At 60.8% G+C, this 96830-nt stretch carries 80 protein-coding genes, 5 pseudogenes and 2 riboswitches (1 of these 87 cut by a window edge); of the genes and pseudogenes, 31 read left to right on the forward strand and 54 right to left on the reverse strand.

Translation table 11 applies throughout. The annotated features are described in order from the left end of the window. On the reverse strand, positions 1-1183 hold the 5' portion of the coding sequence (locus tag AC0L4F_RS08940; protein ID WP_244687505.1) for an AMP-binding protein. Its footprint begins 341 nt before the window's first position; 1183 of the gene's 1524 nt are visible here — the first part of the coding sequence; its start codon is at positions 1181-1183; its stop codon lies beyond the left edge, outside the window. 29 nt (positions 1184-1212) lie between these two features. Next, positions 1213-2376, reverse strand: a complete 1164-nt coding sequence (locus AC0L4F_RS08945) for an isovaleryl-CoA dehydrogenase (protein ID WP_244687689.1) — start codon at positions 2374-2376, stop codon at positions 1213-1215. Positions 2377-2550: 174 nt separating this feature from the next. On the opposite strand from AC0L4F_RS08945, the gene AC0L4F_RS08950 reads away from it, so the two are divergent. After that, the gene (locus AC0L4F_RS08950; protein WP_244687507.1) at positions 2551-3870 is read left to right on the forward strand and encodes a peptidoglycan-binding protein; all 1320 of its coding nucleotides are present in this window, start codon (positions 2551-2553) and stop codon (positions 3868-3870) included. Positions 3871-3919: 49 nt separating this feature from the next. Here AC0L4F_RS08950 and AC0L4F_RS08955 read toward each other — a convergent pair whose 3' ends face one another. Together AC0L4F_RS08955 and AC0L4F_RS08960 are read right to left on the reverse strand one after the other, a co-directional pair. Then, on the reverse strand, positions 3920-5113 hold the full coding sequence (locus AC0L4F_RS08955; RefSeq protein ID WP_244687510.1) for a DegT/DnrJ/EryC1/StrS family aminotransferase: 1194 nt from the start codon (positions 5111-5113) through the stop codon (positions 3920-3922). Between the two features lie 56 nt (positions 5114-5169). Next, on the reverse strand, positions 5170-5844 hold the full coding sequence (locus tag AC0L4F_RS08960; protein ID WP_244687512.1) for an HAD-IA family hydrolase: 675 nt from the start codon (positions 5842-5844) through the stop codon (positions 5170-5172). A gap of 108 nt (positions 5845-5952) precedes the next feature. Between AC0L4F_RS08960 and glmU the strand changes: the two genes are divergently transcribed. From glmU to AC0L4F_RS08980, 4 genes are read left to right on the forward strand one after another with little or no spacing between them, the layout of a single operon-like run. Then, the gene (glmU, locus tag AC0L4F_RS08965; RefSeq protein WP_244687515.1) at positions 5953-7308 is read left to right on the forward strand and encodes a bifunctional UDP-N-acetylglucosamine diphosphorylase/glucosamine-1-phosphate N-acetyltransferase GlmU; all 1356 of its coding nucleotides are present in this window, start codon (positions 5953-5955) and stop codon (positions 7306-7308) included. Then, entirely contained in the window at positions 7308-9131 is a 1824-nt protein-coding gene (gene glmS / locus AC0L4F_RS08970) for a glutamine--fructose-6-phosphate transaminase (isomerizing) (protein ID WP_244687517.1), read from the forward strand. The genes glmU and glmS overlap by 1 nt, the downstream gene beginning before the upstream one ends. A 3-nt stretch (positions 9132-9134) precedes the next feature. After that, the gene (locus tag AC0L4F_RS08975; protein WP_244687519.1) at positions 9135-9686 is read left to right on the forward strand and encodes a pyridoxamine 5'-phosphate oxidase family protein; all 552 of its coding nucleotides are present in this window, start codon (positions 9135-9137) and stop codon (positions 9684-9686) included. After that, positions 9683-10363 carry a DNA alkylation repair protein gene (locus AC0L4F_RS08980; RefSeq protein WP_244687521.1) on the forward strand — a complete coding sequence of 227 codons (681 nt, stop codon included), beginning with the start codon at positions 9683-9685 and terminating at the stop codon, positions 10361-10363. The genes AC0L4F_RS08975 and AC0L4F_RS08980 overlap by 4 nt, the downstream gene beginning before the upstream one ends. On the opposite strand, the gene AC0L4F_RS08985 is transcribed toward AC0L4F_RS08980, so the two are convergent. Beyond that, on the reverse strand, positions 10353-10859 hold the full coding sequence (locus AC0L4F_RS08985) for a hypothetical protein (protein WP_244687523.1): 507 nt from the start codon (positions 10857-10859) through the stop codon (positions 10353-10355). The two genes, AC0L4F_RS08980 and AC0L4F_RS08985, sit on opposite strands and share 11 nt — an antisense overlap. A gap of 84 nt (positions 10860-10943) precedes the next feature. Between AC0L4F_RS08985 and moaA the strand changes: the two genes are divergently transcribed. Further along, on the forward strand, positions 10944-11951 hold the full coding sequence (moaA, locus tag AC0L4F_RS08990; RefSeq protein ID WP_244687525.1) for a GTP 3',8-cyclase MoaA: 1008 nt from the start codon (positions 10944-10946) through the stop codon (positions 11949-11951). A gap of 180 nt (positions 11952-12131) precedes the next feature. Here the strand turns inward: moaA and AC0L4F_RS08995 are convergent, their stop codons facing one another. Then, positions 12132-12977 carry a glycosyl transferase gene (locus tag AC0L4F_RS08995; protein ID WP_473446299.1) on the reverse strand — a complete coding sequence of 282 codons (846 nt, stop codon included), beginning with the start codon at positions 12975-12977 and terminating at the stop codon, positions 12132-12134. 107 nt (positions 12978-13084) lie between these two features. Here AC0L4F_RS08995 and AC0L4F_RS09000 point away from each other — a divergent pair, with 107 nt between their 5' ends. Then, positions 13085-13525, forward strand: a complete 441-nt coding sequence (locus tag AC0L4F_RS09000; RefSeq protein ID WP_244687527.1) for a DUF2934 domain-containing protein — start codon at positions 13085-13087, stop codon at positions 13523-13525. A 207-nt stretch (positions 13526-13732) separates the two neighbouring features. Next, positions 13733-14770: a ribosome small subunit-dependent GTPase A gene (rsgA, locus tag AC0L4F_RS09005; RefSeq protein WP_244687529.1), complete on the forward strand. Its 1038-nt coding sequence runs from the start codon at positions 13733-13735 to the stop codon at positions 14768-14770. A 128-nt stretch (positions 14771-14898) separates the two neighbouring features. Here the strand turns inward: rsgA and AC0L4F_RS09010 are convergent, their stop codons facing one another. Beyond that, positions 14899-16062 (reverse strand): M20 aminoacylase family protein, encoded by a 1164-nt coding sequence (locus AC0L4F_RS09010; RefSeq protein ID WP_244687531.1) that lies wholly within the window; start codon positions 16060-16062, stop codon positions 14899-14901. Between the two features lie 222 nt (positions 16063-16284). Between AC0L4F_RS09010 and AC0L4F_RS09015 the strand changes: the two genes are divergently transcribed. Continuing rightward, the gene (locus AC0L4F_RS09015; RefSeq protein ID WP_244687533.1) at positions 16285-17310 is read left to right on the forward strand and encodes a YeeE/YedE thiosulfate transporter family protein; all 1026 of its coding nucleotides are present in this window, start codon (positions 16285-16287) and stop codon (positions 17308-17310) included. On the opposite strand, the gene AC0L4F_RS09020 is transcribed toward AC0L4F_RS09015, so the two are convergent. The 7 genes from AC0L4F_RS09020 to AC0L4F_RS09050 form a co-directional block, all read right to left on the reverse strand. Beyond that, on the reverse strand, positions 17294-18583 hold the full coding sequence (locus tag AC0L4F_RS09020; RefSeq protein WP_244687536.1) for a DUF3422 family protein: 1290 nt from the start codon (positions 18581-18583) through the stop codon (positions 17294-17296). The two genes, AC0L4F_RS09015 and AC0L4F_RS09020, sit on opposite strands and share 17 nt — an antisense overlap. Positions 18584-18984: 401 nt before the next feature. Next, complete coding sequence (locus tag AC0L4F_RS09025; protein WP_244687538.1) at positions 18985-20418, reverse strand: NAD(P)(+) transhydrogenase (Re/Si-specific) subunit beta; 1434 nt, start codon at positions 20416-20418, stop codon at positions 18985-18987. 15 nt (positions 20419-20433) lie between these two features. Further along, a complete protein-coding gene (locus AC0L4F_RS09030; RefSeq protein ID WP_244687540.1) occupies positions 20434-22005 on the reverse strand; it encodes a Re/Si-specific NAD(P)(+) transhydrogenase subunit alpha in 1572 nt (523 codons plus the stop codon). Positions 22006-22263: 258 nt separating this feature from the next. Next, positions 22264-23121: a 1-acyl-sn-glycerol-3-phosphate acyltransferase gene (locus AC0L4F_RS09035; RefSeq protein ID WP_244687542.1), complete on the reverse strand. Its 858-nt coding sequence runs from the start codon at positions 23119-23121 to the stop codon at positions 22264-22266. 235 nt (positions 23122-23356) lie between these two features. After that, positions 23357-25981, reverse strand: a complete 2625-nt coding sequence (gene pepN, locus AC0L4F_RS09040) for an aminopeptidase N (RefSeq protein WP_244687544.1) — start codon at positions 25979-25981, stop codon at positions 23357-23359. A 176-nt stretch (positions 25982-26157) separates the two neighbouring features. After that, positions 26158-26625, reverse strand: coding sequence for an SRPBCC family protein (locus AC0L4F_RS09045; protein ID WP_244687547.1), 468 nt, complete (start codon positions 26623-26625; stop codon positions 26158-26160). Next, positions 26615-26962, reverse strand: coding sequence for an ArsR/SmtB family transcription factor (locus tag AC0L4F_RS09050; RefSeq protein WP_244687549.1), 348 nt, complete (start codon positions 26960-26962; stop codon positions 26615-26617). Before AC0L4F_RS09050 ends, AC0L4F_RS09045 begins: the two co-directional genes overlap by 11 nt. Positions 26963-27201: 239 nt before the next feature. Here AC0L4F_RS09050 and AC0L4F_RS09055 point away from each other — a divergent pair, with 239 nt between their 5' ends. Continuing rightward, a complete protein-coding gene (locus AC0L4F_RS09055) occupies positions 27202-29349 on the forward strand; it encodes a malate synthase G (RefSeq protein WP_244687551.1) in 2148 nt (715 codons plus the stop codon). A 189-nt stretch (positions 29350-29538) separates the two neighbouring features. Then, the gene (locus AC0L4F_RS09060) at positions 29539-30315 is read left to right on the forward strand and encodes a gamma-glutamyl-gamma-aminobutyrate hydrolase family protein (protein ID WP_244687553.1); all 777 of its coding nucleotides are present in this window, start codon (positions 29539-29541) and stop codon (positions 30313-30315) included. 50 nt (positions 30316-30365) lie between these two features. Here AC0L4F_RS09060 and AC0L4F_RS09065 read toward each other — a convergent pair whose 3' ends face one another. Next, on the reverse strand, positions 30366-30875 hold the full coding sequence (locus AC0L4F_RS09065) for a transglycosylase SLT domain-containing protein (protein ID WP_244687555.1): 510 nt from the start codon (positions 30873-30875) through the stop codon (positions 30366-30368). 600 nt (positions 30876-31475) lie between these two features. On the opposite strand from AC0L4F_RS09065, the gene AC0L4F_RS09070 reads away from it, so the two are divergent. From AC0L4F_RS09070 to AC0L4F_RS09080, 3 genes are all read left to right on the forward strand, one after another. After that, on the forward strand, positions 31476-32624 hold the full coding sequence (locus AC0L4F_RS09070) for a hypothetical protein (protein WP_244687558.1): 1149 nt from the start codon (positions 31476-31478) through the stop codon (positions 32622-32624). A 119-nt stretch (positions 32625-32743) separates the two neighbouring features. Continuing rightward, positions 32744-34255, forward strand: coding sequence for an Asp-tRNA(Asn)/Glu-tRNA(Gln) amidotransferase subunit GatB (gene gatB, locus AC0L4F_RS09075; protein ID WP_244687560.1), 1512 nt, complete (start codon positions 32744-32746; stop codon positions 34253-34255). A 159-nt stretch (positions 34256-34414) separates the two neighbouring features. Beyond that, complete coding sequence (locus AC0L4F_RS09080) at positions 34415-34876, forward strand: DUF4177 domain-containing protein (RefSeq protein WP_244687562.1); 462 nt, start codon at positions 34415-34417, stop codon at positions 34874-34876. A gap of 87 nt (positions 34877-34963) precedes the next feature. On the opposite strand, the gene AC0L4F_RS09085 is transcribed toward AC0L4F_RS09080, so the two are convergent. After that, positions 34964-35224 carry a BolA family protein gene (locus AC0L4F_RS09085; protein ID WP_244687565.1) on the reverse strand — a complete coding sequence of 87 codons (261 nt, stop codon included), beginning with the start codon at positions 35222-35224 and terminating at the stop codon, positions 34964-34966. Between the two features lie 75 nt (positions 35225-35299). Between AC0L4F_RS09085 and AC0L4F_RS09090 the strand changes: the two genes are divergently transcribed. After that, entirely contained in the window at positions 35300-35932 is a 633-nt protein-coding gene (locus AC0L4F_RS09090; protein WP_244687567.1) for a J domain-containing protein, read from the forward strand. A 103-nt stretch (positions 35933-36035) separates the two neighbouring features. On the opposite strand, the gene msrB is transcribed toward AC0L4F_RS09090, so the two are convergent. From msrB to AC0L4F_RS09110, 4 genes are all read right to left on the reverse strand, one after another. Beyond that, on the reverse strand, positions 36036-36521 hold the full coding sequence (gene msrB, locus AC0L4F_RS09095; RefSeq protein ID WP_244687569.1) for a peptide-methionine (R)-S-oxide reductase MsrB: 486 nt from the start codon (positions 36519-36521) through the stop codon (positions 36036-36038). Positions 36522-36674: 153 nt separating this feature from the next. Continuing rightward, entirely contained in the window at positions 36675-37244 is a 570-nt protein-coding gene (locus AC0L4F_RS09100) for a fasciclin domain-containing protein (RefSeq protein WP_244687571.1), read from the reverse strand. A 98-nt stretch (positions 37245-37342) separates the two neighbouring features. Further along, on the reverse strand, positions 37343-38035 hold the full coding sequence (locus tag AC0L4F_RS09105; protein ID WP_244687574.1) for an anti-sigma factor: 693 nt from the start codon (positions 38033-38035) through the stop codon (positions 37343-37345). Then, positions 38035-38583 (reverse strand): sigma-70 family RNA polymerase sigma factor, encoded by a 549-nt coding sequence (locus AC0L4F_RS09110; protein WP_336623649.1) that lies wholly within the window; start codon positions 38581-38583, stop codon positions 38035-38037. Before AC0L4F_RS09110 ends, AC0L4F_RS09105 begins: the two co-directional genes overlap by 1 nt. A 170-nt stretch (positions 38584-38753) precedes the next feature. Between AC0L4F_RS09110 and cobS the strand changes: the two genes are divergently transcribed. The 6 genes and pseudogenes from cobS to AC0L4F_RS09140 all read left to right on the forward strand — a co-directional run bounded on the left by cobS (position 38754) and on the right by AC0L4F_RS09140 (position 45065). After that, a complete protein-coding gene (gene cobS, locus AC0L4F_RS09115) occupies positions 38754-39740 on the forward strand; it encodes a cobaltochelatase subunit CobS (RefSeq protein ID WP_244687576.1) in 987 nt (328 codons plus the stop codon). 195 nt (positions 39741-39935) lie between these two features. Then, positions 39936-40304, forward strand: coding sequence for a hypothetical protein (locus tag AC0L4F_RS09120; RefSeq protein WP_244687579.1), 369 nt, complete (start codon positions 39936-39938; stop codon positions 40302-40304). Between the two features lie 102 nt (positions 40305-40406). After that, positions 40407-40808, forward strand: coding sequence for a hypothetical protein (locus AC0L4F_RS09125; RefSeq protein ID WP_244687581.1), 402 nt, complete (start codon positions 40407-40409; stop codon positions 40806-40808). A gap of 103 nt (positions 40809-40911) precedes the next feature. Further along, a pseudogene (gene cobT, locus AC0L4F_RS09130) lies at positions 40912-42786 on the forward strand (cobaltochelatase subunit CobT). 103 nt (positions 42787-42889) lie between these two features. Continuing rightward, complete coding sequence (locus tag AC0L4F_RS09135) at positions 42890-44668, forward strand: aminopeptidase P family protein (protein ID WP_244687583.1); 1779 nt, start codon at positions 42890-42892, stop codon at positions 44666-44668. Positions 44669-44726: 58 nt separating this feature from the next. Further along, positions 44727-45065, forward strand: a complete 339-nt coding sequence (locus AC0L4F_RS09140; protein WP_244687585.1) for a DUF427 domain-containing protein — start codon at positions 44727-44729, stop codon at positions 45063-45065. A gap of 32 nt (positions 45066-45097) precedes the next feature. Here AC0L4F_RS09140 and AC0L4F_RS09145 read toward each other — a convergent pair whose 3' ends face one another. Further along, a complete protein-coding gene (locus AC0L4F_RS09145; protein WP_244687587.1) occupies positions 45098-46435 on the reverse strand; it encodes an MBL fold metallo-hydrolase in 1338 nt (445 codons plus the stop codon). A 31-nt stretch (positions 46436-46466) separates the two neighbouring features. Continuing rightward, complete coding sequence (locus tag AC0L4F_RS09150) at positions 46467-48155, reverse strand: chloride channel protein (RefSeq protein ID WP_473446280.1); 1689 nt, start codon at positions 48153-48155, stop codon at positions 46467-46469. Between the two features lie 76 nt (positions 48156-48231). Here AC0L4F_RS09150 and AC0L4F_RS09155 point away from each other — a divergent pair, with 76 nt between their 5' ends. Beyond that, entirely contained in the window at positions 48232-49629 is a 1398-nt protein-coding gene (locus AC0L4F_RS09155; protein ID WP_244687590.1) for an FAD-binding oxidoreductase, read from the forward strand. Between the two features lie 87 nt (positions 49630-49716). Then, positions 49717-50220 (forward strand): anthrone oxygenase family protein, encoded by a 504-nt coding sequence (locus AC0L4F_RS09160; protein WP_244687592.1) that lies wholly within the window; start codon positions 49717-49719, stop codon positions 50218-50220. Positions 50221-50223: 3 nt separating this feature from the next. On the opposite strand, the pseudogene recN reads toward AC0L4F_RS09160, so the two are convergent. From recN to ftsW, 13 genes and pseudogenes are all read right to left on the reverse strand, one after another. After that, positions 50224-51872 (reverse strand): annotated as a pseudogene (gene recN, locus AC0L4F_RS09165) (DNA repair protein RecN). A gap of 38 nt (positions 51873-51910) precedes the next feature. Beyond that, on the reverse strand, positions 51911-52789 hold the full coding sequence (locus AC0L4F_RS09170) for an outer membrane protein assembly factor BamD (protein ID WP_244687594.1): 879 nt from the start codon (positions 52787-52789) through the stop codon (positions 51911-51913). A gap of 255 nt (positions 52790-53044) precedes the next feature. Continuing rightward, positions 53045-53968, reverse strand: coding sequence for a UDP-3-O-acyl-N-acetylglucosamine deacetylase (gene lpxC, locus AC0L4F_RS09175; RefSeq protein ID WP_244687597.1), 924 nt, complete (start codon positions 53966-53968; stop codon positions 53045-53047). A 492-nt stretch (positions 53969-54460) separates the two neighbouring features. Further along, on the reverse strand, positions 54461-56131 hold the full coding sequence (gene ftsZ / locus AC0L4F_RS09180; protein ID WP_244687599.1) for a cell division protein FtsZ: 1671 nt from the start codon (positions 56129-56131) through the stop codon (positions 54461-54463). 228 nt (positions 56132-56359) lie between these two features. Further along, complete coding sequence (gene ftsA, locus AC0L4F_RS09185) at positions 56360-57691, reverse strand: cell division protein FtsA (protein WP_244687602.1); 1332 nt, start codon at positions 57689-57691, stop codon at positions 56360-56362. Beyond that, positions 57688-58686, reverse strand: a complete 999-nt coding sequence (locus tag AC0L4F_RS09190) for a cell division protein FtsQ/DivIB (protein ID WP_244687605.1) — start codon at positions 58684-58686, stop codon at positions 57688-57690. The genes ftsA and AC0L4F_RS09190 overlap by 4 nt, the downstream gene beginning before the upstream one ends. Next, complete coding sequence (locus AC0L4F_RS09195; protein ID WP_280520523.1) at positions 58674-59603, reverse strand: D-alanine--D-alanine ligase; 930 nt, start codon at positions 59601-59603, stop codon at positions 58674-58676. Before AC0L4F_RS09195 ends, AC0L4F_RS09190 begins: the two co-directional genes overlap by 13 nt. A 119-nt stretch (positions 59604-59722) precedes the next feature. Further along, a complete protein-coding gene (gene murB, locus AC0L4F_RS09200; RefSeq protein ID WP_244687607.1) occupies positions 59723-60652 on the reverse strand; it encodes a UDP-N-acetylmuramate dehydrogenase in 930 nt (309 codons plus the stop codon). Positions 60653-60751: 99 nt separating this feature from the next. After that, complete coding sequence (locus AC0L4F_RS09205) at positions 60752-61093, reverse strand: hypothetical protein (protein WP_244687610.1); 342 nt, start codon at positions 61091-61093, stop codon at positions 60752-60754. A gap of 109 nt (positions 61094-61202) precedes the next feature. Continuing rightward, positions 61203-61460, reverse strand: a complete 258-nt coding sequence (locus tag AC0L4F_RS09210; RefSeq protein WP_244687612.1) for a DUF2484 family protein — start codon at positions 61458-61460, stop codon at positions 61203-61205. Further along, complete coding sequence (murC, locus tag AC0L4F_RS09215) at positions 61460-62866, reverse strand: UDP-N-acetylmuramate--L-alanine ligase (RefSeq protein ID WP_244687614.1); 1407 nt, start codon at positions 62864-62866, stop codon at positions 61460-61462. Before murC ends, AC0L4F_RS09210 begins: the two co-directional genes overlap by 1 nt. Next, positions 62863-63987: a UDP-N-acetylglucosamine--N-acetylmuramyl-(pentapeptide) pyrophosphoryl-undecaprenol N-acetylglucosamine transferase gene (locus tag AC0L4F_RS09220; protein WP_244687616.1), complete on the reverse strand. Its 1125-nt coding sequence runs from the start codon at positions 63985-63987 to the stop codon at positions 62863-62865. The genes murC and AC0L4F_RS09220 overlap by 4 nt, the downstream gene beginning before the upstream one ends. A gap of 52 nt (positions 63988-64039) precedes the next feature. After that, positions 64040-65206: a putative lipid II flippase FtsW gene (ftsW, locus tag AC0L4F_RS09225; RefSeq protein WP_244687618.1), complete on the reverse strand. Its 1167-nt coding sequence runs from the start codon at positions 65204-65206 to the stop codon at positions 64040-64042. 268 nt (positions 65207-65474) lie between these two features. Between ftsW and AC0L4F_RS09230 the strand changes: the two genes are divergently transcribed. Both AC0L4F_RS09230 and AC0L4F_RS09235 read left to right on the forward strand, forming a co-directional pair. Next, positions 65475-66653: a BaiN/RdsA family NAD(P)/FAD-dependent oxidoreductase gene (locus AC0L4F_RS09230; protein ID WP_244687620.1), complete on the forward strand. Its 1179-nt coding sequence runs from the start codon at positions 65475-65477 to the stop codon at positions 66651-66653. Positions 66654-66730: 77 nt separating this feature from the next. Beyond that, positions 66731-67450, forward strand: coding sequence for a hypothetical protein (locus tag AC0L4F_RS09235; RefSeq protein ID WP_244687622.1), 720 nt, complete (start codon positions 66731-66733; stop codon positions 67448-67450). 67 nt (positions 67451-67517) lie between these two features. Here AC0L4F_RS09235 and murD read toward each other — a convergent pair whose 3' ends face one another. The 9 genes from murD to mraZ form a co-directional block, all read right to left on the reverse strand. After that, the gene (murD, locus tag AC0L4F_RS09240; RefSeq protein ID WP_244687624.1) at positions 67518-68921 is read right to left on the reverse strand and encodes a UDP-N-acetylmuramoyl-L-alanine--D-glutamate ligase; all 1404 of its coding nucleotides are present in this window, start codon (positions 68919-68921) and stop codon (positions 67518-67520) included. A 70-nt stretch (positions 68922-68991) separates the two neighbouring features. Further along, positions 68992-69576 (reverse strand): hypothetical protein, encoded by a 585-nt coding sequence (locus tag AC0L4F_RS09245; protein ID WP_244687627.1) that lies wholly within the window; start codon positions 69574-69576, stop codon positions 68992-68994. A 22-nt stretch (positions 69577-69598) separates the two neighbouring features. Beyond that, positions 69599-70681, reverse strand: coding sequence for a phospho-N-acetylmuramoyl-pentapeptide-transferase (mraY, locus tag AC0L4F_RS09250; protein WP_244687629.1), 1083 nt, complete (start codon positions 70679-70681; stop codon positions 69599-69601). A 20-nt stretch (positions 70682-70701) separates the two neighbouring features. Beyond that, positions 70702-72096, reverse strand: coding sequence for a UDP-N-acetylmuramoyl-tripeptide--D-alanyl-D-alanine ligase (locus AC0L4F_RS09255; RefSeq protein ID WP_244687631.1), 1395 nt, complete (start codon positions 72094-72096; stop codon positions 70702-70704). Further along, on the reverse strand, positions 72093-73574 hold the full coding sequence (locus AC0L4F_RS09260; RefSeq protein WP_244687633.1) for a UDP-N-acetylmuramoyl-L-alanyl-D-glutamate--2,6-diaminopimelate ligase: 1482 nt from the start codon (positions 73572-73574) through the stop codon (positions 72093-72095). The genes AC0L4F_RS09255 and AC0L4F_RS09260 overlap by 4 nt, the downstream gene beginning before the upstream one ends. Before the next feature lie 44 nt (positions 73575-73618). Beyond that, entirely contained in the window at positions 73619-75406 is a 1788-nt protein-coding gene (locus AC0L4F_RS09265; protein ID WP_244687635.1) for a peptidoglycan D,D-transpeptidase FtsI family protein, read from the reverse strand. After that, complete coding sequence (ftsL, locus tag AC0L4F_RS09270; RefSeq protein ID WP_244687638.1) at positions 75403-75762, reverse strand: cell division protein FtsL; 360 nt, start codon at positions 75760-75762, stop codon at positions 75403-75405. The genes AC0L4F_RS09265 and ftsL overlap by 4 nt, the downstream gene beginning before the upstream one ends. Next, entirely contained in the window at positions 75762-76754 is a 993-nt protein-coding gene (gene rsmH, locus AC0L4F_RS09275) for a 16S rRNA (cytosine(1402)-N(4))-methyltransferase RsmH (protein ID WP_244687640.1), read from the reverse strand. Before rsmH ends, ftsL begins: the two co-directional genes overlap by 1 nt. Before the next feature lie 3 nt (positions 76755-76757). Next, positions 76758-77264, reverse strand: coding sequence for a division/cell wall cluster transcriptional repressor MraZ (gene mraZ, locus AC0L4F_RS09280; RefSeq protein ID WP_244687643.1), 507 nt, complete (start codon positions 77262-77264; stop codon positions 76758-76760). Between the two features lie 771 nt (positions 77265-78035). Beyond that, positions 78036-78236: riboswitch (cobalamin riboswitch) on the forward strand. 124 nt (positions 78237-78360) lie between these two features. Here mraZ and AC0L4F_RS09285 point away from each other — a divergent pair. The 4 genes from AC0L4F_RS09285 to AC0L4F_RS09300 are packed head-to-tail and all read left to right on the forward strand — an operon-like array spanning position 78361 to position 82829. Continuing rightward, positions 78361-80256, forward strand: a complete 1896-nt coding sequence (locus AC0L4F_RS09285) for a TonB-dependent receptor plug domain-containing protein (protein WP_244687645.1) — start codon at positions 78361-78363, stop codon at positions 80254-80256. Next, complete coding sequence (locus AC0L4F_RS09290; protein WP_244687647.1) at positions 80243-81091, forward strand: ABC transporter substrate-binding protein; 849 nt, start codon at positions 80243-80245, stop codon at positions 81089-81091. Before AC0L4F_RS09285 ends, AC0L4F_RS09290 begins: the two co-directional genes overlap by 14 nt. Continuing rightward, complete coding sequence (locus AC0L4F_RS09295; RefSeq protein ID WP_244687649.1) at positions 81088-82071, forward strand: FecCD family ABC transporter permease; 984 nt, start codon at positions 81088-81090, stop codon at positions 82069-82071. Before AC0L4F_RS09290 ends, AC0L4F_RS09295 begins: the two co-directional genes overlap by 4 nt. Continuing rightward, positions 82071-82829 (forward strand): ABC transporter ATP-binding protein, encoded by a 759-nt coding sequence (locus AC0L4F_RS09300; RefSeq protein WP_244687699.1) that lies wholly within the window; start codon positions 82071-82073, stop codon positions 82827-82829. Before AC0L4F_RS09295 ends, AC0L4F_RS09300 begins: the two co-directional genes overlap by 1 nt. A gap of 24 nt (positions 82830-82853) precedes the next feature. On the opposite strand, the gene AC0L4F_RS09305 is transcribed toward AC0L4F_RS09300, so the two are convergent. Beyond that, positions 82854-83924: an Mrp/NBP35 family ATP-binding protein gene (locus tag AC0L4F_RS09305; RefSeq protein WP_244687651.1), complete on the reverse strand. Its 1071-nt coding sequence runs from the start codon at positions 83922-83924 to the stop codon at positions 82854-82856. A gap of 226 nt (positions 83925-84150) precedes the next feature. On the opposite strand from AC0L4F_RS09305, the gene AC0L4F_RS09310 reads away from it, so the two are divergent. Next, positions 84151-84363, forward strand: coding sequence for a DUF1127 domain-containing protein (locus tag AC0L4F_RS09310; RefSeq protein WP_244687654.1), 213 nt, complete (start codon positions 84151-84153; stop codon positions 84361-84363). Positions 84364-84719: 356 nt separating this feature from the next. Here the strand turns inward: AC0L4F_RS09310 and AC0L4F_RS09315 are convergent, their stop codons facing one another. From AC0L4F_RS09315 to metZ, 6 genes and pseudogenes are all read right to left on the reverse strand, one after another. Beyond that, positions 84720-85292 carry a DUF1697 domain-containing protein gene (locus AC0L4F_RS09315; protein WP_348524078.1) on the reverse strand — a complete coding sequence of 191 codons (573 nt, stop codon included), beginning with the start codon at positions 85290-85292 and terminating at the stop codon, positions 84720-84722. Beyond that, positions 85279-87631 (reverse strand): annotated as a pseudogene (locus AC0L4F_RS09320) (ATP-dependent helicase). Before AC0L4F_RS09320 ends, AC0L4F_RS09315 begins: the two are co-directional and overlap by 14 nt. A 315-nt stretch (positions 87632-87946) precedes the next feature. After that, the gene (locus AC0L4F_RS09325) at positions 87947-89395 is read right to left on the reverse strand and encodes a TrkH family potassium uptake protein (RefSeq protein WP_244687656.1); all 1449 of its coding nucleotides are present in this window, start codon (positions 89393-89395) and stop codon (positions 87947-87949) included. A 221-nt stretch (positions 89396-89616) separates the two neighbouring features. Further along, positions 89617-90666 (reverse strand): GTP cyclohydrolase FolE2, encoded by a 1050-nt coding sequence (gene folE2 / locus AC0L4F_RS09330; protein ID WP_244687658.1) that lies wholly within the window; start codon positions 90664-90666, stop codon positions 89617-89619. 187 nt (positions 90667-90853) lie between these two features. Further along, positions 90854-91072, reverse strand: coding sequence for a hypothetical protein (locus AC0L4F_RS09335; protein WP_244687661.1), 219 nt, complete (start codon positions 91070-91072; stop codon positions 90854-90856). A gap of 108 nt (positions 91073-91180) precedes the next feature. After that, positions 91181-92395 carry an O-succinylhomoserine sulfhydrylase gene (metZ, locus tag AC0L4F_RS09340; RefSeq protein ID WP_244687663.1) on the reverse strand — a complete coding sequence of 405 codons (1215 nt, stop codon included), beginning with the start codon at positions 92393-92395 and terminating at the stop codon, positions 91181-91183. Positions 92396-92442: 47 nt separating this feature from the next. Continuing rightward, positions 92443-92520, reverse strand: a riboswitch (SAM riboswitch). Positions 92521-92633: 113 nt separating this feature from the next. Here metZ and AC0L4F_RS09345 point away from each other — a divergent pair. Next, positions 92634-93629, forward strand: coding sequence for an alpha/beta hydrolase (locus tag AC0L4F_RS09345; RefSeq protein WP_244687664.1), 996 nt, complete (start codon positions 92634-92636; stop codon positions 93627-93629). Positions 93630-93684: 55 nt separating this feature from the next. Here the strand turns inward: AC0L4F_RS09345 and AC0L4F_RS09350 are convergent, their stop codons facing one another. From AC0L4F_RS09350 to ftsY, 3 genes and pseudogenes are all read right to left on the reverse strand, one after another. Beyond that, positions 93685-94287: an inner membrane-spanning protein YciB gene (locus AC0L4F_RS09350; RefSeq protein ID WP_244687665.1), complete on the reverse strand. Its 603-nt coding sequence runs from the start codon at positions 94285-94287 to the stop codon at positions 93685-93687. A gap of 6 nt (positions 94288-94293) precedes the next feature. Further along, positions 94294-95197: pseudogene (locus tag AC0L4F_RS09355) on the reverse strand (DMT family transporter). A gap of 96 nt (positions 95198-95293) precedes the next feature. Further along, positions 95294-96599 (reverse strand): annotated as a pseudogene (gene ftsY, locus AC0L4F_RS09360) (signal recognition particle-docking protein FtsY). Between the last annotated feature and the right edge of the window lie 231 nt (positions 96600-96830).

A 96830-nucleotide genomic window follows, 5' to 3' on the forward strand; every position in this document is an offset into this window, starting at 1 on the left:
AGCGGATGTAGTCGCCTTCGATCTGCCCGCGGTCGCCGGTCAACATCCAGTCGCCGCGAAACTTTTCCGCCGTTGCTTGCGGGTTGTTCCAATAGCGCAGCATCATCGACGCCGCCCCCCGGCGCACGGCAATGTCACCTTCGCCTGCGGTTGGCGCGCCAGCCGCATCAACAACCGCAACCTCACAGCCCGGCACGGCCCTGCCGATGACACCCGGCACCGGGTGGAAAAGGCGCCCGCAAGAGGACACCACCATGTTGCATTCGGTCTGGCCGTAGAATTCGTTTATCGTCAGGCCAAAGGCCCCCTGCCCCCAGGCCAGCATCTCTGCGCCCAGCGGCTCGCCACCCGAAGCGACACTGCGCAATCCCGGGATCGCGACATCCGCCGCCTTCAACATGCGCAAGGCCGTTGGCGGAAAGAACACGTTGCGCACCCCGCCCTCCTGGCAAATGCGCAGCGCCTCTTCGGGGGTGAATTTGGCCATACGGCAGGCCACCACCGGCACGCCCAGCGCCAGCCCCGGCATCAGCACATCGAACAACCCGCCGATCCAGGCCCAATCCGCAGGCGTCCAAAGACAATCGCCCCGCCCATCATCCGGTTGACCCAGAAAATCATGGCTCATCTCTACACCGGGCAGATGTCCGCGCAGCACCCGATGTCCATGCAAAGCGCCCTTGGGCTTGCCCGTGGTGCCGGAGGTATAGATCAACACCGCAGGCGTCTCCGGTCCGGTCGCGGCAAACGCCACCGGCGCGGTCGCAGACGCGGGCAGCGCATCGACCAGAACCGGCACCGCCAAATCCCCAAGCAACGCCGCCCCCGGTGCATCCGTCACCACCAAGGACAGACCGGCATTGCCAATCCGGCTGGCCAATGCATCCTGTTTGAACAATTTGAACAGCGGCACCGAAATCGCGCCTATGGCCCAGATCGCCAGATGCGCCGCCGCGCACCAGGGATCCTGCCCCAGCAAGACGCCAACCCGGTCGCCCGGTGCCACGCGCCCCTCCAGATGGCCCGCCACCCGGGCCACTATATCGCGCAACGCGCCAAAAGTCACATCACGGCGCACACCATCCGACAGGTCGATAATGGCCAGGGTCTCATCCGACCGGGCCAGGATCTGCTCTGCCATGTTCAGCCGTTCCGGCAGATCCCAATGGAATCCGCCGTACATGACCTCATATGATTTCGCCGTGGGCAACATCAGCGCATCGCACCCATCATTTCGCGCCCGATCAGCATACGCCGAATTTCCGATGTGCCAGCCCCGATTTCCATCAATTTGGCATCGCGGAAGATGCGCGCCACCGGGGTTTCGTTCATGAAACCGGCGCCGCCCATGGCCTGCACCGCCTGATGCGCCACCACCATCGCCTCTTCGCTGGCATAAAGACAGCAAGCCGCCGCATCCTGACGGGTCACCTGACCGCGATCACAGGCCTTGGCGACCTCATAGACATAGGCGCGTGCCGAATTCATCTTGGTGTACATATCGGCGATCTTGCCCTGCATAAGCTGGAACGACCCGATCGGCTGGCCGAATTGCTTGCGCTCGGCCAGATAGGGCATGACCTCATCCAGACAGGAGGCCATGATGCCGGTGCCGATCCCGGCCAGCACCACGCGTTCGTAATCCAGACCGGACATAAGAACGCGCACGCCGCGCCCCTCCTCGCCCAGAACATTTTCGAACGGCACTTCGACATCTTCGAAGATCAGTTCAGCGGTGTTGGACCCGCGCATCCCCAGCTTGTCAAAATGGGCAGAGGTGCTGAACCCCTTCATCTCTTTTTCGACGATGAAGGCGGTGATCCCCTTTGATCCCGCATCCGGGTCGGTTTTGGCATAGACCACCAGCGTATCGGCGTCCGGGCCATTGGTGATCCAGAACTTGTTGCCATTCAACACATAGCGATCATTGCGCTTTTCGGCCCGCAGGCTCATCGAGACCACATCCGATCCGGCCCCGGCCTCGCTCATCGCGAGCGCACCGATATGTTCGCCCGACAGCAAACGCGGCAGGTATTTCGCCCGCTGCGCATCGCTGCCGTTCAGCTTGATCTGATTGACGCACAGGTTGGAATGCGCGCCATAAGACAGGGACACGCTGGCCGAGGCCCGTGCAATTTCCTCGACCGCGATCACATGCGCCAGATACGACATGCCCGCGCCGCCGAATTCCTCTGACACGGTTACGCCCAACAGGCCCAATTCGCCCATTTCGCGCCACAGCTCATTCGGGAATGCATTGTTGGCGTCAATTTCCGCCGCCATCGGGCGCACCCGATCCTGCGCCCATCGGTGCACCATATCACGCAACGCATTCACATCTTCGCCCAGGTCGAACGCCATCACCGCGTTGAACATCGTGCTTGCCTCCCAGTAAATGAACAACTGTTCAATAAATGCCACATCGGCTGCCCTGCGTCAATCCCCGTCGCCCGGCTGGACCACGCAGCCCCTGCAGCCGTCGCTGTTGACGGACCGTCGGGAGCACCCGACAATGAAAGGATTGCACGTAATCATTTAAGGACCAAAGACATGCGGGACTTTTTCTTTGCCGCCATCGCGAGCCTGTTGATGACCGGCGCGGCCTCTGCCGCCGAATGGCGGTTTCTGGGCCCGAACGGAGAGTCGTCTGATGGATATTCCCTAACTGAATCATCGGCCTGCACCCATCGGCTGAGCGGGCAAATCGAAAAGGGCGATAGCGCGCTGATTCAGGCCGACATTGAGCAGACGACCAAATTCTATGTGACGGGCGGGCTACAACTGGCACTTGTTCCGCGAATCCCACCGGATGCCGGCACACCAATGGCCCGGGATCTGAGCCGTGACGAAACCAAATTGCTGCAAAGCGCCCTGGCCCAGAACGGGTTTTATTCCGGGGCCATTGACGGCGTAGCAGGTTCGGGGACACAGGATGGGTTGCGGCGGTTCATCGGATACCGCGAACGCAATCTGGATCTCATGGCCCCGCTCGAGGCGCTGGTGATCGTGCTTGTCACATCGCGCCAGAAAGTGCCGGATTACATCCTGACGGAATTGGGCATTGATCGCAGCCTCTTTGAAACCTACGCGCAAGATCTGGATTTCTTTGTCTGTCTCGACAGCCCCGGCGGCGTCCTGACCGAAGGTGTGAACCTGGCCGCGCTGTTCAAGGATCAGCATATCCCAACCAAGATCGAAGCCGATGCCGTCTGTGAATCCGCCTGTGCGCTGGCCTTTATGGGTGGCACCCAAGGATATTCCGAAAGTGGCGTTGCCGTCATGCGGGTGTTGCATCCATTGGGGCGGCTTGGGTTCCACAGTCCCGCGCTCGACATTGCTGCCGGGCAATACAGCCAGGACAACGTGGAAAAAGCGTTTCAATTGGCGCTGGAGGCCATCGCCATGATAAACGAGCAACTTACCTCGCAAAGCGAAGGCACCGAACCTTATCTCAAACCTTCGCTCCTGTCGGCGCTCTTGCGCACCCCGGCCAGCACGATGTTGTATGTCGATACCGTGGACCGGGCCGGACAATGGAGCATTGATGTCGGGCCCATACGCGATCTTCCCGCCGTCAGCGACAAGACCCTGACCCGGTCCTGTATTCAATCCGTGCAATGGGCCCAGGACCGAAGCGCCTTTGACACGGTCTACAGCTATGACAACCCGCTATATATCAGCAAGAAGCCGGACGGGCGCACCGCCGTGCTTTATGGCGAGATGCAGGAATTGGAATGCCTCTACCGGATCACACCGCAAAACGGTCTGCCAAAATATGAGGCTGAGCTGCCACGGCATGTCACGGGGCGGTTTTCGGCCTTGTCCTATTTTTCGGCTGACACGCCCCTGCGGCATCTGGCCCGCCGGTGATCGCCCAAACCATTTGGCCGCAGGATCGTGCGGCCAAATGCGGATCGCGTCACCCGGCCTGAAAAACCGCCGCCACCTCTGCCCGGATGATCCGCGCAATCAGGGCACAATCCTCTGTCGAGAAGGTCAGCGGCAGGCGCATATCGACGATACCGCGCAAGACCCGGTCGCTGGTCGGCATCGGCTCTGACGCGGCATACCGCCAAGAGTCGTAGCGCGAGGTGAAGGCCACCGGCTCTGCCCCGCCAAACCATTTCAGCTCGACGCCACGCGCGCCACAGCGGCGCAGCACCTCGGCGATTGCGGCCTCGGACCAATCCAGCAGCAGGAACTGGATCGACGAGCCGACAAATCCCTCGCCCGCGCGCCGCGCCACCCGCGTCAACCCCGGCGTGTCGCGCAGACCGGCCTCGACCACGCGATAGCGTTCGTTCCAGCGATCAACCTGTTCCGGCAGCCGCGCCAATTGCGGGCGCAAAATAGCCGCGCGCAGATGATCCATCCGGCCCGACACATTTGGCGTGTCATATTTGATTTGTTCAAACACCTCTGGCGCGGGCGCGGCAAGGTGGCGGTCATACAGCATATATGACCCCGACAGCATCACCGCCCGGGCCATGACCATATCATCATCAGACACCAAAAACCCGCCTTCGCCGGCATTGATGTGTTTATAGGTTTGGCAGGAATAACAGCCCACAACGCCATGCCGCCCCGACGGCACGCCGCGCCAGGTCGCCCCCATGGTATGGGCGCAATCCTCGATCACGGTTACATCCGCCGCGTCGCATAGCGCCATCAGCCGATCCATGTCGCAGATATGGCCGCGCATATGGCTGAGCAGCAGCACCTTGGCCTGATCCAGCTTGGCAGCCAGATCATCAAGATCAATCACCAGCCCCTCGGTCACGCCGACAAAGACCGGCACCGCGCCGATGGACGCAATCGCCCCCGGCACCGGCGCCAGCGTAAAGGCATTGGTCAACACGCGATCACCCGGCATCACCCCCACCGCGCGCAGCGCACAGGCCAGCGCATATCCGCCGGACGCCACCGCAAGGCAGTATTTCGCACCGGTCAGATCCGCAAATTCCTGCTCCAGACGCGACACCGCGCCCGGTTCATCGCCGACAAGGTTATAGCGATGCAAACGCCCGCTGCGCAGAACCTCAATCGCCGCTTCGATCCCCTCTTCCGGGATCGGCTCTTGCTGGGTGAAATTGCCGGTAAATCGCTCACTCATGGTCTAGCTTCGCACTCCACCAAACGTCAGGCCAGCCATGCCGCCCGGCCGCTTCATTACATATCGTCTTTTATCAAGCCGCAGACAATTTGATGCAAATCATCATAGTCATGCAGTAATGCCTCGGGCTGCAAGGCAGCCATATCTTCGCCCGACGGACCGAAAGTGACCAGCACACAAGGCACGCCCGCCGCCCGCGCGGTTTCGCGGTCGGTGTCACTGTCGCCAATCAACACCGATTGCGCCACCTTGCCCCCGGCACGCTCTACCGCCGCGACATAAGGCGCAGCATCGGGTTTGCGCACCGGCAGGGTATCCGCCCCGACAAGCGACCCAAACAGATCCCGCACCCCAAGCGACACAAGCAATTTATCGGCCATCGCTTCGGGTTTGTTGGTACAGACCCCCACCCGGAATCCATCAGCCAACAGCGCCTTGATCGCGGCAATTGCGCCGGGATAAAGCACCGTCTGATGGTCCAGCGCGCGATCATATTCCGACAGAAGACGCGGATACCATTGCGCCACCGCCGCCGCGTCATCCCCCCGGCCCATCCGCGCCAGCCCCAGCGTCAGCATCGCCCGCCCGCCGCGCAGCGCCGTACCCGCATCGCGCACAGGGTCCAGCACGTCCCCCGCGCCCATGTCCCGAAAACAGGCATTCGCCGCCGCGATCAAATCACCACTGGTATCCGCCAAAGTTCCGTCAAGATCGAAAATCACTGTCCGCATAGGGCACCCTTCCTGACACAAACCGCAATCCAACGTGAGGATCGCCACCTTGCGAGTTTCAATTCAGCGGATAAAACGGGGGCGAGGCAATTACAAAGAGAAAGCGCAATGAGCATCGCACTTGTCATTCTGGCCGCCGGTAAAGGCACCCGGATGCGTTCCGACCTGCCAAAAGTTCTGCACAAGGTTGCCGGCGCGCCCCTTCTGGCCCACGCCATGCAGTCCGGTGCCGCGCTGGAACCCGACCGCACAGTGATCGTGACCGGTCACGGCGCGGATTTGGTGGAAACCGCCGCGCGGGACATCGACGAAACAGCAACCTGTGTCGTGCAATCGGAACAACTGGGCACCGGCCATGCCGTGCTTCAGGCGCGCGACGCGCTGGCCGGGTTTTCCGGCGATGTGATTGTGCTTTATGGCGACACGCCGTTCATTGGCCCCGAAACGCTTGCCGCCATGGCCGAGGCACGGAAAACCCATGACGTGGTTGTGCTGGGATTTCAGGCGGCTGATCCGGGCAAATATGGCCGGTTGGTCATGGATGGCGACGCGCTGCAACAGATCGTCGAATTCAAAGACGCGGGCATGCGCGAACGCGCGATTGATTTCTGCAATTCCGGGGTGATTTCCGCCGACGCCGAGACGATGTTCACCCTGCTTGATCAGGTTGGCAACGACAACGCCTCTGGCGAATATTATCTGACGGATATTGTCGCCCTCGCCCGTGCTGCCGGGCTGAGCGCCACTGCGGTCGCCTGTGACGAGAGCGAGACAATGGGCGTGAATTCCCGCGCCGATCTGGCCGTGGCCGAAGCCGCGTTTCAAACCCGCGCCCGCGCAGAGGCGCTGGAAAATGGCGTGTCCCTTGCGGCGCCTGCCACGGTCTATTTCGCCTTTGACACCTACATCGGCCCGGATACCGAAATCGAACCGAACGTGGTGTTTGGCCCCGGTGTGACGATTGAAAACGGCGCACAGATCCGCGCCTTTTCACATCTTGAGGGGTGCCATGTGTCGCGCGGCGCAATTGTTGGCCCTTACGCCCGCCTGCGCCCCGGTGCCGAACTGGCCGAAGATGTGCGGGTCGGCAACTTTGTCGAGATCAAGAATGCGACGCTGGACGCTGGGGCCAAGGTCAATCACCTGTCATATATCGGCGACGCACATGTCGGCGAAAAAACCAACATCGGCGCGGGCACGATCACCTGCAACTATGACGGGGTTTTCAAGCACCGAACAGAGATCGGTGCACGGGCCTTCATCGGGTCGAACACCATGCTGGTTGCCCCGGTCAAAATCGGCAACGAGGCGATGACCGCAAGCGGCACCGTGGTGACCAAGGACGTGCCCGATGCCGCCATGGCCATCGCCCGCCCGGAACAGGTCAACAAACCGGGCCTGGCACGTAAATTGTTCGAAATGTTAAAATCCAAAAAGGCCAAACAGGCCGGAGGCACCGAGTAATGTGTGGTATTGTCGGGTATCTTGGCGGGCATGAAGCCGCCCCAATCCTGGTTGATGCGCTAAAACGGCTGGAATATCGCGGCTATGACAGCGCCGGGATCGCAACGGTGCATCAGGGTCGGTTGGATCGGCGGCGCGCGGTGGGCAAGCTGGTCAACCTGTCGGATCGGCTGGTGCATGAACCTCTGGCGGGGCGCTCCGGGATCGGGCACACCCGCTGGGCCACCCATGGCGCCCCGACCGAGGCCAACGCACACCCCCATAATGCCGGCAAGGTTGCCGTTGTGCATAACGGCATCATCGAAAACTATCGCGCCCTGCGCGAGGAACTGGCCGCAGCCGGGCTTAGCTTTGCCACCGACACCGACACCGAAACCATCGCATTGCTGACGCGGTTTTACATGGATCAGGGCAAATCCCCGGTCGAGGCCGCCTTTGCCACGCTAGACCGGCTGGAAGGGGCCTTTGCGCTCGCGTTCCTGTTTGACGGCGAGGCCGATCTTCTGGTGGCGGCGCGCAAAGGATCGCCGCTGGCGATTGGCCATGGTGACGGCGAGATGTATGTCGGCTCTGACGCGATTGCGCTTGCGCCGCTGACCGACCGCATCACCTATCTCGACGAAGGTGACAGGGCGATTGTCACCCGCACCAGCCTGGAAATCCGCGACGCCGACGGGCAACTGGTCAACCGTCCGGTCAAGACGGTGAAACTGGATGCCGCCAAAGTCGACAAGGCGGGCTATAAACACTACATGGCCAAGGAAATCGCCGAACAGCCGGCAGTGATCCAAAATGCCCTGGCCGAATATCTGACCGCCGATGGAAGCGCGCTGGTCTGGCCGGACAACCTCCCCGACTTTTCCAAAATCGACCGCATCACCATGGTGGCCTGTGGCACGGCGTTTTACGCCTGTCTGACCGCGAAATACTGGTTCGAACAGATCGCGCGCCTGCCGGTCGAGGTCGATGTGGCCTCGGAATTCCGGTATCGCGAACCGCCGATCCCAAAAGGCACCGCCGCCCTGTTTGTCAGCCAATCGGGCGAAACCGCCGATACGCTTGCCGCGCTGCGATATGTACGTGGCAAAGCCGATCATGTGATGTCGGTGGTCAATGTTCCCGAAAGCTCGATCGCGCGGGAAAGCGATGTGGCCCTGCCCATCCACGCCGGTGTCGAAATCGGCGTCGCCTCGACCAAGGCCTTTACCTGTCAATTGACCGTGCTGCTTTTGATGGCACTCAAGGCCGCCCATGACCGCGGCACGATGGACACCCCGCAGCTTCAGGACCGGCTGTCGCAGCTGCGTGCGTTGCCCGGCCAGATCAATGACGCCCTGACCCAAAGCGACGCGTTGCGCGACATTGCCTATGATCTGTCCAAAGCCAAGGATATCCTGTTCCTTGGCCGGGGCCTTATGTATCCCATGGCGCTTGAAGGCGCGCTGAAGCTAAAGGAAATCAGCTATATACACGCCGAAGCTTATGCATCAGGCGAGCTGAAGCACGGCCCCATTGCCCTTGTTGATCCGATGGTGCCGGTGGTGGTGATGGCGCCCTGTGACGCGCTGTTCGACAAAACCGTGTCCAACATGCAAGAGGTCATCGCCCGTGGCGGCAAGGTGGTTCTGATCACCGATGCCCGGGGTGCGGCGCGCGGCAGCGGCGATGTCTGGCACAACCTGACCCTGCCAACCGTGCCGGATCTGTTGACCCCGATCCTCTATGCCATCCCGGCACAGCTGCTTGCCTATCACACCGCTATTGCCAAAGGCACGGATGTCGACCAGCCTCGTAACCTTGCAAAATCTGTCACGGTGGAATGATCCATGGCCAAACAATTTCCGGCGATTGAGGCGGCACATCAAACCATGATCGAGGCGCAGCATGTCTTTTTCTGCGCCACTGCGGCGACGACGGGCCGGGTCAACCTGTCCCCCAAGGGCATGGACAGCCTGCGGGTTCTGGGGCCGAACCGGATCATTTGGTTGAACCTGACCGGATCGGGCAATGAAACCGCCGGGCATCTGGCCGAAGTGCCGCGCATGACGCTGATGTGGTGTTCCTTTGACAAACGACCGCAGATCCTGCGCACCTATGGCACCGCGCGCAGCGTACATCGCAATGATGCCGATTGGCCGGAATTGATTGCCCATTTCGGCGACCGGATCGACGCCCGCCAGATCTTCGACCTGTCGGTCGAGATGATCCAGACCTCCTGTGGCTATGCGGTGCCCTTCATGGATTTTGCCGGCGAACGGGACACGCTGACGCGGTCCAACACATCCAAGGGCGCGGAGGGCATGCGCGATTACTGGGACACGTATAATCGCGAAACCATTGATGGCCTGCCCACCGGCATTGATGCGAATTTACAATGACGCCTGAGGCCGCGCTGGACGCGATGAAGGCCCATATCGAACCGGGCCGCGCCGAAGGGTCCGCCGCATATCACAAGGTGCCGCGAGCGTATCTGGGCGTGCCAAACCCGGCTTTGAACGAGTTGACCACCGCTTGGCGCAGGACGTTGACGCTGGCCGAACGTGTGGCGCTGGCGGATGCCTTGTGGAAAACCGACATTCACGAAGCCCGCATTGCGGCGGCAAAACTTCTGACCCAGGCGCGCATCCGCCCCGATGATGCGGTTTGGGATCTGATCCTGTCGTGGGTGGCGGATTTTGACGCCTGGGCCATTGCCGATCACGCCTGTATGGCGGCGCAAAGACGCCTGACCGCCGATCCATCCCGACTGGATCGGATCGAAACCTGGACAAGATCCGATCACATGTGGACCCGGCGCGCGGCGTTGGTGGCCACCCTGCCCTGGACAAAACTGCGCCACCCCAAACCGGATGACATTGCCCGACGCGACCGCATCCTTGGCTGGGCCGCGAGCTATGTGGAAGACAAGGATTGGTTCATTCAAAAGGCCGTGGCCTGGTGGCTGCGCGATCTGTCGAAACATGCGCCCGACGCCACAGAGGCCTTTCTTGCCCTGCATGGGGACCGGATGAAGCCATTCGCCCGCCGTGAAGCGGGCAAATACCTCAGTTCCTGAAGACCAAAATCTCTGGCAGCCCGGTCAGCGGCGCTTCGATCAACCGCATGGCCGCCAGCGAAATCCGGCTGCCAGCCATGGCCGGCCCGTCAATCGGTATCAGATCGACCTGCGCAGATTTGCCAGAGCCGGGAAATTCCACCCGGCCCTTGGTCGCGGCAGTCACCAAGGGCGTTTCCAGCCAGAACCCCGGCCGCGCCGGATCACCAAGTGACGCCACCGTGGACCCAAGCGCCGTCTCGCCACCGCTGGCAGGCACTTCCGCGGCCTTTTCACGGTCTTGCGCCGTGGTCGTGTCAAAATCTTCGGCAGAAACCGCATCTTCCGGCGGCCGTGTGGCGGGGGCAATACTGCGCGACGGATCCTGGGTGTCGGCCTCTTCCACAGCGGCCGTATCGCGATCGCGCGGCTGCAACATCCCACCAAACCCGCCTTTGTCACCGCAGGCAGACACCAATAAAAGCGCCACCGCGCCGAGGATCAAACGTTTTGTCATGGCCCCATCCATACGCCTTTGGTCGCCCCCGTCAACGCCACATTCCCCTTGTTCGGCGGGGTGCCGCACCCTACCTTACCGGTCATGACAGTCAAACTCATCGACCCGTTTCAACGCCCGATTTCCTATCTCAGGGTCTCGGTCACCGACCGCTGCGATTTCCGCTGTGTCTATTGCATGGCCGAGAACATGACATTCCTGCCGAAAAAGGAATTGTTGACGCTGGAGGAGCTGGACCGCATGTGCAGCACCTTCATCGGCCTCGGGGTCGAGAAACTGCGCATCACCGGCGGTGAACCGCTGGTGCGCCGCGACATCATGACGTTTTTCCGCGCCATGACCCGCCATCTCGACAGTGGCGCGTTGCAGGAACTGACCCTGACAACCAATGGCAGCCAGCTGGAACGATTTGCCGATCAGCTGTTTGACGCCGGTGTCCGCCGGGTGAACGTGTCGCTGGACACGCTGGACGAAGACAAATTTGCCCGCGTCACCCGCTGGGGCCGCCTGCCCCAGGTGTTGCGCGGCATTGATGCGGCCCAGGCTGCGGGGCTGCGGTTGAAAATCAACGCCGTGGCCCTAAAAGGGTTCAACGAGGATGAGCTGTTCACCCTGACGGAATGGTGTGCCAGCCGCGACATTGACCTGACGTTTATCGAGGTCATGCCAATGGGGGATCTCGGCAATGAAGACCGCATCGGCCAATATTGGTCGCTTGACGATCTGCGCGGCCAACTGGCCCAGAACTACACCCTGATCGACCTGCCCGAGCGCACCGGCGGCCCGGCACGTTACGTGCAGCTTCAGGAAAGCGGCCAGAAAATCGGCTTTATCACGCCCCTGACCCATAATTTCTGTGAAAGCTGCAATCGCGTGCGGCTGACCTGCACCGGGGAATTGTTCATGTGTCTTGGCCAGGAGGACAACGCCGATCTGCGCGCCGCCCTGCGCAACCATCCCGACAGCAATGTGCCGCTAGAGGCCGCGATCCGCGATGCAATCTCGCTCAAGCCCAAGGGCCATGATTTCGACTATTCCCGCCAACGCGCCGATGGTCAGGTCAGCCGCCACATGAGCCACACAGGCGGCTGATCCGTCGCGGCGCCGCTGACCGGAAACCCGGGGCCCCGCCCGGACCCTGCCCAGACCCCGGTCTTCTTCTCTTTTTAAAATACGCAAATCCGACCCCCGAACCAGGACCAGAGCCAGTGTTCTGCGTTTTCTTTGGGCTCCGGCGCGGGGGCATCTTTGGTCAGGCCCGGTTTTATTAGATCAGGCCCAGTCCGGCCCCAAATCCGCACGCGCGCGATCAATCCAATGGTCCCGCAACCAGCCACAGGGTTTGGAATAGCGAATGAACTGGCCGGTATAGCCATCCACCGCATCCGGCATCTTGGGGCGGCCATGAAAACACACCACCCGCGCCTTATCCGGCAGCCGCGGTGACATCAGGTAATTGCGCGGAAACGGGTTGCAATCATACTTATAGCTCACCACCCATTCGCCGGGGATATAGTCAAACACCCCGTTGTCCATCGCCTTGTGCGAGGTATAGCGCTGCTCTGACCCGCGGGCCTTTTCCACCTCGTCATATGGGTTGGCCGCCAGATCGCGGTACAGAAATCCATGCTCGCCCGGATCAAACCGAAACACCGATCCATGGCCGGTGGGGCGACCTTTGCGCTTTTCTGTCCAGTCATGGCGCATGGCAATCTTGCCCGGTGACATCTGCCAGATCGGCGTCAGATCGCCGGTGATCACCACGTCCAGATCAAACCCAAGCACCGGCCCTTCCAGATCAGGCACCAGATCGGGGCGAAACAGCGACACCTTGCGCATTGCACCCTGCCGGTTGGCCACCGCCAGCGCAGCATTCATCGGCTCCGAAAAGGGTTCAACCGGCAGGTCGAGCACTTCGATATCCGGGTGCAAGCCGTCGGTTTCCTCGGTCATGCAGAAAAACCGCACCGGGGCGTCGATATTGCGCCGCACCCCAGAGTACAGCCGATTGACATATTCCGGCCCGAACAAGGTGCCCCATTTGATGCACATGATATTGGCGACCACGGGCGACTCCTTTTTCTGTTGCCTGCGACTTAGCGCGTATTGCCGCTGCATACCAGTCGGGCGCGACATTTCTGCACAGCAGCATTTATTGTGCAGGTGCAGAAATCCTGCTACGTTCGTTAGCGCTAACTTATACTGTGACGAAGGGGGAAATCACCATGACCACAGCCCAGAATACAAACCAAACCGTCGACACCGCCGCCATTGCCGAAGCTGCGTTTTACATCTGGCTGAACGATGGCCAGCCGCATGGATGCGAACAGGATCATTGGCTTCGCGCAGAGGCCGCTTTGCGCGCGCCCAAAGCCGCGCCGAAAAAGCGCCGCGCACCGGCGAAATCTGCGGCTGCAAAAACCGCCCCCAAATCTGCTGCCCCTAAAGCTGCCGCCAAAACCGAAGCACCGGCCAAAGCCGCGACAAAGACCGCTGTGAAGACCCCGGCAAAAGCAGCGGCAAAAACCACAGCCAAAGCCCCAGCGAAAACTCCAGCCAAAACTTCGGCCAAGGCCACAACCAAAGCGCCCGCAAAAACACAGGCAAAAACACCGGCAAAAGCAGCCCCGAAAGCCGCCGCCAAGCCAACCGCCGCAAAAGGCTGACATCTTCCGGGTGAACGGCGCGATTTGCCGTTCACCACCCCCTTGATCCGGCGCGCGCGTCGGACTAATCTAGCACGAACCCAATTCAGCGCAGGAGGGCATCATGGAAATTGTGTGCACCCTGCGGGTGGCGGTCTGATCCGCTGTCCGGGCCGAAATCATGCTTGAACCCCAAGCATTCGATCTTCCTGATACGGGACAAAACCATTGACAGTTAAAACCTTGCCTGACCTCGGATGGTCAGATCATTTCGCGCGGCAAATTGAAGAGGCCGACGCACATCTCCCCCCTGCCCGCGTGGCGGAAATCCACCGTGACCGGCTTGTTGCCCTGACCCCCGACGGTATGTTCGATCTTCACCCGCGCGAGGCCAGCGGCGCCTATGCGGTGGGCGATTGGATCTTGTCCGACGGCGTTTCGGCCCTGCGCCGTCTGGACCCGGTCACCGACCTGACCCGGCGCGCCGCAGGTCCCGGCGTCGCAGCCCAACGCATTGCGGCGAATATCGACACCATTGCGATTGTCACCAGCTGCAATGACGATTTCAACGTCGCGCGACTGGAACGTTATTTGGCGCTGGTGTCTTCGGCCGGTTGTTTGCCATTGGTTGTGTTGACCAAATCCGACATGGCGGACACCCCCCATGACTATCTGCGTCAGGCCGAACGTTTGTCGCCGCTGGTCACCGCGCTGACGGTCAACGCCAAAGACCCGGAAGAGGCCAATCGCCTCGCGCCGTGGTGCTCGAAGAACCAAACGCTTGCGCTGATTGGATCTTCCGGTGTGGGCAAAACCACCCTGCGCAATGCTTTGACCGGGGAAAACGCCGAAACCCGTGATATTCGCGACGATGATGCGCGCGGCCGCCACACCACGACCTTTCGCGCCCTGCGGCCAACCCTTGCGGGGGGCTGGTTGATCGACACCCCCGGCATGCGGGAACTGCAATTGAAAGATGCGGCGGATGGCATCGGCGCGGTCTTTGATGACCTTGAGCAATTGGCAACCCAATGCCGGTTCAACAACTGCGGCCATGACAGCGAACCGGGCTGTGCCATCACGGCGGCAATCAAATCGGGTCAGGTCGACCGCGAGCGGATTGCCCGTTGGCAAAAACTGTTGCGCGAAGACCGGCACAATTCCGAAACGCTGGCGCAATCGCGCGCCCGGGGCAAGGCCTTTGCCAAGTCGATCAAGGGCGCACAGGCCAAAGGCCGGCACAAGCGCGACATCGAACGCGAGTAAGGGTTCGCTTGATGTGCCCGCCCCCGTCAACCGCGCCTGATCTTTGATCTGGGGTCGCGTTGCATGGGCCAAATGCTTCGATCAAAAACGGGGTGCGCGTGACCTGCGCACCCCAGCTCACGCGCCCGCTAGGCCGCAGGCATCCGGTTTTCGACAATCTCGGCCCACCAGGAACAGCCGGCGGGGATCGCCTCGTCGTTGAAATTGTATTTCGGGTGATGCAGATCGGCGCTGTCGCCATTGCCAACAAGGATATAGGCGCCGGGCCGTTCCTCTAGCATATAGGCAAAATCTTCGCCGCCCATGGTAATCTGGGCCAGATCACATGCGCCGGCGACCTTTGTGGCGACCTCCGCCGCAAAGGCGGTCTGTTCCTCTTGGTTGACCATGCACGGGTAGCCATGATGATAGGTCACATCCGCCGACCCGCCAAAACTGGCCGCGATCCCGTCACAGATTGCCTTTACCCGCGTTTCGGCCTGGGCACGCAATTCGGCGCTCATGGTGCGCACCGTGCCCTTCAGCTCGACTTTCGCCGGGATGACGTTGAACGCATTGGAAGAGGTCTCAAACGAGGTGACAGAAACCACGATCTGATCTGCCGGATTGGCGTTGCGGCTGGCAATCGTCTGTAGCGCCGTCACCGCATGAGCAGCCATCACCACGGTATCGACGCCCAAATGTGGCATGGCGGCATGGCCCCCCAAACCTTCAAAGGTGATCTCGAATTGATCGGTGGCGGCGAAAAACGCACCGGGGCGAATGGCAAAAGACCCCAATGGCAAACCGGGCCAATTGTGCATGCCATAGACCTCCTGGATGCCCCAACGATCCATCAGACCATCTTCGCACATCTCACGGCCACCGCCGCCGCCCTCTTCTGCCGGTTGAAAGATCACCACAACCGTGCCGTCGAAATTCCGGGTTTCACTCAGGTATTTTGCCGCCCCCAACAACATCGCCGTATGACCATCATGGCCGCAGGCGTGCATGGCGCCATCGGTTTTCGAGGCATATTCCACCCCGGTCTGTTCAAGGATCGGCAGCGCATCCATATCGGCGCGCAGGCCAATCACCTTGCCGCTGTCCGAAGATTTTCCCTTGATCACCCCGACAACGCCGGTGCGCCCCAGCCCGGTCACCACCTCGTCACAGCCAAAGTCCCGCAGCCGGTCCGCCACGATCCCCGCCGTGCGATGGGTATCAAACAGGATTTCGGGGTTCTCATGCAGATCCCGCCGCCAAGCGGTGATTTCCCCCTGCAATTCGGCAAATCGGTTCTTCACGGGCATGGCGAAACTCCTTGAACGTCTGATGATCTGTAGACTGGTCTGGCGCAGCGGACATATGTGCCCCTGACGCGACCGATCCCCGGCCTTTGCATCAACAGGTGGCCCCACAGCACCGCAACGTCAATACCCGCCGGGGCCGCCGGGCCGCAAATCCGCCACCTGCCCCTTGATCGCTCTGCAAATAGCCTGCATGTGAGTTCAAACAGAACCAACGAGGCGGCCATGTTCGAATATTTCAGCTTTGAAGACACCAGTGCAAAACAGGCCAGTGTCATAATGGCCCTGATCCTTGGCATGCTGTTCGGCGTGCTGGCCGAGCGGACAAAATTCTGTTTTCGGCGCGCGTTGGTCGGCGATGATCGCAAACAGGCGGCGGGCATTTGGGCCATGGCATTGGCCACAGCGGTGCTTGGCACCCAGGGCGCAGTGGCCGCAGGCTGGATCGACTTTGACGGCCACCGTTTCATGACGCCGGATCTGGCCTGGCTCGCAATTGGCCTGGGCGGGGCGCTGTTTGGCGCTGGCATGGTGCTGACACGTGGATGCGTGTCGCGGCTGGCGGTGCTGGGCGGTACGGGAAATCTGCGCGCCTTGACCGTCATTCTTGTGTTCTCGGTTGTCGCCCATGCCACGCTCAAGGGCGTCTTGGCCGCCCCCCGCACCGCGCTGGCCAGCGTGAGCATGCCATTGGGCGAGCATATCTCGCTGGCGGCCCTGCCCGGCGGCGCATTGCTGTGGACCGCGGTGATTGCCTTGCTGGCGCTGTTCCTGGCTGTGCGCTCTGGCAACACGATCCGGCATTTGGTCATGGCCGCCCTGCTGGGCCTGCTTGTGCCTGCGGCCTGGGTTGGAACCGGCTTTGTGTTGTTCGACGACTTCGACCCGATCACAATGGAAAGCCTGTCCTTCACCGCGCCGGCCACCGAAACCCTGTTCTGGGCCATCGCCAGCACCGCGATCACCCCGGGGTTTGGCGTTGGCCTGTTTGGCGGCGTCCTGGCCGGGGCGCTGCTGGCCTCGCTCATTTGCAAGACCTTCCGCTGGCAGAGCTTTACCAGCCCGCGCGAAACCGGGCGCTACATGTTCGGCGCGGCGCTGATGGGCGTTGGCGGCGTCCTGGCGGGCGGCTGCACCGTTGGCGCAGGGCTGGGCGGCATTCCCACCCTTTCGGTCGCGGCGTTGCTGGCGCTTTGCTTCATGGCGATCGGCGGGCTGACCACACATGCCCTGACTAAGGTTTCGCGCTAAGCCGCTTCTTCATTCGGTGCAGGAACCAGGCCACGACCCCGACAACCGGCAGCGTCAATCCCGCCAGCACCCATTCCTTGCTTATCCCCACGGCCTTGCCAAAGGGATAGGCGAGATACCCCGCCAGCGACACCGCGTAATAGCTGATCGCCACAACCGACAGCCCCTCAACCGTCTCTTGCAGACGCAGTTGCAATTCCGCCCGTCGGTTCATCGCCTCCAGCTGCGACTGGTTTTGGGCAGAGCGCTCGACCTCGATCCGGGTGCGCAAAAGCTCACTGGCCCGCATCGCCCGCTCCGCCATGGTGGCCAGTCGCCGCTCGGTTGATTTCACCGTGCGCATCGCCGGATCATACCGGCGGACCATGAATTCATGCCAGCTTTGCCGACCGTTGAAATGGCTTTCGCGCAGCATCTCGATCCGTTGCAGCACAATCGCCTCATAGGCACCGGTCGCACCGAACCGAAACGACGATTTGGCCGATTGCGCCTCAAGCTCCGCCGATATCGCCAACAGGGCCTGAAGCGTTTCCTCGGCCTGTTGTTTTTCATCCGTCATCCGGGTCATCAAATCGGTCAGCTGATCATCCAGCGCCCCCAGGACCGGCCCCAGCTCGCCGGACTTGGAAAACCCGAGCATCGAAAGCGATTTGTACAACTCGATTTCGCAGATCCGTTGCAGGATACGCCCCACCCGGCTTTCGCCGGTGCCATCGGCCGGAAACACCGCGAACCGCACATGTCCCGCCGGATCAATACGGAAATCACCGGCCACAATCGCCGCCTCTTCCAGAACATGGCTGACCGCCAGGCTTTCCGGCACAAACCAACTGACCAGATCCTCGGCCAGACGGGCCTGATCGGGCTGCGCGCCAATCCGGATCATCGCCGATGTCACCCGCTGCCCCGGCGCACGCGCCAGCCAATCTTGCGGAAACACGTCAAAATCCGCCGGGTCAAACGGTCGCTCGCCCGCGCCATCCATGAACACCGAATAGGTCACCACCTCGGTATGGCTTTCCCATTTCAGATTGTGCTTGCCGATCTGCGCCGAATAATGCGTCGCCCCCGGCTGGGGATGCGGCGCGCCATAGCGGTTCAACAAATCAATCAGATGGGCCAGATCTTCGGATTTATCCCGCGATGCCGCGTGATCTTCTTTGCGCACAACCAGATAAACCGCCCGCCCCGGGGTGCCCACCGTCGGAAAGGGCCGTGCATGCAGCTCGTTTGACAGCTGATAGCGCAAAGGATGGTCAGAGAACTGGGTCATGAATGCGGCCTTGTATTTTGCCGCAACTTATCCTGATCCAACACAGGATAAACCAAAAAATTCAATTTCTTTCAATACGTTACAGGAATACAATTGCATACCATTCACCGACATCGCGCGCCCCGTCCGCTAACCCCGCAAGAAGAAACAAAAACACCGGGTTTGCCGCCTCGGCGAATTTCGCGCGCCAGGTCGCTTTCGTGTCAGGAATGCAACAAAGCCAACCACCGCCTGCAACCGGGTGCCCTGCTTCTTCTGTTCAAAAATATCCCGGGGGAAATTGTGGCCTGCCACAATTGGGGGCAGCGCCCCCGTTTGACCTGCGCAAGAAGAAGCCTCCCCGAATTGCTCCGGGAAGGCCATTGTGACTGTCAACAGCGGCGTATGTGCCGCCGTCAATCTCACTCGATCATTGGCAGCAGTTTGTTGAGGCTGTCTTTGGCGTCGCCATAGAACATGCGGGTGTTCTCTTTGAAGAACAGCGGGTTCTCGATGCCGGAGTATCCTGTGCCCTGGCCGCGTTTCGACACAAAGACCTGTTTCGCCTTCCAGCATTCCAGAACCGGCATGCCGGCGATGGGGCTGTTGGGGTCGTCCTGGGCGGCGGGGTTCACGATGTCGTTCGACCCGATCACGATGGCGACGTCCGTTTCGGGGAAGTCCTCGTTGATCTCGTCCATCTCCATCACGATGTCATAGGGCACCTTGGCCTCGGCCAGCAGCACGTTCATGTGCCCCGGCAGACGCCCGGCGACCGGGTGAATGGCGAAACGCACGTTCTTGCCCTTGGCGCGCAGCTTGGTCACCAGCTCGCTGACCGCGTTCTGCGCCTGGGCCACCGCCATGCCGTAGCCTGGGATGATGATCACGCTGTCGGCCTCGTTCAGTGCGGTTGCCACGCCATCAGCGTCAATCGCAATCTGCTCGCCTTCCACGGCCATCTGCTCGCCCGCCGGGCCGCCAAAGCCACCCAGGATGACCGACACGAAGTGACGGTTCATCGCCTTGCACATGATGTAGGACAGGATCGCACCGGACGAACCGACCAGCGCACCAACCACGATCAGAAGATCGTTGCCGAGGCTGAAGCCGATCGCCGCCGCCGCCCAGCCGGAATAGCTGTTCAGCATCGACACAACCACCGGCATGTCGGCGCCGCCGATGCCCATGATCAGGTGATAGCCGATGAACAGCGCCGCCAGCGTCATCACGAACAGCGGCAGGAAGCCACCGGTGTTGAAGTACCAGATCAGACAGATCAGCGACAAACCCGCCGCCGCCGCGTTCAGGATATGACCGCCCGGCAGTTTGGTCGCCACCGAGCTGACCTTGCCCGCCAGCTTGCCATAGGCAATCACCGACCCGGTAAAGGTCACCGCACCGATGAACACCCCAAGGAACAATTCAACCCGCAGGATGTTGATTTCAACGGCAGATTTATGCGCCAGCAGCGCAGCAAACCCTTCAAGACCATGACGCGCCTCTTCGCCCATGCCCAGCACATTGGCCAGTTCGAAATGCGCGTTGAAGCCAACAAAAACCGCTGCCAGACCAACGAGGCTGTGCATCGCCGCGACCAGCTGGGGCATCTCGGTCATCTGTACGCGCTTGGCGACATAAAACCCGATGATCCCGCCCGCGGAAATCAGGATCAGCGACAACAGCCACAGACCCGAACCGGGGCCAATCAGCGTGGCGGCAACCGCCAGCCCCATGCCGACAATCCCGTACCAGACCGCGCGCTTGGCGCTTTCCTGATTGGACAGACCACCCAAAGACAGGATGAAGAGAACAGCCGCAACAACATAGGCGGCAGTGGTGAAACCGAATTCCATAGCTTCAACCCCTCCTTAAGATTTCTGGAACATGGCAAGCATGCGCCGTGTGACGAGGAAGCCGCCAAAGATGTTGATCCCGGCCATGAACACCGAAAGCGCCCCAAGCAGGATCACCAGGAAGGAGCTTGATCCGATCTGCATCAAGGCCCCCAGAATGATGATCGACGAGATCGCATTGGTCACGGCCATCAGCGGCGTGTGCAGCGAATGCGCCACGCCCCAGATCACCTGGAAGCCGACAAAGACCGACAAGACAAAAACGATGAAGTGCTGCATGAAGCTGGCCGGCGCCACAAGGCCAACCGCCAGAAGCAACACAGCGCCCACCGCCAACAATGTGACCTGTTGTTTGGTTTGCGCTTTGAATTCAGCCACTTCTGCGGCGCGTTTTTCTTCTGGGGTCAGTTCTTTGGGCTTTTCCTTGGTCTGTGCGGCAATCGCTTTGACCTTGGGCGGTGGCGGCGGGAACGTGATTTCGCCCGCGTGGGTCACGGTCGCGCCGCGGATCACATCGTCTTCCATGTTGTGGTTGACCTGACCGTCCTTTTCCGGCGTCAGATCGGTCATCATGTGACGGATGTTGGTGGCATAAAGCGTCGAGGCCTGCGCCGCCATGCGCGAGGGGAAATCGGTATAGCCGATGATGGTGACGCCGTTGTCGGTGACGATCTTTTCATCTGCCACGGTCAACTTGCAGTTGCCGCCTTTTTCCGCCGCGAGGTCGACGATCACGCTGCCCGGTTTCATGGCCTTGACCATGTCCTCGGTCCAAAGCTCGGGCGCTTCGCGGTTGGGGATCAGCGCCGTGGTGATCACGATGTCGATCTCGGGGGCCAATTCACGGAACTTGGCCAGCTGCGCTTCGCGGAATTCGGGGCTGGACACAGAGGCATAGCCGCCGGTGGCGGCGCCGTCCTGCTGCTCTTCCTCGAAATCGAGGTAGACAAACTCTGCCCCCATCGATTCGACCTGTTCGGCCACTTCGGGACGCACGTCAAAGGCATAGGTGATCGCACCAAGCGAGGTCGATGTGCCGATCGCGGCCAAACCGGCCACGCCCGCGCCCACCACCAGAACCTTGGCCGGGGGCACCTTGCCCGCCGCCGTGATCTGGCCGGTGAAGAAACGGCCAAAGTTGTTGCCCGCCTCGATCACCGCACGGTAGCCCGCGATATTGGCCATCGACGACAGCGCATCCATCTTCTGCGCACGCGAAATCCGGGGCACCATTTCCATGGCAATCACGCTGGCACCCTTGGCTTTCGCCTGGGCCATCCCCTCTTCGTTCCCCGCAGGGTTGAAGAAGGAAATCAAGGTCTTGTCCGCCGTCAGATAACCCAATTCCGTGGTATCCGGCTGGCGCACCTTGGCGATGATATCCGACTGTTCCCAAAGCGCAGCCGCGTCAGAAACAACCGACACCCCCGCAGCTTCATAGGTCGCATCCGAAAAACCGGCCTTCGCACCGGCCCCGGATTTAACCACACAGTCATACCCAAGCTTCTGCAATTGCTTCGCAGACTCCGGCGTCATGGCGACACGCGCCTCACCCTCAAATAATTCCCTCGGCGTCCCGATTTTCACGTTTGCGTTTCCTTCGTCGGTTACGTCATTGCAATGCGCACTAACGTTTGCGCAAGATTATTTCAACGCATCTCTACAGCTGCGTTCGAAAAATTGGCGGAGATTCCCCAGGTCACTTGGTAAATGCAGCGCTGCGGCATGTCCATTGCGGCACGGCAATAACATCACAGGGCGTTTTCGGACTAATTCTCGTCTCGGTTATTTCATGTTTCCCATGCGGGAAACAACAGCGGTTTGGCATATGCCGCGTCGGACCGTTCAAGGGAACGCCGGTTTGCGCACCAGAGGCAAGGCCCTTTCATAATCGCTTTGCCCCCCCGCCAGCGACAGACAGGCGTCGCGCAGCATCGCAATACCGTGCTCTGGTCGGGCGGGAATATCCGCCGCTGCAATCGGCGCGCCGACATGAATGCGGAACCGTTGATCGGCCTTGTTAAGTGTCTCATGAAACAGCGTAATATCGCGCAGTGTCGGATGAATGGCGTCAAACAGATAGAACAGCGCCGAATTGCGTGCCTCCATTCGGATCGGGATCACCGGCAAGTCGAACTTGCGCGCAATCGTCACCGAAGACGACATCCAGGGCCGTTCATACAGGCGAAAACTCCGCCGTTTGGCCAGGCGACCGGACGGAAAGATCACCCCAAGACGCCCGGCTTCGACCGCTTTGCGGGTATAGGCCATCGTCGCGCGGGTCTTTGCGTGACTGCGTTTTTCCAGCCGCCATTCGACCGGGGCAATCATATCCTCCATCTGGGGCAACACCCGCAAAATGTCCTGATTGGCAAAAAAGTAGGTATCCGAGCGCCGAGTTGCCAAAATCCTGTGCAACACGATTCCATCGGCAATTCCCGTCGGGTGATTTGCCACGATAAGCGCCGCGCCACTGGCGGGCAGATTGTCCAGCCCGGTGACCTCGACCTTTTTCGCCAAAAGCCGACCAACATGATCCATGATCTGCTCTGACGGCAGATCGGCCATTTTGGTGGCCAGGGCCACGGTCGCGTCATAGCTGAGCAGCCGGTCCAAAAGAGGACGGGCCAGTCGGGCCGCGATACGGTCCTCAAACAGCCAATTTGCGCGTTCTTGAATCAGCGGGTCAATGCGGTCTCTCATTCCCGCTAGTCGCCACATGATCAGCAACAGGATTATGACACTGGCACCAAAAACTTGGCGCCAGTGTGGGGGATGGACGGGGGATTGGCGGAAACCCGGCGCAACCTTGCCCGCAGTCCCCAAAAAGCGGCCAAGATCCGCCGACAGTTTGCCAGGGATGGGTACGCCGAAGTGGGCCGATCAAGGCCGCCCCGTTTGCGGCGGCCCTGTCGAAGTGATGCGCCCGAGCCGGGTGTTACGCCGGCGCAAGCATGCGGGTCACCATTTCGGTTGTATCGCGGCTCAACCCTTTGGTCGCGGCGATCCGTTCCAATGCCGCGCGCGCATGGGTCTGGTGCGCATCATCATACCGCCGCCATGTCTGGAACAGCGCACACATCCGCGCCGTGGTCTGCGGATTGCGGGCATCCAGTTCAATCAGCTTGTCCGCCATCAGCGCATACCCCCGGCCCGATCCATGGTGGAACCCGGCATGGTTCATGCCCAAGGCCCCCATCACCGCCCGGAAGCGGTTGGGATTGGTCAGGGTGAAATCGGCATGTTCGCTCAGCGCGCGGGCGACATCCGCAGCCTTGTCCGGGGCGGCATGGGCGACCTGAAGACCAAACCATTTGTCCATCACCAGGCGGTCATTGCGCCATTGATCGTAAAACGCCTGCAACTCTGCCTCGCCCTTGCCCGCAATCAACAGGCTGGACAGCGCCGAAAGCTGCAATGTCATATTGTCGGCGCGACCATATTGTTCGCCCGCCTGGGCCCCGCCATCAATCCGGCTGAGCAGTCCCAGAACGGCGCTCGCCAGATCACGTTTGCCGACCTGGGCAAAATCGGGACTATACGGCGCATCCACCTGATTTTCCGCATAGATCACGGGCAGCAGATCCTGCAAATGCTCGGCCAGCCGCAGTTTCAGCGCCTCATGCGCCTGGTAAATCGCCTCTGGGTCCGGCGTGATGCCCTGATCATGGACCGCCTGCGCAATCTCGGACTGGCCGGGCAAGGTCATGATCTGCGCACGCAACGACGGGTCAAGATCCCGGTCGCGCAGCACCGCCTTGATCCCGTCAAGGAAGTCGGAATCCGGCTGTTTGTCCCCCGTCACCATATCCAGAAGCGTCGCGCGGCTCAGATTTCGCCCCGCCTCCCATCGGTTGAACGGGTCGGTGTCATGCGCCAGAAGAAAGGCGTTTTCGGCGTTGGGCAGCACGCGATCAAGGATCACCGGCGCGGAAAAATCCCGCAGGATCGAGGGCACCGGTTTGGCCGCCAGACCGTCAAAAGAGAAGACCTGCTCCGCTTCGGTCATTTCCAGAACCTGCGTTTTGCGCACCTCGTCGCCGTTTGCTCCCAAAAGACCGACGGCAATCGGAATGACCTGCGGCAGCTTGGTCGCCTGCCCCGGTGTCGGGCGGGTGTCCTGGCGGAAGGTCAGCGTATAGGTGCCTGTGCCGCGCTGGTCCAGATCCGGGGCCAGATCCGGGCCCAGATCCGGGGTCTCACCGGGCGTTCCGGCTTCGGTCCAGGCTTCGGTCACGGTCAACCGCGGTGTGCCCGATTGCGAATACCATCGCTTGAACTGCGACAGATCCCGTCCGGTGGTGTCTTCAAAGACCTTCAACCAGTCCTCGATGGTACAGGCCTCGCCGTCATGCCGGTCGAAATAGAGGTCCACTGCCTTGTAATAGGCCGCATCCCCCACCAGACGCTTCAACATGCCGATCACCTCGGCCCCTTTTTCATAGACCGTGGCGGTATAGAAGTTGTTGATCTCCTGAAAGCTTTCCGGGCGCACCGGGTGCGACAGCGGACCGTTGTCCTCGGGGAACTGGCGGGCGCGCAGATCCTTTGCGTCGTCGATCCGCTTGACCGGCGCAGAGCGCATGTCAGACGTGAACTGTGCATCGCGGAACACCGTCAGCCCCTCTTTCAGGCAAAGCTGAAACCAATCGCGACAGGTGATGCGGTTGCCGGTCCAGTTGTGGAAATACTCATGCGCGATGATCGCTTCGATGCGCTCGAAGTTCATGTCGGTCGCGGTTTCCGGGCTGGCCAGAACGGCGGAGGAGTTGAAGACGTTCAGCCCCTTGTTCTCCATCGCGCCCATGTTGAAATCATCGACCGCCACAATGTTGAAAATGTCGAGATCATATTCGCGACCATAGACATCCTCGTCCCATTTCATCGACTTTTTCAGCGCCTCCATGCCGAAGGCGCATTTGTTGATGTCATCAGCGCGCACCCAGATGTTCAGCTCGACCTCGCGGCCATTCATGGTGGTGAAATGATCCGGGTGGTTGACCAAATCGCCCGCAACCAGCGCAAAAAGATAGGCCAGCTTGGGCCAGGGATCATGCCATTCGGCAAAACCCGCGCCGGACGCGCCCTTGTTGCCATTGGACAGCATCACCGGCACATCGCCTTCGACCCGGACGGTAAAGACCGACATCACGTCGGGCCGGTCGGGGTAGAAGGTGATCTTGCGAAAGCCCTCGGCCTCGCATTGGGTGCAATACATGCCGCCCGACATATACAAACCTTCAAGCGCAGTGTTGTTGCCGGGGTCAATCTCGACCTCGGCCTCCCAGGTGAACGGCCCATCCGGCACGGGACAGGTCAGCCCCTTGTCCGTCACTTCCGGCGAAACGGCCGTGCCATTGATCCCGGCGGAAATCAGCTTCAGCTCCTCGCCATGCAGGAAAAATGTCCGGTCTGTCGCATCCGGGTTGGGCACAAACCGGATCTTCGACAGCACGCGGGTGGCATGCGGCGCCAGACGAAACGTCAGATCGACGCTTTCGACCGTGAAACCGAAAGGGGTGTAATCTTTGAGGTAGATGGTTGTGGGGGATGCGTCGTTCATCGGATGCCTGTTGCCTGGGGGGGTTCCTCAGCAACCTAGGGCGTCGTCACGCCCGCCACAACCAGCGGCGCTCAATCGGTTTCGACAATTGCCGCCAATTTGCCAAGCGTTTGATCCCCCACGGCTTCGGGCGCGCGTTGGGCCCGCCCGCCCCCAATCAAGCGGCGCGGATCCCTCTATTTCAATCCCTGGGCATAGGTGACCAATTGATCCACCACCGTGCCCCAGCCGTCATAGAAGCCCATGCTTTCATGCACACGCGCCTTTTCCGGATTGCGGTGCCGGGCAGTGGCGGTATAGATCGTGCCGCCATCCGAGGACGCCTCAAGATCAAGGATCGCGGTCATGAACGGGTCCGGCGCAGGTTTCCAGCCTTCGGAATAGCCATCGGTAAACACCAATCGCCGTTCGGGGACAATTTCCAGAAACACGCCCGTGTTGGCCATTTCATTGCCCTCGACCTCAAATCTGGTGTTGAACCGCCCGCCAACCCGCAAATCAATCTCGCATCCCGTGACCTTGTGCGGACGTGGCACAAAGAAGTGTTTGATATGTTCGGGCGTGGTCCAACATTCCCAGATCAGCGCCACAGGCACCGGCAAGGTCCGGGTGAAGGTCAGGTCGGTATCGGGGTCAAGGATCATTCTCGCGTTCCTCCATAAGGGTCAAAACATAATCGTCAAAACGATCCAGCCGCCCGGCCCAGACCGCGCGCTGCGCCTCCAGCCAATGAAGCGCCGGGGTGATCGCCGCGCCCTGCATTTCGCAGATCCGGCTGCGGCCCTCCTTATGGGTCGCAATCAATCCGGCGCTTTCCAGCCGGGTGATATGCGCCATGAAGGACGGCAGCGCCATGTCGTGATGGCCATGCAATTCACCCACGCTGGCCGGCCCCCGTGCAAGCCGGGTCAGGATATCGCGCCGGGTCGGTTCGCCCAGCGCGGTGAAAAGCGCATCGAGGGATGGATCATGCTTAGCCATATCCCTAAGTATTAGCCTCCTTTCCGCGCACGTCAAGAAAACTTAGCGACTCCCCTAACCTTCTGGACCCTACTCATTCCCGGGTAACATCAGCCGAATACAACTGCATTCTTCGTAAAAACCGAAAGGTGCATCTCTCTGCCGCCAGTGCCACGCCGCTTGCCCGCCTGCCCGCAATTGGCTTAGGAAAGTGGTATACCATCGCGCACGGTCACGGCACCGTATCAAAGGGGACAACCATGACGACAAGAGTGGACCGGGCCGGATTGGCCGTGGACAAGATTCTGGCAGATTTCATCGAGGCACAGGCCCTGCCCGGCACCGGGATTGATGCGGACAGCTTCTGGACCGGCCTGTCGGAGCTGGCGCATGATCTGGGCCCGAAAAACCGTGCCCTGCTGGACAAACGCGCCGATCTTCAGGACCAGATCGACGCCTGGCACAAAGGCCGGGCCAACCAGCCGCATAATGCCAAAGCGTACAAGGCGTTTCTGGAACAGATCGGCTATCTCCTGCCCGAGGGCGAGGCATTTGAAATCGACACCACCAATGTCGATCCCGAGATCGCGCTGGTCCCCGGCCCGCAGCTGGTGGTGCCAATCACCAATGCCCGCTTTGCGCTGAATGCTGCAAATGCGCGCTGGGGCTCGCTTTATGATGCTTTTTACGGCACCGACGCCATGGGCACGCTGCCACCCAAAGGTGGCTACGACAAAGGTCACGGCGCACGGGTTGTCGCCCGCGCGCGGGTGTTTCTGGATCAGGCGTTCCCGATCACGGGCGCCAGCCATGCGGATGCGCGGCGTTATCATGTGCAGGATGGCGCGTTGTTGGTCGATGACCTGCCCCTGGCGGATCCGTCGAAATTCGCCGGCTATCGCGGCCACCCGCAAGCGCCGGATGCCGTTTTGCTGTGCAATCACGGTCTGCATGTCGAATTGGTATTTGACCGCACCCACGTGATCGGGGCCCGCGATCAGGCCGGTCTGGCCGATCTGGTGATCGAAAGCGCAATGTCGGCGATCATGGACTGCGAAGACAGCGTTGCCTGTGTGGATGGCGAAGACAAGGTCACGGCCTATGCCAATTGGCTGGGCCTGATGCGCGGCGATCTGGAGGCGCGGTTTCAGAAAGGCGGCAAGACACATACCCGCAAGCTGAACGAAGACCGGACCTATACCGCGCCGGACGGATCGGATCTGACGATCAAGGGCCGCGCCCTGCTTTGGGTGCGCAACGTCGGCCATCTGATGACCAACCCCGCCATTCTGACCCGCGACGGCAATGAGATCTATGAAGGTCTGATGGATGCCATGATCACCGTGCTGATTGCCAAACATGATCTGGCGCGCGACAGCGGCAATTCGGTGCATGGCTCGGTCTATATCGTAAAGCCCAAGATGCACGGCCCCGAAGAAGTGGCCTTTGCCAATGAAATCTTTGGCCGGGTCGAACAGGCGCTGGATCTGCCGACCAATACCGTCAAGATCGGCATCATGGACGAAGAACGTCGCACCACCGTCAACCTCAAGGAATGCATTCGCGCGGCGAAATCGCGGGTCGCCTTTATCAACACTGGCTTTCTGGATCGCACCGGCGATGAAATCCACACCTCGATGGAGGCCGGGCCGTTTTCGCGCAAGGATTTCATCAAGCGCAAGGGCTGGATCGGCGGGTACGAAAACCAGAACGTCGATGTCGGGTTGGAATGCGGGCTGCAAGGCAAGGCGCAGATCGGCAAAGGCATGTGGGCGATGCCCGATGCCATGGCGGCGATGCTGGAGGCCAAGATCGAACACCCGAAATCCGGGGCAAACTGCGCCTGGGTGCCCTCGCCCACGGCGGCAACATTGCATGCGCTGCATTACCATGCGGTCGATGTGATGGCGGTTCAGAACAAGCTGAAGGCAGGCGGCCGTCGCGGCTTTGTCGAAACCATTCTGGACATTCCTCTGGCCAGCTACCGAATGTGGGGCGAGGATCAGATCGCACGCGAAGTGGAAAACAACGCCCAAGGCATTCTGGGCTATGTGGTGCGCTGGATTGATCAGGGCGTCGGCTGTTCCAAGGTGCCGGACATCAATGATGTCGCATTGATGGAAGACCGCGCCACCTGTCGCATCTCTGCCCAGCATATCGCCAACTGGCTGCACCATGGCATCGTCAGCGAGGCCCAGGTGCGCGCCGCGATGGAGAAGATGGCCGCCGTGGTCGATGGCCAGAACGCAGGCGATCCGGCCTATACCGCGATGGCGCCGGGGTTCGACGGCATCGCCTATCGGGCGGCCTGTGATCTGGTGTTCCTGGGGCGCGAACAACCCTCGGGCTATACCGAACCGGTGCTGCACGCCCGCAGGCTTGAACTAAAGGCCGCGCAACAGGGATAAGTCCCGAACCTGTCGTCGTTTGACCGGAACGTCGTCGTTTGACCGGAATAGAGAGATGCGCATTTTTTGCGCATCTCTTTTTTGCTTTTGGCCAAAGCACAGAAATGCACAGCCGCTCTGCGATCGGGGCCGTTGTCAATGCCGCCAGACGCGCCTTATATTGACGTGACACCCGCAAAGAGGACGCAAATGGCCCGCCCCATCGTCGGCATTATCAGCAACCAGCACCTGATCAACGATCAATATCCCGCCCATGCCGGTGGGACGATGAATTCCGAGGCGATTGCGCGGGTGTCCGATTGCATCCCGCTGCTGATCCCCGCAGATCCAACGCTGGTTTCGGTAGCCGAATTGATGGAAACCTGTGACGGTTTTCTGCTGACCGGCGGGCGGCCCAATGTCCATCCGGCAGAATATGGCGAGGACGCGACCGAGGCGCATGGCGCTTTTGACCGGGCGCGCGATGCAATCACCCTGCCCCTGGTACGGGCCTGCGTCGAGCGTGGGCAGCCCTTCCTTGGGATTTGTCGTGGCTATCAGGAAGTGGCGGTTGCCATGGGCAGCACTCTGCACCCTGAAATTCGCGATATTCCGGGCCGGATGAACCACCGCATGCCGCCCGATGGCACCATGGAAGAAAAATTTGCCCTGCGCCATGTGGTGCGCTTTACCCAGGATGGCCGGTTTCACCGTCTGATGGGCGCGCAGGAGGTGATGACAAATACATTGCATGGTCAGGGTGTGATGCAGGCTGGAAAACGGTTTGTGATTGATGGCCGCGCGCCGGATGACACGCCCGAGGCCGCCTATATCGCTGATGCGCCGGGCTTTACGCTGTCGGTGCAATGGCATCCCGAATGGGATGCGGCGAATGATCCGGTCTCGCGCCCGCTGTTTACCGCCTTTGGCGATGCGGTGCGCGCCTGGGCCACGGGACAGCGCAGCCCGCAACTCGCCAGCGTTTGAAATTCAACGCCCGAAATTCAGTATCTGAAACCCGCTAGATTTGGCTCTGCCTAGGGCTGGGTCTGCGGCGGCCATGGCACCGGGCGCAGCCGGGGCCGGGTCACACCGATGGGCACGCAGTAGCTTTGCTGACGCAGCCATTGGGACATATCCCGCCGTTTCGCAGCCGAGCGCATCGGCCCCCAATCCGCCGCCACACCGCGCCAGCGGCTGTCGCGGATGGAAATCGCCTGATCACGGGTCACCGTGCGGGCCATGATCCGCAACGCACAGGAGAGATTGGCCGCACCATCGGTCAGCGCCACACCACTGCGCGCGCGACAGCCGAAATGTTGCGCCGTACCGGGCAGAATCTGCAACAGCCCATACCACCGCCCGCCACCGCCCACCGCATCGGGGCGATAGGTGCTTTCGTGTTTCGCCAAAGCCGAGGCAAACCCGGCCCAGAATGCGGCACGTCGTTCGGGGGAATTGTCGCGATAGGCCGGGCACCATTCGGCAATATCGCGGGGCACCACATCGACCAGCGGGCTGGCATGGCCCCGGAGCGCGCTCAGCATGCTGGCCGTCCAAGCCGCCGATTCGGGGCGGGACCGCCAGCGCGTGGCCGGCAAAACCATTTTTCGGATCTTCGGGCGCGGGCTGGTCTTTGGGGCGCGCGCACTTGCCCCAACAGTCACATTTGCTGCCATATTCGGGGTGGAAACCGGCCCTGCGGGTGGCCGTGTCACCGCGTCAGACTGGCTCAGCGCAATATGTGGCAGCGGAAAAAGCACAAGAAACATGCAGAGACCAAGGCGAAATCGCCGAAATTTGCCCGAACCGGGCCGTTTCGACAAACCTTTGCCGCAAATCCCATGGGAACACACTGTTTCTGCCATTCTCTTTCGCCAAACCGCCACGGCAATGCCCCAAATACCCGCCAAGTTGACCCAACCACTAAGTCCAACCAGAGAAACTTATCCAGATGTTCGCATTGCTGAAACCCATTTCCAAACACGTCGGCGCTGTTTTGCAGCGTTCGGCCTGGCGCGACGCCCTGTGCAACATCCGCGAAATCCACCGCCCGGACGTCAGGCTCTGCTCGGTCTGGTCTGGGCAGTTCCTCTGGCTTTGGGCAGAAAAAGACCGGCGCAGGCACCCCCGACGCGCAGCGGGCATTGGCCGTTTCGCCGGATCTTCTGGCGCAACTGGGTCGCCCCTTGCAGACCCAAAGCGCCGAGCGCGACATCTGTCAGTCGCTGTTCAACCGCGGACGCAATCTGGCGCGTCAGGAAGATTGGGCCGGGCTGGCAAATCTGATCGCCGCCAATGACCGCGCCCGCGCCACCACCCCATCCGGGGCCCCGATCAGTGAAATTCTGGCGGTTGGCGCACGGTCTGACCTGAGCCGGGCCTTGCTCAGCGTGTCCGAAGCCGGGGCATTGTCCCCCAATCACCCCATGCTGGCCGGGCTGGAGGCCCTTGACCACAGCCTGGGCGAACACCGTGACACCGCAACCTGCGCGGCGCTTCTGGCCCTGGCCCATATGGATGCCGGTTGGGCCTGGTACAAGCAGGGCTGGCAACGCGGCCTGCCCGAACAACATGTCGCCGCCTTTCAACATTCCTTCTCGCGCGCGGCGCAAAATCTGGCGCCCTTCTCGCCCGCAATGGAAGATTCGCCTTTTCTGGCCTCTGCCCGCTGCGGCCTTTTGGCCGGAATTGCCGATGCAGATCGCCGGGTCAGCGAGGATTTTCGCGCCCTGATCGCGCTTGCACCGCAAATGCCCGGACATATGCGGGCCTATGGTCTGCACCTTTTGCCGCGCTGGTTCGGCAGCTATGCCAAGCTGGAGGTCGAGGCCCGCCAAATCGCCGCCCAGACCCAGCCGAAATGGGGCGCGGGCGGCTATGCCTGGGTCTATATGGACGCCTTGTTGCAGGATCCGGCGACCTTTGCCTTTCTTGACATCGACTTCTTTCTCGAAGGTCTGACCGACATTCATCAGGCCACAGGATGCCAGCATATGACCAACCTGCTGGCCGCCTATCTGTCGCATATGCTGCTGCAAAGCGGCACCGCCGGACCGGACAGCAGCCAGCGCCGCGCCCTGACCCGCCATCGCGACCGGTTGATCCGTGACGAAATGACCGAAACCCATTCCTGGGTCTGGTCCATATTGGACACCGGGTATGGCACCCCCGGCGCGGACCATCTGACGCAGACCACAGCCGATGCCGGGCTGGGTCAGGCCTGGGCCGCAATCAGCACCGCCCTGTCGCGCGACCTGCGCCGCCTGCATTCCGGTGCGCAACCCGCGCAATAGGTCCGCAACTTTCCCCACTGCCCGGCGCATAATGGGCCTGTCTTGCCCCTTGCCCCGCTTTTGTCCCTGCCCTAGAACCCAGATGTTCTTACCAGACGTTCCAACCGCAGGAGACAGGGATGCTTGACCTGACATATGACGCACCGAAGCCCAAGGTTATTGCCGGGGCCAAGCATGACTGGGAACTGGTGATCGGCATGGAGGTCCATGCCCAGATCTCGTCCAACGCCAAGCTGTTCTCTGGCGCATCAACGCAATTCGGGGCCGAACCAAACGCCAATGTGGCCTTTGTTGACGCGGCGATGCCCGGCATGTTGCCGGTGATCAACGAATATTGCGTTGAACAGGCGGTGCGCACCGGTTTGGGCCTGAAGGCGGAAATCAACCTGAAGTCGGCCTTTGACCGCAAGAATTACTTCTACCCGGATCTGCCGCAGGGCTATCAGATCTCGCAGCTGTATGAACCGCTGGTGGGTGAAGGCGAGGTTCTGGTGGAATTGGGCGACGGCATCGCGCGGCTGGTGCGGATCGAACGCATCCACATGGAACAGGACGCCGGCAAATCCATCCACGACATGGACCCCAACATGTCCTTTGTCGATCTCAACCGCACCGGTGTGGCGCTGATGGAAATCGTCAGCCGCCCCGACATTCGTGGCCCCGAAGAGGCCGCGGCCTATGTCGTCAAGCTGCGCCAGATCCTGCAATATCTGGGCACCTGTGACGGCAACATGCAAAACGGCAGCATGCGCGCCGATGTCAACGTGTCTGTCTGTCTGCCCGGCCAATACGAGAAATATCAGGCGACGCAGGATTTCAGCCACCTCGGCACCCGCTGCGAGATCAAGAACATGAACTCGATGCGGTTCATTCAGGCCGCGATCGACTTTGAGGCCAAGCGCCAGATTGCCCTGCTGGAAAGTGGCGGCACCGTGGATCAGGAAACCCGGCTTTATGATGCGGACAAGGGTGAAACCCGGTCGATGCGGTCCAAGGAAGAGGCGCATGATTACCGCTACTTCCCCGATCCCGATCTGCTGCCGCTGGAAATCGAACAGGGCTGGGTTGATGACATTGCGGCCACCCTGCCGGAACTGCCGGACGCCAAAAAGGCACGGTTCATCAAGGACTTTGGCCTGTCCGACTATGACGCCAGCGTGTTGACCGCCGAAACCGTATCCGCGAACTATTTTGAAAAAGTGGCGGATGGCCGCGATGGCAAGATGGCCGCGAACTGGGTGATCAATGAATTGTTTGGTCGCCTGAAAAAGGATGACCGCGATCTGGCGGATTGCCCGGTCACGCCGGACCAATTGGGCGGTATCATCACCCTGATCCAAAAGGGTGACATCAGCGGCAAGATCGCCAAGGATCTGTTCGAAATCGTCTATACCGAAGGCGGTGACCCGGCCGAGATCGTCGAAGCCCGTGGCATGAAGCAGGTGACCGACACCGGAGCAATCGAGGCCGCCGTGGATGAGGTGATCGCCGCCAACCCCGCTCAGGTGGAAAAGGCACGTGCCAATCCGAAGCTGGCAGGCTGGTTTGTGGGTCAGGTGATGAAAGCCACCGGCGGCAAGGCCAACCCCAAGGCCGTGAACGAAATCGTGGCCGCCAAACTGGCACAGTAACAGGCGTTTCATCAAAACGCCCATTCCTTGGACTTTGCGCATTGGTGCAAGGTCCGGGGACCAAATTCCGTGATCGGAATTTGCAAAAATCCCTGAAGATTTTTGTCCAGCGCTGTGGCGATGTTGCGCTTTAACGGCATTTATGATTTTGGACCCGACATGACGACATATGAGTACAAGGTGGTGCCGGCCCCTGACCGGGGGCGCAAGGCACGGGGTGTAAAAGGTGCAGATGGGCGGTTTGCCCATGCGCTGGAAGATGCATTGAACGAACTTGCGGCCGAAGGTTGGGAATATCAGCGCGCCGAGACCCTGCCCAGCGAGGAACGTCAGGGCCTCTCGGGCAAGGCCACGGTTTTCCGCAATGTTCTGGTGTTTCGCCGCGCGCGGGACGCCGATCTGGCGGATTTTGAACCCCGGCTTCTGGACCCACCCCAGGATACGCCACGGCAGGAGCTGCCAAAAGACATCCCCGTTCTGGATGCCGCGCGCATTCTGGCCGAAGAGAAAACGCCAGAGACCGCAGCGCAGCCGGACACGCCAGAGCCGAGCAGCCCGCCCGCCCCTGATGCCGTGGCCCCCGGCGACGCGACGCGCCCCGAAGGTCCGGCCAAAGACTGATCCGGTTTTGGCACTGTCTTTGGACCCGGCTTTGGACCTGTCTTTGGTGTTGCGCCCCTAAGGGTCAGGACGCTCAAGGATCAGGATCTAGGGCACATCGAGGTCCAGCGTCAGCGCATGGATCGCGCCGACAAGCTCTGCCCCCAAGGCAGAATGCACCGCGCGATGCCGGGCGATACGCGACTGCCCCTCAAAGGCGGCACTGCGCAGGCGGACACGAAAATGGCTCTGGCCACCCTCTTGGTATCCGGCGTGCCCACGATGCGCCTCGCTTTCGTCTTCAACACTCAATTCGACCGGCGCAAAGACCGTATCAAGGCGTTGGCGGATTTCTTCTGAACGTTTCATGAAATTTTTCCGGGCCCCTTCCCTCTGGTCCTCAATGGTCTAAACTGCCACGTCCGAGTCGAAAAGGTGCGCGCTATGAGTAAATCAGACCCATTCGGATTCGATATGTCCGTATCATCCGCCAAGAAGAAAAATCCACGTGGTCGGCGTGGTATGTCCGGGGCATCCGAGACCTCGCAGCGGGTCTGCGATCTTGATGGCTGCGAAGAGCGCGGGCTCTATCGTGCGCCCAAGGCGCCCGATGTGCTGGATGATTATTTCTGGTTCTGCAAGGAACACATTCGCGAATATAACGCGCGGTGGAGCTTCTTTGAGGGCAAGACAGAAGCCGAGATGAATGCGCAGGAAACATCCGACAAGGTGTGGGAGCGCAAGACCAAGGATTTCCGCGACCCCGAGGCCAAGGCCTGGGCGCGGCTGGGCATTGAAGACCCGCATCAGGTTCTGGGTGAAAATGCCACCCGCAATCCCGGACGCAACCCCAGCACCCCAAGCCGACGTTTGCCGCCCACCGAACGGCGTGCGATCGAAATTCTTGAGGCCCGTGAAAGCTGGACCAAGGTTCAGATCCGCAAATCCTACAAGGCGCTGATCAAGGTGCTGCACCCCGACATGAACGGCGGGGACCGATCGCAGGAAGAACAGCTGAACGAAGTGATGTGGGCCTGGGAACAGGTCAAGGACAGCCGGAACTTCGCTGACAAGTAATCTGCGCCGATCCAGGTGAATGGGGGCTCTGCCCCCGTCGCCAAGGCGACCCCCCCGGGATATTTTTGAACAGAAGAAGCCTTGGGGTGATCCGCCCCCGGGGCTAGGCTGCGCGGAATTTCAGGGAGACGCCATTCAGGCAATGGCGCATGCCGGTTGGTTTCGGGCCATCGTCAAAGATATGCCCCAGATGCGATCCGCAGCGGCGGCAATGGCATTCCGTGCGGGTGGCAAACAGCGACCGGTCTTCTTTTGTGCCAATTGCATCGGGCAGAGATTGCCAGAAGCTGGGCCAGCCGGTGCCGCTGTCGAATTTGTGGGCTGAGGCATAGATTTCCAGGTCGCAGCCACGGCACAGGTAGGTGCCTTTGGTTTTCCGGTCATGCAACGGCGAGGAAAAGGCGCGTTCGGTGTCTTCCTGTCGCATCACGGCATATTGCGCATCGCTGAGCATTGCGCGCCATTCCGCATCGGTGCGGGTGATTTCGAAGCTGCCTGTCGCGGCTTGCAAGGCAAGGGGCGATCCGCCGACAGCCAATGTGGCGGTCGCGGCGGAGGCGGTCAGAAATCGGCGTCTTGAGAATGTCATGTCGGGCTCCTCTGACAGATTGTGGCGATGTTTGGCTTGGGTGGGCCAGTATTCATGTCCCGCCCCGGCACAGATGCGCCGAGGCGGGCATTGAATCGCGTTATCCGGGTGTGTGTGCGCGGCGCGATCCAATGTTTCGGCAACCAGCGTGGTTTACATCGCAGGCAGCAGAACCGTGTCGATCACATGGATTACGCCATTGGATTGTTTGACGTCGGCGATTGTCACCTTGGCCATACGGCCGCGTTCGTCTTCGAGCGTGATTTCATCACCGGAATAGGTCGCCTGCAACGTGCAGCCGCCCACCGTTGGCACCGGATGTTTGCCGTTGTCGTCGTCGATCATACCTTTGATCGCCATCGACATCGCATCCGCCGACACCACATGGCAGGTCAGGATCTTGGTCAGCTGATCCTTGTTTTCCGGCTTCAGCAGGGTTTCCACGGTCCCGCCTGCCAATTTGTCGAATGCGGCATTGGTCGGGGCAAAGACCGTGAACGGGCCTTCGCCCATCAATGTGTCGACCAGACCGGCCGCCTTGACTGCGGCGACAAGCGTGGTGTGATCCGCAGAGTTCACCGCGTTTTCGACGATGTTCTTGTCCGCGAACATGGCCGCGCCGCCCACCATTGGATTGCCGGTTTCCGCATGGCTTTCGGCGAAAGCAAAGGTGGTGGTCACAGCAAGGGCCACGGCGGTCAGAGTGGTTTTGGCGAAAGTCATGGTAACTCCTGTCAGTCTTGCGAGGCCGTTGTGGCCACGCTCAGGAGTAGAGACGCAGGCGGTGGCGCAAAAGTTTCGCGCCACCGATCACAAAGACATCACGTCGCCGTGATGACCCCGGTGGCCAGCACCGCGCCAGTGGGCAGGCCAGTGGGTGAGCCGCCGGCGGGCTCGTCCGAAATCGCCAGAACAGCGCCATCCAGCGCGCCCCGCAGCGGATCAGGCACCGCAAGGGCCACAACAACGCCGGGGCTGAGCAGACCCAGCGACACCGGTGCATTGTCGCCCTGGATCAACCAAAGCTCGCGCGCGCGGCCATCCTCCGGGAAGGCTCCGATCAATTCCGCCGTCAATGCGCCGCTGTCTGCATCAAGCTCGATCCGGGCCACATTTTCAGCGGCCTCTGTGGTCAGCGCAGCCGTATAGGGCGCGCTGTCCGGTTCCAGCCAGCCAAATTGCACCACGGCCAGCGCCAGGCCAGCGGCCAAAGCGCCGCCCAAAACCGCCTGCCCCAGTCCAAGCCCCGCCCCAAGACGTCGCCACAGCGGTTTGCGCGCACCGAACAATCGGGTTTCAACCGAGGTCCAGATCCCGTCCGGCGCAGGCACCGGGTCGAGATCGGCGGCCAGCTCGGCAAAATGCTCTGTCCAGGTGTCGCAGAGATCGCGCAATGCCGGTTCCCGCACCATCCGCCGGGCCACGTCGCGCGCGGCATCCTCGGACAACAGGCCAAGCACGTATTCCGCTGCAAGAACGGAATCGTTATCGGGTATGTCGGTTGCGTCACTCATTAACTCAGACAAGCCTTCAAAGATTGCAGACTGCGGCGCAGCCAGGTTCGCATGGTATTCAGCGGCACCGCAAACTGCGCTGCCAATTCAGCATAGCTGGCCCCTTCAAGATAGGCCAACCGGACCGCCGCGGATTTTTCGGCGGCCAGTTCGTCAAGGCAGGCTTCGATCCGGGCGCGCTCGCCCTTTTGGGCAAGCTGCTCGGCCGGGCCGGGGTCGGGCGATTCCAGACGGTCGATCAGGCTTTCGTCGCCATCGGCCCGCCCTTCTCCGGCGCGATTGCGCCGCAACACGTCAATGGCATGGTTGCGCGCCACGGTGATCAGCCAGGTCATCGGCCGCACGCGACCGGGTTGATAGGCCTCGGCGCGCTGCCAGATCTTGACATAGACCTCCTGCAACGCGTCCTCTGCCTGTGCCCTGTCCCGTAAGATACGCAGGCAGAGTCCAAAAAGTTTCGCGGATGTTGCAGAATAAAGTGCGGAAAATGCTTTGCGGTCGGCCATGGAGACCCGCGCCAACAAATCATCAAGGTCCTGCGTCGTCACGGTGATGCCCCCGGTGTCTGATTGAGCCTGACGATAGAGCGCGATGCGGTGGTGGCAAGGCCCGTTTCGAAACCAACCCGGCAATTCTGGTCCCCGCTCTTGCCACTGCTGCGAATATGGTGCACGAACCGTGACGCAAAACACGAGTTGAGACCGAAAAGGACGCGGCCATGGCGGACGGCACGATGGACCCAAATATGAGACCCTCTGAAGAGATCTCGGTGCGCGATGTGTTCGGCATCGACACTGACATGATGGTCAAGGGCTTTGCCGAGCGCAGCGATCGCGTGCCGGATGTGGACCAGACCTACAAGTTTGATCCCGATACCACATTGGCGATCCTGGCCGGGTTTTCCCACAATCGCCGGGTGATGATCCAAGGCTATCACGGGACGGGCAAATCGACCCACATCGAACAGGTCGCCGCACGGCTGAACTGGCCTGCGGTGCGCGTCAACCTCGACAGTCACATTTCCCGGATCGACCTGATCGGCAAGGATGCGATCAAGTTGAAGGACGGCGTGCAGGTCACCGAGTTTCAGGAAGGTATCCTGCCCTGGGCGCTGCGCAACCCGACCGCGATTGTGTTCGACGAATATGATGCCGGCCGCGCCGATGTGATGTTCGTGATCCAGCGCGTGCTGGAGGTTGACGGCAAGCTGACGCTGCTCGACCAGAACCAGGTGATCAACCCGCACCCCTATTTCCGTATCTTTGCCACGTCCAACACCGTGGGTCTCGGCGATACCACCGGGCTGTATCACGGGACGCAACAGATCAACCAAGGCCAGATGGACCGCTGGTCGCTGGTGGCGACGCTGAACTATCTGTCGATTGATGCGGAATGCGCGATCATTCTGGCGAAATGCCCGCATTACAACACCGAAAAAGGCCGCAAGACCGTCAAACAGATGGTCACTGTAGCGGACCTTTCGCGTACCGCCTTCATGAACGGGGATCTGTCGACGGTGATGTCGCCACGGACCGTGATTGCCTGGGCGCAAAACGCCGAGATCTTCCGCAATGTCGGCTATGCCTTCCGGGTGTCGTTCCTCAACAAATGTGACGAGCTGGAACGCCAGACCGTGGCGGAATTCTATCAGCGCTGCTTTGACGAGGAACTGCCAGAGAGCGCCGCGAGCCTCGCATTGGGCTGACCGCTCTTTGGGCCCTTGCGGGCCCGCATCGCGAAGACAGCCCGCAAGGGACTGAATGAGCAGCGCCCAATGGGCGCTGTTTCTGCATGTGCAGCCGTGCTGAAACCACAACAACGGCAAAAGTTTTCATAACGCCCAATTCTTGACGCATTAATCTTGTGATATGCTTCAATTATGAGCGGTGTGAAAACTTTAATGAGTTTCGTTGCGCTGGTGGTGACCTCAACCTCTCTGCCAGCGCAGCCGACAACGGCGCCAGGTCCGGCCCATCTGTTTGCGACCTGTACTGGGCGGTTGTCGGCCTGGATGGAACATCAATGGATGTTTGATGGGCCAGGATCAGAGCACACAGCACGCCAACGGGAGCAGATGATGGGGCTGCTTGGCGCGGTCACCCCGCCCGGCAAAGGGCGCGAAATCCTGCATCTCAGGATAGATGCCAAAATGGCCCTCGCCAGTCTGCTGACCCGCGCCACATTTTCCGACGATACCCGCGAAGCCCGACGGGCCAGTAAAATGGTTCAGATCAGGCTTTCGGAATGCACCGGCTTGTTGCTGAGTTGATGTGCTGAAATTCCGGGCACCGCCGCCCTATGCGGCCTTCCCCAACCACTTCGTATATACTTTGTATTGACCTGAACTATACCCGTGTCGTAAATTCGTTACATGGTACGGAAGCTTCGCCCTCTTGCGGCGGCGGCTCTTCTGAATGCGTTGACCCTGTCCGCCGCCTTTGCATCTCCGCCCCCTGCGGGCGACAGAGCAGAGGCGTTTGCGGTCTGCGCCGGCAGGCTCTGGGCGCTGTCGGTGCAACAGGCGGCGGTGGGCGATCCCGCGCATGAAACCACCCGGCGCATGCGGTCCGATTTCGATATGCTGTTGGATGCGGTGATTGGTGACGCGGAAAACAACCGACAGGCACAGCGATGGCGCACCGATGGTTGGGTGCAAATGGCCCATCTTCTGGCGCGGCACCAATATGGCGACACCGCGCGGCGGCGTGACATGGCAGCGGCGCGCATGGCGTCCCGCATCAACACCTGCCGTCGCATGATCCTTGGCGGGTAGCTGAGCGCAGAAATTGCAGTCAGGAAAACGCATCCGCTCTCTGGCCATTGCCCGCCTGCATCACTAGGGTGACGCCGTTGAAAACCACTTCCGCAGGCATTCCATGGCGCAGACCGACAACCCCGCAGATCCGTTCAAGAAAGCCCTGGCCGAAGCCACCAAGGTGATGGCGGACGATCCTGAATTGACCGTCAGCTATTCGGTGGACCCGTCCGGGGTGTCCGGCGATGCCATGCGCCTGCCCCAAGTCAGCCGCCGGATGAGCCGCGACGAGGTTCTGTTGGCGCGTGGCACAGCGGATGCGCTGGCCTTGAAACACAAGTATCACGACGCCAAGACCCACGCGCGTTATGCCCCGCCCGGTGACATCGCCCGCGATCTGTACGAGTTCGATGGAAACCGCCCGCTGCGAGGCCGTCGGCGCACGCGACATGCCCGGCACCGCCGGCAACATCGACGCCAAGATCAACGCAGATGCGCTGAAACGCGGCTATGACCAGATCAGCAAAGCCTCGGATGCGCCATTGCCAGTGGCGGCGGGCTATCTGATCCGGCATCTGGCAACGGGTCGTGATCTGCCACCGGCGGCGGCCAATGTCATGGATCTGTGGCGCGGCTTCATCGAAGATCAGGCCGGTGGCCAGATGGAGGATCTTCAGGAATTGCTGGCCGATCAGAGCCAGTTTGCCAAATTTGCCCGGCGGATCATTCAGGATCTCGGCTATGGCGATCAGCTGGGCGAAGACCCGGATGATCTCGACGACGAGTCGGAAGATCAGGCCGAAGACAGTCAGGACGAGGATCAAGATCCGGATTCGACCGGTCAGGACGACGAACAGGACGATCAGGCCGAGGCCAACCCGGAACAAGGCCAGGAAGAACAACAAGACCCAAGCGAAGCCCAGGTCACCATGGATGACATGGCCGATCAGGAAAGCGGCGAGGAAACCGAACTGCCCGAAGGCGAGGCCCCGCTGGAGCCGCCAGCGCCCGCGCCGGTGTCGGATGCCGACCCGGATTACACGGTCTTTGCCACCGAATACGACGAAGAAATCGCCGCCGAAGATCTGGCCGATCCCGCAGAACTGGAACGGTTGCGCGACTATCTGGACCAACAATTGGAACCTTTGAAGGGCGCGGTGTCGCGTCTGGCCAACAAGTTGCAGCGCCGTCTGCAGGCGCAGCAAAACCGATCCTGGGAATTTGACCTGGAAGAAGGCATTCTGGATGCCGGACGTCTGGCGCGGGTGGTGGCCAATCCGACCACGCCCCTGTCGTTCAAGGTCGAAAAAGACACCGAATTCCGCGATACCGTGGTGACATTGCTGTTGGATAATTCCGGCTCGATGCGGGGGCGGCCGATTTCCATTGCCGCGATCTGTGCCGATGTTCTGGCCCGGACGCTGGAACGGTGCTCGGTCAAGGTCGAGATCCTCGGCTTTACCACACGCGCCTGGAAAGGCGGGCTTTCACGGGAAAAATGGCTGGGCGAAGGCCGGATACAGCAGCCCGGACGGCTTAACGATCTGCGCCACATCATCTATAAACGTGCCGATGCGCCCTGGCGTCGGGCGCGGCCCAATCTGGGGCTGATGATGAAAGAAGGCCTGTTGAAGGAAAACATCGACGGCGAGGCGCTGGAATGGGCGCACCGCCGCATGGTGGGCCTGCCGAAGCGCGCAAGATCCTGATGGTGATTTCCGATGGCGCGCCGGTCGATGACAGCACTCTGTCGGTCAATCCGGCGAATTTTCTGGAAAAACACCTGCGTGACGTGATTGCCATGGTGGAACGGCGGCGGGCGGTGGAACTGCTGGCGATTGGGATCGGCCATGATGTGACGCGCTATTACGACCGCGCAGTGACCATCACCGATGTGGAACAATTGGCGGGGGCCATGACCGAGCAATTGGCGGCCTTGTTTGACACAGACCCACGTGCACGCGCGCGGGTGATGGGGATGCGCAAGACCGGATAGGCCGAAAGCTGGGTGTTGCGGGCGATCAGAAGGGGGCCAGCCCCCTCGGCCTGCGGCCTCACCCCCGGGATATTTTTGAACAGAAGAAGGACGGGCCTGCGATATGTTTCAGACCTTCGACGTCACTGCACGACCCGAGCAAGGGCCGCCACGACTGGCACAATTGCGCGCGGAGATGGCGCGGCACGGCCTGGCCGGTTTCATTGTGCCGAAAGCAGATGTGCACCAGGGCGAATATGTTGCGCCACGCGATGACCGGCTGGCCTGGTTGACCGGTTTTACCGGATCGGCGGGGTTTGCCGTGGTGTTGGACGATCAGGCCGGGGTGTTTGTCGATGGGCGCTACCGGGTGCAGGTCAAATCCCAGGTGGCAGAGGATTTTACGCCGGTGGATTGGCCCGAGGTGCAATTGGCGGATTGGGTCAGGCCGCGGCTGTCGGAGAGCGATCTGGGGTTTGATCCCTGGTTGCACAGCCTACGGCAATACCGTGATCTGGAACGTGGGCTGAACGGTTCGGGGATTGTGCTGACCCGCTGTGGCAATCTGATTGACACCATCTGGGAAGATCAGCCTGCGCCACCGATGGAGCCGGTTCATCTGCATCCCGACGCCTTGGCCGGACGTACGTCGGCCGAAAAACGTGCCGAGCTGGCCGCCGGGTTGAAAACGCTGGGGGCCGCGGTCGCGGTCATCACCTTGCCGGATTCGCTCTGCTGGTTGCTCAATATCCGCGGCACCGACATTCCGCGCAATCCGGTCGCCCATGGCTTTGCCTTGGTGCATGTCGATGGCACGGTTGATCTGTTCATGGCAGCGGCCAAGCTGGGGGATGTCGATCTGGGGCCGGATGTGCGCCAGCATGCGCCGGATGATTTTTCGGCGGCTTTGGCCAAACTGGATGGGCCGGTTCTGGTGGATCCTGAAACTGTGCCGTTGGCGGTGGTTGATGCGATCACGGCCGAGGTGGTCGAGGGCCGCGATCCATGTGTTTTGCCGAAAGCCTGCAAAACCGAGGCCGAGTTGGACGGCATGCGCGCCGCGCATCTGCGGGACGGCGTCGCCATGTGCGAGTTCCTCGCCTGGCTGGACGATGAAGCGCCGGGGGATCTGACGGAAATTGATGTGGTGACCGCGCTGGAGGGATTTCGGCGCGAGAGCAATCAGCTGCGAGATATTTCCTTTGAGACGATCAGCGGCTCTGGCCCGAATGGCGCGATTGTGCATTACCGGGTGAACGAGGAAACCAACCGCAAGCTGGCCGATGGGGAATTGTTGCTGGTGGACAGTGGTGGGCAATATGCCGATGGCACCACCGACATCACCCGCACCATGGCCGTTGGCACCCCCCCGCCCGAGGCCGTGGCGGCCTTTACCCGTGTGTTGCGGGGCATGATCGCCATGTCCTGTGCGCGCTGGCCCAAGGGGCTGGCGGGGCGGGATCTCGACGTGCTGGCGCGGATGCCGCTTTGGCAGGCCGGACAGGATTACGGCCATGGCACCGGGCATGGGGTTGGGGCCTATCTGTCGGTGCATGAAGGTCCGGCGCGGCTGGCCCGCACCGGCACAGAGCCGCTGTTGGCGGGCATGGTCCTGTCGAATGAACCGGGGTTTTACCGCGAAGGCGCTTTTGGCATCCGGATCGAGAACCTTTTGACGGTGCGCGCGGCCCCGGCCCTGCCTGGGGGCACGGTTGACGGGATGCTGGAATGGGAAACCCTGACCTTTGTCCCGATTGACCGGCGCCTGATAGCGCCCGACATGTTAACCGCAGATGAGCGGCGCTGGTTGAATGAATATCATGCGACATGTCGTCAATTGCTGCGCGACAGACTGGGCAATCGGGCCGCACTGTGGTTGGATGCCGCAACTGCAGAAATCTGACATCAAACGGTTACATGCCACGGGGCATGTACAAGGACGTGTCGTGGGGAGATAGAAAATGACAATCAGGATCGTAAAAGCCGAGGGCAATTGGGTTGTCCGTGCAGGTGGCGCCGTATTGGGTGAAAGCAGCAATGCATTGGAACTGATCGAAGATGGCCACAAGCCGGTGATCTATTTCCCGCGTGGCGATATTGCGATGGCCTTTCTGGACGCGTCGGACAAGAAAACCACCTGCCCGCACAAAGGCGAAGCCAGCTATTTCTCGATTGATGCCAAAAACCGGACGCTTCAGGATGTGGTCTGGAGCTATGAAGATCCCAAACCCGAAGTCGCAGAGATCAAAGGGTATCTGGCGTTTCAACCGGGCGCATATCTTCAGGTCGAAGAAGTCTGAGGTCAAACCCGCAAGCAAGGGCCGGGGCGGATCTAGGCCGCCCCACCCCGCAATTTCTTGCCCGCCGCATAGAGCCGGCCAAGCGTGACCGCAATCAACCGGGGTTCGAATATCAGCCCCAGGCCAAAGCGGATCGACAGGTTGTTCAGCGTCTCGATCGAAATTGATTTCGCTGCGCGGGAAAATCCGCCCGCCTGCATTTCCTCAAGACAGCCATTCACCGTCAGCGTGTCAAAACCAAACGTATTCTGGAACAGAAACCAGAGCGATTCTGAATGCATTTTCAGATGTGGCGCGGCGGTCGTTTCGTCGAATTGTCCGTTGGGGACATCAATTTCATACCGTTTCCTCAGATCATCGCATTCGATGACCACTGGCTGAAACAACCGGATCGGGCTGTATTTTTGCGCCAGACGCATGGCCATGACGCTGTTGTTGCGATGAACGCGATCAATGAATTTGGCGAACACGGCCTCAAGCTCGGCTGGGGTTTTGCTGGTGAATTCCATCAAGGGGCCGGTAACCGCCCGATCCCGCGCTGCGTTCCAGAACGCCACCGCATCGCGGGTCATCCCGTCGCTGACCTCGCCCCGGAATACATCGCCCGGTTTCATCACCTGAATGTCGAAATCCGCATCGCCAAAGCGGTCCAGCACATCCTGTGGCCCGTTTGCAGCATCGTTCAGATAGACATTGCGGGTATTGGCAAAGGCCACGTAACTGGCAAAGGGGATGACGACGCGGGGGTTCAACAGTTCTGCCTGGACCGCGATATTGTCGAGCTTGGCCTGGGCCGCCTCTTGCCGCCAGGCGGTGTTGTCCGGCCCGCCCTTCCATGCAGCATAAGAAAACTGGGTCAGCAGCACGTCACATGGCCCCGCCTGCGACAGGATCTGACGCGCGCGTTTCGGGTTGTCGATGTGGCAGTCATTGAGGTTCAAAATGTGATGCGTCGCGGTTTTGATCGACACAAGTGAATCGTACCAATCATCCTTGAGGCACATCAATTGCATCCCACCGATGTCATAGGCGCGGCCAAAGGTCATTTCACACAGGTCGATCCCCTGGCCGCGAATGAATTCGGCCACCCGCTGATCGCCAATTTTCTGAAACCAGATGGCAATGCCACGTGCGCGCAGCTTGGCCCCATGGGTCTTGAAGAATGCGATCGAGAAATGATCGGGGTGTTCGTGGCTGAGCCAGATATGTGTCACCCGGTCCAGCAGCGCGTCAACCGCCGCATCCGGGGTTTCGACCAGAAGCTGCCAGCCCTTGTGAAAGGCCGGGCCCGAATACCAGGGGTCGGTCAGTAGCGCGACCTCGCCCTCGGTGATCAGGATTGAGGCGTGATTGATAAACTCGATCTGCATGGTCATTCCTTTGTTCCGACGCGCCTGTCAGTCAGCTGTGTTCTTCTTCTGCCGTCGCCGCCAAAGCCCGGTTATAGGCCTTGAGCGCATCAACGTGAAACAATGCCCCCCGCAATTCCGGTGGCTGGCCCTCGCCGCGTAATGCGACGACGGGCACAAACGTCAAACCCGATGTGTCAAACATCGGCATCGCGGTTTCCAGGGTGGCATTCGCGTTCAGATACACCCCTTCTTCGACCAGTTTCCAACAGGCATCCTCGGACGCGGCGGTCTCGGCGTCCCAAGGGCGCATTACCTGACTGACCCGAAACATCGCCAGCAAATAGGCCTGTGGCCCAGCGGCCAGATGCACACCGCGCCGCTCCAGCTGGGTCAGGAAGAACGACCGATCCACCAATCGCGATGACACCGCCGTTGAAATCGACACTGTCACCATCACCGCCAATCCGGTCTGCCAGTCACCGGTCAGTTCGAACACGATCAACGTGGTCGAAATCGGCGCGCCCAGCACCGCCGCCGCAACCGCGCCCATCCCCGCCAAGGCATACAGCGTGAAGGCGCCGGAATGGTTGGGAAACAGGCCGGTCGCGATCAGACCAAAGGCCAACCCGGTCAACGCCCCCACCATCAAGGCCGGCGAAAACACCCCGCCGCCCATCCGCCCCGCCATGGTGATGGCCACGGCCAGCACCTTGAGCATGGCATAAACAATGGCTTGCCACAAAAGCAGTTGCCCGGTCAGCGCCAGCGAAGTCGTCTCGTATCCGACGCCAATGATATGCGGGAAAAAGATCGCCATCGCGCCCAACAGCGCCCCCGCCAACATCGGGCGAATCCAATAGGGCATGCCAATGCGGCTTTGGATCCGGCTTTCCAGATCATCGGCCCAGAATATGGCCCGGATCATCACCACAGCCACCAGCCCACACACCATCCCAAGGATCAAAAATGCCGGCAGTTCAAGATAGAATTCCAGGGCCGTGGTGCCGGGAAGCGTAAATTCGGTCACATCGCCAAAAGCCAGCCGGTTGATCACCGTGCCCGCCGCGCTGGCCACCACAATGGGCGCAAAGGAATGCAGCGCAAAATGGCGCAGCACCACCTCAAGCGCGAACAGCGCCCCGGCAATCGGCGCATTGAAGCTGGCCGAAACCGCCGCCGCCACAGCACAGCCCAACAGATCACGCCCGGTGATGCCATCCGCATGCAACACATTGGATACCCAGCTGGAAATCATCGCCGCAATATGCACAACCGGGCCTTCCCGGCCGGTCGATCCGCCGGTGGACAGCGTGATCAGGGAGGAGGCCGCCGAGGCCAGCCCCTCCTTGCGTTCGACCCGCCCATCGTGAAGTGCGGCGCCTTCGATCACATCCGCCACCGACCGGACCCGGCCATCGGTCGTGAACAGATACAGGATGACCCCCACCGCAATGCCGCCGCCCATCGGAATGATCAACGCCCAGAACCAATCCAGCGTACCGGCAAAACTGTGCAATTGGCTCAGATCTTCGGTGCCGTAAACACTGGCCTGCAACCAATCAATCGCGCGGCGAAACAGCAGCGCCGCAAAACCCGCCGCAATGCCAATCAGCAATGCGATGAACCAGAATTGCACCTGACTGGGCCCGCGATGTCGCAGCAATTGCCACCCACGGGCAAAGACATTGGCCATTTCACAAATCTGGCGTCGGGCAAGGTTTTGGTTGTTATTTGTCATTACACTCGATCACATCTTTGCGCGCTTCTGCCGCTACGGTAAGAATGCGCGATTTCGGTGATCAGACGGGGCAGACATGACCAGACCAGGGGCGCGGATAGAGGAAACCATTGAGGCGCTTAAGTCCTTGTTAGGCCAGAGGTTGACGACGTCCAAGTCCGATTTGGACCAGCATGGCCGATCCGAGAGCTATTTTGCCCCAATCCCCCCGGATGCGGTCGCCTATCCTGAAACCACAGAAGAAGTTTCGGCCCTGGTGAAGATTTGTGCAGGCTTCGATGTGCCGGTGGTGGCCTGGGGCACCGGAACCTCGCTTGAGGGGCATTCGCTGGCTGTCGAGGGAGGGGTCGTGGTGGATTTTTCCCGTATGACGCGGGTGCTGGATGTGCGCCCCGGCGATATGGATGTCAGTGTTCAGCCCGGCCTGACGCGCGAGGTGCTGAACCAAGAGCTGCGTGCCACGGGGCTGTTTTTTCCGGTTGATCCCGGTGCCAATGCCGCGCTTGGCGGCATGGCGGCCACCCGCGCCAGCGGCACCACTGCGGTGCGCTATGGCACGATGCGCGACAATGTTCTGGGGCTGGAGGCGGTGCTGGCCGATGGCGAAATCATACGCACCGGCACGCGGGCGCGCAAATCATCCGCCGGCTATGACCTCACCGCGCTGTTGGTGGGCAGCGAAGGCACATTGGGATTGATTACCGAATTGACCCTGCGGCTGCATGGCCAGCCCGAGGCGATCAGCGCCGGGGTCTGTGCCTTTCCCGACATGGCCCGCGCGGTGGCTGCGGTGACCGATACGGTGCAACTTGGCCTGCCGATGGCGCGGATCGAATTTGTCGATGCGGCCACGGCGGCGGCGGTCAACGCCTATTCCGGCATGGAATTCCCGCTTTTGCCGCATCTTTTGGTAGAGTTTCACGGCAGCGATGCGGGCGTGGCCGAACAATCGCGACAGTTCGGTGAAATCGTCGCCGATCATGGTGCGCTGGGGTTTGAATGGTCACAGAACGCCGAAGACCGCAGCGCGCTCTGGACCATGCGGCACAATGCCTATTACGCGATCCTCGCCTCGCGCAAGGGCGCGCGTGGTGTGGTTACCGACATCTGCGTACCGGTGTCGCATTTGGCACAGGCGGTGGAGGAAACCCAGGCCGATATCGCCGCCAGCCCAATCCCCGGCCCGATCCTGGGCCATGTCGGAGACGGCAATTTCCACGCGATCCTTTTGGTGGATGACAGCAATCCGGCGGAAATTGCCGCCGCCAAGGCCCTGTCGGCGCGGATGGTGGAACGTGCCCTGGCGCTGGGGGGGACATCCACCGGCGAACACGGGATCGGCATGGGAAAGCTGGATTTCATGGCCGCCGAACATGGCCCCGCCTGGGGCGTCATGGGAGAAATCAAACGCGCGCTTGATCCCAAGAATATTTTGAACCCCGGCAAGATGGTGCCGCCCGGCAATCAGTTTTAGCCCCCCGCGCGGCAGCGATTGCGCCGCCTTGTCACATCCGGGTCACGGCCCGGCGGTATCCGTCATAAACCCAACCAAGGAATTTTCATGACCTTCGCCCGTGCACCATTTTTGTTTATCAGCACCTGTCTCGCCATGCTGTTGAGCGCCGCCATCTTTGGATTTTTCTTCGCTTGGGTCTGTTCGACCATGTGGGGGCTGGATGCCATCGACCCGCGCATTTCGATTGCGGCGATGAACGGCATGAATGCCAGCGTGCGCAATGCGGTCTTTGCCCCGGCGTTTTTTGGCACCCCTCTGGTGCTTGCCCTGACTGCCGTGTTGGCCTGGCGCAATCGCGCGGCGGCGCTTTGGTTCGGGACCGCGGCGTTGCTGTATATTGTCGGGGCTTTCGCCGTGACAATGGCGGTCAATGTCCCCATGAACGAGGCGCTGATGACCGTGACAATCCCCGAGGATCCGGAGGCCGCGCAGGTGATCTGGCAGGCCTATTCCAGCACCTGGCAGGTCTATAATATCGCCCGCACAATCGTCACCGGTTTTGTCTTTCTGTTCGGTTTGATGGGGGTGATACGGCTGGCGCGCGGCTGATCTTCAGCCCGCCAGCAAGGATCGCGCCGCGGCACGCGCCTCGTCCGTAATGGTGTCGCCCGCCACCATGCGGGCGATTTCGTCAATCCGGTCGCCGGCATCCAATGGCACCACCTGCGACAGCGTCTGCTCGCCGGTCACCCGTTTTTCCACCCGCCAATGATGCGCACCCAGCGCCGCAACCTGGGGCGAATGCGTCACCACCAGCACCTGACCGGCCTCGGCCAGTGCCGCCAACCGGCGCCCGACCGCATCCGCCGTGGCCCCGCCGACACCCCGGTCAATTTCGTCAAAGATCATCGTTACGCCGTCATTGCCCTCGGCCAGACAGACCTTGAGCGCCAGCAAGAACCGGCTGAGCTCGCCACCCGACGCAATCTTGCCAATCGGGCGGCCGGTGCGCCGGGGTTGGTCGCCACGGTGAAGGCCACCGCATCGCGCCCCTCAGGGCCCGGCGTGTCATCCGTGATCTCGGTGGAAAACACCGCGCGCTCCATTTTCAATGGCGCAAGTTCTGCGGTGACAGCGGCGTCCAATTTGCCCGCGGCGGCGTGGCGTGCGGCGCTCAGGGCGGCGGCGGCGGCGTCATATTCAGCCTGCGCTGCATCTGCTGCGCTGCGCAATTCCGCAAGGCCCGCATCCCCCTGGTCCAATTTGGTCAGCCGCGCGCGCAGGCTCTCGGCCAGTTCCGGCAGGGCCTCGGCCCCGACATTGTGCTTGCGTGCCAGGGCGCGCAGGGCAAACAGCCGCTCTTCGCAATCTTCCAATTCATGTGGGTTGAAGGCCAGTACATCCAGCGTTTCCTCGATCCCACGCACGGCTGTGTCCAGCTCTTCCAGCGCGCGGGACAGCGCCGCCAGCGGGGCGTCCAGCCGACCGTCAGCCCGGTCCGCCACCCCGTCAAGCCAGCGCATCGCCTCGCCCATTGATCCTTCGGCGCCATCATTGCCAAGTGCGTCGCCCGCGCGGGAAATATCTTCGCGAATGCGTTCCGCCCCCTGCATCAGCCGACGCTTGGCGTCCAGTTCGCTGTCCTCGCCCGGTTGCGGATCAAGCGCGTCAACTTCGGCCACCGCATGGCGCAGGAAATCTTCTTCTTCGCGCATGGCGGTCATGGCCGCCTCTGCCTCGGACAGCGTCTTGCAGGCAGCAGACAGGCTGCGCCAGGCGGCACTGGTGGCGCGCAACTGTGCCTCGACCCCGGCAAAGGAATCCAGAATCCGGCGATGCCCGCGTGGGTTCAACAGACCGCGATCATCATGTTGGCCGTGCAATTCAACCAATGTTTCCGACAATTGCCGCAGCACCTCGCCGGAACAGCGCCGGTCGTTGACCCAGGCCGTTTTACGCCCATCCGCCGAATTCACCCGACGCAGAATAAGCTCATCCCCCGTCGGCAGACCGGCCTTTTCCAACACGGCAAAGGCAGCATGATCCGGGGACAGATCGAATTCGGCCACGACCTCGCCCTGTTTGGCACCGGACCGCACCAATTCGGCCCGCCCGCGCCAGCCCAGCACAAAGCCCAGCGAATCCAGCAGGATCGACTTGCCCGCACCGGTTTCCCCGGTCAACACGTTCAACCCCGGCTGGAAGGCCAGCTCGAGGTGATCAATGATCAGCATATCGCGAATATCAAGCGCGCGCAGCATTTACGCCCCTTGGGCCGGGTCTGTTGCCCGCCGCCCTGTTACAGCCATTCACCCTTGATCATCTGGCGATAGATTGCCCCCAGCCAGCTGCCTTGGAAATACTTCGGCTCAAGCCCCTGCCCGGTCAAAAGACGATAGCTGTCTTCGTACCATTCGGTGGATTGATAGTTGTATCCCAGGATTGCGCCGGCGGTCTGTGCCTCTTGGGTCAGGCCCAGCGACAGATAGCTTTCAACCAGACGATGCAGGGCCTCTGCGGTGTGGGTTGTGGTTTGGAAATCTTCGACCACCACCCGGAACCGATTGATCGCCGAGGTATAGTGCTGACGTTTCAGATAATACCGCCCGATCTCCATCTCCTTGGCAGCAAGGTGATCAAAGGCGAGGTCGAATTTCAGAATCGACGAGCGGGCATATTCGCTGTCTGGATAGACTTCGATAACGGTGCGCAGCGCCTGCAATGCCTGAAAGGTCAGCCCCTGATCGCGACCAACATCGTCGATTTGGTCATAATACGACAGCGCCAACAGATATTGCGCATAGGCCGCATCTTCGTCTGCCGGGTAGAAATCAATATAACGCTGTGCCGCGGACCGGGCGCTTTCGTATTCCTTGTCCTTGTGATGGGCAAAGGCCTGCATGATCAATGCACGCTTGGCCCATTCGGAATAGGGATACAGCCGCTCGATCTCGGAAAAGAAACGCGCCCCTTCGGAATATTTCCGGCGGTCGACTTCATATTCGCCACGCTCGAAAATCTGTTCGGCGGTATAGGCCTCGATCGGGGTGTTCGATGCCCCGATATTGCCCCGCGCGTTACGATACGACTCGCCACACCCCGCCAGGGGCATAGCCAGCACCAGCGCCACAAGGATGGCCCGCGATGTCACACCAAAAAGTGGTCTGCCGCCTGTCATGCCTGATCAACCCTCACCCAATAGTCCGGCCCGAATGTCGGGCTTTGTTCCAGCCCGGCGTTCAAACGTCAACGCCTGTTTGGCCCGGTTAACCCGTCCTAGCACAAAGCCAGCAATCTCTTAAAGGGCATACGACAGTTCCCCAAAAATGGAAACGCCTGCCGACCATCGACAGGCGCAAAAGAAGGTGATGCCTTGGAAAGCTGGGCAAAATTTGCGGGGCGGATCAATGCAGACGCCCCGTTCACCTGGGAATCAGGCGACAGCGGCGGGAATATCGTGACGCATCACGCCCGCCCCGGGCAGACGCGCGGCACTGGCACGATCACATTCCACAAACCGCACCGCACCCGGTGTGTTGAAAAGCGCATGCAACAACATGTTGGTCATCGAATGCCCGGCGCGATAACCGGTGTAATGGCCCAGAATGGGTGCCCCCGCCAGCGACAGATCGCCAAGCGCATCCAGCATCTTGTGGCGCACAGGCTCGTCGCTGTGGCGCATGCCGCCGGGGCTGAGGACCTTGTCACCGTCAACCACAACGGCATTGTCCAACGTGCCCCCAAGCGCCAGGCCATTGGCGTGCATATAATCGACATCCGACTTGCGGCAGAATGTGCGGCTATCGCACAGCTCGCGCACAAAGGCCCCGTTGGACAGGGTCATCTGCTTGTCCTGGCTGCCGATGGCGGCATCTTCAAAGTCGATATGGAACGACATCGACAGCGTGTCCGCAGGCGACAACCGTGCCCAGCCGCTGTCGGTTTCGACGGTGACGGTTTTTTCAACCTTCAGCGCGGCGACCGGCATGTCCAGCTCCCGCACGCCACGGGCCAGAATTGCATCCACGAATGGCGCGGCGGAACCATCAAGGATCGGCACCTCGGGTCCGTTGATTTCGATCAGCGCATTATGCACACCACAGCCCGCAAGTGCGGCCATGACATGTTCGATGGTCGACACTTCGACACCGGCACCATTGACGATACGCGTGCACAGCGGCGAGCGCACAACAGAATCCCAGCGCGCCGGGATCATGGTGTCGCCGAAATGAAGATCCGTCCGTTTGAACCAGATGCCATATCCCGCCGAAGCCGGAGAAATGATCATGCGTACCGGGCGGCCAGAGTGCAGGCCGACACCGTCAAAGCGGATCTTGGATTTAAGCGTTGCCTGCACGTTGCTACCTCTTGTCTTCTTCCCTTGCCGCATGGGGGCCTTTGAGGGTCCCGGCAGCATTTCCGCAAAATTCCCGCCCTGGGCGGTCGACGTGGTGGAACCCGGTTTCAGGCCCGGTGCCACCAAAAGACATCACTGCGGATCGGTGATGAGGCAGAGATACGAATTGTGCCGCATCTTCTCAAATAACGTAATGCAACGTGTTGAAACATATGGCCGAATCCATCGGCGACAACTTGCATATTAGGGTCAAGTCATTGAATTCATGTCTGAATTCATATTGCATGATTATGGTGCAAACCCTTAATCGTGACCACAAACCGGGCGTTTCTGGCGCGGTTTGTTGCATTTTGCGTGCCGGGGTTCCGCCGTTTTTCGCCAGTTTTCGCCGGCACTCCACCGCCGCGGTGGCGCAAGACATTCCCTCCGCACCAGCCGCACAACAAAAAAGGGCCCCCGAAGGGACCCTTTTCAATCTTGGGCTGCGGTGCCTCAGTTGGCTTGACGACGCAGGAAGGCGGGGATTTCAATCCGCTCCTGCTCAGGGTCGGCCTGAGGCTCGGGCGCATGGCTTGCTGCCGGGGTTTGCATTGGCGGTTGACGGCGCGGCTGCTGAGCATGCCCGCCTTCCTGACCATGGCCGGTCATCCGACCGATCAGCGAGTTGATACCAAACCGCGGGCGGTCCGGCTCTGCGCCGTCCTGACGTGGCTCTGCGCCGCGCGGTGCGCCGCCACCGGCACGATGTGCCGCAGCCTGCAAACGGGCCAATGCTTCGGGCGATGGGGTGCCGGGTGTCGGGGCCTTGGGCGCGACAAAGGACTCGGTCTCGTCTTCTTCGTAGCGTGCATGGCTGGGTTCGAATTGCGGCACGTCCGGCTGATAGGCCGGGGGCGGAAGATCATCATCCGCCGCAACATCCGTGCGCTGCTCAAACCCGTTGAACAACGAAGGTTCTTCTGGCGCTTCAGCTGCCTCGGGCGCGGCCTGTTCAAAGGCCACCGGTTGATGTTCTTCGGCCTGGGTGGCCGCCACTGGTGCGGGCGCAGGTTCGGCCGGGGCCGGTGCTTCGACAGCGGCGGGGGCCGCAGCGGGCACCTGTTTCAGAGGTTCTGCCAGCGAACGACGCGGCACCGGAATATCCATTTGCACGTCGGAGGCATCAATACCTGTGGCCACAACGCTGACGCGCATCTGACCGCCCATCGCCTCGTCCAGGGTCGAGCCGACGATGATATTGGCGTCTGCGTCCACCTCTTCGCGAATGCGGTTGGCCGCTTCGTCGAGTTCGAACAGCGTCAGATCGGTGCCGCCGGTGATGTTGATCAGCACGCCCTTGGCGCCGCGCAGCGAAATCTCGTCCAGCAGCGGGTTGGCAATCGCCTTTTCCGCCGCCTGGATTGCGCGATCTTCGCCATCGGCCTCGCCTGTGCCCATCATCGCCTTGCCCATTTCGTCCATCACGGCGCGCACGTCAGCAAAGTCGAGGTTGATCAGGCCCGGACGCACCATAAGGTCCGTCACACCCTTCACACCCTGATAGAGCACATCGTCTGCCAGGCTGAAAGCTTCGGTAAATGTGGTTTTTTCATTCGCCAGCCGGAACAGGTTCTGGTTGGGAATGATGATCAGCGTATCCACGACCTTTTGCAGCGCCTCAACGCCATCTTCGGCCTGACGCATCCGCTTCGCGCCCTCGAACTGGAACGGTTTGGTCACAACACCAACCGTCAGAACCCCAAGTTCCCGCGCCGCTTGCGCAATGATCGGGGCCGCGCCGGTGCCGGTGCCGCCGCCCATCCCGGCGGTGATGAAACACATATGTGCCCCCGCCAGATGGTCGACAATCTCTTCAATGCTTTCTTCCGCAGCAGCGGCGCCGATCGTCGCCTTGGCGCCCGCGCCCAGACCTTCGGTCACTTTGACGCCCAGCTGCACCCGGCTGGCAGCATTGGATTGTTGCAGCGCCTGTGCATCGGTGTTCGCGACAACAAATTCGACGCCTTCAAGCGCCTTTTCAATCATGTTGTTGACCGCGTTTCCGCCTGCACCGCCCACGCCGAAAACCGTGATGCGGGGCCGCAGTTCGTCGTGTCCGGGTACTGAAAATTCAATGTCATAACTGTCCGCCTTGTCCGCCTGCTTTATACCCTGACCGGGCATTTTCCTGCCTATTACCCTACATTATGCCGAAATGGCAGGCCGGCGTCACGTAAAAAACATGAATAAACCGCAAAATATGGGCAAAAAGATGCCCATTTCTGCCGGATGCCGGCGAATTTCCCAAATATGGCGGAAGTATTGTGGTCATGACACAAGGTAACCCGGTCAAATGGCCGGTTTATCCACAATGTTATCCACAGGTGCAGCCGCATTCAACGGCTCAGGTTGCTACCAATTGTCACGAAACCATTTGACCGCCCGCTTCAATGAACGCGCCGGATACCGATCGACCGGCAGGTCAAAGTCCCACCATTCGTCCTGGGGGTGGGCGGCAAACAGGCAAAGCCCCACAGCCGCCGAAAAACCGGGGCCGGTGACCGCCTGCGGCAGACCATGCACCCGCAGCGGCCGACCCAACCGGACCTGATGGCCCAGAATACGAGACGCCAACGCATCAAGTCCCGGGATCTGGCTCGCGCCGCCGGTCAACACGATTTGCTGGCTTGGCAGATGCTCAAACCCTGCCGCGTCAAGGCGCACGCGCACCTCTTCCAGAATTTCTTCGACCCGTGGACGCATGATGCCAATCAATTCGGCCCGGCTGGCGGTGCGGCGATCATGTTCCCAATCGCCGGTCTCGCCGCCAATGCCGATCATCTCGCGGTCATCCATGCCGGTCGCGACAAGGCCGCCGTGCACGGTTTTGATCCGCTCGGCCATCGCCATCGGCACCTGTAGCCCCATGGAAATGTCGCTGGTGACGTGATCGCCGCCCATCCGCACCGCATCGGAATAGATCATGTGTTTCTTCATGAAGATCGAGATACCGGTCGCCCCGCCGCCCATGTCGATACAGGCCGCGCCCAGCTGTTGCTCGTCCTCGACCAGCGCCGCATTGCCCGCGACATATGCGGAACTGGCCAGCCCGGCCAACTCCAGATCACAGCGTTTGACGCAATGCGCCAGATTCTGGATCGCCTGTGCATCTACCGTCAACATATGCATGTCAGTGGACAGGTTGTTGCCGATCTGACCGCGCGGGTCGTCCAACCCGGAACGATGATCCAGCGCAAAATTCACCGGTTGTGCATGCAGCACCTCGCGCCCGGCGCCAAAGTCCGGCACATCACAAGACGACAGCACCCGTGCCACATCCTGCTCATCGACCGTCTGGCCATGGACCTCGACCTCGCCCGCCAAACCATAAGAGCGCGGGCCGCCACCGGAGAAACAGGCAATCACGTGATCCACCCGAATGCCGGCCATCTTCTGGGCCGATTGCAAAGAGGTGCGAATGGCGCGTTCGGTTTCGCCCATCGCCGAGATTTCGCCAAACCGCACGCCGCGCGACCGGGTGGTCGCAGCGCCAATCACCCGAAACCCGGATTGCCCCGCAAGCGAGCCAACCCCGGTATCGACGCTTTTTTCCGTGCCATCAAATCGCAGGACCAGACAAGCGATCTTGGCGCTGCCCACGTCCAGAATGGCAATCACGCCGCGTTGCATTGCCGCCTTGCGCATGTTGCGCATGGCCCGCTGGGATTCATACAACTCGATCATTTTGCCCTAACTCCAAGCTCTTCCGCCTTGATTTTCCGCAATTCTGTGACTGCGTTGTCATTCATTCGTATCGTTGGCCGGTCCGGCAACCGCATGTCGACCACCGCCAGATCACGATCCAACATGCCGTGCGGCGTGATCTTGTCCAACGCCAGCACGCGTTCCAATGCCGGCACCGGTTGATTTGCAGGCAGCTGAATTCGCTGGCCCCGGTTCAGCACCAGATCCCAGCGCCGTTCGCCCACCCGAACCAATCCGCGCAAACGCGCGTTCAGGGGGGTCGCGGCCGCCAAAATCGCCAGCGCCTCTTCGACCTCGGTTTCAGCACCGTCGCCGGCAATCACCGCCAGATCGGGGCGCTCTGAGCGATGGGCCAAGGCCGACACCCGGAACCCCTGGGCATCCAGAAGTTCCAGCCCCTGCCCCGACCGCCAGACCACCGCCGGCACCCGTTCAACCACATTGACCTGAAGCACGCCGCCCGGCTTGATCCGCAGACTGATCCGTTCCACCGCGTCCAGACCGGCAATCGTTTCGCGGATCTGATCCAGATCGAGATGAAAGGACGACACCGGAAAATCGACGGCCAGGATCTCGCGGATGTCCTCGGACACGCCAAGACCGGCGCCATCGACCCGCATCATGTGCACCATGAATTCATCGCGCTGTTCGATCGCGACACGCATATCCACCAGCTTGCTGTTCAATGCCTCGCGCCGGGTCTCATCGGACAACCAGATGGTGCCAATCAACAAGGTCACCGCCAGCGGCACCCCGATGCGCAGCATATGGCGAAACATCGGCGTCAGCATCAACCGCTGCATCCGATAGGACCAACGCGACGGTGCCGGATCGGCCTTGGGCCGCGGGGAATTGGGCCGGGGGGCGTTGGGTCTGGCTTGGGGTGTTTGAACCGGCGGCGTCGGCCCGCCATGTGCCGGGTGATAGGCGCGGAAAATCCGGCCTTTGGCGGGGGGATCACTCAGCGATGACATGAGGCCTCCTCCACCATCCAGGCGCAAAGTTGGCCAAAGCTGATGCCCTGTGTCGCGGCCTGTTCCGGTGCCAGCGATGTGGGGGTCATTCCCGGTTGGGTATTGGTTTCCAACAGGATCAACCCATCCAGACCGCGCGCCGCATCCCAGCGGAAATCGGTGCGGCTGACACCGCGACAGCCAAGCGCAACATGCGCCCGCGTCGCATAGTCGAGGCAGGCGGCAAAAATGTCCTGTGGAATATCGGCCGGCACCACATGGCGCGATCCGCCCTCTTTGTATTTGGCGTCGTAATCGTACCACCCGGTGGTGATGATATCGGTCACGGTCAGCGCCCCGGGATCATTTTCGCCCGTGCCCATCACCGTGGTTGTCAATTCACGTCCCGGCGCAAAGGTTTCGACCATGACGAATTCCGGCATGTCATCGGACAATTGCGGCGGGCCGTTGTTTTCGGCCTCGACCAGATAGACACCAACGGACGAGCCTTCGTTGTTGGGTTTGACCACATAGGGCGGCGTCAACACATGGCCCGCGCGCACATCGGCGGCAGCGGCAATCACGCTTTCGACCACCGGCAATCCAGCGTCGCGAAAAACCTGTTTGCTGCGTTGCTTGTCCATTGCCAGCGCCGAGGCCAGCACGCCGGAATGCGTATAGGGCAGACCCAGCCATTCCAACATGCCCTGCACACAGCCATCTTCGCCCCAACGACCATGCAGGGCGTTGAACACAACATCAGGCGCAGCTGTGGCAAGCTGCGCGGGCAGATCCTGCCCGGCGTCGATCTCTATAACCTCAAAGCCTTCGCCCCTGAGCGCCACAGCGCATTCGCGCCCCGAAGACAGCGACACCTCACGCTCCGCAGAGGGGCCACCCATCAACACCGCAACTCGGGAGCCTGCCCTGCTCGACATGCTCACATCGCCTCAACTTTTCTGGACCTGCTCGGGCCCTAATTTTATCGAACCTGCCGGTTCGTTTATTATGTCGAACCATATGGTTCAGTATCTGGCCGTTTTTCGACCTTGGCGGGTCAAAGCTTTTCGCCAACCCGCATGATTTCCCAGTGTAACGCTATTCCGCTGGTTTGAAAAACCTTTTTTCGCACTTCTTCGCCCAGATCTTCCAGATCTGCTGCGGTGGCGCTGCCGGTGTTGATCAGAAAATTAGAGTGTTTCTCGCTCATCTGCGCACCACCAATGGTTGCGCCACGCATTCCAGCGTCGTCAATCACCTTCCAGGCCTTCAATTCATGGCTATCGTCCGCCCGCCCGGTGCTGGAAAATCCGGCCGGATTGCGAAAGGTCGATCCGGCTGTGCGGTCCTTGGTGGGTTGGGTGGCGTCGCGTTTGGCCAGCTGATCGTCCATTTTTTGGGCAAGTTCCTGCGCATCCCCGCGCGCGCCCTGCAAAACGGCCTGTGTCAGAACCCAGCCATCGGGCAGATCGGTCTGTCGGTAGCGAAAGTTGAGGTCATCGGCGGTGAGCGTCACAATCGTGCCCTCGCGGGTCACGGCAGTGGCTTCGACAAAATGATCCGCGACATACGACCCGTAGCACCCGGCATTCATCCGCACCGCGCCGCCTATCGCACCGGGAATGGTACGCAGAAAGGTCAGATCGACCCCGGCCTCTGCCGCCCGTTTGGCAACATGGGCATCCAATGCGGCGGCGCCCACCGTCACCCGGGTGCCATCAACGGAAATCGCGTTGAACCCCCGCCCCATGCGCACCACCACGGCCCGCAGACCACCGTCGCGCACAATCAGGTTCGATCCAACCCCCATGGGAAAGACCGACACCGCCGGGTCCAGCGCGCGCAGAAACCCCGCCAGATCATCGGTATCTGCGGGCTGAAACAGCCAATCCGCCGGTCCGCCAACCCGCAACCATGTCAGATCGGCAAGCGCCCGATCCTGGGTCAGCCGTCCGCGCACCTCTGGCATCTGTACAGAATTGTTCATTACCCGCCCTTTCCGAAACGCTTCGGTCATAAGGCGGTTTGCAGCGCAGGAAAAGCCCCGTCAACCGGTCTTCAGCTAGGCCTCTGCCCGAACCTCTGCTCAGACCTCAGCCCCAACCTCTGCTCTGGCGTCGGGCCGCACATCTTCGTGGGCGCTGGCATTGTCGCGCCGTGCTCGCCACCAGGCGACAAGCCCACCAAGGCTCAATCCCGCCAGAGCCGGCAGTGCAAGAAACGCCACAATCAGGAAATAGGCCAATGCATCCCAGCCCACCGCAGACTGCGCCATGGAAAAGGTCACCGCACCAGCGATGATCACCATTCCCAGCAGGCAGAAATATTCACACACAGAGCCGCGCCGCACCAATTGATGCCCCAACAAACCGGCCACCATCGCCAATCCCGCGATGAAAAGGGCATATTTGATCTGATCCGGTTCCATATCTCCGCTCCCGACTTGTTTGACAAAGCCTAGTCGCGAAGATGCCCTTGCGGCAACTGAGGTATTCCTTACCCTGTCCGGTTATTTGGTCTGATCCGCCGCTGCGGTCTTAACGCGCGCCGCCCCCGGCCATGCGCCGCATCCAGCGGCCAAGATAGATCACAGGCCAGCGCAGAACGCTCATCCCGGCCAGCAGCGTCAACAGGCCGATCCAAGGGCCGTTTTGATAGGTGACAAACCCAAGCAAAGGCACACCCACAGCAATCAGCGCATAGGCACGGCGCCAATGGTTGTCATTCGACGGCAAGGCCGCCGCCAGATTGGCGACCAAGACCCAAAGACATGCAAGCACCAGCGACAGGGACATCAACCCGCCGCTTTCAATTGATCCGGCAGGGCATTGGCCCAGGCGCTGATCGTGCCCGCGCCAAGACAGACCACCATGTCCCCCGGCCCGGCGTTTGCACGGACAAATCCGGCCAGATCATCCGCCCCGGCCAGCGCACTGGCATGGCGGTGACCATGACGGCGCAACCCCGCCACCAGATCATCGCGCGACGCGCCCGCAATCGGGTCTTCACCGGCGGCAAAGACATCGGCAATCGCCACCACATCGGCCTCATTGAAACAGGCACAGAAATCTTCAAACAGGTTTTCCAACCGTGAATAGCGATGCGGTTGGTGCACCGCGATCACCCGCCCCTCACAGGCCTGGCGCGCCGCTTTCAGCACAGCAGCGATTTCAACCGGGTGATGTCCGTAATCGTCGATGATGGTCACGCCATCAACTTCGCCCACTTTGGTAAAACGCCGGTTAACACCGCCAAACTTCGCCAAAGCGTCGCGGATTTCACTGGTTTTCATGCCCAGATGGCGGCAGACAGCCACCGCAGACAAGGCATTCAGAACATTGTGATCACCGGGCATCGGCAGAGCGCAATCTTCGATCATCATGCCCTCGGCCTGAAGTGCGATATCGAATTTCGCCACGCCGCCGACGTAATGCAGGTTAACGGCCCGCACATCGGCCTGCGAATTGAAGCCATAGGTCACAATGCGCCGGTCCGTGACCTTGCCAACCAGGCGCTGTACCTCTTCATGATCGGTGCAACACACCGCAAGACCATAGAAGGGAATGTTCGACACGAAATCCAGGAACCCCTGACGCAGGCTGTCGAAATCACCCCAATGCTCCATATGCTCGGGGTCGATATTGGTGACAACACCGATTGTCGCGGGCAGCCGGTTGAAGGTGCCGTCGCTTTCATCGGCCTCGACCACCATCCATTCGCCCTGCCCCATCCGGGCGTTCGAACCATAGGCGTGAATGATCCCGCCATTGACCACCGTCGGATCAAAACCGCCGGCGACCATAAGCTCGGCCATCATGGTGGTGGTCGTGGTCTTGCCATGCGTTCCGGCGATGGCGATGTTGGATTTGAGCCGCATCAGCTCGGCCAGCATTTCGGCCCGGCGCACCACAGGCAGACCGTTGGCGCGGGCTTCATCCAGCTCTGGATTGCCGGGTTTGATTGCCGACGAAATGACAACCACCTCGGCCCCGTCCAGATTTTCGGCCTTCTGCCCCACAAAGACCCGCGCGCCAAGACCTTCGAGCCGCTCGGTGATCTTGGACGTTTTCAGATCACTGCCCTGCACCTGATAGCCAAGGTTCAAAAGCACCTCTGCAATCCCGGACATGCCGATGCCGCCGATGCCGACAAAGTGGATCGGCCCGACATCCGTGGGCAGTTTGGTGGCGGCTGCGTTCATTCTGCATCCTTTCGCACTGTGGGTGTCTGACCCTCGGCCAGAGCTTCGACCATCGCGGCCAGATCCTGCGCAGCACCGGTCTTTCCCAGACCAAGCGCCGATTGCGCCATATGCAATGCGCCCTCTGGTTGGTTCAGGATCTGATGTATGGACGCGGTCAGCGGGTCGACGTTCAATTCACTTTCGGGGATCACGACGGCGGCCCCGGCTTCGGACATGCCGCGGGCATTGGCGCTTTGGTGATCGCCGGTGGCGGCCGCATAGGGCACCAGAATCGCAGGGCGGCCAATCACGGTCAGATCCGCGATAGAGGACGCACCGGCCCGGCTGATCACCAATTGCGCCTCGGTCATGCGGCGCGGCACATCATGAAAGAAGGGCTGTACATCGGCGTCAATATTATGGTCGCGATAAAACTGGGTGACCCTTTCGTGGTCTTCGCCCCGGGCCTGATGGCTGACGCGGATGTTTTGCAGCATCTCCATCGGCAGACCGGCAATGGCAGGCGGCACCACATCGGACAGAACCCTTGCGCCCTGGCTGCCGCCCATCACGAGGATCGACATCGGGTAGTCGCCGGGCGGGATATAGCTGGCGCAGGCCCGCTCCAGTATCGCGGCACGCACCGGGTTGCCGGTATGCGCGCCCGTCACACCCTCGGGCAGGACGGTCGGCCAGGTGCCACAGGCCATCGCATCGACGCGTTTGGCAAACACCCGGTTCACCTTGCCCAGAATGCCGTTTTGTTCATGGATCATACGTGGCAGGCGCAGCATCCAGGCCGCCGACAGCGCCGGGATCGACGGATAGCCGCCAAACCCCACAACCGCCGCAGGCCGGTCGCGCAGCATCGCAAAGGCCGCCGACGCAACACCGCCCAGAATGCGCAGCGGCACCAGCCCCTTGGCCAGAATACCGCCACGGGCAAAGGTTGCGGAAGAGATTTGATCAATCTCGACCATATGCGGAAAGTTCTGGGTGTATCGCGCGCCGCGCGCATCGGTTGACAGTTTGACCCGCCAGCCGCGCGCCAGCATCTCTTCGGCCAGGGATTGCGCCGGGAACATATGTCCGCCGGTGCCGCCCGCCGCGATAACCAGAAGCTTGGTGCGTTTGCTCATGCCATGCGCCCAACGTCAGACCGGGGCATTGCGCAGTATGGAAGTGTCGGGATCACCTGACCCGTCCCCGCAGAATATCGCCGATTTCGCCCTGTGGCCGGGTCCGGGTAAAGGACAGCAACATGCCAACCGCGATGCCGGTGGCAATCAGGGACGAGCCGCCATAGCTGACAAAAGGCAAGGTCATGCCCTTCGCCGGCAACAGCCGCACGGCAACCCCCATGTTGATCATGGCCTGAACCCCGAACATACAGGCCAGTCCCGTGCCGGCCAGCCGAATAAATGGATCGCGCTCGCGCATCAGTCGCCCCAACGAGAAAAGAACGACGCCCGCATATAGCGCGATAATCGCCAGCACAAGCACCAGGCCGTATTCCTCGGCGGCAACCGCAATGATGAAATCCGTATGGGCATCCGGCAGCGACCATTTCACCTGGCCCTCACCGACGCCCACACCGACAAAACCGCCTTCGCGGATGGCATTGGTGGCATAGCCCAGCTGGGTGGTGGGATCGACATCCGCCGTCAAAAAGCCGTCGATCCGGCGGGCGAAATGTTCAGAACTGGAATAGGCCACGGTCCCCGCCAGCACCACACAGCCCGCAATCGCCACCAGCAACAGCATCGGCGCACCCGCCACGAAATACATCACCCCCCAGCCAAACATGACAAGACACGCCTGACCAAAGTCAGGCTGAAGCGCCAACATCAGCACGATGGTGATGCACAGACCAAAGGACCACATCCGCCCCGGCGGGCCGTTGATTTCCTGATTGGCGGCCATCATCCAGGCCGCAACCACAACAAATCCGGGTTTGAGGAATTCGGACGGCTGCACACTGGCAAAGCCCAGGCTGTACCACCGCACTGCGCCCTTGCCGAAATCGGTGCCGAGGGCCGGCAGAAGCGCCAGCGCCACAAAAGCCACGGCAAAGCCCATCACCGCCAATCGGCGCACGACCACCGGCGACATCATCGAGGTCAAGAGCATCGCCACCAGCGCCGCACCGCCAAACACCGCCTGACGGGTCACATAGTGAAAAGGCTCAAATCCGTTTTTGGCGGCCAAGGGGGGCGAAGCCGCCAATCCCAACAGGATGCCGATCACAAAAAGGATAAGGATAAACGACATCGACATCTTGTCGATTGTGCGCCACCATTTTGGGAGCACCGGCTCGACATCCCGTACGGGTGCCGCGCCATAGACCATTTCCGTCATGGGAACCTGCCACTCAAACTGCCTCAATCGCCCCGTTTTCGGGGTCTGAGCGGGAGTGTACCGATTTTTTGCCTATCCGGCCAGAAGAAAGCGCGACACCCCTTGCGCATTGTCAGGCCCAATTCGGGCCATTGGCAGGTCAGGTTCGGCACCCGAAGGCGGTAAAATCCGAAAAAAGACAGAATTTCCGCCCCAACCACGTCGCCAGGACAGAGGGTTTCCACCGCCGCCCCTTGCCTTTTGCGCGGGATCGGGGCACCGCTGCCACATGGACATAAAGACGTTGATTATCGGGGCTGGCGCCGCTGGCATGATGTGCGCCGCCCATGCCGGGCCGGGCACGCTTGTGATTGATCACGCCAAGGCGCCGGGTGAAAAGATCCGGATTTCCGGCGGCGGGCGGTGCAATTTCACCAATACGCACGCCGGGCCGGATAATTTCCTGTCGCAAAATCCGCATTTCTGCAAATCGGCGCTAAAGCGGTATACCCAATGGGATTTCATTTCCCTGGTCGACCGGCATGGCATCGCCTGGCATGAGAAAACCCTGGGCCAATTGTTCTGTGACGGCAAATCGACCCAGATCGTCAACATGCTGGTACAGGAACTGCGCGAGGCCGGTGCGGATCTCTGGCTCAAGACCTCGGTCAAGGGGCTGCGCCATGATGGCACGCATTTTCATGTATTGCTCGAACGCGAAGGCCAGAAAACCGAAGTGCGGACCCGCAACCTGGTGTTGGCCACCGGCGGCAAATCCATCCCGGCGATGGGCGCGACCGGTCTGTCCTATGAGATTGCCACCAAATTCGGCCTGAAGATCACAGAGACACGGCCGGCATTGGTGCCGCTGACCTTTTCCGACCAAAGGTTTGCCAGCTTGTCGGGGCTGTCATTGCCGGTCACCGCGCGCGCCAATACGGCGGGTTTTGACGAGGCAATGCTGTTCACGCACCGCGGCTTGTCCGGCCCGGCGATCCTGCAAATCTCGTCCTACTGGCGCGAAGGAGATGAAATCAGCGTGAACCTGGCCCCTGCCGGTCTTTTCGCGGCCTTGCGCGACGCACGCCAAAACGCCGGACGTGTGAACCTGACCACGGCCCTGGCGCGGCATCTTCCATCGCGGCTTGTGGATTTTCTGGCGGGTGACCTCCGGCTGGCCGGGAACCTTGCGGATCAAAGCGATGCGCGGTTGCGCGAGATCTGTGACGGGCTTGCCGATTGGCGGCAAAAACCCACAGGATCAGAGGGCTATCGCACCGCCGAGGTCACGATCGGCGGCATTGACACCGACGAGCTGAATTCGCGCGACATGATGGCCAAATCCCTGCCCGGTCTCTTTGCGATTGGCGAAGCGGTGGATGTCACCGGATGGCTGGGGGGATATAACTTTCAATGGGCCTGGTCGTCGGGCTGGGCCGCCGGCAGCGCGATCCGATCCCAAGCCTAAGCCCAAGACCAGTCCCAGTATATTTACAAAGCCTACATCTGGCTGTTACATACCTGTTGCAATAAACAGGTGGCCGCATGGCATTTATCGAATATCCGCCGCTACGACCGACCAATATCTTTCGCTCGCTCGAAGCAAAAGTGCCGCGCAAATTTGCGCGCGATATGGCCAACCGGATGCGGTTTGGCACCCATGCCCCGCTTAGCGATGAACCCCTTTTTGTGCCTTTGGCAGATGTGCATGCCACCTATGTCCCAAACCCGGCACAAGGCGCCCCGAAATTTCGCCGCCAATACAGTGGCCATGTCGAGGGCGGCGATTGGGATCTGTCGATCACGCCGCTTGTGGACAGCGCCAAATACCTCGCTTGCCGGGCGCATTTCGTCGACGGCGTGGCGTGGCAGGACACGGGGTTGTTCGAACGACATCTGAAGATTATCGCCAAGAACGGCCAATCGGATGAATGCCGCACGCTTGACGATCTGAAGCGGCGGTATGACCGCATTGATGCGCTGTTTGAAACCGTGAAACGCGCCGGTCAATTGCGCCCGCGCAGCACCCTTCCAGACCGGTTCCGGCGCGAACATGGCGGAATTTTCGTTCATATCGACCGAAATGGCCGCGCAATCCGCAGCGGCGGCGGCGAACATCGGTTTGCCATTGCGCGCATCCTCAACCTGCCGGAAATTCCGGTCCAGCCCGGCGTGGTGCATCTCGACGCTGTGGCACGGGGCCATCTGCAACGGTTGCGTCAGTCGATCTTTGGCGATGCCTCGGGGACGTCGCGGGAAAACTAACCCCCCAGCACGCCGTGCCAGAGGGTGTTTCGCAGCCTAGGCCGCCCCGGTTGCCGATTGGCCGCGCCTATTTGGTGTCGAGCAAGGCCAATACATTCTGGGTGAAATCCGTGCCGCGCTGTTCGAAATTGTCATATTGATCAAAGCTTGCCGCGGCGGGGGCCAACAGGACCGTTTCCCCCTCTTGCGCGTCTTGCATTGCACGTGCGACGGCGGTGCTCATATCGGTACAGACCTCGGCCTCGACCCCCGGCATGCCCATGGCAAATCCGGCGGCCTCGCGTCCGATCACATAGGCCTTGACCACATTTCCCAATGCCGCGCCCAGCCCGTCAAGACCACCTTCTTTTTGCAGGCCGCCACAGATCCAGCGAATGCTTTTGAAAGCGGCCAATGCCTTGGCCGCGCTGTCGACATTGGTGGCCTTGCTGTCATTGACATAAACCACCCCGCCCGCTTCGGCGATGATCTGGCTGCGATGCGGCAGACCCTTGAAGCTGTGAAAGGCCTGTTCGATCACCCGTGGCGCAAGCCCCAGCGTGCGACATGCAGCATAGGCCGCGCAGGCGTTTTGGTGGTTATGTGCCCCCGGCAGGCCCTTGATCGTGCGCAGGTCGATCGACCCGGCCTGACGGCCTTTGCGAAACTCCGCAAGATAACCTTTGCGGGCGAAGACATTCCAACCTGATCCCGTCAATTTGCTGCCGGAAGAGACCCGGATCACCCGGTCGTCGCCCGGGCCTTCGGCCATCTGCCCGGCAAGGAATTTGCCCTCGGCCTCGTCGACGCCAATGATCGCGCGGTCCGGTCCGCCCTCGGCAAAGAGGCGTTTGGCCGCGAAATATCCGCCAAAGCCGCCGTGCCGGTCCAGATGATCGGGGCTGAGGTTGGTAAAGACCGCAACATCCGGCGTCAGCGCCCGCGCCAATTCGGTTTGATACGAGCTGAGTTCCAGCACCACAACGCCGCCATCCCCCGGCGGGTCAATATCCAGCACCCCCCGGCCAATATTGCAGGCCAGTTGCACGTCGCGCCCCGTGGTTTCCAGAATGTGATGGATCAAGGCCGATGTGGTGGATTTGCCGTTTGATCCGGTCACCGCCACCACGCGCGGCGCGGTGTCGTAGCTGTGCCAGCCATCATTGGCCAGCGAGCGGAAAAACAATCCAATGTCATTGTCGACCGGCACGCCGGCGTCAAGCGCGGCAGCGACAACCGGATTTGGGCTCGGGTAGAGATGCGGAATGCCGGGAGAGACGATCAGCGCAGCAATCGCGTCGAACGCCCCCTGTTTCGTCAGGTCGGCACAGGCAAAGCCCTCTGCCTCGGCGCGATCACGCGCGCCCGGATTGTCATCCCAACAGACCGGCACGGCCCCACCCGCCGCCAGCGCGCGTGCCGCCGCAAGACCAGAGCGCCCAAGCCCAAGCACCGCCACATTGTGATTTTCATACCCGGTCACTGGGATCATCTTCGCCACCCTTTTTGCGTTGATCCAGCGCTAGCGGATTGATCGCGAATAGGAAAGACCCCGCAACCGCTCAGTTGGCGGCGGCCCGATGCAATTGCACCTGTCGCGTGCCGCCGGCGCTGTTGGCCATATATCCCACCGCATCATCATTGCCGAAAAACATCAGCGCCCCCCAGCTGCGGCGGTCGCCCTTGCCGAATTGCCACCAATAGCGCAGCGGATCTGCGCAGCCGGTCAGCACCTCGACATCCTGTTGCGTCAATCCGCCGGGGGTCAGGGCCGCAACCGACATGTCGATCGGGGGCTCTGGCCAATCCATATTGCCCGCTTCAAGCGCGGCATTCAGCGGCACCAGCGGCACGGACATACCGCCACCGCCCATGCGCAATCCACCGGTCGCCGGATCAACCGCCAGATCGACAACCATTTGATTGGTGCCGGTGGTAAAGCCTGTGCCGGGTGCGGTCATCTGCCAGGGACCGGCCAGAAATTCGGCAAGCTCGGTTTCGGTGCCCGCGCCCAAACCCGCCTGACACAGGGAAATGATCACCGATTTGGGCTGCGCATCGGCCATCGCCGGGGCCAAGGTCAGAGGCAGGGCCATGGTCAGGGCAGACACGGCCGCCATCATACAGCTGCAAACAATAGTCTTCATGCCCAAACCCCTTTGCCGGAAATTACCGTACTTTCAATGTGGCCAGCCCGATGATCGCCAGGATCAGCGAAATGATCCAGAACCGGATCACGATGGTTGGCTCGGCCCAGCCCTTCTTCTCGTAATGGTGGTGGATCGGGGCCATCAGGAACACGCGTTTGCCGGTGCGTTTGAAATAGAGCACCTGAATGATGACCGACAGCGCCTCGACCACGAAAAGACCGCCGACGATGCCCAGCACGATCTCGTGTTTGGTGGCGACGGCAATCGCCCCCAGCGCGCCGCCCAGTGCAAGTGAACCGGTGTCGCCCATGAAGACCGCCGCAGGCGGCGCATTATACCACAGAAACCCGAGACCGCCGCCGAACAACCCGGCGGTGAAAATCAGGATCTCGCCCGTGCCCGGCACGTAATGCACATCAAGATATTCGGTGAAATCGACCCGCCCCACCGCATAGGCAATCACGCCCAGCGTGCCGCCGGCGATCATCACCGGCATGATGGCCAATCCATCCAACCCATCGGTCAAGTTGACCGCATTGGCCGCCCCGACAATGACAAACATCGCAAAGGGGATGAACAGCACCGACATGTTCAACAGCGTGTCTTTCAACACCGGCAGCGCCAGACGATATTGCAATTCTTCGGGGTGATAGAGCGTGGCCCAATAGGCGGCAATGCCCGCGATCAGGAACCCCAGCAACAGCCGCACGCGCCCCGGCACGCCCTTGGTGTTTTGTTTGGACACCTTGGCATAATCATCGGCAAATCCGATCAGACCAAAGGACAGCGTCACAAACAGAACCATCCAGACGTAAGGATTGTCGAGCCGCGCCCAGAGCAGGGTCGATGTCACCAAGGCCCCCACAATCAACAGCCCGCCCATGGTGGGGGTGCCTGCCTTGGCCAGATGACCCTCGGGGCCATCATCACGAATTGGCTGACCTTTGCCCTGACGGCGGCGCAAAACGTTGATCAACGGCGGACCAAACAAAAAGCCAAAGATGAGCGCCGTCATAAAGGCCCCGCCCGCCCGGAAGGTGATGTAGCGGAAAAGATTAAAGAAATCTCCGCCATCTGACAGGCCTGTCAACCAATAGAGCATGTTCGCCCCTTTTCTACCACTTATTGTGGGCTGCTGTGGCCCATTTTGCGAATTTCGTCAACCAGCGCCGACAGGCCGACAAAGTTTGATCCTTTGACCAAGACGACATCGCCATCCTGAAACGCCCCCGCCAGATCCAGATCCAACCCGCCGATGGTGTCGCACCATGCGCCGCGTTTTTCCTGTGGCAAGGCAGACCAGAGATGTCTGCAAAGTGGGCCGATGCAATGCACGAGGTCGATGTCATCCATCTGATTGGCAAGCGCGGCGTGAAGCGTCGGGGCGGCCTCGCCCAGCTCGCCCATATCGCCAAGCCAGGCGATGCGCCGACCGCCACGGTCGGGGGATGTTGCCGACAGCACCGCCAGCGACGCCGCCATCGAGGCCGGGTTGGCATTATAACTGTCGTCGATCAATTCAATGGTCCTGGCATCGTCCAGCGAAACCTTTTGCCGCTCGCCCCTGCCCTGCACCGGATGCCATTCGCCCAGCGCGGCCATGGCCACCGCCCGATCCAGCCCCAGCACATCACAGACCGCCAGCACCCCAAGACCGTTCATCGCAAAATGTCGCCCGGTGGCGGCAATCTGATAGGTCATTTCACTATAGGCATCACGTGCCGTCGCCAGTGTCGTGCCATCGGTCAGTTGAACCTGCAAAAGCTGATGATCGGCCTCGGGGACGCCGCCAAACCCAACATATTGCGCGCCGGCGCGTTCCGCCGCTTCGCGCAGAATGGCGGCGGTCTCGACCTCGGCGTTAAAGACGGCGACGCCACGGTTTTCCAACCCGGCAAGGATCGCGGCCTTTTCCGCGGCGATGCCAGCGATGTCACCAAAGGCCGCAAGATGGGCCGGGGCGACAATGGTGATCATTGCCACATGTGGCCGTGCCATGCGCGACAGCGGTGCAATTTCGCCGGGATGGTTCATGCCGATTTCGATCACGGCAAATTCGGTATCGGCGGGCATGCGCGCCAAGGTCAGCGGCACGCCCCAATGGTTGTTGTAACTGGCCACCGACGCATGGGTGCGGCCAAAGGCCGACAGGACCTTACGCAACATTTCCTTGGTCGAGGTCTTGCCGACCGAGCCGGTGACCGCAACAACGCGGGCGTCGGTGCGCGCACGTGCGGCACGGCCCAGCGCCTCTAACCCGGTCAACACGTCATCGACAATCAGCAACGGCGCATCCGCGGCCACGCCTTCGGGGATATGGGTGACCATGGCCGCCGCTGCGCCCTTGGCCAAGGCCTGCGCCACAAATTCATGGCCGTCCCGCGCCGCTTTCAGCGCCACAAACAGATCACCGGTTTGCAGGGTGCGGGTGTCGATGGACACGCCTGTCGCCTGCCAGGGGCCAATGGCCTGTCCACCCGTCGCCCGCGCCGCATCCTGTGCGTGCCAAAGCGTCATGGTTGCACCCCGTCCAGCGCCGCGACCGCCACGCTGGCCTGCTCGACATCGTCAAACGGATAGACCGTATCTCCGACCACCTGGCCGCTTTCATGGCCCTTGCCACATATCAAAAGCGCGTCGCCCGCGCCCAGCATATCCACCCCGCGCAAGATCGCCTCGGCGCGGTCGCCCACCTCTGTTGCCTCGGGTCCGGCGCCCTGCAGGACGGCGGCACGAATGTCGCCGGGGTCTTCGCTGCGGGGATTGTCATCGGTCACAATCACCAGATCCGCCGCATCGCGCGCCGCTTCGCCCATCAGCGGGCGTTTGCCGGTGTCGCGATCGCCGCCGGCCCCCACAATGGCGATCAAGCGGCCCATCACATGCGGGCGCAAAGCCGTCAGCGCGGTTTTCACTGCATCCGGCGTATGGGCGTAATCGACAAAAACCGCCGCACCATTGCCGCGCGTCGCCGCCAGTTGCATCCGGCCGCGCACGTTTTCAAGATCATTGAAGGTGTCGAACACCTGTGTGGCCTCGGCCCCTGCCGCAATCACCAGCGCCGCAGCCATCAGAACGTTGTCAGCCTGAAATCCGCCGATCAGATTCAACCGCGCCTGATGGGGTTGGCCCTGCCATTCAAACCGCAGATCCTGACCGGTGGTGTCAAACCGTTGCGCCACCAGACGCAGATCGCATTCCGGGCCATGCCCCACCCGCAGAACCTGTTGCCCGCGCACGGTGACCACCGGCTCCAGCTGCGCAATCACATCGTCATCCATGTTCAGAACCGCAACGCCGTCTTCGGGCAGAACGCGGGTAAACAGACCGGATTTGGCCGCCAGATAGGCGTCAAAGGTCTTGTGATAGTCCAGATGATCCTGGGTAAAGTTGGTGAAACCCGCCGCCCGCAAATGCACCCCGTCCAACCGCCGTTGGTCAAGCCCATGGGAAGAGGCCTCCATCGCGGCATGGGTGATGCCGTTTTCGGCGGCCGCCGCCAGCGCCCGGTGCAAAGTCACCGGTTCCGGTGTTGTATGGGCCAGAGGGGCCTGCCAACTGCCTTCAACCCCGGTGGTGCCAAGGTTGACTGCGGGCAGGTCCAGAAGATTCCAGATCTGGCGACAGAAGGTCGACACCGAGGTTTTGCCGTTTGTGCCGGTCACCGCCACCATGTGGCGCGGCTGTACACCAAACCAAAGCGCCGATGTGAATGCCAGCACCTGACGCGGATCCTGGGCGACGATCAACGCCGCATGCGACGCATCCAGAACATCGGCTGCAATGCGCGCGCCCTTGGCATCGGTCAGGATCGCCGACGCGCCCATGCGCAGGGCATATTGAATGAACTCGCCGCCATGGACCTGACTGCCCGGCAGAGCGGCAAACAGAAAACCGGGCTTCACCTCGCGGCTGTCTACCGTGATGCCGGTAATCTCGGCTTCGGCCCCGCCGCGAGCATTCAGGCCAAGATCGGCCAAGGTTTTGGATGTCATGCGTCCCCCGGTACTGGCCCGATCATGGACCGGTCATGCGCCTTTCAATGGTTGATCAAACTTATACCAGCGAGTTCCGCGGGTTCAATCGTTGGCCGCAATCCAAGCAGCGGCGCAAGCCGTTCAATCATTTCGGCGGCCACCGGAACCGCCGTCCAGCCAGCGGTACGGCGCAATTGGCCCGCCGCATGAATTTCCGGCTCATCCAGGGTGACGATCAGCACATATTTCGGCTTGTCGATCGGAAAGATCGAGGCAAAGGTCGCAATCACCTTGTCATCGTAATAGCCGCCCTTGGGCTTTGGCTTGTCGGCGGTGCCGGTCTTGCCGCCCACGGCATAGCCTTTGACATCGCCAAAGCTGGCGGTGCCATCCGGGTGGCTGACCACCAAACGCAACATCGCCCGCGACGCCGCCGAGGCGCTGGCCGACATCACCCGCTCCCCATAATTCGCCCCGTTTTGGCGCAGCAGGGTTGGGGTGATCTTGTAGCCGCCATTGGCCACCGTCGCATAGGCCGAGGCCAGATGCAGCGGCGAGGCCGACAGCCCGTGACCGTAGGAAATCGTCATGGTCGACAGTTCTGACCAATGCGGCGGCAGCAACGGGCGCGCGGCCTTGGCCTCTTGCAGCTCGATATCCTTGACGTCAAAGAAGCCAAGCTTTTGCAGGAATTCCTTTTGCCGCGGCACACCGATCATCTGGGCCAGACGGGCGGTCCCGATGTTCGATGATTTCACAATGACCTTGGTGACCGACAATTCCTTGCCGTAATTGTGGAAATCGCGAATGCGGTGTTTGCCCCACTTCAGCGGGCCGCGAATATCGACCGGGGTCGACGGATTGACCAGGCCGATGTCCATTGCCTGAGCAGCGGCAAAGATCTTGAAGGTCGAGCCAAGCTCATACACCCCCTGCACCGCGCGGTTGAACAGCGGGCTGATCGAGGGGTCGTCGCCAAGCGCAGGCAAAGGTCGGTCGTTGGGGTCAAAATCCGGCAGACTGGCCAGCGCCAGAACCTCGCCGCTGTGCACATCCATCAGGATCGTCGCCGCACCTTTGGCATTCATGATCTTCATGCCGCCATAAAGCACCTTTTCCGCCGCCGCCTGCAGCGTCAGATCAAGCGACAATTCCAGCGGCGCGCCCTCACGCGCGGGGTCGCGCAGCAGGTCGTCATGGAACTTCTCGATACCGGCGGTGCCGATGACCTCGGCCGAATGCACGCCTTCGCGGCCAAATCCATAACCGCCCAGCACATGCGACGCCAACGCGCCATTGGGATAAAGCCGCATCTCGCGCGGTCCGAACAACAGACCCGGCTCGCCGATATCATGCACCGCCTGCTTCTGTTCCGGGCTGAGCTTCTTGCGAATCCACATGAATTTGCGGTCCGAGGTGAACCGCTTGGTCAGATCCTCAACATCCAGATCAGGAAAGATCTTGCCCAGTTCCGCCGCCGCCCGCACCGGATCAACCATCTGTTGCGGATGGGCATAAAGCGAATGGGTCTCCATGTTGGTGGCCAGAAGCCGCCCCTTGCGATCCACGATATCCGCCCGTTGCGCCACGATGCTGGCCCCATTGCTGGCACCGCGTGGTTCCGCCGGTTCAGACGCCGCAAGCAGCCCCATCCGCGCGCCAATCACCAAAAAGGCGCAGAAATACATGATCCCCATCAGCAGCAGGCGCTGTTCGGCGCGCACCCGCAAACGGTCGCGCATATCCTCGTGCCGCAACCGGATGTTTTCCCGTTCGATGGCGTCGGGATTTTCACCTTTTTGGCGGGCCTCCAGAATACGGGCCAGCGGGCGCAGCGGCGTGCGGATCATGGCTCTTGCTCCTCACCTTGTGATGACACAGCCACCGGATTGGTGATCGGCTCCATATTATCAAAGTCCGGCATCGGGAAAGTCACCTGGTCGATATTGGCAAAATGATGGGGGCGCAGCGGCAAAAGCCCAAGACGGTCAAAGTTCAGCTCTGCCAGATCGCGCAGCCGGTCTGGCCGGTTCAAATAGGCCCATTCCGCCCGCAACACCGAAAGCCGCGACCGCGCCGTGCCAATGTCACGCTGCAATTGTGCCGATTTTTCAATTGCTTCCTGAGTTCGGTAATTTTCATGATAGGCCCAGAACGCCAAACCGATCACCGCCAAAGATGTCAGGATATACAAGAACGACCGCATTACCTTTTCCCCTTCAGCTGCGGCATGGCAATTGCGCTGGGATCGACCGCCCCCGCGGGCATATCCGTGCGCCGCGCCACCCGAAGCCGCGATGACCGCGACCTTGGGTTTTCCTCCAGCTCCTGATCATCCGGGCCCACGGCCTTGCGTGTGAGAATATCGAATTGGGCGGGCACCACGGCGGTTTGCGGCGCATAGCGATTGGTATTGCCGGAATGGCCGGCACGGGCGGTAAAGAACCGTTTGACCATGCGGTCCTCGATCGAATGAAAGGTCACAACCGCCAGAAGACCACCGGGTTTCAACACCCGTTCGGCGGCCATAAGCCCCTGAAACAATTCCTTGTATTCGTCGTTGACCGCGATGCGCAGCGCCTGAAAGCTGCGGGTTGCGGGGTGGCTTTGGCCGGGTTTCGACCGTGGCAGGGACCGTTCGATCACCCCGGCCAATTGCAACGTGGTTTCAAACGGGGTGTCCGCCCGCACCCGTGCAATATTCTTGGCAATGCGCCGCGAGGCACGCTCTTCCCCATAGGTGAACAGGATTGCGGCCAATTCTTCTTCGCTCAGATTGTTGACCAGATCGGCGGCGCTGACGCCCTGTTGGCTCATCCGCATGTCCAACGGCCCGTCCCGCATGAAGGAAAATCCGCGTTCGGCGCGGTCCAGCTGCATCGAAGACACACCCAGATCAAGCACCACGCCGTCCACCTGATCGGCGACTTCGTCCATTGCCGAGAACACGGTTTTTTCCGGGCGCACGCGCGCGCCATAGTCCCCGAGCCAATCTGCCGCCATTTCGAAGGCCAGCGGATCGCGGTCAATTGCGACCACCTTATCCGCCCCGGCCTCTAATAATGCGCGGGTATAGCCGCCGGCCCCGAATGTGCCGTCGATCCAGGTGCCCGTGACCGGCGACACCGCCTTGATCAATGGGCGGATAAGGACGGGAACATGCGGCGCGGCGTCGGGTTTATGTGGGGCTGCGGCCATTTTTCAAACGCCTCCGACCGGTCCATCAAGGAATGACATGGGATCGAAGTCTTCCGGCAGTTCTTCCAGCCATGCTTCGGTCTTGGCCAGTTCTTCATTTTCATAGGTCTCGGGGTTCCAGATCTGGAACGTATCGCCGGCCGCAATGAAGAAGGCCTCTTTCTCAAGATTGATTCTGTTGCGCAGTTTCGCAGGCAGGACCAGTCGGCCGGTCTCGTCCACATTGGTGGGGAAGGATTGCCCGTGGAACATATGCTGCAACATTTTCCGTTCCATGGATGCACGCGGCAGAGCGTCGATTTTCTTGTCGACCTCTTCGATGGCTTCCATGGTGTAACATTCAAGGCAGTTGAGCTTCTTGTTGCCGTAGACAATCACAAGCTCCGGGTTTTCTCCGACTTTCCAGTTGGGATCAGCGGCCTCGATCACACGGCGAAAGCCGGCCGGGATCGACACCCTGCCCTTTGCATCCACCTTGTGATGGCTTTCGCCTCTGAACCTGCGGCTCACTGTCCTTGCCGTCCTTTGCCTCGCGCCCCGTGTTTTCCCCAATTTGAAATGGAAAACGGCGGGTTGATCTGCTGCCACTGATCAACCCGCCGCCCATGTCCCGCTTGGCGGGAAGTCCAGCTGCGCGCGCCACCTGGGGGGATGTCTGCTCGCCCGCGCGCCGGATTCTGTTCACGATGAAAGACGGTGCCTGTATGAAACCATTTTTATTGTTTTTGAGTATTCGGTGCGGGGTCTTTGTTGCCCCTTGTTCCGTCCCTCATCGTGATACTAGGGATGCCATGGGAAATCATGGAAATCAACTGCTCTTTATGGGAAATCTCCCCTACAGTTTGTTCACAGGGGCTGTGGAAAACTAAATATTGCGGCGAAATCGCGGTCTAGCGTGGAATTTCTAGCGAAAGAGATCCCGGCCCAACACTATATGTGGTAAGGCACTGGAACGCGCCCAACGGCCCATGATTTCCCAAAAAAATTGCAACGAGACGCCCAAAATAGCGGCGCGGCCCGGTTTCAGCCCGCAGAATCACGCGAGAGTGGTCAAATTTGATTCGTCTTGAGGGGCAATTGGCGGTCGAAAACCGCATTTCCCAAGATCGTCCCACGAATTCCCGTATTTCCCATCCATTCCCGTTGTCCTGCCCGGCATTGCCCCCGTTTGCCCCTGCTGGCCCATTCAAAAGCCTTCGATCCTGTAGACCCGGGGCCACAACGCGCGGATTTGACGCCGGATGGGTCAAAATGGCCGCTTGTCACAATGCATTTGCGTGACTAGACGAAAGCACGCTTTGGTTCGGGCCTCGCAAGAGGTCCGTGAAAAGGGAACGCGGTGCAAACCCGCGACTGCCCCCGCAACTGTGAGCGGCGAGCAAACCCGGAAATTGCCACTGTGGCCCCCTTTTGGGCTGCGGGAAGGCCCGGGGATGTGACGACCCGCGAAGTCAGGAGACCTGCCAGGCGATCACCCTATCCGGGCGCGGGGCGTGCGATGGATAACGGCAACCCCGTTGCGGTGATTTCACTGAGACGGGGGGTGACCTCCGGTTTGATTAACAATCGGCCCTTTGCACTCACGGGGCCAATCGGAGGGACAGACATGACCCGAACACAACTTCTGACAACCGCGGCCCTGCCCGCATTGTTGTCCGCACCGGCCTTTGCACAGGACGATCCCTATGATCTGGGCGTCCTGATCCTGTCCGCCGGATACGAGGCCGTGGCCGAAGACGAAACCGGCGTTGCCGTGGATGTCATCACAGAAGAAGAGCTGGAGGCCACCGGCGAGACCCGAGCCATTGATTTCCTGGCCCGCCAACCCGGCGTCACCCTGCGCACCACCGGCCCATTGGGCACCACAGCCGGTGTATTCATTCGCGGCGTGAACCAGAACAATATCGCGGTGCGCGTCGATGGCATCGACGTCTCTGACCCGTCCGGCCCACAGGTGGCTTATGATTTTGGCGGCTTGATGACCTCTGACATCTCGCGGATTGAAATCCTGCGCGGTTCGCAATCGGCGCTTTATGGATCCGAAGCCCTGGGCGGGGTGATCAATATCACCACCAAACGCGCCACCCGCGACGGGCTGAGCGTTCAGATGGCGGCGGAATATGGCGCCTATGAAAGCCTGCGGTCGTCGGTCACCTTTGCCAACAAGGGCGAAGGCCACGAAAGCGCGCTGACCCTGTCCTATGCCAACAGCGACGGATTTTCCGCCGCCGACGAAAACGATGGCAACGACGAGGCCGACGGTTTCAACGCCAAGCGCCTGAGCTTTGCCGGCAGCTATGATCTGGGCAGCCCCGACACGGTCCTGCATCTGTCGGCGTTCAGCGAAGAATCGACCTATGATTACGATGAAACCTCCGGCGGTGTGCCATTGGATGGCAGTTCGGATGAGGTCACCGAGAAACAACAGGACGGCCTGCGCATCGCGCTGGATTTCGTCACCGGTGGCTTTGATCACACGGTCTCGGCCTCTTATTTCCGTATTGATCGCACCCTGACCGGCTCCGCTGCCAGCTTTGGCGGCGTGTCCGATGATCAATTCGACTATACCGGCACGCGGATGGAATACCGCTATCAGGGCGGCGTTGATCTGACCGACACCACCCGTTTGGTGTTCGGCGCCGACCACACGGTCGAGGAATTCGACACCTCCCTGACGCTCGATCACTCGATCTTTGGGCTTTATACCGATGGGCAAAGCCATGACACGTCGGTCACCGGTCTCTTTGCCGAGGTGACAGCCGCGCCCAGCACGGATTGGAACCTGTCGGCGGCGCTGCGTTATGACGAACATTCCGAATTTGGCGGCTTCACCACCGGGCGGCTGTCGGCGGTCTATCGCCCGACAGAGGATCTGATCTTCCGGGCCAATGCCGCAACCGGGTTCCGCGCCCCGTCGGGGTATGAGCTTTATGATGGCTTTGCCGGCAATTCGGATCTTGATCCCGAAACATCCAAGAGTTTCGACCTTGGTGTCGAGAAACGCTTTGGCGACCGGGGCTACATCCGTGCCACGGCCTTTCATATCGAGGCAGAGGACATCATCGACTATTCCTTTACCGCTGGCACCTATGTGCAGGCCTCTGGAACCTCGACCCGGCAGGGCATCGAATTGGCTGGCGGCACAGAGCTGTGGCAGGGCGTGCGGCTTGACGGCTCTTACACCTGGACCGACAGCTTTGCCGATGCCGATCTGGATAGCTCGAGCTGGTCCGCCGCAGTTCCCGGCCATCAGGCCGCTGCCACTGTGACCGCAGATTTCGGCAGCCAGACCAGCCTGGCCGTCACCGGTCTTTGGGCTGGGGATCGCGCAGAGGGGCTTGACCCCTATGGCGTGTTGAATTCGACCCTGACATACAAGGTGATGGACAACGCGGAAATCTACCTGAGGATCGAAAACGTCTTTGACGAGGAATACCAAACCGCACCGGGCTATGGCACATCGGACCGCGCGGCGTATTTTGGAATCCGTGCGTCTTTGTAAGGCACTGACCCTGTCCGCCGCGCTGATGTTTGGCGCGGCGGCAGCGGTGGGTGCGGCGGCGGGGGACGCCCCGCAAAAGGTTGTGTCGATCAACCTGTGCACCGATCAACTTGCCATGCTGCTGGCCGCCCCCGGCCAATTGCACGCGGTGTCGTTTCTGGCACGGGACAGCCGCAGTTCGGCCATGGCCGAAGACGCGATGCAATACCCGATCACCCATGGCCGGGCCGAAGAAATCTATCTGATGCAACCAGATCTGGTCCTTGCAGGCCGCTATACCGCCCGTGCGACGGTGGACATCCTGCAAAACCTGGGGATTGCGGTTGTGACGTTCGACATCGCCAACAACATGATGGATGTGCGCACCAATCTGATCCAGATGGGCGCGGTTCTGGGCCAATCGGAAAAGGCCCAGGAAATGCTGCGCGATTTTGACAGGCAACTGGCGGCTTTTCAGGCCGAGGTCACACGCCGCCCGCGTGCCGCCCTTTATTATTCCAACGGCTTCACGTCGGGGCGGGGTTCGCTGGCGCATCACATCCTGACCGCCGCCGGGTTTGACAATATCGCCATCGAAGCAGGCTATGAAAACGGCGGCGCGATGCCGTTGGAGATCCTGGCATTGACCGGACCAGAGGCCATCATCACCGGGCAACCCTACCCCGGTGCCAGCCGGGCCGAGGCGATCATGGATCATCCGGTGGTGCATTCCCTGCGCCGCGCGTCCAAGGGCGCCAGTCTGACCAACAGCGATTGGGTCTGTGGTACGCCGCATGTGCTGCGCGCAATCGAAGGTCTGTTGCCCCTGCGCCGCGAATTGGAAACCCGGCCATGACCCGCCTCATGCTTCTGCTGACCCTGGGGGTGCTGGCGCTGTTTTCGGCGTCGATGCTGATCGGCCCGGCCCCGGTCGGGGTGGGCGACAGCCTGCGGGCGTTGTTCACCGATACGGGCGAACCGATGACGCTGGTGATGCGGGAAATCCGCCTGCCGCGCGCGGTGCTGGCCGTGATCACCGGCGCATCGCTGGGCATGAGCGGCGCCGCCATGCAGGGCTATCTGCGCAACCCATTGGCCGAGCCGGGGTTGATCGGGGTGTCATCCTCGGCGGCTTTGGGGGCGGTGATTGCCCTGCAAACCGGTGCGGCGGCGGCCTTTACCCTGGCATTGCCGCTTGCCGCGCTTGGCACGGCCTTGATCGGTGTGATGCTGGTGATGGTGCTGGCGGGGCCGCGCGGGGCGTCGTTGACGCTGATCCTGGCGGGGATTGCGATTTCAGCGCTGGCCGGTGCGCTTCTGTCGCTGGTGCTGAACTTGTCGCCCAACCCCTTTGCCACATCGGAAATCGTATTCTGGATGATGGGATCGCTGGCGGATCGGTCGATGGTACATGTCTGGCTGGCGCTGCCATTGTCGCTGTTTGGCTGGATCTTGCTCGGGTCCTTGGGCCGGGGGCTTGATGCGCTGACCCTGGGCGAAGACGCGGCTGGCGCGCTTGGCATACGCCTGCCCCGCCTGCGGCTGACATTGGTGGTTGGCACGGCCTGTGTGGTCGGCGCGGCCACGGCGGTGGCCGGGGCCATAGGTTTTGTCGGGTTGGTCGTGCCGCATATCCTGCGGCCATTTGTCGGCGCCCGGCCCTCGCGGTTGGTCTTTGCCTCGGGTCTTGGCGGGGCGGCACTGGTCCTGGCGGCGGATATTGCCGTGCGCTTGATCCTGCCGGATCGGGATCTGAAGCTGGGGGTTGTGATGGCGCTGATCGGTGCGCCGCTTTTCCTGCATTTGATTTACAAGACCCGCAAGGAATTCGCATGATGCCGCTTTTGGAGGTTTCCGGTCTGACGGTCCTGCGCGGCGACCACCCGGTTGTCAGCAACCTGTCCTTTGCCATCGGTCCCGGCGAATGTGTCGGGCTGATCGGTCCGAATGGCGCGGGCAAGACCACGCTTCTGCGGGCTGCGCTTGGCCTTTTGCCACATCAGGGCCGCAGCAACATTTCCGATCTGGCGATCGGTACGCGGGCGCGCCATGCCGCCTGGATGCCCCAAACGCGCGAGATTGCCTGGCCGATTGATGTCGAAGCGGTGATTGCCCTTGGGCGCACGCCCTGGTTGCCGCGCGGCGGCAGTTTGCGTCCCGACGACCGTGCCGCTGTCGAACGTGCGCTGTCACATATGGACCTTGCCCCCTATCGCCGTCGCGCCGCCAATCAGCTGTCCGGGGGCGAGCAGGCACGCGTGTTGATTGCCCGCGCATTGGCCCAGGAAACGCCGCTGTTGATGGCCGATGAACCCATCGCCGGGCTGGATCCGGCGGCACAGATTGCCACGATGCAGGTGTTTGGCCAAATCGCGGCCGAAGGCAAGGCGGTGGTCGTCTCTTTGCACGATCTGGGTCTTGCAGCGCGCCACTGCACCCGCATCCTTATGCTGGACCACGGCCAATTGGTCGCCGATGGCCCGCCCGCCGAGGTGCTGACCCCGGCCCGTCTGGCCGAGGTCTTTGCCCTGCGGGCGTATTACCAGACCGGCCCGGATGGCCCGATCTTTCAACCGCTGGAATATCTGCGCTGACAGCCGCGGCTCACGCCGCCATGTTCAAATCAAGCCGCCCTTGATCAACCCGGCCGCAAGCTGTGCATAGGCCTCGGCCATCGGGCCATCACCCGCCGCCACCGGCGTGCCGCCATCGCCCGCCAAACGGGTGTCGAGATCAATCGGCAACTGCGCCAGAAGCGGCACCCCCATTTGCTGCGCCTCGGTCGCGACGCCGCCATGGCCAAAGATATGCGCCTCATGCCCACAGTTCGGGCAGTGAAAGGTCGACATGTTTTCGATCAGGCCCAGGATCGGGGTCTTCAACGTTCCAAACATATCTATCGCCTTGCGCGCATCCAGCAGCGCCACGTCCTGGGGTGTGGACACAACAATGGCACCGGACAGATCGGATTTCTGACACAGGGTCAGTTGCACATCCCCCGTCCCCGGCGGCAGGTCGACCAACAGCACATCCAATTCGCCCCAAGCCACCTGCCCCAACATCTGTTGCAACGCCCCCATCAACATCGGCCCGCGCCACACCACAGCCTTGTTCGGGTCCATCATCAACCCGATCGACATCATGGTCACCCCATGTGCCACCAGCGGTTCGATGGTCTTGCCATCCGGGCTGGCGGGTCGTTTGCTCACCCCCATCATCCGCGGCTGGCTGGGGCCATAGATATCCGCATCCAACAGGCCGACGCGTTTACCGGCCCGGGTCAGCGCCACGGCAAGGTTCGATGACACGGTGGATTTGCCCACCCCGCCCTTGCCCGAGCCGATGGCGATGATGCGCTTCACCCCCGCCGGTTTCATCGGCCCGGCCTGTGGTTTTGGGTGGCCGCCGATCTTGAGATTGGGCGCGGGTTTGGCCGACGCTGCGGCAGGGCCATGCGCTGTCAGCATAGCTTGTACTTTTTGCACGCCGGGCACGGTGGCCACCGCCCGCTCTGCCGCCTGGCGCAATGGTTCCATCTGGCGGGCGATTTCCGGTGACGGCGCTTCGATCACAAAAGACGCCAAACCGTCCTGAAACCGCAAAGCACGAATCAAATCGCGCGAAATCAGGTCGCCCCCGTCCGGCAGGGCAAGCTCTGCCAGTTTTTCTTGAATAAGTTTCTCTGTCATTTCTCTGCCCATTTCCTTGGCGTCGCTGCACCATAGCAACGCATCCCAAACCGTTACCGCAACCATTTCGCGAATTTTTGCGACCTTGGTCGCATTCACACTTCCTTAACACCCGTTAACTCATGCAATTTCTGCATAGCAGCATTGTCCAACCGTGTATTGTGCAGCCGCAGCATAATGCTAAATTGAATACAACAAGAAACACAGTCACAGAGGCAACAGCGCCATGGCAGACATCACAAACACCAGCCCCGTCCTTACCGGACCGGTGGCACGCGTACAAACAATGTTGCGCGCTTTTGGCACCCGCGTCGCCCAATACCGCGTGTACCGCGACACATTGCATGAACTGCAAATGTTGTCGGTCCGGGAATTGAATGACCTGGGCGTAAGCCAGTCCGAAATTCGTCGCGTCGCATACGAAGCGGCATACCACTAATAAGGAATCAGAAGGCTCTCTCCTCCTCCCTGAGTCTTCTGTGTCTTTGCGGCGGCATCTCTCCTCCTCCCTGATGTCGCCGCATTTTTACAACTGGGCCTGAACGCCCAACCAGAGATTTCCGCGCTCTCTCCTCCCATTGTGCGTGGAAATACCGGACCCAAGGCTCTCCTCCCATTGCCAAGGGTCCAAACATCGCCGGTGCTTCGTCTCCTCCCATTCTGAGGCGCTGGTAAATAAAGACGGCGGCACATCCTCCCGTGCCGCCGTTCTTTATTTCGGGGGTCTGAATTTCAGTGCCAAATTGCGACATCGGTCGCGAACGCCATGAGCGGCAATAATGCCCGCCCAGCGGTCTATTGCGCGGTGGGCGACTTCAGCAATTTTCCCAAAGTGTTCCAATTGCGCCCCGTCCCCGGTTGACCAATCAGCTTGTCCAGCCGCACCGGTGTCAATTTCGACATACCGACACCATCAACATAGTCGACAAACAGCCCGCGGCTGACCGGGACCAGCCGCTCTGGCCCCAGATCCCAATCAGCGACGCGCTGTCGTGCGGCATCATCCAACGCCCGTGCCGTGGCCACATACAGAACCCGCGCCGGTCGCGTGGTCGTTTCTGTCACAAATGGCGTTTCGGACATGATCTGACCCAGCTCCGCGCGGGTCATCACAACCACGGAGTTCCCCGGCAGCGACAGACCAAAACCGATCAAAACCTCTTCGATCAAGGCTTGCAAGGCATCGCCAGGGGTATCGCCGGGGGCATCAGAGCGAAACAGCAGGTTCCCCGTGGCCAGAACCGTGCGCACATCATCCAGGCCACGGGCCGAAACCGCGCCGCGCAAATCCGCCATCGACATCTTTTTATGGGTGACTGGCCCGATCGCCCAATCAATGCCACCCAATCCGCCATCAGAACGGCACATCGTCGGACCCGGTGACAATCTTGCGACCACCTTCTTGGTTCCGGCTTTTTCAAACTGAATTTCCAGCTTGTCACCCTCGATCCCGATCACGCTGCCATAGCCGAATTTCTGGTGAAACACCCGTTCGCCCACCGTATGGCTTGAGATTGCGGTGGCATCGATCACCGTATTCCGGGTTTCGCGCGGCTGCGACATCGGGCGTTGATTCTGCCGATCCTGCAAGCGTTTCCAACCCGGTGAATTATAGACATTCGCCTCGGCGACACGTGTTTCAATCCCAGAGCCATAGCTTTGCGCGCCCCTGCCGCCACCGCCCCCGCTATACAGGCCCGACGGGGTCAGGACATCGACATGTTCCTCTGGCAATTCGTCCACGAATCGCGACGGTAATTGCGATTGCCACTGGCCAAACACCCGCCGATTGGCGGCAAAGGAGATGGTACAAACCTCTTCGGCCCGCGTAATGCCGACATAGGCCAGCCTGCGTTCCTCTTCGAGGCCCTTGAGGCCGCTTTCATCCATGCTGCGCTGGGACGGGAAAAGCCCGTCTTCCCACCCCGGCAGAAAGACCGCCGGAAATTCCAGCCCCTTGGCCGCATGCAAGGTCATGATCGACACTTTTGCGTCGGCCTCTTCGCTTTCGTTGTCCATGATCAGACTGACATGTTCCAAAAACCCTTGCAGGTTTTCAAAGGCCTCAAGCGCCTTGACCAATTCCTTGAGGTTCTCCAGCCGCCCCGGCGCCTCTGGCGTCTTGTCGTTTTGCCAATGCGCGGTGTAGCCGCTTTCATCCAGAATGATCTGTGCCAATTCCACATGGCTCAGATCCTTGTCGCCGGTCATGCGCCCCCAGCGCGCCAAGCCGTCAATCAGCCCCGCCAAGGCGTTGCCGCCCTTGCCCTTGATCGCACCAGAATCAACGGCGATCCGGGCCCCGGCAACCAGTGGCACATTGTTTTCACGCGCCAGACGCTGAATGGTTTGCTGTGCCTTATCGCCCAGCCCCCGTTTCGGCGTATTCACAATACGCTCAAACGCCAAATCATCCTCGGGGCTGACCACTACCCGGAAATAGGCCATCGCATCGCGAATTTCCAAACGTTCGTAAAAGCGTGGGCCGCCAATGACCCGGTAAGGCAAACCTATGGTCAGAAACCGGTCTTCAAACGCGCGCATTTGATGGGATGCCCGCACCAGAATCGCCATGTCATCCAGGCTGAAACCACGCATGCCACGGGTGCCGCCCTGCATCGCCTCGATCTCTTCGCCGATCCAGCGCGCCTCTTCTTCGCCATCCCAATGGCCAATCAGACGCACCTTTTCGCCCGCCTCGGCCTCGGTCCACAATTCCTTGCCCAACCGGCCCTGATTGCCGGCAATCACCCCCCCAGCCGCCGCCAGAATATGCGGCGTCGAGCGATAGTTCTGCTCCAGCCGCACCACCGTGGCGCCGGGAAAATCCTTTTCAAACCGCAGGATATTGCCGACCTCGGCCCCGCGCCAGCCATAGATCGACTGATCATCATCGCCGACACAACAGATGTTCTTGTGCCCCCCCGCCAACAACCGCAGCCAGAGGTATTGGGCGACGTTGGTATCCTGATACTCGTCGACCAGAATGTATCGGAACCAGCGCTGATATTGCGCCAGAACGTCGTCATGTTTCTGAAAGATCGTGACGCAATGCAGCAGCAGATCGCCAAAATCGGTGGCGTTCAATTCCCGCAGCCGCAGTTGATACTGGGCGTAAAGCTCGACACCGCGATTGTTAAACGCCCCGGCCTCTGCCGCGGGGATATTTTCCGGTGTCCAGGCCCGGTTTTTCCAACCATCAATGATATGCGACAACTGGCGCGCGGCCAACGTTTGTCGTCGATGTTGGCAGCCGACAGAAGTTGCTTCAACAACCGGATCTGATCATCCGTATCCAGAATGGTAAAGTTGGATTTCAACCCCACCAGTTCCGCATGACGGCGCAACAATTTGACACCAATCGCGTGAAAGGTGCCCATCCACGGCAGCCCCTCGACCACCTGCCCCAGCAACCGTCCGACCCGCACTTTCATTTCGCGCGCCGCCTTGTTGGTAAAGGTCACCGCCAAAATTTCATTTGGCCGGGCCCGACCGGTGTTCAGCAAATGGGCAATCCGGGTGGTCAGCGCCTTGGTCTTGCCGGTCCCCGCGCCTGCAAGCATCAGGACCGGACCATCCAGTGCCTCAACCGCGGTGCGTTGCGCCGGGTTCAAGCCATCCAGATAGGGCGCGGGCCGCGCCGCCATGGCACGTTGCGACAGACTGGAGGCCGCTTCGAATGCATCAATATCGTCAAAATTGCTCATGGGGGCGAACATAGACACTTCGGCCGGCCCTGAAAAGCCTGTTCGCCTTCTGTTCACGTCGAATCCTGTTTCAAGGCAAGAGGGGGCTCTGCCCCCGCCCTTTGGGCCCCCCGGGATATTTTCAGTCAGATGAAAGCTCAGGCCCCAGTGTTCAAGACACCGAGGCGAGATGCATCAACGCTCAAGCAACCGGGGGCTTTCACCTGACGCGGTCATCGGCTTCCCAGCCTGTACCGCAGATCCAAATGTCGGCCGTTATGGTTAAGGAACCGTTTCATCTGACCGGAAATATCCCCGCCGGAGGCATGAACCTCTTTACGCCCGCCAGAAGTTCACGGTCAGGATGGCAAAGACCGCAAGCAATTCCAGTCGCCCGACCAGCATCCCCGCCGACAACAGCCATTTCGCGGTATCGTTCAAGGTGGCAAAATTGCCCGCCGGACCAATGACGGAACCAAGTCCGGGGCCGATGTTGCCGAGGGCCGTCGCAGCACCGGAAATCGACGTGACAAAGTCGAGGCCCGTCGCAGACAGAAGCACCGCCAAAACACCCAAAGACACCACGAAGAACATGAAAAACGACATCACCGAGCTGAGAACATCCTCCCCCACGGCGCGCCCTTCGAAACGTGTGGTGAAGATACCATTCGGTGAGCGGATGCGCTTCAACTGTACCCGGATCGAGGCAAACAGCAGCTGGTAGCGGAAGATTTTGACGGAACAGGCGGTGGATCCCGCGCAGCCCCCGATAAGCCCGATGAAGAAGAATAGGGAAATCATCAACGGGCCCCAGCCCATGTAATCGACACTTGCATAGCCGGTGCCCGATATGATCGACGAGATATTGAACAAGGCTTCGCGGAATGCCTGTTCCGGGTGATGCGGAAAGACCATCAACAGCACGGCGGTCGAAAACACGACCAGCACCGCGATGGTCAGCAAGAAGACCCGAACCTGGCTGTCGCGAAACAATGGCCGGGCAGATCCGTTGACCAGCTGCACGTACCGTACAAACGGCAAAGCGGCGAGGATCATGAACACCGAAGCGACATATTCCATCGGCCCGGTAAAGGCCCCAAAAGAGGCGTCATAGGTCGAAAAACCGCCTGTGGAAATCGTGGTCAACGCATGGACGGATGCATCAAACGGATCCATGCCAAACAGGATATACAGCAGCGCGCAGGCCAATGTCAGGCTGACGTAGATCACCGAGATCTGGCTGGCGATCTGCGTCGCGCGGGGCAGGATTTTGCCCATTGTGTCAAAGCTTTCGGCGCGAAAGATCTGCATGCCGCCGACCCGCAACTCCGGCAGGAAAACCATGGCAACCACAATGATGCCGATCCCGCCCAACCACTGCAGCAGCCCCCGCCACAACAACAGCCCCTTGGGCAGGGTATCCAATCCGGTGAAAACGGTAGAGCCGGTTGTCGTCAGCCCCGACATCGCCTCGAAAAATGCATCGACATAGCGTGCTTCTGTCGCGCCGATCATGAAGGGCAATGCGCCAAACACCGGCAGCGCCAACCAGACACCGGTGGTCAACAAAAACGTCTGTTGGATCGAAAGTCCCGACTTGACCCCATTGGAGCAGGCCAAAGCCATCAGGCCGCCGGACAATATTGTCACCACGCCGCTTTCGACAAAAACAGGCCAATGGCCCCGCCCCTCGGCCAGATCGACCAGGAAAGGCAGAAACATCGTGGCGCCAAGACAGGCCACCAACAATCCGATCACGTATCCGACGGGGCGAATATCAAACATGCGGCAAAGCGTTGGACCCCGCTTGCCGGGGTGTCAAGACAAGCAAACGAATGTAGCGCCCACTGTGGGAAAATGTCCCTAGATTTGGCTGCGATTTTGGGGCGATGCACGATCTGAACGCGCGGCGTTCGTCGTGGCGACGTGGCCGAAAAATGCGCGGCAATCGAAGCCGCGCATCGCAAGTGACAGACGACATTGATCGCCGACGGCCGCCGAGGCGCCTAGCCGACGTGAAACAGCGACGCGAAAAATCGCGGGTCAATGCTGGCACTTTCGAACGTCGGGCCAGAGGTCAGGACCGAAATCGCATCATGCGAATGCAGGCTTTCCTGATGACTGGCGGCCACCCGGAAATCGCCAACCCGCGAGTCCACCTGTAGCTCACCACAAAACAGTCGCGCCGCATCTTCGACAAAGATCGGATTTGCAGCGTTCAATTCTGCGAATGCCTGTTCGTCTTCGCGTTTGACCATCACCTGGGTTTCGGTCGGAACGGCCCGGCGGCACAGGTCAATAAGATCTTCGAACCAAAGGCATTTTTCGCCCTGCACCTTGACCGAAATGCGCGCGACCGATCGTTGGGAATGTGGCGTTGCCAATTGCCCCCGCTCGCGTCGCGCGTGTTCGCTCAACTCCAATGAACATGGACATGTCGAGGAATAGACGTAATCCAGATGGATGATCCGATGGCGCGCACCGTCCTGTTCGATCAACTCCAGCGCGATGTCGTAATATTGATATCCACTCAGCCCGGATCGCAGGCTGTCGCGGCGCATGGGAAAGGAAAACCGCATCTGGATGCGCGCGTCAAAGCTTTCCAGATCGGTTTTGTAATCATCCAGCGCGGCCTCCATGACCTCAAAGCTGAATGTCTTGTCCGCATGCTCATAAAACGACCGCATGATGCGGCTCATATTGATGCCTTTTTTGTCGGCCTCAAGACTTACCGAACCGGTGACCGAGGTTTCCAGATTGAGATCGCCCTGCCCCCGCGTGAGATAGCGGATCGGCAAACGAAAGTTGGAAATCCCGACATGCTGGATCGGTTCATTTGCACCGCGAATGAGCGATGCAGGGCCGTTCTGCAGATCTGGCAAGCTGGCCTTATAGGCCGCATCCACCGAAAAATCAGCGGGATAATCCCGATGCATTACCGGATAGGTCAGGTCCGATTGTCCGGTCCCGCTCGCATATCGCCGCAACAGGTCGAGCGCCGCCTCGGCCTCGTCCCGGCTGGGCAAGCGATTAATCTTTGGTGTCTGGACGTTCATGCACGACCCCTTTCAACGCGAGCAAGCGACAATGTAGGCGCTCTTGGCGCAAAATTCCATTGTCCGCCTAATAAAAGGTAAAGGGTGGCCACATCAGGTTAAAATATATCGTGCAAAATCATCCGTTTCCGGAAAATTTGACCTTAATCTATCCTGGAACGCGCCACAAATCCGCCCAAAAGGGATCTTAGAAGTTGAGGGCGGTTCTGGTAACGCGGGACGGTTCAGAATCCGAAGCGACCAACAGTGTCAGTGCTGCGGTGCCGCCAAGAACAGCCAATGCCGTGGTTTCATCTGCGGTTGCGACAAACGGCTCGGATTTCTCGGACAGGGCGCTGACCTGCTCGGCCAAAGCGGGCAAAACAACAGATGCAATGAACGCAGCAGAGAGCAGAAACTTGGTCATGAAAAGCCCGGTAATTTAATCTGCCTTCTTAATGCCGCGTTTGCATTGGTATTTCCAGCCCAAAATGCTGCACCTGCACAAAACAGGCGCAGCTTTGCCGTTTTGCTATCAGCCCGCCTGATCTGCTGATTTTTTAAGCGCTTGCTGAATGTCTGCCAGCAAATCGTCAGGGTCTTCCAACCCACAGCTGAACCGAATTAATCCAGGGGTGATTCCCAGCGTGGCCTTTTGATCGTCCGGCAACCGCTGGTGCGTGGTAAAGGCCGGTGGCGTGGCGATGGATTTTGCATCGCCGAGGTTGTTGGAAATGATCGCAATTTCCAAAGCATTGAGGAAGGCAAACGCCGCCTCGCGCCCGCCTTTGATCTCAAAACTGACCACCGTGCCGCCAGCCCCCAGCTGCCGCATGGCCAAGGCATGGTGCGGGTGGCTGGCCAGACCGGGATAGCTGACCCGATTGATGCGGTCGTCGGCCTCCAGCGCTTCGGCCAGTTTCAGCGCGGTCGCGGTCTGTGCCCGCACCCGCAAATCCATGGTTTCCAACCCCTTGAGCAGCACCCAGGCGTTGAACGGCGAAAGCGCACCGCCCGTGTGCTTCATGAAGGGTTCGATGGTTCCGCGGATCATGTCCCGCGTGCCAAGGATCACCCCGCCCAGCACCCGGCCCTGGCCATCCATATGTTTGGTGGCGGAATAGGTCACGATGTCCGCCCCTTGGGCGATGGCATCGGAATAGATCGGGGTGGAAAACACATTGTCCGACACCACCAACGCGCCGCCCGCATGCGCGATCTCGGCCACGGCCTCGATGTCGATGACTTCGAGCGTCGGGTTGCTCATGGATTCGAAGAAACAGATCTTGGTTTCCGGGCGCATCGCCGCGCGCCAGGCGTCCAGATCGGTGCCATCAACCAGGGTCAGGGTCACGCCGAATTTGGTCAGCACGTTTTCCAGCACGTAAAGACAAGAGCCAAACAGCGCCCGCGCCGCAACCACGTGATCGCCGGCCTTCAACAGCGCCAACAGCACGCCCTGCACCGCCGCCATGCCGCTGGCACAGGCAAACGCGTCTTCCGCCCCTTCCAGCAGGGCGATGCGTTCTTCGAACATCTTCACCGTGGGGTTGCCGTAGCGGGCATAGATGAATTCATCTGGGCAGGCCTCGATGAACCGGGCTTCGGCCTGTTCGGCGCTGTCGTAGACAAACCCCTGGGTCAGGAAAATCAATTCGCTGACTTCGTTGTATTGCGACCTGCGGATACCGCCATGCACAAGCTTGGTGCGGCTGTTCCAGCCTTTGGACTGCGTGTCGTCGTTCGTCATGTTCTTTCCTTCAAATACAAAAGCCCCCGAGCGCGGCCAAGCGAACGGGGGCTTTCGTCCTGACCTTTTAGCGGAATTGTTTAACGTGGCCCGCAATCCGGTAACAAATCGCCACGCGATCCTATTACGGTGTTGCGCCATTCGGGTCAAGACCGTCACGGTGCTGTAACCCAGCCTTCATTCCGGCGTCATAGCATTCCTTTATCGGCAGGCTACAAGATGTAGTGGAGGCACGCAGATGGCGCTTCTGAGGGTGAATGCATGTGGGGACAACCCCCAGCCGCATGGCGGCCCGGAAGGCCCATCGCTGGACTCCCTTCTGCGCACCGCACTGGAACGCCCCGGCCCCGTTGTCCTGATGTTGCATGGGTATCGCTATGGGCCCGGCCGGGCCGGACATTGCCCACATGATCTGTTGTATGCGATGCGCCCTACCGGCGGATCGAACCGCATTGTCAGCTGGCCGCGTCATCTGGGATTTGGCGTGGATCAACGTCAGGCGGGATTGGGTGAGGCGGGACTGGGTCAGGCCGGGCTGGGTCAGGCGGGGCTGGGTCAGGCGGGATTTGCGATTGCCTTTGGCTGGGACGGACGTGGCACCATTCGCCGCGCGTACCGCGAAGCCGCCCGCGCCGGGCGCGCAATGGCAAAGCTGGTGCGTCAGATCCGGGCCATTGATCGCAGCCGCGAGGTGCATGTGCTGGCGCATTCGCTGGGCGCGCGGGTGGCGCTTTGTGCGCTGCAACATCTGGGTCCAAAGGATCTGTCGCGGTTGATCCTGATGTCCGCCGCAGAATACCGAAGCACGGCGACCGCGGCGCTGGCCACCCCGGCCGGGCAAACGGCGCAGGTGGTGCATGTCACCAGCCGGGAAAACGATCTTTATGATTGTCTGCTGGAATGGTTGGTGCCCGCGCCGAGGCGCGGTGATCGCGCGCTTGGCACCATTTCCGCCGCAAACCTGCGCCCGGTGCTGTTGGACGATCCGGCGGCGCTGGCCGCATTGGCCCGCATCGGATACCGCATCGCGCCGCCATCCCGGTTGATTTGCCATTGGTCGCCCTATCTGCGCCCGGGCGTCTTTGCCCTGTATCGGGCGCTCCTGACCGGTACGTTGACACCCCAGGCGCTGGACCATTGTCTGCCGGTCAGCGAAGATCGCCGCTGGACCCGGATCTTGCCGCGCCGCATCGGCCTGCCCAGCCTGCCCTTCGCCTCAAAGGCGCCAACCTGACCCGCGACACGAACGTCGCACACCGTCGGATCAGGCCACAATACGCGCCAGCGCGTCAGTCTTCGCCAAGCTCCATATACTTTTGCAGCACCGCAAACTGCGACCAGATGAAGACAAACAGCAGAATCGGAAAGCCGAAGGTCTCGATCTTGACCCAGAGATCGGTGCTCATCGTGCGCCAGACGATTTCATTGGCCACCGCCAAGCCCAGAAACGCCAGACACAGCCGCCGGGTCAGGATCATCCAGCCTTCTTCCTGCATGTCGATGGCATCGGACAACACATAGGCCAGATAGGATTTCCCCCGCGCCAGGCCGATGCCCAACAGCAGCGCAAAGAAGCCATAAACCAGGGTGGTCTTCATCTTGAAGAAACGTTCATCATTGAACCAGGCGGTCAGCCCGCCAAAGAAAATCACCATGATCGCGGTAAAGACCTGCATGCGACTCAGCTCTCCGGTGAGATACCAAAGCGCGCCCATGGCGGCCAACATGATGGGCACAAACAACACCGTCGCCAGGATGAACCCGGAATATTCGGTGCCGCCAATCGTAAAGACATCTTCCTTCATCCAGAGGTACAGGCCAAAGAACGCCAACGGCGGGCCCAGTTCCAGCACCTGTTTCACCAATGGATTGATCTGCTTCTTGTCTGCCATAATGGCTTAGCCCCCTAGTTCCACGATCACGGCCCCGGCCGCAATCAACGTCATCAGCGCAATGCGGCGTGGTCCCACCGTTTCGCGCAATATCAACCAGCCGATCAAGGCCGCAAACACCGTCGAGGTTTCGCGCAAGACCGCCGCTTCGCCGACCTGCCCCAAACGGGTGGCCACCATGATCGAGCCAAAACTGCCAAAGGCCACCATGCCGCCAATCCAGCCGCGCAACATAAGCGGGGCCACCTTTGGCGTCACCGGCAATTTGCGCCAATGCAGGGCCGCCAGAATGGGCATGCCCAGACCGTCGATCATGAAAAACCACGCCAGAAAGGTGAACGGATCCGCCGTGGCGCGAATGCCATAGGCGTCATAGGTGGTATAAAGCGCAACAAACAATCCGGTGATCATCGCCAGCCCCAGCGCCAGCGGCAGGGTATCGCGCGCCGTTTCGAGGAACATCAGATTGTAGATCGCCAACCCGAAAATCCCCGCCAACAAGACCAGAACCCCGATCCATTGCGCGGCGGTAAATACCTCGCCGAACAGGACGCCAGCGCCAATCACCGTGAACAACGGCCCCATGCCGCGCACCACCGGATAGACAACCGTATAGGCACCCTTGCTATAGGCCATGGCCTGAAGGATTTTGTAGACCATGTGGATCAGGAAGGCGCCGAGGAAAATCAGCCACATATGCGGCTCTGGCCAGGGCACGACAAACAGCGCAAAGGGCGCCGGCCATCAGCCCGTAAGAGGCATCAATCGCCCCGCGGCTGAGCCAGGGGTCATGCTGCCCCTTTTGCAGCGCGCCAAACACCGCATGCAAAAACGCCGCCAGCACCGCCAGACCCAGCGCCAGTTGCTGGCCCATTTCGGTCCCTTCAAGGGAGATCAGCCAGGCGCTCATTCAGATCTCACGACAATGGGGGCGCTGCCCCCGACGCCTTTGGCGTCTCCCCCGGGATATTTTTGAACAGAAGAAGGACCGGCGCCCCGCATCCGCTCAGCGATCCAATCCGGTCAGGGCGGCGGCGAAATCTTCGGGATCGAAGGGCGCGAGGTCGTCGATCTTTTCGCCGACGCCAATGGCGTGGATCGGCAAGCCGAATTTGTCGGCCAGCGCCACCAGAACGCCGCCCTTGGCGGTGCCGTCGAGTTTGGTCATCACCAGGCCGGTGACATTGGCCAGTTCCTGAAAGGTTTTGACCTGCGACAATGCGTTTTGTCCGGTTGTGGCATCCAGCACCAACAGGGTGTTATGCGGCGCATCGGGGTCTTTCTTGCGGATTACCCGCACGATCTTGGACAGTTCTTCCATCAGATCCTTGCGGTTCTGCAGGCGACCGGCCGTGTCGATCAGCAAAAGATCCGCGCCATCCCGCGCGCCTGTTCCATGGCGTCAAAGGCCAGGCTGGCAGGATCGGAACCTTCGGGCGCGGTCAGGACCGGCACGCCAGCACGATCCCCCAGACCTGGAGCTGTTCGACGGCGGCAGCGCGAAAGGTATCGCCCGCCGCAATCACCACGTTTTTGCCTGCGGCGCGGAACTGGCTGGCGAGTTTGCCGATGGTTGTGGTCTTGCCCGACCCATTCACGCCCACCACCAGAACGACCTGGGGCTTTTTGGCATAAAGCGGCAGGGGTTTTGCCACCGGGTCCATCACCCGCGTGATTTCCTGTGCCAGCAGCTCCTTGATTTCCTGAACCGAGAGTTTGCGGCCAAACCGGCCTTCGGCCATATTGGCGGTCACGCGCAGCGCGGTATCGACGCCCATGTCCGATGCGATCAGCAGCTCTTCGAGCTGTTCCAGCATGTCATCATCAAGCGTCCGGCGCAGCACCTCGGGGGAACTGCCGCGCCCCAACATGCGCCCGATCAATCCGGGCTTGCGGTCAGCGGGGGCCTTGCGGTCAGCGGGGGCACTGGGCGTTGTGGCGGGGGTCGCGGCAGGGACCGGGATTTCCACCGGCGTCACGCTTTGCGGCACTTCGATTGGTGTCGCCATCGGAATTTCCGATTGGGTCTCTGACGGCAGTTCCTCTGGCGCTTTTTCCGGCAGCTCCTCTGGCGCGGCGCGCTCTGGGGCCGGTTCCGGGCTTGTTGGTTCGGGGCTTGTGGGTGCAGAGCTTGCCGGTGGTGGGCTTTCCGGTGTTGGGCTTGCCAGAGCGACGCCAGTTGCGCGCCCAGAGGTGTCGTTCGGCACCTCCGCCGAAACCTCTCCACCGTCGCCAACAATTGCCTCCAGCCCTTCGTCCAGCTTGGACGAGGATTTGAACAACCGATCTTTCAGCTTCCCGAATAACGACATGGGCAGGCATCTCCTTTGATCTTGACCTATAACTTTGTCGTCACAAGGAAAAGGGCCGGTTGACTTGAATCGCACGGCTGCCATGACTGATGCCATGTGGTCTCTTTGTCTGGGTCTTGTGTTATGTCTGCTTTTCGCGCCCCCCTTGCGCGCGGCCGAAGGTATGGCGGAAGGCCCGCACCATGACGCGGTGCGGACCTGCGACGCCTTGGCGGCCGCGGCGGAAACCAC

Source organism: Marinovum sp. J2-8 (assembly GCF_055808435.1).

Excerpts from the sequence above, each read along its gene's own strand:
- AC0L4F_RS08995 (WP_473446299.1), bottom strand. The coding sequence starts at position 12,977 with ATGCAGCGGCAATACGCGCTAAGTCGCAGGCAACAGAAAAAGGAGTCG.
- AC0L4F_RS09235 (WP_244687622.1), top strand. The coding sequence starts at position 66,731 with ATGGCATTTATCGAATATCCGCCGCTACGACCGACCAATATCTTTCGC.
- AC0L4F_RS09060 (WP_244687553.1), top strand. The coding sequence starts at position 29,539 with ATGGCCCGCCCCATCGTCGGCATTATCAGCAACCAGCACCTGATCAAC.
- AC0L4F_RS09090 (WP_244687567.1), top strand. The coding sequence starts at position 35,300 with ATGAGTAAATCAGACCCATTCGGATTCGATATGTCCGTATCATCCGCC.
- cobS (WP_244687576.1), top strand. The coding sequence starts at position 38,754 with ATGGCGGACGGCACGATGGACCCAAATATGAGACCCTCTGAAGAGATC.
- mraY (WP_244687629.1), bottom strand. The coding sequence starts at position 70,681 with ATGCTCTATTGGTTGACAGGCCTGTCAGATGGCGGAGATTTCTTTAAT.
- AC0L4F_RS09025 (WP_244687538.1), bottom strand. The coding sequence starts at position 20,418 with ATGGAATTCGGTTTCACCACTGCCGCCTATGTTGTTGCGGCTGTTCTC.
- ftsA (WP_244687602.1), bottom strand. The coding sequence starts at position 57,691 with ATGATCGAGTTGTATGAATCCCAGCGGGCCATGCGCAACATGCGCAAG.
- AC0L4F_RS08980 (WP_244687521.1), top strand. The coding sequence starts at position 9,683 with ATGACGCCTGAGGCCGCGCTGGACGCGATGAAGGCCCATATCGAACCG.
- AC0L4F_RS09195 (WP_280520523.1), bottom strand. The coding sequence starts at position 59,603 with ATGTCGAGCAGGGCAGGCTCCCGAGTTGCGGTGTTGATGGGTGGCCCC.
- AC0L4F_RS09300 (WP_244687699.1), top strand. The coding sequence starts at position 82,071 with ATGCCGCTTTTGGAGGTTTCCGGTCTGACGGTCCTGCGCGGCGACCAC.
- AC0L4F_RS09325 (WP_244687656.1), bottom strand. The coding sequence starts at position 89,395 with ATGTTTGATATTCGCCCCGTCGGATACGTGATCGGATTGTTGGTGGCC.
- AC0L4F_RS09305 (WP_244687651.1), bottom strand. The coding sequence starts at position 83,924 with ATGACAGAGAAACTTATTCAAGAAAAACTGGCAGAGCTTGCCCTGCCG.
- AC0L4F_RS09315 (WP_348524078.1), bottom strand. The coding sequence starts at position 85,292 with ATGTGCCGTTCTGATGGCGGATTGGGTGGCATTGATTGGGCGATCGGG.
- AC0L4F_RS09055 (WP_244687551.1), top strand. The coding sequence starts at position 27,202 with ATGACGACAAGAGTGGACCGGGCCGGATTGGCCGTGGACAAGATTCTG.
- AC0L4F_RS09135 (WP_244687583.1), top strand. The coding sequence starts at position 42,890 with ATGTTTCAGACCTTCGACGTCACTGCACGACCCGAGCAAGGGCCGCCA.
- AC0L4F_RS08960 (WP_244687512.1), bottom strand. The coding sequence starts at position 5,844 with ATGCGGACAGTGATTTTCGATCTTGACGGAACTTTGGCGGATACCAGT.
- AC0L4F_RS09310 (WP_244687654.1), top strand. The coding sequence starts at position 84,151 with ATGGCAGACATCACAAACACCAGCCCCGTCCTTACCGGACCGGTGGCA.
- folE2 (WP_244687658.1), bottom strand. The coding sequence starts at position 90,666 with ATGAACGTCCAGACACCAAAGATTAATCGCTTGCCCAGCCGGGACGAG.
- AC0L4F_RS08950 (WP_244687507.1), top strand. The coding sequence starts at position 2,551 with ATGCGGGACTTTTTCTTTGCCGCCATCGCGAGCCTGTTGATGACCGGC.
- AC0L4F_RS08975 (WP_244687519.1), top strand. The coding sequence starts at position 9,135 with ATGGCCAAACAATTTCCGGCGATTGAGGCGGCACATCAAACCATGATC.
- AC0L4F_RS09265 (WP_244687635.1), bottom strand. The coding sequence starts at position 75,406 with ATGATCCGCACGCCGCTGCGCCCGCTGGCCCGTATTCTGGAGGCCCGC.
- rsmH (WP_244687640.1), bottom strand. The coding sequence starts at position 76,754 with ATGGCCGCAGCCCCACATAAACCCGACGCCGCGCCGCATGTTCCCGTC.
- murD (WP_244687624.1), bottom strand. The coding sequence starts at position 68,921 with ATGATCCCAGTGACCGGGTATGAAAATCACAATGTGGCGGTGCTTGGG.
- AC0L4F_RS09080 (WP_244687562.1), top strand. The coding sequence starts at position 34,415 with ATGACGACATATGAGTACAAGGTGGTGCCGGCCCCTGACCGGGGGCGC.
- AC0L4F_RS09205 (WP_244687610.1), bottom strand. The coding sequence starts at position 61,093 with ATGGAACCGGATCAGATCAAATATGCCCTTTTCATCGCGGGATTGGCG.
- AC0L4F_RS09035 (WP_244687542.1), bottom strand. The coding sequence starts at position 23,121 with ATGAGAGACCGCATTGACCCGCTGATTCAAGAACGCGCAAATTGGCTG.
- AC0L4F_RS09155 (WP_244687590.1), top strand. The coding sequence starts at position 48,232 with ATGACCAGACCAGGGGCGCGGATAGAGGAAACCATTGAGGCGCTTAAG.
- AC0L4F_RS09105 (WP_244687574.1), bottom strand. The coding sequence starts at position 38,035 with ATGAGTGACGCAACCGACATACCCGATAACGATTCCGTTCTTGCAGCG.
- AC0L4F_RS08985 (WP_244687523.1), bottom strand. The coding sequence starts at position 10,859 with ATGACAAAACGTTTGATCCTCGGCGCGGTGGCGCTTTTATTGGTGTCT.
- AC0L4F_RS09160 (WP_244687592.1), top strand. The coding sequence starts at position 49,717 with ATGACCTTCGCCCGTGCACCATTTTTGTTTATCAGCACCTGTCTCGCC.
- AC0L4F_RS09065 (WP_244687555.1), bottom strand. The coding sequence starts at position 30,875 with ATGCTGAGCGCGCTCCGGGGCCATGCCAGCCCGCTGGTCGATGTGGTG.
- AC0L4F_RS09120 (WP_244687579.1), top strand. The coding sequence starts at position 39,936 with ATGAGTTTCGTTGCGCTGGTGGTGACCTCAACCTCTCTGCCAGCGCAG.
- AC0L4F_RS09190 (WP_244687605.1), bottom strand. The coding sequence starts at position 58,686 with ATGTCATCGCTGAGTGATCCCCCCGCCAAAGGCCGGATTTTCCGCGCC.
- pepN (WP_244687544.1), bottom strand. The coding sequence starts at position 25,981 with ATGAACGACGCATCCCCCACAACCATCTACCTCAAAGATTACACCCCT.
- murC (WP_244687614.1), bottom strand. The coding sequence starts at position 62,866 with ATGAACGCAGCCGCCACCAAACTGCCCACGGATGTCGGGCCGATCCAC.
- AC0L4F_RS09295 (WP_244687649.1), top strand. The coding sequence starts at position 81,088 with ATGACCCGCCTCATGCTTCTGCTGACCCTGGGGGTGCTGGCGCTGTTT.
- ftsZ (WP_244687599.1), bottom strand. The coding sequence starts at position 56,131 with ATGCCCGGTCAGGGTATAAAGCAGGCGGACAAGGCGGACAGTTATGAC.
- metZ (WP_244687663.1), bottom strand. The coding sequence starts at position 92,395 with ATGACGAACGACGACACGCAGTCCAAAGGCTGGAACAGCCGCACCAAG.
- msrB (WP_244687569.1), bottom strand. The coding sequence starts at position 36,521 with ATGACATTCTCAAGACGCCGATTTCTGACCGCCTCCGCCGCGACCGCC.
- AC0L4F_RS09345 (WP_244687664.1), top strand. The coding sequence starts at position 92,634 with ATGGCGCTTCTGAGGGTGAATGCATGTGGGGACAACCCCCAGCCGCAT.
- AC0L4F_RS09125 (WP_244687581.1), top strand. The coding sequence starts at position 40,407 with ATGGTACGGAAGCTTCGCCCTCTTGCGGCGGCGGCTCTTCTGAATGCG.
- AC0L4F_RS09210 (WP_244687612.1), bottom strand. The coding sequence starts at position 61,460 with ATGTCCCTGTCGCTGGTGCTTGCATGTCTTTGGGTCTTGGTCGCCAAT.
- AC0L4F_RS09170 (WP_244687594.1), bottom strand. The coding sequence starts at position 52,789 with ATGACAGGCGGCAGACCACTTTTTGGTGTGACATCGCGGGCCATCCTT.
- AC0L4F_RS09020 (WP_244687536.1), bottom strand. The coding sequence starts at position 18,583 with ATGACCCAGTTCTCTGACCATCCTTTGCGCTATCAGCTGTCAAACGAG.
- ftsW (WP_244687618.1), bottom strand. The coding sequence starts at position 65,206 with ATGACGGAAATGGTCTATGGCGCGGCACCCGTACGGGATGTCGAGCCG.
- AC0L4F_RS09140 (WP_244687585.1), top strand. The coding sequence starts at position 44,727 with ATGACAATCAGGATCGTAAAAGCCGAGGGCAATTGGGTTGTCCGTGCA.
- moaA (WP_244687525.1), top strand. The coding sequence starts at position 10,944 with ATGACAGTCAAACTCATCGACCCGTTTCAACGCCCGATTTCCTATCTC.
- AC0L4F_RS09350 (WP_244687665.1), bottom strand. The coding sequence starts at position 94,287 with ATGGCAGACAAGAAGCAGATCAATCCATTGGTGAAACAGGTGCTGGAA.
- AC0L4F_RS09010 (WP_244687531.1), bottom strand. The coding sequence starts at position 16,062 with ATGCCCGTGAAGAACCGATTTGCCGAATTGCAGGGGGAAATCACCGCT.
- AC0L4F_RS09100 (WP_244687571.1), bottom strand. The coding sequence starts at position 37,244 with ATGACTTTCGCCAAAACCACTCTGACCGCCGTGGCCCTTGCTGTGACC.
- AC0L4F_RS09085 (WP_244687565.1), bottom strand. The coding sequence starts at position 35,224 with ATGAAACGTTCAGAAGAAATCCGCCAACGCCTTGATACGGTCTTTGCG.
- AC0L4F_RS08945 (WP_244687689.1), bottom strand. The coding sequence starts at position 2,376 with ATGTTCAACGCGGTGATGGCGTTCGACCTGGGCGAAGATGTGAATGCG.
- ftsL (WP_244687638.1), bottom strand. The coding sequence starts at position 75,762 with ATGCGGTCGTTCTTGTATATCCTGACATCTTTGGCGGTGATCGGTTTG.
- glmU (WP_244687515.1), top strand. The coding sequence starts at position 5,953 with ATGAGCATCGCACTTGTCATTCTGGCCGCCGGTAAAGGCACCCGGATG.
- AC0L4F_RS09230 (WP_244687620.1), top strand. The coding sequence starts at position 65,475 with ATGGACATAAAGACGTTGATTATCGGGGCTGGCGCCGCTGGCATGATG.
- AC0L4F_RS09015 (WP_244687533.1), top strand. The coding sequence starts at position 16,285 with ATGTTCGAATATTTCAGCTTTGAAGACACCAGTGCAAAACAGGCCAGT.
- AC0L4F_RS09000 (WP_244687527.1), top strand. The coding sequence starts at position 13,085 with ATGACCACAGCCCAGAATACAAACCAAACCGTCGACACCGCCGCCATT.
- AC0L4F_RS09145 (WP_244687587.1), bottom strand. The coding sequence starts at position 46,435 with ATGCAGATCGAGTTTATCAATCACGCCTCAATCCTGATCACCGAGGGC.
- AC0L4F_RS09260 (WP_244687633.1), bottom strand. The coding sequence starts at position 73,574 with ATGACATCCAAAACCTTGGCCGATCTTGGCCTGAATGCTCGCGGCGGG.
- murB (WP_244687607.1), bottom strand. The coding sequence starts at position 60,652 with ATGAACAATTCTGTACAGATGCCAGAGGTGCGCGGACGGCTGACCCAG.
- glmS (WP_244687517.1), top strand. The coding sequence starts at position 7,308 with ATGTGTGGTATTGTCGGGTATCTTGGCGGGCATGAAGCCGCCCCAATC.
- AC0L4F_RS09150 (WP_473446280.1), bottom strand. The coding sequence starts at position 48,155 with ATGACAAATAACAACCAAAACCTTGCCCGACGCCAGATTTGTGAAATG.
- AC0L4F_RS09045 (WP_244687547.1), bottom strand. The coding sequence starts at position 26,625 with ATGATCCTTGACCCCGATACCGACCTGACCTTCACCCGGACCTTGCCG.
- AC0L4F_RS08955 (WP_244687510.1), bottom strand. The coding sequence starts at position 5,113 with ATGAGTGAGCGATTTACCGGCAATTTCACCCAGCAAGAGCCGATCCCG.
- AC0L4F_RS09285 (WP_244687645.1), top strand. The coding sequence starts at position 78,361 with ATGACCCGAACACAACTTCTGACAACCGCGGCCCTGCCCGCATTGTTG.
- AC0L4F_RS09050 (WP_244687549.1), bottom strand. The coding sequence starts at position 26,962 with ATGGCTAAGCATGATCCATCCCTCGATGCGCTTTTCACCGCGCTGGGC.
- AC0L4F_RS09255 (WP_244687631.1), bottom strand. The coding sequence starts at position 72,096 with ATGACGCTTTGGCACGCACAGGATGCGGCGCGGGCGACGGGTGGACAG.
- gatB (WP_244687560.1), top strand. The coding sequence starts at position 32,744 with ATGCTTGACCTGACATATGACGCACCGAAGCCCAAGGTTATTGCCGGG.
- AC0L4F_RS09220 (WP_244687616.1), bottom strand. The coding sequence starts at position 63,987 with ATGAGCAAACGCACCAAGCTTCTGGTTATCGCGGCGGGCGGCACCGGC.
- AC0L4F_RS09245 (WP_244687627.1), bottom strand. The coding sequence starts at position 69,576 with ATGAAGACTATTGTTTGCAGCTGTATGATGGCGGCCGTGTCTGCCCTG.
- AC0L4F_RS09335 (WP_244687661.1), bottom strand. The coding sequence starts at position 91,072 with ATGACCAAGTTTCTGCTCTCTGCTGCGTTCATTGCATCTGTTGTTTTG.